Genomic DNA, 111353 nt, shown 5'->3' on the forward strand with positions numbered 1-111353 from the left:
GGTGGTGGCGCCCACGAGCAGCGCGCCCACGATGCCGAGCAGTGCCAGTCCTGCCGCCTGCAGCAGACCGGCCATCACGAGCTGCCAGGTGGAGACGACGGGGCTCGCCCCCCACTTGCGCATCTGCCGGTACGTGAAGGTGGTGGCCACCACCGGGCCGCCCGGCAGGGTCACGCTCATCGAGTTCGCGGCGTACGCCACCGACAGGGACTGGCGCTGCGTCACCGTGACCCCGGCCGCGGACAGCAGGGTGCGCTGCACGCGCGCGAAGCTCGACATCTCGGTCAGTGCGGCCAGGATTGCCGCGCCCACCCACCACCAGCGCAGGTCGGAGAGGTTGCTGACGCTGGTCTTCAGCTCCGGCCAGACGAGGACGACCTCGACGGTGAGGACGACGACGAGCACGAGTCCGAGCAGCCACTTGAGGCGCCGGCGCCGGGTCGGCGACATTCCGCCGTTGCCGTTGCCGTTGCCGTTGCCGTTGCCGTTGCCGTTGCCGTTGCCGTTGCCGTTGCCGTGGCCCGGGGTGCGGTCGTGTTCTCCCACGGCCGCGTCCCCGTTCTCACCCGCATCGGTCATGCGGGCCAATTCGCGAGCGTCTTCCGGTACAGGTCCTCCACCTCCGCGACCCGCGCGCCGAGCTCGTCGAGCGTCCAGTCGCTCACGTCGATGGGGTCGAGAACCACCACGTCGACGGTTCCCGGCCGCAGTACCGTGGAGTGCTTCCACAGCACCTCCCCGGCGTTGCGGATCACCACCGGCACGATCGGGACGCCCGCCTGCATGGCGATGTGGAACGCGCCCTTCTTGAACCGGCCGATCTCCGGGGTCAGGGAGCGGGTGCCCTCCGGCGCGATGATCACCGAGGTGCCCTCGCGCAGTGTGTCGACCACGGGACCGAGTGCCGCCTTCGCCTGCTCGGTGTTGGCCCGGTCCACGAACGCGGCCCCGACGAAGCGGAGCACCAGCCCGAACAGCGGGTCGCTCGCCATCTCCTTCTTCGTGACCCCGGTGAAGCTGTGCCGCAGCACCCGCGCCATGATCACCGGATCGAGCTGGCTCTGGTGGTTGAAGATGAAGACCGCGGGACGCTGTGACCAGGCGTTGGCCTCGTTCCGGATGTCGACATCGATGCCGGCGAGGGCCAGCGGGACCTCGCCCGCCAGGGTGGCGATCGAGTCCAGCGCCACCTTCTTGTTGCGGTTGAGCAGGCCGAGGCCGACACCGGTCCACACCGAGCCGAACAGGCCGCCGTACGCGGCGAGGGTGCGGACCACCTCTTTGGTGCCCGGCGTTCCGCGCGGCCTGAATCGCAGGATCGGCCAGCCTTGCGCGGCGGCGGTGCGCTCGAGGTTCCGGTCCGGGTTGGTCGGCGTCGGATTGCCCATCGTGGCGAGGAAGTCGGCGTCCTCGCCCCCGTTGGAATACGTGTAGCTCTGCTCGCGATCGATGTTGTTCGCCTCGGCGAACGCCGCCACGGCCTGCGCTTTGCCGCTGCGCCACAACGACTTTCCGTCCACCCGACCCGTGAGCACCCCGTCGCGCACCTCGAGCGGGCTGAACAGGACGTGCTCGACGCCGAGCGCATCCGCCGTCGCCTGGATCTGGTAGCGCGACGCCGAGGACGCGATCACCACCGTGTGCCCCGCCGCCTGGTGCGCCCGGATGAGCTGCCACGCCTCGGGATAGATGTGGCCGGCGATCGTGGACGCGAACAACCGGCGCCCGATCTCGTACAGCTCGTCCTCGGTGTGCCCGCCCCACGCCTTGAACGCCACCGCGACGAACCGCTCGAAGTCCGCCTCGGTGTCGTGGCCACGCAAACCGTTGAGCATGGTGGCGGCGAGTTCGGCGGCGCCGACCTTCCCGGCGAGCAACCGGTCGCGGAAGAAGTGCAGGCCGGAGAAGCCGTGGACGATCGTGCCGTCGAAATCGAAGAACGCCGCGATCTCCGGACCCTTCGGCCCGGTTCGCACCCGCTCGAGCGCTTCCTCGAGGATCACCGCTCCGCCTTTCTGTTGGATACGTCGAGAGATTCGGCGAGCCGGACCCGCTCACCCACCGCGAGCAGCTGCGCCGCGAACTCCTCCCGTCGCTGCCGGATCTCGTCGCCTCCACGTTCCAGCAGCCCGCGGTTGGCGGCAAGCTGCAGCGCCGTCGCGAACAGTTCCGACGAGACCGACTCGGGCCCGAACAGCCGGCCCTGCAGCAGCATCTGCCGGCCGACGGCGACGCACTCGTCCAGGAACGTCTTGCGGTCGACCTGCAGGGCCGGGTCACGCCGGGCAAGGCGTTCGGCGACGACGAGCTGCGCGTCCAAGAAGGACCGCAGCGCGCGGTGCGCCATGAAGAACCCGGTTTCGAGCAGCGCGGTCAGCGCCAGCTCCACATCCGGCAGGGCGTCACGCCAGGACGGCATCAGCAGGGCGATCTCGTCGCGCATGTCGGCCTCGAACCGGTCCCGGTCGGGGAAGAAGAACTCGAACTTGAGCAGGTCGCGCACCGCCTTGGCCTCCTCCCACGCCGCCCGCACCGGATCGAGGCCGGGATTGGCGTGCGCGTGGAGGACCGCCAGCTCCATCAGGGCGCGGTTGACGAACCAGTGCACGCCGCTGTTGCGATAGAACGCGGCGACCAGGTGCTGCCCGGGCTGGATCGAGTAGACCGGCTCGTCCCCACCGGCGTAGGTGGTGACGACGCCGGCATCGCTCAGCGCGGACAGGACGTTCTCCAGGCCGCCCTCGACGTCGAGGACGTCGAGTTCGCCCTGCGGTATCCCGCGGGCGTCGATGTACCGGCGGACCGGTGCGATCACCGCCCGCACCTCGTCGAGGGTCAGCGCCCGGTCCCGGACACCGAGCAGGGCGAGCGTGACCAGGCAGTTCACGGTGACCGGGGTGTGGCAGTTGATGCCCACGGCCACCTCGAACGCGACCTTCTGCAGCGCCTTGCGGCTGCGCTCGGTGTATTCGGTCTCGTCCGCGGCGCGTTCGCCGGACAGCTCCGGGTCCCCGCTCGCGGCGAGCTGCGAGCGCATCGACAGCGGTTCCCCGAACCGCACGTACACGTTGCCCGCGCGGCGGCGCTGGTTGCGCGCGTACCTCGCCAGCCAGGCCAGACCCTCGGGCTTCTTCTGGGCGCCGGTCTGTTCGGCCGCGACGGCCGCGACCTCGGCGAGCCCCTCGTAGGTGATGGAGACCGGCACGAGCATCGCGTCCTCCACCCGGCCGCCCCGGATCGCGTTCGCGACGTAGTTGAGCAGGCCGTAGCGGGGCGAGCGGAGTTTGCCGGTGCGGGTGCGGCCCCCCTCGAAGTACCACTCCAGGTTGAACCGTTTCGTCAGCAGATATGCGAAGTACTCCTCCAGCGCCGCCTTGTACACGGCGTCGTCACCGAAGCTGCGACGGATGAACACGGTGCCGGTGCGCCGGGCGATCGGACCGATCGGCCAGAACGTCAGATTGGCGCCACCCATGAGGTGGTTCCGCGGGAAGTCGTTCCGGGCCAGCACGTCGCCGAGCACGAAGGCGTCCGCGTAGGACCGGTGCGACGGCAGGAACACCAGCGGGTAGCGGCGGTTGAGGTCGCGCAGACTCCGCAGCCCCGTTTCATCGGCGTGCACGGTCCACGCCGCGGAGTGCAGCGGCCGCATCATCTCGGTGAACAGGTCCGTCACCAGCCGGGACTGGACGGCGACGAGTTCCCCGAGCGCGGAGGTCGCGCGTGCCCGCACCTCCTCGGGCGCGATGTTGTGCTCGGTGCCGATCGCGTCGAGCCGGCGCCGGAACGACGCCGAATCCATGATCTGCTCCGCCACCAGCTTCGGCACCTTGTACCGGTCGCCGATGACGGCCCGCTCGGCGCGATCGAGACCCACCACCGCGCGGTGGGTCACGAACCGGGCGAACGACTCGGGTGCCGGATCGCCGTCCTCGGCGAGGTGCCGGGACCGCAACTCGCTCAGCCGTGCCGGCTCGGCGAGGACGATCCGGAATCGGTCGGGGGAACGCCCGACCAGCCACTTCTGCAGGAACCGGTTCGGATTGCGCGGGTTGGTCAGCGCCACGATGTCGGAGAACCGGACCCGCCGCTCGCCGTCGCGGGCCTCCGGCAACCACACCACTCCCACGGGCAGCACCAGGGGATCGTCGTCCCGGCCGACGAGATCCTGCGCGAGACGACGTGGGTCGAGGTCCATCTCCTCGACCGGCCCGTCCGCGCGGTACTCTGCCGGCACCTCGTCCGACCGCAGCCAGTGCGAGATCAACCTGCGCTCGATCGGTGTCGTCGTCTCGGTGAGAACCACCGTCGGGTGCCCGCCGATGTCCGAGTCCCGCCCGTTCGTGCTCATGTCTCCCCATTCTCGGATAGTCCGAATGAAACGTACCGCGGATCGGCCGCCCGCTCCGGCGCAACCACACGAGAGACCTTCGGCACTTCTGCCGGCGCGCGATCCGGTCCACGCTGAGGCAAGGTGGGCAACGTACCGAAGTTCGACAGGCTTCATCGGGGAGGAACTCCGTGACCGGCACCGACCGATCCGAACCGGCGTACGCGGCGATCCGGGAGACCCACACCTCCGTGGTGTTCTTCGTCGGGGGCCGCGTGCACAAGCTCAAGAAGCCGCTCGACCTCGGGTTCCTCGACAACCGGACCCGGCAGGCGCGGGAGCGGGCCTGCCACCGTGAGGTCGAACTCAACCGGCGTCTCGCCCCCGACGTCTACCTCGGCGTCGCCGACGTGCACGGGCCCGACGGTCTGGTGTGCGAGCACCTCGTCGAGATGCGCCGGTTGCCCGACGACCGTCGCCTCGCCGCCCTGGTGCAGCGCGGCGAGCCCGTCGCCGCGGTCGTCACCGCCGTCGCGCGGCAGGTCGCCGCCCTGCACGCCGCGTCGCCGCACGAGCCGGCGATCGACCAGTGTGCCACGGCGCAGTTCCTCGGCGGACTGTGGCGGGAGAGCCTGGATCACCTCGACCGGCTGCCCGTCGGGGCGGAGGCGACGGACCTGCTCACCGCGATCCGGGACATGGCCGGCCGCTATCTCGCGGGCCGCGAGCGGTTGCTCGACGAGCGGATCGCCGCGGGGCGCGCCGTCGACGGGCACGGGGATCTGCTCGCCGACGACATCTTCTGCCTCGACGACGGCCCCCGGATCATCGACTGTCTCGAGTTCGACGACCGGTTGCGCTACGGCGACGCCGCTCTCGACATCGCCTTCCTCGCGATGGACCTCGAACGGCTCGGCGGTGAGGCGGCGGCGCGGCAACTGCTGCCCGCCTACGCCGAGTTCTCTGCCGACGCGTTCCCGTCGTCGCTGATGCACCACTACATCGCGTACCGGGCCGTGGTCCGGGCGAAGGTCGCCGCGCTGCGGCACGAGCAGGGCGACGAGCACTCCCGGGGCAGCGCGCTCGCGCTGCTGGACCAGACCCGGCGCAACCTCGATCGGGGCCGCGTCCGGCTCGTCGTCGTCGGGGGTCTGTCCGCCACCGGCAAGACGACCGTGGCGCACCTGGCGGGGCAGCACCTGGGCGCGACCGTGCTGCGCAGCGATGTGGTCCGAAAGGAACTGGCCGGTCTCGCCCCGACCGCCGATGCCACCGCCGCCGTCGGTGCCGGGCTCTACAGCGCCGCCCACACCGACGAGACCTACGACGAGCTGCTGCGCCGCGCCGCCGTCGCCCTCGGTCACGGCGAGTCGGTCGTCCTGGACGCGACGTGGCTCACCGAGCCCCGGCGGGAGGCGGCGCGGGCGGTCGCCGCCGCCGCGACCGCCGACCTCGTCGAGATCGAGTGCCGGGCGGACCCGGCAGTGCTGGTCCGCCGCATCGTGGTCCGGCGTGAGCGGGGCGGCGACGCGTCGGATGCCACGCCCGCGGTCCTGGACGACCAGCTCCACGTGCGCGACGAATGGCCCACGGCGCGCGTCGTGGACACGAGCGGCGACAGCCTTCCCGACGGCGCGTGGCTCGAACGGGAACTCGGCCCCCGGCCGTGGTGAGGACAGGCTCGCATTGCTACCGCGACGGGTGGAATCGCCCTAGCCTGAGGGCATGTCGACCGATCCCTCGCTCAGCCACGCCGACGTCGAACCGCATTCCGGCGGCATCTCGGCGAAACTGAACTGGCTGCGCGCCGGCGTCATGGGCGCGAACGACGGCATCGTCTCCACGGCCGGTCTCGTCGTCGGTGTCGCTGCCGCCACCACCGACGAATCGACCATTCTCACAGCGGGTTTCGCCGGCCTCGCGGCGGGTGCGGTGTCGATGGCCCTGGGGGAGTACGTGTCGGTCAGCGCGCAGCGGGACACCGAGCGGGCGCTGCTGCACAAGGAACGCCGCGAGCTCGAGGAGATGCCGGACGCCGAGCTCGAGGAGCTGACCGCGCTGCTCGAAGGCAAGGGGATGTCGAGGGTGACGGCGCGCACCGCGGCGAAGGAGATGACCGAGCGCGACGCGCTGTCTGCACACGCCGAGGTCGAACTCGGTATCGACCCCGGGGCGCTGGCGAATCCGTGGGCCGCGGCGCTCTCGTCGGCGGTCGCGTTCACCGTCGGCGCACTCGTGCCGCTGCTCGTGATCGTGCTGCCGCCGGCGGACCTGCGGGTTCCCGTCACCTTCGTGTCGGTGCTCGTGGCGCTGGCCCTGACGGGCTCGGTCAGCGCGTGGCTCGGTGGGGCGCGGCGCGGGCGGGCGATGTCCCGCGTCGTGATCGGCGGTGCGCTCGCGATGATCGTGACATACGCGGTGGGTCTGGCATTCGGGACCGCGACGGCCTGAGCCCGGCGCCGCCCCGGGACGGGCGGCACCGGACGGTCGTCACTTCTTGCGGCTGATCATGATCGGGCAGGGCGCGTTGTGCAGCAGATTCTGGCTCACCGACCCGAGCAGCGCCCCGGTGAACTGGCTGCGACCGTGACTGCCCACCACGACGAGCTGCGCGTCCTCGAGCTGCCGCAGGATCACCTTGGCGACGGGACCCCGGTCCACGACGCGGCGGACCTCCACGTCGGGGAACTTCTCGTGCCAGCCGGCGAGAGTCTCGGCCAGGACCGCGGATTCGGACTCGCCCACCGCCTCCCAGTCCACCAGCGTCGCGACCGTGCCGACGCCGAGTGCCGCGTCGCCGATCCACGAGTGCACCGCGACCAGCGGTACACCGAACAGGGCTGCGTACTCGAAGGCGTGCCCGACCGCCGCCGTCGACAGCTCACTGCCGTCGACGCCGACGACGATGGGACGGGTGTCCGGCAGCGGACGTTCGGTGTCGCCGCGCCACACCACCACCGGGCACGGGGCGTGGTTGGCCACGCGCAGCACGGTCGAGCCGAGCAGGAAGTTCTCCACGGCGTTGGCGCCGGTGGCGCCCATCACCACGAGCCGGGCGTCCTCGGCGGCCTCGAGCAGGGAGTTGGCGGCGGGGCCCGGCCCCATGAAGCCCTGCACCTCGAGATCCGGATGGTCGGAGCGGATCACGTCGGTGACGCTCGCCAGGATCGCTTCGCCGTCCTCCCGGAGCTGGTCGACCATCTGCGACTGGATGAGCACCGCGGCCTCGCTGTAGAAGATCCCTTCACTGGGCAGCGAGTGCACCAGGTGCAGGGGCGCTCCCAGCCGCGCGGCGAGGGCGGCCGCCCACCGGGCCGCACTCGTGGCGACGGCGGAACCGTCCACGCCCGCTACGACGGCATTCCGGTTGGCAAGTGTGCTCATTCGTTCTCCTTCTCGGTGCGTTCTTCCGCGCTCGGGGCGCAGGACGAGTGTTTCACGGAACCAGGACCGCCGCGCCGCCGAAACGGCCCGCGGACAGGTCCTCGAGCGCGCGGTCGGCCCGGTCGAGCCCGTACGCGGTGGTGGTGACGTGCAGGTGGTGTTCGTTCGCGAAGCCGAGGAATTCGCGTGCGTCGGAGCGGGTGTTGGCCGTGACGCTGCGCACCTGCCGTTCGCGGAACAGATGCTGCTGATAGTTCAGCGGCGGCACGTCGCTGAGGTGGATGCCGGCGACCGCGAGGGTGCCGCCGGCGTCCAGTGCGGCGAGCGCGGTGGGCACCAGTTCCCCGGCGGGGGCGAACAGGATCGCCGAGTTCAACGGCTCGGGCGGCGCGTCGTATGCGCCCTGAGCCGAGGCCGCACCGAGGTCCAGAGCGAGCCGCCGGGCGGTCTCGCCGCGGGTCATGACGTGCACGCGCGCACCCCGGGCCAGAGCGACCTGCGCGGCGAGGTGGGCGCTGCCGCCGAAGCCGTACAGACCGAGCACGCCGCCTTCCGGAACCTCGGCACGCTCCAGAGCCCGATAGCCGATGATGCCGGCGCACAGCAGCGGGGCGAGTTCGGCGTCCGAGTACCCGGACGGCAGGGGGAGGGCGAAAGCGGCAGGGACGGTGGCATATTCGGCGTATCCGCCGTCCGCGTCCCAGCCCGTGTAGGTGGAGTTCGGGCACAGGTTCTCGTCCCCGCGCAGGCAGTACCGGCACCGGCCGCACGTACTGCGCAGCCACGGGATGCCCACCCGGTCGCCGACCCGGTGTGTGCCGACGTCGCCGCCGACCCGGTGTGTGCCGACGTCGCCGCCGACCACCTCGCCGACGATCTCGTGGCCGGGGACGACGTGCGGCCGGTGCACCGGCAGGTCACCCTCGCTCACGTGCAGGTCGGTCCGGCACACCCCGCACGCGAGGACTCGCACCAGCAGTTCCCCGGAAGCGGGTTCGGGGATCGGTTCCCGAACCGGCCGCAGCGGGTGTTCCGCCGCGGGCCGCGGCCGGTCGACCCGCCATGCCCGCATCTCTCCGTGGGTGCTCACGGGCGTCTCCTTCCGTCGTCCGGGCTCAGCATGCCCCCTCGCGGCGGTGGTCGGCCAGGGGAGAAGGACCCGGACGCGGGTGGTTCACCTCCACAGGGGTTTCGATGCTCGCCGCGCCCGTTTCCAGGCACGTTCGAGGTGCGCGACCTGCTCCTCGCCGACCTCGAGTTCGCGCTGGTAGACGACCCCGAGACCGAAGCTCGACTCGGCGGTGTGCTCCTGCTCGGACACCATCTCGAGCAGGTGCTCGCGCGCGACCACCGAGTCCTGGAACTCGCCGAGCAGATCCTGGAAGTCGTCGAAGTGATCGAGGGCGCGTTCGGCGCGCTTGCGGTGCAGCGGCCGCAGCACCTCGATGGCGTAGCGCATCCGCTTGGCGCCCTTGCGGGCCCGATGGACGAGTTCGTCCCGCTCGACGTGCGTCGCGGCCTCCCCGGCGTGACGCACCCGGCGCGAGACCTTCTTCGCGAGACGCGCGAGCGCGCGGTCGAGATCCTTCGGGCGGACCTGCCGTGCCTCCCGGCCGGCGCCGGACCTGACCGTCCCCGCCGCGAGCCCGTCGATCAGTGTGTCGAGCGCCTCGAGCAGAGCCGCGTAACGGTCCGAGTCGAGGGCGGCGACGGCCTCGAGTCGCGCCGCGTCCGACCGGGCGGAGAAGTACTCGTCGACGCGGGCGCGGATGGCCTCACGCTGCGCCTCCACGGGCACCTCCGCGATGCGGCCCACGAGGCGTTCCCACTGCACCTCCAGGTCCCGCGAGGGGCTGAGTTTCCTTCCCGTCCAACGCAGTTCTTCGACCAGGCCGTCGTCGATCGCGAACGTTCCCGCATACGTCTGCAGCGCGCTGCGGATCCGGCGCAGGGCCTTGCGCATGCTGTGGACGGAGTCCGGAGCGTCCCGGCGCACGCCGATCTCGGCGAGTTCGAGGGTGCGCAGCTCGCCGCGCAGGTAATCGCGCAGGTGTCCGGCCGGACCGGGCACCTGCTCCTCGGCCGGCAGCAGATCGGCCAGCGCCCGATGCAACTTGGAAGGACTCGGTGCCCGCGTGATTCCGGCTTCGGTCAGCCGCTCCTCGACGGCGTCGAGCAGCTCGGTGCCGCCCGACGCGAGCTCGACCTCGATCTCGCGCCATTGCTGCGGTTCGCTGCCCTCCTCCCGCGTCGCCGAGACGTCGTCGACGACGACTTCCGCGAGGACCCGGCCCTCCTCGTCGATCAGGCGATGGCGCCACCGCTGCGTGTTCAGCGCCGCCGCGAGCGTGACGGGACGCGCACGGCGCACCCCGCGCAACAGGGCGAGCAGTTCGGCCGGGGGCCGGTCGGTGTCGTCGCCCAGCGGGAAGCGCACCTCCGTCCGGGTGTCGGTGCCGGCGGGGAGCTTCGTGTGCCAGCCGGCGTCGTGCCCTCCCTCACGGCGGCGCAGGGTGATCCCGGCGCGCAGCAACCGCAGGTCGTCGGTGTCGTAGTACCGCGCGGACAGCTGCTGCAGTTCGGGTTCGGGGTGAGCGTCGACGCCGGGCAGACCCGACAGGTCCGGCAGCTGCTGCCCGTGCCCGACCGTGTACTTGCGTTCCGATTCCTCGACCGTGTCGATCCTGGGCGGCATGGTCATGCGTCCGACTCCTGTTCCGGCAGGTTCCCTGGTGTTCTCCGCGCGCGTCGGCGGCGTCCGTCAGACCACTCTGCCACCCGGTCGCCCCCCTGCGCCTGTCGCCGGCGATCGGCGCAGCGCCCCCGCCGCCGGACGCCGCTGCGGGGCCTGTGCGCGGGTCCTTCGACTCTGGCCGACCGCGTGCCCGCCGGGCGATCATCGAATAACCTGGGCCGGGGAGGACGCAGATGAGGATTTTGGTCACGGCGGCGAGCAGGCACGGCTCGACCACGGAGATCGCCACGGCTCTCGCGGCCGCCCTGCGCGACAAGGGAGCGCGCGTCGACGTCGTCGCCCCCGAGCAGGTCGACGCCGTGGACGGCTACGACGCGGTGGTCCTCGGCAGCGCCGTCTACCTCGGGCACTGGCTGCACCCCGCGAAGACCTTCGTCGATCGGCATGCCGGCGCCCTGCGGGAGCGCGCGGTCTTCCTGTTCTCCTCGGGCCCCATCGGCGATCAGGACCGGCCCGTGAACAGGCCGTACGACGCGTCGCACGCGTCGGAGCGCACCGGCGCGCGGGAACACCGGATGTTCGCCGGGAAGCTGGATCCGGAGGTCCTCGGTGCCGGCGAACGCGTGGTCGCCCGCATGACCGGAGGGCGTACCGGGGACTTCCGGGACTGGGACGCGATCGGAAACTGGGCGGCGCAGATCGTCGAGTCCGTGGGGCGGCAGGCGGTCGAGTCGAGCGGCTGGGGGAGAGACAGCGATGGTCACTGAGATCCGGCCGGACGTCGCCACGATCCGCGATGCGGTCGAGTCGGCGTGCCGGGCGCCGTCCCTGCACAACAGCCAGCCGTGGCGCTGGGAGTGGACGGGCGGACGACTCGAACTGTATGCCGTGGCCGAGCGGATGCTCGGTCGCACCGATCCCGGCGGCCGGCAGCTGCTCCTCGGCTGCGGTGCGGCGCTGCACCACGTCCGCGTGGCGCTGTCCGCCGCGTCGTGGATCCCCACGGTGACCCGGCTTCCGGATCCGTCGCGGCCGGACCTGCTGGCCGTGCTCGACTTCGACCGGCCGCACACGGTCGACGCCCGTGACGCAGCCCTCGCCCTCGCGATCGACGCCCGGCACACCGACCGGCGGCCGTTCGCGGCGCCCACGACCCTGCGCGAGAGCCTGGTGGACCTGGAGAACGCCGCCCGCCGGGAGGGTGCATCGCTGTCGATCCTCGACGCCGGTGCCCGCTCGGATCTCGCGCGGGCGTCGGAACTGAGTACGGCGATCCGCGAGGGCGACGACGCCTACCGGCAGGAGCTGGCCTGGTGGACCGGTCGCGCGGAACCCGGCGACACCGGCGTTCCGGCATCCGCACTGCTCGACGACGAAGCCGCCGGGGACGTCGACGTTGCGCGTCGATTTCCCACGGGCGCAGGGAATTTGGACACCGTGCAGCCGAAGGTGGACGCGTCGGCGCTGGCGGTCCTGAGCACCCGGAGCGACGAACGGATCGACTGGCTGCGGGCCGGGGAGGCGATGTCTGCGGTGCTGCTCGAAGCCACCGCGGCGCACTTGGCGACGTGCCCGCTCACCCACGTGACGGAGATCGAGGCCAGCCGGGGCATCGTGCGCACGGCGACGGCACGGACCGGGGAGGTCGCAGGATTCCCTCAGGTGGTGATCCGGCTGGGGGCACGCAGCGCCCGCGGGCTGCCGACCACGTCGCGGCGTCCGGTCGACGAGGTCTTCGTCGACCGGAGCGGAGGGGCCGGATAGTCCCGGGCGGGCAGGTCAGTCGGACGGGTTGCGGTACATCTCGGCGAGTTCCCGGGCACGATCTCCCGGTGACCAGTCCACGTCGCGACCTTCCAGCTGGGCTTCGAGGACCTCGAATCCGGCGTGCCAGTCGGCACCGTGTGCGTAGGCAGAGTCCTCGTCCTCGACGGTGTGCGTGAGCGTCAGCCAGCAGCCGCCGGAACCGTCCGGCACCAGTTCCCAGTGCAGCACCTCGGCGTCCCACATGTATTCGAGAATGCGTCCGGGGTGCACGGCGATGACGGTGCCCGTGGCGGTGTGGTCGGCGGGCAGCCCGAGGCGCTCGGCCTGCTGCTCGGTGGCATGGAAGACGAGCTGGGCACCGGGGGTCAGATCCAGTTCCACTCGGGCCGGGAACCAGGCGCGCAGATACTCGGGGTCGGTGATGACCCGCCATACGCGGTCCGGGGGATGGGCGAAGGCATGCTGGAAGCGCAGGGCGACGCGACCGTCGTAGGTGCGCGAAACGATGCCGTTATCCATGGGGTCCTCCAAGACGTGAGCCCGCGCGATCAACGGGGTCCTGGTGTGCTGTGCCTCCATGCTGCCAGGTTTCGTGCGCTGACGAAGCGGGTCCGCCGACCTGTGTACGGATCGTCGAACTCCACCGCGCGGGCCAGCAGCTGCAGGGGGTTCGAATAGTCTTGGGGCGCAACGTCGTATGCGTTCGGGTAGAGGTTGTCGCCGAGGATCGGCAGACCGAGGGAATTCATGTGGACGCGCAGCTGGTGCGTCTTGCCGGTGCGTGGCAGCAGGCGGTAACGGCCCAGGCCGGCGTCCGTGTCGAGCAGCTCGACCCGGCTGAGGGCATTGACCTCGCCCGGCACCTCACGCGCCTGCAGCACGCCCCGTTCCTTGACGATGCGGCTGCGCACCTCCCGCGGAAACCGCATACCGGGCACGTGCCGCGCGACGGCCTCGTACTCCTTGTCCACCCGCCGCGCATCGAAGAGCGACTGGTAGGCCCGGCGCGCGCCGGCGTGGACGGTGAACACCAGCACGCCCGCCGTCAGCCTGTCGAGCCGGTGCGCCGGACTCAGTTCCGGCAGGTCGAGTTCGCGGCGCAACCGCACCAGCGCGGTCTCGGCCACCCACGACCCGCGCGGCGTCGTCGCCAGGAAATGCGGCTTGTCCACCACCAGCAGGTGCTCGTCGCGGTGCAGCACGTCGATCTCGAACGGCACCCGCTCCTCGACCGGCGGATCGCGGTACAGGTACACGAATCGGCCCGCCGCGTACGGGGTGTCCTCGGTGATCGCCGTGCCCGCGCCGTCGACGACCTCGCCGCCTGCGACCTTCTCCCGCACGCGTGCGACGTCGGCGGGGAACCGCGCCGACAGGAACTCCGCCACCGTCGCCCAGGAGCCGCCGTCGGGCAGCCGCAGGCGGGTCGGATTCAGGCCGTCGCGGACGGGCAGCGGAGCGCGGCGCACCCCCGCACGGTAACTGTTTCCGTCAACCGTCCGCGCAGCGACCGGGGTATGGCGACACTGGTGTCGGAACAACCGGGACGAGACTGAGGAGCGGGCAATGGACGATGCGCCGATCGTGGTCGGTATCGACGGATCGGCGCCCGCGCGCGCCGCGCTGCAGTGGGCAGCCGCCGAGGCCGCCGCCACGGACGTGCCGCTGCTGCTCGTCTCCAGCGCGAACGCCGGCGGAATCGGCGCCTCGTCGCCGTTCGTCGACGAACTGCGCTTCACCGCGCGACGGAACCTGGCGTCCGCCGCCGAGTCCGTGCAGCGGGAGCACCCGGACCTGTCCGTCCGCACCGAGCAGTCGAGTCTGGTGGCCGCACAGGCGCTGCTCGGGCACTCCGGCCGGGCACGGATGCTCGTCCTCGGCCGACGTGGGCTCGGCGAGTTCACCGGCGGTCTGGTCGGATCGGTGACCTCGGCGGTGGTCGCGCATGCACGCTGCCCCGTCGCGGTGATCCCCGGCCCCGACGAGGCCGGACGCGGTGCGGACGGTCCCGTCGTGGTCGGCGTCGACGGTTCGCGGGCGAGCCTGCACGCCCTCGACGTCGCTTTCGAGGCCGCCGACCGCTACGGGGCGCCGCTGGTGGCGGTGCACGCCTGGTCGGACCGTGACCTCGTCGACGTGGTGGCCGGCACGCCCGGAGCGACGTGGGACGACGTCGACCAGCAGGAGAGCGTCGTGCTGGCCGAGTCCCTCGCCGGACGCGCGCAGGACTATCCGAACGTCGAGGTGGAACGGGTCGTGGTGCGGGACCGGCCCGTGCGCCACCTGCTCGAACGGGCGGAGAACGCCCGGTTGCTGGTCGTCGGCAGCCGCGGCCGCGGCGGCTTCGAGGGCATGCTGCTCGGCTCGACCAGCCGGGCACTGCTGCACACGACGCCGTGCCCGCTGCTCGTCGTCCGGCGCAGCTAGGGACTACTCCGGCCGGGGCTGCTCGTCCGGCGGCGGAGTGCGGCGGACGGGCAGGCCGAGGGCGCTGCGATCGCAGGCCCGCACCAGGTCGGTTGCCGTGACGATGCCGACGAGGCGGTCTCCCGACACGACGGCCACGAGGTCGAGCCCCGGCCGCAGCAGCACCCGGCTCGCGACCTCGGCGAGCGAGGCGTCGGCCGGTACTCGCGCCGCCGCGGGCAGCGGCCGGGCCCGGTCCGCGACGGTGACGACCGTGCGCTCGCCCTCCGGGACGGGGGTCAGGTCGGCCAGCGACACCACGCCGATGGGCCGGTTCCCGTCGTCGACCACAGGAAACACCCGGTGGTGCGTGCCGCGGGCCGCGACGGTGAGGAGCTGCGCCACGCTCGCACTCCCGGGTGCGGTCACCGGCGACGCCGTCATGACGTCACCGACCCGGGTGTCGCCGAGCTGGTGCCCCAGCGAGGCGTTCGCCAGCTCGGCGTTGGCTGCGGTCCGCAGGAACCAGCCGAGGAGCATCATCCACAGGCCGCCCGCGCTGCCGAGGGCGAGCGTCTCGGCGGCGCCGAGCACGATCAGCGCCAACCCCACCGCGCGGCCGGCGCGGGCGGCGCCGCTCGCGGCGGCGAGCCGGTCGCCGGTGCGGCGCCACAACACCGCCCGCACGACCCGCCCACCGTCCAGCGGCGCACCCGGCAGCAGGTTGAACACGGCGAGTACCAGGTTGGTCGCGCCCAGCCAGCCGATCGTCGCGGTCACCAGCGCCGGGACGGGCGGACCGAGGAACGAGGCCGCCGCCAGCGCCACGATGCCGATCACGACGCTCGCGAGCGGCCCGGCCAGCGCGATCCGCAGATCGGCCTTCGGGCTCGGCGGCTCGTCGCGCAGTTCGGACACCCCGCCGAGCAGCCACAGGGTGATCCCGTCCACCCCCACTCCGTAGCGGCCCGCCACCACCGAGTGCGCAAGCTCGTGGGCGAGCAGCGATACCAGCAGGCCCAGCGCCGCGGCGACGCCCGCGATCCAGAACTGCGTGGTGCTCGGACCGCTGATCCGCGCCGGCAGGATCGTCGCGGCCAGCAGCCACGACAGCAGCCCGAGCGTCGCGAGCAGCGACCAGTGGGCCCGGATCTCTATCCCCGCGACCCGGCCGAGCCGGACCGATCCGCGCAGCATCGTCAGACCCCCGGTCGGCAGATCATGGTCGGGCACGGCGCGTGGTGCAGCAGCGCCTGACTCGTCGAGCCCAGGAGCAGGCCGCCGAGCAGGCCCCGGCCGTGGCTGCCGACGACGCTCAGCTGGGCCCGTTTCGCCAGTCTCAGCAGCAGGTGCCGGGCGCCGATCTGCTCGACGATCTCGGTGACCGGCACGTCCGGGTACCGCTCGCGCTGCCCGGCGAGACACTCGGACAGCAAGGCCGTCTCTTCGGCCTCGACGACCGCCCAGTCGATCAGCTCCAGCGCCGCGGTGCGGTCCGCGACGTCGCCGGCGCCCCACGCGTGGGCGGCGAGGACGCCGACCCCGAGCGCCGCCGCCATGTCGAACGCAGCGGTGACCAGTGGGCCGGCGTCCGCGCTGCCGTCGATGCCGACCAGCACCGGCCGGCGGTCCGTGCCCGGTTCGGGTGCCGGATCGCCCCGCCAGAGGACGACCGGGCACGTGGACCGGTGGGCGACGCGCAGCGCGGTCGAACCGGCGAGCAGCGACCCGAGCGCACCCGAGCCGGTGGCGCCGAGCACCAGCATCCGGCTGCGGTCGCCGTGTTCGAGCAGCGCCAGATCGGCCGGGCCCGGGTGGACGGTCGTGACCACCTCGAGATGCGGGCGCTGCCGGCGCAGCTCGGCCGCGGTGTCGTCGAGCAGTTCGCGGCCCCACTCGGCGAGACGCTGGCTGTATTCGGCCCGCGCGCGCAGCGCGGCGTCACTGAAATAATTCCGGGGGCCGGGCAGCGCGTGGACGAGCTGCAGGTCCGTGCCGAGCCGCTCGGCGACGGCCGCGGCCCAGGTGGCGGCCTGTTTCGCGGCGTCCGAGCCGTCGATTCCGGCGGTGACGGGCGGCCTGCCGCGGTCGCTGCTCATTGCGTCTGCCTTTCGGTTCGGCTTTGCTCGATAACGATTATGTGCAAGCCTCGTACGGGCCGACGTGGACCTCTACCGTGTTGTTGCGTAACTGTCGGGGCCCCAGTTGTTGTTGATACATGATGTGCTGATGGAGCCTGGTGTGACTCATACTTCCAGAACCAAGGCCGGACCTCGGGGGGCTCGGGCGCTCGTCCGATTCCTGATCGCGGCGCTCGTGCTACCGCTCGCCGTGGCCTTCGCCGGCGCGGGCACCGCGTCGGCGGACCCGTACTCCCGCCTGCGGGAGCACTGGGTGCCCGCGCCGGGCGGTGTCGGCCAGATCAAGGTCCGTATCTGGCTGGCGAACAACGGCAGCAACAAGGCCATGTATCTGCTCGACGGTCTGCGCGCCACCGACGACGTGAGCGGGTGGGAGCACGAGACGAACGCCGCGTGGCTGTCCGACCACGGCGTCAACGTCGTGATGCCGGTGGGCGGCCAGTCCAGCTTCTACACGGACTGGTATGCGCCGAGCAACCTCAACGGTCAGCGTTACACCTACAAGTGGGAGTCCTTCCTCACCGAGAACCTGCCGGACTTCCTCGCCGGTACGTACGGCATCGACCGGTCCAGCAACGCCGTCGTGGGTCTGTCGATGGGCGGCAACGCGGCGCTGATTCTCGCGGCCTATCACCGGGACCAGTTCCGGTTCGCCGGCTCGATGTCCGGTTACCTGAACCTGTCCGCGCCGGGCATGCGTGAGGCGATCCGCCTGGCGATGCTCGACTCCGGTGGCTACAACGCCGACTCGATGTGGGGCCCGCCGTGGAACTCGGCGTGGCTGCGCAACGATCCGTTCGTCGCCGCGCCCAGCATGCGGGGGCTGCCGATGTGGATCTCCGCGGGCAGCGGCCTGCCCGGCCAGCACGATCGGCCGAACTCCGCGATCGGCGTGTTCAACACGGGCAACGCGATGGGACTCGAGGCGCTCGCCCTGGCGCAGAACCGCGCGTTCCAGGTGCGGTTGGCGACGTTGGGCATCAACTCCGCCCACTTCGATTTCCCGGCCGCCGGTACCCACACGTGGGGCTACTGGCAGGACCAGCTGTGGGCGATGCTGCCCATGATGAAGTCCTCCATCGGTGCCTGAACGGTTCTCCCCGCCGGCACCGGGCGTCCTGCAGGGCCGCGCCTTCGTGGTGACCGGGGCGAACAGTGGCCTCGGTGAGGCCACCGCCCGGGCCCTCGGCGCCGCCGGTGCCGACGTGGTGCTCGCGTGCCGGAACGTCGCCCGAGGTGAAGCGGTCGCGGCGGAGATCGGTCCCCGTGCGCAGGTGCGACGGCTCGATCTCGCCGACCTGGCGTCGGTGCGGGAGTTCGCGGCGGGCATCGAGACCGCCGACGTGCTCGTCAACAACGCGGGCGTGATGGCCGTGCCGCTGAGCCGCACGGCGGACGGTTTCGAGATGCAGATGGGCACCAACCACCTCGGGCACTTCGCGCTGACCGGGCTGCTGCTCGATCGGCTCACCGATCGGGTGGTGACGGTCTCGAGCACGAGTCACCGGTTCGGCCGGATCCACCTCGACGACCTGAACTGGGAGCGCCGGCGGCACTACAGCCGTTCCCTGGCGTACGCGGAGTCCAAGCTGGCGAACCTGATGTTCAGCCTCGAACTCGGCCGGCGGCTGGCGGCCGCCGGCTCGCCGCTGAAGGCCGTGGCCGCGCACCCGGGGTACGCGGCCACCGAGGTCGGCACGCACACCGGGACGTGGTTCGACCAGCTGTTCCGACTCGGGAAGAAGGTGCTCGGACGCACCCCCGCCGAGGGTGCGGAATCCGTCGTGGTCGCCGCCACCGATCCGGAGGTGACCGGCGGCTACATCGGACCGGACCGCTTCTTCGAGTTGTACGGCCCGCCGACCGTGGCCGCCTACAGCCGACACGCCGCGGATCCGGAGACCGCCCGGCGACTGTGGGAGCTGTCGGAGCAGCTCACGGGCGTGCGGTTCGACCTGTAGCGAACGCGCCTGTAGCGAACGGCGCCGGCCTGCGGCGTCGACGGGGACGCCGTGATGTCGTGACCCGTCGGGGTGGAAGGTCACGGTCCCGGGGGCGCCGCGCTGCGTCCGGCCGGGGCGCCGACCCGGGACGCGTTCCTTCCCCCGCGTAGTCCGCTCACCGTAGGGTGGCCGACATGACGGCTTGGACCACACGCGACATCCCGAAGCAGGACGGCCGCACCTTCGTGGTGACCGGCGCGAACAGCGGGCTGGGCGCGGTGGCCGCCCGTGCCCTCGGGGCCGCGGGGGCGCGGGTGGTGCTGGCGTGCCGGAACGTGGCCGCGGGCGAGGCCGTCGCCCGGGAGATCGGGCCCGCCGCGCAGGTCCGGCGCCTCGATCTGGCCGACCTGGCGTCGGTGCGGGAGTTCGCAGCGGGTATCGACGAGGTCGACGTGCTGGTCAACAACGCAGGTGTGATGGCGGTGCCGCTGCGTCGCACCGTCGACGGATTCGAGATGCAGATCGGGACCAACCACCTCGGCCACTTCGCCCTCACCGACCTGCTCCTCGACCGCGTCACGGACCGCGTGGTGACGATGTCGAGCACCATGCACCGGATCGGTCGCATCGACCTCGACGACCTGAACTGGGTGTACCGCCGCTACGACCGGTGGCTGGCGTACGGGCAGTCGAAGCTGGCCAACCTGCTGTTCACCCAGGAGCTGCAGCGCAGGCTCACCGAGCGGCGGTCCGCGGTCGTGGCGGTGGCCGCCCACCCGGGGTACTCGTCGACGAACCTGCAGTCGCACACCGAGTCGATCCAGGACCTGTTCCTGGGCGTGGCGAACAAGCTGGTGGGGCAGTCCGCCCAGACCGGCGCGCTACCACTGCTGTATGCGGCCACCGCGCCCGGCGTCGAACCCGGCGGGTACTACGGGCCGGGCGGACTGTTCGAGATGCGCGGCAGTCCCGAGCGTGTCGAATCCAACTCCCGCTCGCACGACGAGGCTGTCGCCCGTGGGCTCTGGGAGCTGTCGGCGAAGCTGTGCGCGCCCGCCGGATAGCGGCAGCACGTCAGTCCGAGACGCGCCGGATGTAGAGCAACCGGTCGCCGGTCATGACCGTCTCCACCTCCGGGGACCCGACACGCAGCAGGCGGCCGTTGCGTTCGATGCCCAGGACGATATCCGGCAGGTGCCGCGGTGAGTCGCCGACCTCGTCGGCTTCGACGTCGCGTTCGGCGATCGCGAAGCCTTCCTCCGGAGTGAGCAGATCCTCGATCATTTCCACGACGTTCGGGGTGATGGTGGCGGCTCCGAGCAACCGGCCCGCCGTCTCGGACGAGATCACCACCGTGTCGGCGCCCGACTGGCGCAGCAGGTGGGTGTTCTCCGATTCGCGGATGGCCACGACGATCTTGGCGGCGGGGGCGAGTTCGCGGGCGGTGAGGGTGACGAGTACAGCGGAGTCGTCGCGGTTGGCGGCGACGACGATCGAGTTGCAGTGCGGCACCCCGGCCAGACGCAGCACATCCGATTTGGTCGCCGAGCCCTGCACGGTGACCAGGCCCCGGCCGTTGGCGGCGTCGAGCACCACCGGGTCGGTGTCGACGACGACGATGTCCGAGGGCGCGGCGCCGTCGCCGAGCATCGCATCGACCGCGGTGCGGCCCTTGGTGCCGTAGCCGACGACCACAGTGTGGTTGCGCACCCCGTGTCGCCAGCGTTGGATGCGGAAGGTTTGCCGGGAACTCTCGGTCAGGGCGGAGAGGGTGGTGCCGACCAGGATGATGAGGAAGAAGATCCGAAGCGGGGTGATGACCAGGACGTTGACCAGACGGGCCGCGGGCGTGATGGGAGTGATGTCGCCGTAGCCGGTGGTCGAGAGCGATACTGTCGCGTAGTAGATGCAGTCCAGCAGCGACAGCTCGTTGTCCTGGTTGTCGGAGTAGCCGTCGCGGTCCAGGTAGACGACGAGCACCACCAGGGTCAGGGCGATCAGGGCGTACCCGATTCGGCGCACGATCGCGCGGCCCGGACTGGTCTGCAACTGCGGCACCCGCAGGATGCCCACCAGTGTGAAATCGGGTCGCTCGGTCAGGGTGTCGGAGCGGCTGAACCGGGCCCGGAGCGTGCTACCGGGCACGGCCGGCTTCGTTCGGTGCCGCGGCCCGGCCGGGGGCCCGGGGGCGCCTGGTGCGCTGTCGGAGACATCGTCAGCAGCCTACGTCGTTCCGACGGCCGTCAGGTCAGTTCGCTGAAGCGCTCGGTGTTGCGGACCTGGCCGGAGACGATGATGGTGTCGCCCGGAGCGAGCACGGTGTCGGCGGTGGCGTAGGTGAAGCCTTCGCCGGGGCGTTTGATCGCCACGACGGTGACACCGAAATCGGAGCGGACGGCGGTGTCGCCGAGACGCCGGCCGATCGCGAATGCGGGCGGGGTGGTCTTGACCATCGCGAAACCGTCGTCGAACTCGATGTAGTCCATCATCCGGCCGCGGACCAGGTGGGCGACGCGCTTGCCCATGTCGTGTTCGGGCCGGACGACGTGGTGCACGCCGATCTGGCTGAGGATCTTCGCGTGCGCGTTGCTGATGGCCTTGGCCCACACGTTCGGCACCGCCATGTTGATCAACGCCGAGGCCGTCAGCAGGCTGGCCTCGAGGTCGGAACCGATGCCCACGACGGCGCGCCCGTACTCGTGCACCGACAGTTGCCGCAGCGATTCCTCGTCGGTGGTGTCGGCGACCACGGCATGGGTGAGGCGGTGGGCGACCTTCTGCACGACCGCCTCGCTCGAGTCGATGCCGAGCACTTCCGTGCCCTGGGCCATCAACTCCAGCGCCAGTGATTTGCCGAAGCGGCCGAGTCCGAGCACGACCACGACGTCGGAGGCAGGTTTCCTAGCCAATGAAGGGCCTTTCGGTGGGAAGTTCGTAGCGCCGTCCGCGTTCGCGGGCGGCGAGGGCGCTGACCAGGGTGATCGAGCCGATCCGGCCGAGGTACATCAGCAGTACCAGGACGAGCTGTCCCCAGGCCGGAAGCTGAGCGGTGATTCCCGTGGACAGCCCGACCGTGGCGAACGCGGAGGTGACCTCGAACAGCAGCACGTCGAGATCGAATCCGGTGCCGGCGAGCAGGACGATGGTCGGCACCGCCACCAGACCGACGCCGATCAACGCTACCGACAGCGCCTGGCGCTGCACCCGGGTGTCGATGCGCCGGTCGAACACGGTCACCGAACGCTCACCACGGGCCTCGGCCGCGATGACGAACAGCAGCAGCACGAAGGTGGTCACCTTGATCCCGCCTGCGGTGCCGCCGCTGCCGCCGCCGATGAACATCAGCACGTCGGTCACGAGCAGCGTCGCGTCGTCCACCTGCGCGTAGTCGACGCTGTTGAACCCGGCCGTGCGGGGCATGACGCCCTGGAACGTGGCGACGAGCAACTTCTGGCCGAAGTGGTAGTGCTGCAGGGTGCGGGTCCATTCGAGGATCAGCACGAGCGCGGGTCCCACCACCAGCAGCACCGCGGTGACGGTCACGGTCAGCCGGGTGTGCAGGCTCCATCGAGTGCTGCGGCCCCGTAGGTGCCGGGTCACTTCGAACAGGACCGGGAACCCGATTCCGCCGAGGATCACCGCGATCATGAGCGGCACACAGATCCAGGGATCTTCGGCGAAGCCGATCATGTTGTTGCTGTAGAGGGCAAAGCCGGCGTTGTTGAACGCCGAGACGGAGTGGAACACCCCCAGCCACACCGCCCGCAGGGGTGGTTCCTCGTAGCCGAGCGCGAACCGCGCTGCGAGCGCCACCGCAGTGACCGCTTCGATGAGCACGCTCATCCGCACGACGCCGACGACGACCGAGCGGACGTCGCCGAGTCCGGATGCACGCGCCTCGGCGGCGGTGTTCAGTCGGGCCTTGAGGCCGATCCGGTTCGCGAGCAGCAGGCCCACGAGCGAGGCCATGGTCATGATCCCGAACCCCCCGGCCTGGATCAGGGCGAGGATGACGCCCTGGCCGAAACCGGACCAGTGGGTGGGCGTGTCGACGACGACCAGCCCGGTCAGGCACATCGCCGAGGTGGCGGTGAACAGGGCGTCGACGACGGAGGCCGCGGCGTCGGGCCGGCGCGCCGCGGGGGTGAGGAGCGCGGCCGTGCCGACGGCGATCGCTGCGGCGAAGCTCAGCGCCACGACCCTGACCGGGGTCAGGGTCGCCCGCGCCGCCAGTCGCCGCAGCAGGGACGGCGCGGATGCGCCGGCGGGTGTTCTCACCCGGAGGAGACTAGACCCGCTCCGGGTCGCCGGGGAACCGGGTAGAGATGACCGGAATTCGGGCTCCCGCCGCCGGCTCGTGCCACCGGCCGCCGCCGACGAACGTCACCCGTCCCGGGACCGGCGTGGCGCCGCCTCGCGTTCGTCCTGACCGCCGGCGAGCAGGCCGCTGACCCGTTCGTCCGCGGAGTCCAGGGCGCCTCTCGTCTTGTGCGCGGCGGCCTTCTCGGTGAGTTTCCCGGCCGGGCCGCCGACGATGTCCGTCAGGCCTTTCGGCTCGGTGGTGGAGATCTCGAGCCTGTTGACCGCCTCGGCGAAACGCAGGTAGGTGTCCACGCTCGCCACCACCACCCGGGCGTCGATGGTGATGATCTCGATGCCCACGAGCGAGACGCGGACGAATGCGTCGATGACGAGGCCCTTGTCGAGAATGGTGTCGATGACGTCGGCGAGGCCGGACGAGTTCGGCCTCGCCATCGTGCCGCCGCCGCCTCCGCCTCCGGATTGGATGGTCATGATCCGCGCTCCTTGCTGTCGCTCGGCGGTTCGCGTGCCGCCGGTCGCGCGGGGAGAGCACTCCTGGGGCGGTGCGCGTACAAGGGCTATAGCCGCGCACCCCCCGGTCGAAACCCGCCCGTCGACGGAAGTGCGGTCAAAGTCGAGCAAAACAGATACCGTTCGACCGGTTTGTTGATAGCGTCGTCGCAGGCCGGATCCGGGAGCCCGGCCTCGACGTCTCCGCGTCGTCCGGGATTGGACGAGGGGTAGTCCGGGACGATGCGGAGACGTCACGGCGTCCGGCGCAGCACGTGCGCCTCTTGTGCGGAGATGGCAGGGTTACCGCACACGCGGGACGTTTCGGCGCCACGATGGGGGAATGCAGGTGATGAGCCTTCCCGAGGCGCTGTTCGTACTGCTCGAAACTCCGTCGCGTCCACTGCACCTCGGGGCTCTCGTATTGTTCGAACCCCCGCCGGAGGCCGGGGGCGATCACGCCCGCCGCATGTACGAGATCCTGCTCACCCACGACGAGGTGGCGGACCCGCTGCGGCGGCGTCCCGTCCGGACCCTGCGCGGAGCCGGCTACCCGTTGTGGTCGCGTCCCGAGAACGTCGACCTGGGATTCCACGTGCGCCACACCGCCGTTCCCGGCTCGGGTTCGATGACCGACCTGCTGGCCCTCGTCTCCCGGATCCACGGGTCCCCACTCGACCCGCTCCGCCCGATGTGGGAGGTGTACGTCATCGAGGGACTCGACGACGGGCGCACCGCGATGTACGCGAAGATCCATCTGTCCCTCGCCGACGGTCCGGCCGGCCTGCGCCTGCTGCACCGGAGCATGTCCACCGACCCCGAGGCCTGCGACTGTCCCGCCCCGTGGAGCCCGGAGGTGGTCGCCCCCCGGGCTCGGCTGTCGACACTGCCCACGTCGTGGCTGCGCGCCGGGCTGCGGGCGGGCACGGAAGTGTTCGCGATGACCCCGGAAATCGGCAGGCTGGTCACCGACGGCGTGCGCCGGCACCGGGTGGCGCTGCCGTGGCAGACACCGCCCACGATCTTCAACGTCGCGGTGGGCCGGGGCCGGACCTTCGCGGCGCGTTCCTGGCAGATCGAGCGGCTCCACGCGGTCGCGACCGCGTCCGGCACCACGATCGACGCCGTCGCGCTCACGATGTGCGCCGGCGGCTTGCGCGCCTATCTGTCCGAGCGGTACGCGCTCCCGGAGTCACCGCTGACCGCGATGCTCCCGGTGCCGATGAACCTCGGTGGGGCCGCGGTCGGTCCCGGCGGTCGTGAGCCCGGAGTGGGAGCGATGGTGATCGGCCTGGCCACCGACGAACCCGATCCCGCGGTGCGGCTCGCCCGGATCGCCGACTCGCTCGTCCACACCGACCGGGTGGTCACCGCGCTCAGCGGAACCCAGTTCCTGATGCTGAGCGCGCTGTCGCTGAGCCCGCTCGCGCTCGAGCCGGTGCGGCGGTTCGTCGACGAGATCCCGCCGCCGTTCAACGTGCTGATCTCGTATCTTCCCGGGCCCTCGCGCACCCGTTACTGGAACGGTGCGCGGCTGACCGGCATCTACCCCGTGCCTGCGGTGCTGAACGGACAGGCGCTGAGCATCACCCTCACGGGGAACGACGGCCGGCTCGATCTCGGGGTGGTCGGCGACCGTCATGCCGTGCCCGCCCTCGACCGGCTGGTCGAACTCCTCGAGGGCGCACTCAGCGAACTGGAGAGCGCTGTGGGTACCCGGCCGCGGTGAAGCCGGCGGGCTCGACGGGGTGTCCGCCCCTGCCGATCTGCCCGAGCAGGTCCAGGGTGCGCAGATAGCGACGGACGAGATCGCCGGCCGACAGATCCGACTCCGCGGCCTCACGCAGGGCCGCGGACACCCCGTCGCCCCGGGCCCACCGGTGGATCGCCCGCATCGCCACCGGGTCCGGTTCGGGGCCCTCGGGCAGGCCGTGCCGGCGCTCGGCGTCCGACACCTCCCGCCACAGCCGGACCGTCGCGCGGTAGGCGGCGTCGACGCCGGCCGTGAGGGCCCCGCCACCGGGAGCCGGACGGCGCGCTTCGCCGAGCACGCTCGACACGACGGCGGCCAGCTCCGCCGGATCCAGGCCCGCCCACACGCCGGTCCGCAGACACTCGGCGACGAGAAGGTCGCTGCCGCAATAGATCCGGCCCAGGATCCGGCCGTGGTCGGTGACCACCGCCTCGCCGGAATACGGATCGGACAGCAGGTATCCGCGTTCGTCGAGCAGGCCGAGGACTCGGTCGAACGTGCCCACCAGCCGACCGGTGGCGGCGGCGACCTGTCCGCGCAGCACCTCGGTGTCGGCGGCCAGTGCCCGCCGGCGCTCGGCGACGGCGATCAGGCGTTCCCGATCGGGGTACCGGTGACCGGGGTGCGAACGCACGGCCCGCGCGAGCGCGGTCACCGCGTCGGCGGTTCCGGTGGTGCGCGCGACGGCCAACCGCTCCCGCAACTGCTGGTACTCGGCGAAACCCTCGGCGTCCCCGAGTTCGGCGTCGAGCAGACGCAGCGTCGCGGCGTTCGTCGTCGCGGCGGAGGCGAGCGCGGCCACCGAATGCTCCGCCTGGAACTGGGCGAAGGACCGTCCGAGCAGGTCCCGGGCTCCGGCGACACCGAGCCTGTCGACGAGGTTGACGGCGGTGTTGTAGCCCACCCGCAGGGAGCTGTTGAGCGGATAGGTGCGGGTGGAGGCGAGTCCCGCGACGGTGGCCGGCTGCACCTCCGGGCTCCACAGCACGACCGCGTGTCCCTCCCGGTCGACGCCGCGACGGCCGGCCCGTCCCGTCAACTGGGTGTACTCGCCGGCGGTGAGCCGGACCGGTCCGGCGGCAGTGTGCTTGACGAGGCGTTCGAGCACGACGGTCCGGGCGGGCATGTTGACGCCCACGGCGAGGGTCTCCGTGGCGAAGACGATCCGGACGAGGCCGAGGCCGAACAGTTCCTCCACGGCGTGTCGGAAGACCGGCACCATGCCCGCGTGGTGGGCGGCGAAGCCACGCTCGAGTCCGTCGAGCCAGTCGGCGAATCCGAGCGCATCGAGGTCGGCGGGGGAGACCCCGGCCGTGTGCCGATCGACGATGCGGCGGATGCGGGTGACGTCGGCGGCCTCGGTGAGCCGCAACGACGAACGCAGGCATTCGGCGACGGCCTCGTCGCAGCCGCTGCGGCTGAAGCGGAACCAGATCGCCGGCAGCAGCGACTCGGCTTCGAGCCGCGCCACGAGTTCGGGCCGGTCGACGCCGGCCGGGCCGGGCGTGGCGGAGCGGCGACGCCGGCGCCGGGACGGAACCGCGGGGGCGGCGTCGACGAGCTGGCGATGCGCGACGTACCGCACGAGATTCTCGTCGATCGCCCCGGTGGTGGGGGAGAACAGGTCGAACAGCCGTCCACCGGCGAGCACGTGCTGGTGCAGCGGCACCGGCCGGGTCTCCTCGACGACGACGGTGGTCGCACCGCGGACGAGGCCCAGCCACGCGCCGAACTCCTCGGCGTTGCTGACCGTCGCCGACAGGCTCACCAGCCGCACGGGGGCGGGGAGGTAGAGGATGGCCTCCTCCCACACCGCCCCGCGTTCACGGTCGGCGAGGAAGTGCACCTCGTCCATCACGACGTGGGTGAGCCCGTCGAGCAGGGGCGAGCGGCCGTGCAGCATGCTGCGCAGCACCTCGGTGGTCATCACCACGACGGGTGCGTGCGGGTCGAGGGAGACGTCGCCCGTGAGCAGCCCCACCTGCTCGTCCCCGAGCCGCGCGACCAGATCGGCGTACTTCTGGTTGCTCAGGGCCTTGATCGGGGTGGTGTAGAAGCACTTGCCGCCTGCGGCGCGCGCGAGGTGGACGGCGAACTCGCCGACGACCGTCTTGCCGGCTCCGGTGGGAGCGCACACGAGCACGTCCCGATCCTCGTCGAGGGCGCGGCAGGCGCGGACCTGGAAGTCGTCGAGGGTGAATCCGAGTCCCGCGGTGAACTGCGCGAGCCGCGGCCCGTCCTGCCTGCACACGCACTCCACGCTACGCGCGCCCGACGGTGGGCCGCGCGGGTGTCAGTCCTCGGTGACCTCGAGCTCGACCTCGATGTTGCCGCGGGTGGCGTTCGAGTACGGGCACACTTGGTGGGCCTTGTCGGTCAGTTCGAGGGCCTGGGCGCGCGGCACGTGGGGGAGGGACACCTCGAGGGTGACCTTCAGGCCGAAGCCGCCGCCGTCGGTGCGGCCGATGCCCACGCGTGCCCCGACCGCCGAGTCGGCGACGTCGGCCTTGTCCTGCCGGGCGACGAGCTGCAGCGCCGAGTGGAAGCACGCCGCGTACCCGGCGGCGAAGAGCTGCTCGGGGTTGGTGCCCTTGCCGTCGCCACCCATCTCGGTGGGGACCGACAGTTTCACGTCGACCTTGCCGTCGGAGGTGCGGGCGCGGCCGTTGCGGCCCTCCCCGGTGGCGAGGGCTTCGGCGGTGTAGAGCACGTGCATGTGTTTCTCCTGTCGGTGGGGCGGGTCAGTTGTCCCGGTCGGGTGTGTCGTCGGTGATGCCGTGCAGGGCGGCGGTCAGGCGGTGGAGCGTGTCGCGCAGGCCGGCGAGTTCGCCGGGGTCGAGACCGATGGCGCAGGCCAGCCGCGCCGGAATGTCCTCAGCCTGTGAGCGCAGCGCGCTCCCGGCGTCGGTGAGGTGGATGCGCACGCGGCGCTCGTCCGTGCTCTGCCGGCGGCGTTCGACGAGACCGGCGGCCTCGAGCCGCTTGAGGAGCGGCGAGAGGGTGCCGGTGTCGAGGTGGAGGGCGTCGCACAGCTCGCGCACCCCGCGACCGTCGCGTTCCCACAGGGCCAGCAGCACGAGGTACTGCGGGTAGGTGACGCCGAGCCGGTCGAGCATGCCGCGGTAGGCGGCGGTGGTGGCCCGGGAGGCGGAGTAGAGCGCGAAGCAGACCTGCCGGTCGAGCGCGAGATCATCGGACACGAGAAATAAAGTAGCGCACCGCTATGTTGTGCACAACTGAAATCGGCGGGGCTCCGACGTGACGCACCTCACGCTCCGAGTGGAATTGACAGGCGGCCCGCCACGTTAGTTGAGTGAGAAAGACTCAAGTCCGAGAGAAAGGCTTCGGAATGCCGGCATTCTTCGGGCCTGGTGGCCCTGGGCGTATCGACATCACCCGCTACCTGAGCCGTGGCACCCAGGAACTCATGGCCGCCGCGGCCCGATTCGCCGCCGAACGCGGTGACACGGACCTCGACGCGCTCCACGTCCTGCACGTGATGGCGGAGCAGGACCCGGTCCGGTCCGTCATGACCCGCGCCGGAGCCGATCCCGCCGAGGTCCTGGCCGCGGTGGAACAGCGACTCCCGCAGGAACAGGGCCGCAGCGCGGTCACCGCACCCGCCCTCACCGGCGCGATCAAGACGGTGCTGCTCGAGGCGCACCAGCTCACCCGTGCCCTCGGCGCGACCTACATCGAACCGCAGCACCTGTTCGTGGCTCTCGCCGCCGACCAGGAGCACGGGCTCGGGGGCCTGCTCGTCTCGGCCGGGATCACCGCGCAGTCGCTCCAGGCCGCGCTGCAACCCGGTGCGGCGACCGAGGCGACGCAGGAGCAGTCCGCCACCCCCACCCTGGACAAGTTCGGTGTCGACCTGACCGAGCGGGCCCGCGGCGGCGGCATCGACCCCGTCATCGGCCGTGCCGACGAAATCGAGCAGACCGTCGAGATCCTCTCCCGCCGCACCAAGAACAACCCGGTGCTGGTCGGCGAGGCCGGGGTCGGCAAGACCGCGATCGTCGAGGGCCTCGCCCAGCGCGTCGTCGACGGCGACGTCCCGGACAGCCTGCGCGGCAAGCGGATCGTGCAGCTCGACCTGACCGGCATGGTCGCCGGTACGCGGTACCGCGGCGACTTCGAGGAGCGGCTGACCAAGGTGCTCGACGAGATCACCGCGCACTCGGACGAGCTGATCGTCTTCGTCGACGAAATCCACACCGTCGTCGGCGCGGGCGGCGGCAACGAGGGCGCGATGGATGCCGGAAACATCCTCAAGCCCAAGCTCGCCCGCGGGGAACTGCACATCGTCGGCGCCACCACGCTCGACGAGTACCGCAAGCACATCGAGAAGGATCCGGCGCTCGAGCGGCGCTTCCAGCCCGTCACCGTCGGCGAACCCGGCCACGACGACGCGGTCGCGATCCTGCGCGGCCTCCGGGACCGGTACGCCGAACACCACGGCGTGCGATACACCGACGACGCGCTCGACGCCGCCGTCGACCTGTCGGTGCGGTACCTGCCGGACCGGCACCTGCCGGACAAGGCGATCGACCTGATCGACCAGGCCGGTGCCCGGCTGCGGCTGCGCAGCCCGCGCGTCGACGAGACGGCGCTGCGCGAGCAGCTGTCCCGGCTCGAAGCCGACAAGGACCGTGCCGTCGCCGAGGAACGCTACGAGCAGGCCTCGCGACTGCGCGACCAGATCACCGAGGTGCAGGCCCGTCTCGACGCCGGGACGCCCGCCGACACCGAGGTGCCCGAGGTGACCGCCGAACTGATCGCCGAGGTCGTCTCCCGCGCCACCGGCATCCCCGCGACGCGGATGACCCAGGCCGAGAAGGAGCGGCTGCGCGGCCTCGAGGACGAACTGCACCGGCGGGTCGTCGGGCAGGACGAAGCCGTCCGGGCCGTGGCCCGGGCCGTGCGGCGCAGCCGCGCCGGCATGAGCGACCCGCACCGGCCGGTCGGCAGCTTCCTGTTCCTCGGACCCACCGGCGTGGGCAAGACCGAGCTGGCGAAGGCGCTGGCGGAGGTGCTGTTCGGCGACGAACGCAAGATGCTGCGGGTGGACATGAGCGAGTTCGGCGAGCGGCACACCGTCAGCCGTCTCGTGGGAGCGCCCCCCGGCTACGTCGGCTACGGCGAAGCCGGCCAGCTCACCGAGCAGGTGCGGCGCAACCCCTACTCGGTGGTGCTGCTCGACGAGATCGAGAAGGCGCACCCGGACGTGTTCAACACCCTGCTGCAGGTGCTCGACGACGGCCGGCTCACCGACGGTCAGGGACGCACGGTCGACTTCACCAACACGGTGGTGATCATGACCAGCAACCTCGGCTCGGACATCATCTCGAGCCGCGGCGGGGCGCTGGGCTTCAGCACCGGCGATGCCGAGGCGGCGGAGAAGCCGCTGCGGGACCGGGTGATGGGCCGGCTGCGCGAGTCGATGCGGCCCGAGTTCCTCAACCGCATCGACGAGATCGTGATCTTCCGCAAGCTCGACACCGAGCAGCTGCACCGGATCACCGATCTGCTGCTGAACGACAGCCGCAAGCGTCTGCAGGCCAAGGGCATCGAGGTCGAGTTCACCGAGGCCGCCGTCGACTGGATCGCCGAGCACGGGCATCAGCCCGAGTTCGGGGCGCGGCCGCTGCGCCGGTCCATCCAGCGCGCGGTGGACGACCGCATCGCCGATCTGCTGCTCGACGACGTGCTCGTCGAGGGCGGTCAGATCCGCGTCGACGTGGCCGACGACGAGCTCGAGCTCTCGGTGGGCTAGACACCGGCACGCGAAGCGCGGGCGGTGACCGGCATCCGGTCACCGCCCGTCCGCGTCTGCGGCCACGTCAGCCGGCCTGCGTCATCCGGCGAATCGCGTTCAGGGGCAAACGGATCCATTGGGGACGGTGACGGGCCTCGTACACGACCTCGTACACGGCCTTGTCCAGCTCGTACGCGCGCAGCAGCGCGGCGAACTCGCGCGGATCCACGCCGGACTCGCTCGCGTAACCGTCACAGAACGCCGCGGAGTTGCGCTGTGCCCATTCCTGCGCCCGGAACTCGCGCTGCGCGGCAGCGGCCTCCGACGTCGCATCGTGCAGGGAGTGGTGGGCCGCGTAGTCGAACGAGCGGAGCATCCCCGCGACGTCGCGCAGGGCGCTGTCCGGTTCCCGACGTTCGTCGAGGGACTTGGCGGGCTCGCCCTCGAAATCGATGAGCAGCCAGTGCTCGGGGGTGCGCAGCACCTGCCCGAGGTGCAGGTCCCCGTGGATCCGCTGGACCGTCGTCGTGCCGGTGGCCGCAGCCTCCGCGAACCGCGCCCGCACCCCCGGGGCGATCTCCGCCAGTTCGGGTACGACGGCGCCGGCGGCATCCAGGCGGCGCAGCATCCCGTCGACGATGTCGCCCACGGCTCGCTGGGACGTCCCGAGGGACTGCGCCAGCAGCGCGTGCACCTCGGCCACCGCGGCGCCCATCCGCTGCGATTCCCCGGCGAAATCCGTGCCCACCTCGTCCGCCCGCAGGTCCGCCTCGAGCAGCAGGTCCCGCACACTGCCCAGCGCCATCGACCAGCCGTCGGCGGAGTTGGCGGCGAAGTCCTGCACCATCGCCAGGGTCGTGCGCACCCCACCGATCTCGGCGTCGATCCACGCGCGCACCGGGGCCACCGACCGGCAGCCCGCCTCCCCGAGCGCGAGATGCAGCTCCACATCCGGGTTGACCCCCGGAGTGATCCGGCGGAACAGCTTGAGCAGCAACTGCTCGCCGAGCACGACGGAGGTGTTGGACTGCTCGGCGCTGAGCGCCCGTCCCCGCAGACCCTCCTCGATGACCGTGCCGGGCACGGTGTGCAACTCGACCGGGCCGTACACCTGCCCGGTGGCGATCGAGTGCGCGTACAGGTCGATGATCTCCTGATCGCGCAGGCCGTCGTAGGCGTGGGTGCGATCGTCGCCGCTGCCGTCGGGCCGCGGCAGCGCCCAGGGTGCCAGCTCGTCGGGCAGGTGGAGGCGGTAGCCGAGGGGCACCTGATAGATCTGCTCGTCGCCGGACTCGAACTCGACGGTCACCAGCAGGTGGTCCGCCCCGAATGCGGGAGTGTCGGTGAGGTGTTCCCGCAGCTTGATGCGTACGGCGGCGACGGTCCGGCCCTTGGCGGCGAACCAGCGCTGGTGGGGGAGCCACTCGGCCAGCAGGGCCTCGAGCTCCGCGTCGGAATAATGCTGCACGTGTGGCTCCGTCATGGCTGTACCGCCGCCTCGGCCTCGCTGCTCACCGGATGTTCGCCGACGCCTTCCTTCGTCGGATCCGGTTGCAGCGCAAACCAGTAGAAGCCGTGACCGGGCAGGGTGACCATGTACCCCTCCTCCGTGATCGGTGGGAACGGGACGGAACCGGTGAGCTCCACCGGAATCCACCCCGCGAACCGCGACAGGTCCAGGATGACGGCCTGCGGATACCGGGACAGATTGTTCACGCACAGGATGACGTCGCTGTAGTTGCGGTCCGGTCCGAGCGGCATCTCCCGCAGGTAGGACAGGACGGCCGGGTTGGCGCTGCCGAGTTCGGTGAACGCGGCCTTGCCGAACGCCGGATGTTGCTTGCGGACCTGGATCATCCGCCGCGTCCAGTGCAGCAGGGTGTTCGTCGAGTTCATCTGCCGCTCGACGTTCACGGACTGGTAACCGTAGGTCGGATCCATGATCGTCGGCAGGTACAACCGCGCGGGATCCGCTCGCGAGAAGCCCGCGTTGCGGTCCGGGGTCCACTGCATCGGCGTGCGCACCGCGTCGCGGTCACCGAGCCAGATGTTGTCGCCCATCCCGATCTCGTCGCCGTAGTAGAGCACCGGCGACCCGGGCAGGCTCAACAGCAGCGCCGTGAACAGTTCGAGCTGGTTGCGGTCGTTCTCGAGCAGCGGCGCCAGCCGGCGGCGGATACCGATGTTCGCCCGCATCCGCGGGTCGGTCACGTACTCGGCGTACATGTAGTCACGTTCTTCGTCCGTGACCATCTCGAGGGTCAGCTCGTCGTGGTTGCGCAGGAAGATGCCCCACTGCGCACTGCTCGGGATCGGCGGTGTCTGGGCGAGGATCTCGGAGATCGGGAACCGGTTCTGGCGACGCACCGCCATGAAGATGCGCGGCATGAGCGGGAAGTGGAAGGCCATGTGGCACTCGTCGCCGACCTCCGGTTCGCCGAAGTACTCCACCACGTCGCTGGGCCACTGGTTCGCCTCGGCGAGCAGCACGCGGCCCGGGTACTCCGCGTCGATCACCGCGCGGCACTTCTTCAGGAACGCGTGCGTCTCGGGCAGGTTCTCGCAGTTGGTGCCTTCGCGTTCGAACAGGTAGGGCACCGCATCGAGCCGGAACCCGTCGATACCCAGGTCGAGCCAGAAGCGCAGGACGTCGATCATCGCGTCCTGCACCTCGGGATTGTCGTAGTTCAGGTCCGGCTGATGCGAGAAGAAGCGGTGCCAGTAGTACTGCTTGCGCACCGGATCCCATGTCCAGTTCGACGATTCGGTGTCGACGAAGATGATGCGCGCATCCGGGTAACGCTCGTCGGTGTCGGACCACACGTAGAAGTCGCCGTACGGGCCCTCCGGGTCGGTCCTCGACTCCTGGAACCACGCGTGCGTGTCCGACGTGTGGTTCATGACCAGATCGGTGATGACCCGGATGCCGCGCTTGTGCGCCTCGTCGAGAAACAGGACGAAGTCGTCGACCGTGCCGAACTCCGGCAGCACCGCCCGGAAGTCCCGGATGTCGTACCCGCCGTCGCGCAGGGGGGAGTCGTAGAACGGGGGCAGCCAGATGCAGTCGGCGCCCAGCCAGGCGATGTAGTCGAGCTTCTCGGTCAGCCCGCGCAGATCACCCGTCCCGTCGTGGTTCGAGTCGTTGAACGCGCGCACCAGGACCTCGTAGAACACCGCGGTCTTGAACCAGTCCGGATCCACCGCGAGATTTCTGGCATGGGAGAAGTCCTCGGACTGGGCCTCGACCAGGTGTCCGTCGGCGGTGTGTTCCGGTCCTGTCCCCCGAGCGTTCTCGTCGGGTGGATTCGCTCCGGGCGGGCTGACGCCCAGGGATGGGGCGGCAGTTCCGCCGTCCAGGTCTGGCATGGCACCTCCGTGCTCGTCGCTTCGCGGGACAGACTCTCCAAGGGTGCCCCGGTTCGCGCGTTTCCACACCCGAAGCGGCCGACTATCGACCGTTGTCGTGGTGTTGCGTTCCGTCCGGATTCCGGCTGCGCACCGATGTCGGAACCCGGACCTGATCGGCGTGCCGAAGGGGTGCGTGCCCGCCCCCCGTGCGCGGGGGAGGGCGGCCTGTTACGGTGGTCCGCATGCAGCGCGCATATTTCTGGTTTAGCAGGCCGGCCCGGGGTGGGTCGGTCGGCGTAACCGCGCGCTGACTTCTTCCACCTACGAGCCGGACACGGACCGGCTCGCTGGAATCACCGAAGGTTCAGCCAGGGTCGGCCCGGGAACAGGAACCGAACCCCGATGACCACCAGCACCTCCATCTCCACCGCGAATCTCGACGAACAGCGGACCGTGCGGATCAGCCCGCTCGTCGCTCCGGCCGTCGTCCGCGGCGAACACGCCCCCGACGAGGTCGCCGCCGCGACCGTGCGCTCGGGCCGCGCCGACACCGTGGCGATCCTCGACGGCACCGACGACCGCCTGCTCGTCGTGGTCGGGCCGTGCTCGGTGCACGATCCCGCCGCCGCGATGGACTACGCGCGACGTCTCGCCGCGAAGGCCGACGAGCTGCGTGACGACCTGCACGTGGTGATGCGGGTGTACTTCGAGAAGCCGCGCACCACCCTCGGGTGGAAGGGCCTGCTCAACGACCCGCATCTCGACGGCACCTACGACATCAACACCGGACTGCGCATCGGCCGCAAACTGCTGCTCGACGTCTCCGGCCTCGGTCTGCCCGTGGGGTGCGAGTTCCTCGATCCGATCCTGCCGCAGTACTACGCGGACCTGGTGACCTACGGCGCGATCGGTGCCCGCACCGCGGCCAGCCAGGTGCACCGGCAGCTGTGCAGCGCGCTGTCCATGCCGGTGGGCATCAAGAACTCCACCGAGGGTGACGTGCAGGTGGCCGTCGACGGCACCCGCGCCGCCGCCGCGAGTCACGTGTTCCCCGGCACCGACCTCGACGGCCAGGCCGCCCTCATCGAGACCGTCGGCAACCCGGACTGCCACGTCATCCTGCGTGGCGGCTCCGCGGGCCCGAACTACGATGCCGAGACCGTCGCGGACACGATGGCCCGCCTGCGCAAGGCAGGTCTGCCCGAACGCGTCGTGATCGACGCCAGCCACGGCAACAGCAGCAAGAACCACGAGAAGCAGGTCGACGTCGTCACCGACATCGCCGAGCGGCTCGAGGCCGGCGAGCAGGGCATCGTCGGAGTCATGCTGGAGAGCTTCCTCGAGGCCGGCCGGCAGGACCTCACGCTCGGGCGGGCGGACGAGCTCGAGTACGGCAAGTCCATCACCGATGCGTGCCTCGACTGGGCGACCACCTCCGCCCAGCTCGACCGGCTGGCCGACGCCGTGCGCCGCCGTCGCTCCTGAGGGTGCGGGAACCGTGTCGGGGTGTCCCGCCACGGTTCCTGTCTTCGGCGTTCCGAGGCACGCGGACGGTCGCGGTAGCGTCGGAGGCATGCATCAGCACACGCTGTCGGTGGTCGTGCCGGCGTACAACGAGGAACAGTACATCGGTCAGTGTCTTGCGGCCCTGCTGGAGCAGGAGGCGGATATCCACGAAATCGTGGTGGTGGACAACAACTCGACGGACAGGACGGGCGAGATCGTCGATGCGATTGCCGAGCGGTCTCCGATCGTCCGCCGGATCTTCGAGCCCCGCCCAGGTGTCGCATTCGCTCGAAATGCCGGGTTTGACTGGGCGACAGGAGATCTTCTCGGCAGGATCGATGCCGACACGCGGGTCCGTCCCGGATGGGCCCGCACGATCCTCGACTTCTTCGCGCGTGCAGACACCGCGAGCGTCGGAGCCGTCAGTGGACTCAGCAACTCCTACGACTCGCCGTACCGGGAGCTCAAGCGCCGGTATATCGAGCAGCGCGTGCGCAAGGGGTTCTTCGGCGGTGAGCGCCGAATCGACAATCTGCACGGTGCCAACATGGCCGTGCGCCGGTCGGCGTGGCAGCGCGTCCGCGACGCGGCCAGCACGGATGCCGGGATCCACGAAGACCTCGACCTGGCCTTGTGCCTGCGTGAGGCCGACATCGAGATCGCCCAGCTCTCCGACTTGTTCGTCGACATCTCCCCCCGGCGTGCGCTGACGCCGCCGCGGGAGTACACCAAGTACATCCGCTCCGGAACCGCCACGTTCGAACTGCACGGCCGGATGAATCCGGTGCTTCGCCGGATTCTGAGGGCGCACTGGGCGTTCCACGTGCTCGTGTATCTAGCCTATCGGCCCTACGATCCGGAGCAGGGCCGATTCACGCTCACCCGGCTGCTGCGCACACCGCGTGCCCGCACGCTGCCGATCGACGTGGCGGACACCGTCCGCGTATGAGTCCTGCGATGCGGGGGTGCGCCCGACTCGTCCCGGGCGCACCCCCGCATCCGTTCGTGTCAGCGCAGCGGCGTGAAGTCGCGGCTGCCGAGGTAGTCGGGGCGCGGCTTCGGTGCCGAGAACGGCTCGCCGAGCGTGTTCTCGACGCTGTTGAACACCACGAACAGGTTCGACCGGGGGAACGGGGTGATGTTGCCGTTCGAGCCGTGCATGCAGTTCGAGTCGAACACCGTCGCGGAACCGGCCGAGCCGGTGAACGTGGCGATGCCGTGCTCGGCGGCCATCGAGGTCAGCGTGTCCTCGTCGGGTGAACCCGTGGGCGGGACGTGCGTGACCAGCGACTGCTGGTAGTAGTCGTCGGGCGTCGTGCCGGCGCACGAGACGAAGGTCCGGTGCGAACCGGGCATGATCATCAAACCGCCGTTGTAACCGTAGTTCTCGGTCAGCGCGACCGAGATGCTCAGCGCCCGCGGCCGCGGCATGCCGTCCTCGGCGTGCCAGGTCTCGAAGTCCGAGTGCCAGTAGAACGGTCCGCCGCGGAATCCCGGCTTGACGTTCAGCCTCGACTGGTGGATGTAGACCTCCGAGCCGAGGAGCTGGCGGGCGATCCCGGCGATCTCCGGTCGCCGGATGATCTCGCCGACGGTGTCGGAGAGGCGGTGCACGTCGAACACGGAGCGCACGTCCCCGCTGCCGGCCTCCCGCACGACCCGATTGTCGTCGGCCAGCTCCCGGCCCAGACGTGCTGTCTCGTCGAGCAGATTTCCGACGTCGTGCGCCGGCAGGAGCGCGTCCACGGTGTGGAACCCGCGCCGGTCGTACTCGGCGACGGCCGACGCGTCCAGCGGCCCCGCGGCTGATCCCCACACCACCGGATCCGGCCGGGACACGCTCACGCACTTCGTGCGGTTCCGGGTCGGGTAGGCGTCGATGACGGCCGTCTGCATTGTTGCGAATCACCCTCTCGAAGTCGATGACGGTTCTCCTCGACGCTCTCACTCACCGTCGGCGGATGCAACCCGTCGCGGAGATCCGCAGCACGAACATGCGCACTCGCGCATGCGGCGGGAGTAGGGTCGCCCCTGGCTGCCGCCGCACAACAGGATGAGGGGACCATGACCGGGACGATGCGCGCCGCGCGCTTTCATGCCGACACCGGAACCAATGTGCTGGAAGATGTTCCGATTCCGTCGCCGGGCCCCGGCGAGGTGCTCGTGAAGGTGGCGTTCTGCGGGATCTGCCACTCGGATCTGAGCCTGCTGGACGGTACGTTCCCGGCCCTGCTGCCCGTGGTCACCCAGGGGCACGAAGCCGCCGGGACCATCGCCGCCGTCGGGGACGGCGTGACGGGCTGGGCGGTCGGGGACCGCGTCGTCCCCGCCGCGGGCCGACCGTGCCTGCAGTGCCGCTTCTGCCGGCGGGGCGACCTGACCAACTGCCCGAACATCCAGCTGATGGCGTTCGCGTACGACGGGGCGTGGGCCGAGTACACCGTCGCCCAGGCGGGCGGTCTCACCCGTGTGCCCGACAACGTCCCGCTCGAGCAGGCGGCGATTCTCGCCGACGCGGTGTCGACCCCGTTCGGTGCGGTCGTGCGCACCGGCCAGGTCGCGGTGGGCGAGGCCGTCGGCGTGTGGGGAGTCGGCGGGGTGGGCACCCACATCGTGCAGCTCGCCCGGCTGGTCGGCGCCGTGCCGATCCTCGCGTTCGACATCAACCCCGCGGTGCGGGAGCGGGCCCTCGAACTCGGCGCCGACCACGTGTTCGATTCCCGCGACCCGGACCTGGTCCGGAAGGTCGCCGAGGCGACGGGCGGGAAGATGCTCGACGTGGCCTTCGACTCTGCGGGCCTGAAGGTCACCTTCGACCAGGCCCTACAGTGCGTCATGACGGGTGGCCGCGTGGTGGTGGTGGGGCTGAGCGGGCAGGAGGCCTCCCTCGGCCCCACGGCCACGTTCGGCCTGTCGCGCAAGCACGTCATGGGCCACCTCGGGTACAAGAACGTCGACATCGAGACGCTCGCGGCACTCGTCTCCCGCGGGCGCCTGGACATCTCCCGCTCCGTCAGCGAGATCGTCCCGCTCGAGAACATCGCCGAGGGCATCGCGAAGCTGCGCGACCACGTCGGGGATCCGATCCGGATCCTTGTACAGCCCTGACGTGTCGGGGTGCCGTCGTACCGTCACCGCATGGGTTACGGATTCCAGGTGACGGTCGATTCGAGCAGCCCGCACACGCTGGCGAAATGGTGGGCGGCGGCGCTGGGCTGGCGGGTGGAGCCGAGCAACGAGGACTTCATCCGCGGCCTGGTCGCGGCCGGGCACGCCCGGGAGGAGGACACCGAGATCTTCGAGGGCGTCCTCGTGTGGAAGGCGGGCGCCGCGATCTCCGATCCCGAGGTGCCCGCGCGTCCGCGCGTGCTGTTCCAGCTGGTGCCCGAAGGCAAGACGGTGAAGAACCGGCTGCACTTCGACATCCGGGCGGGGGAGGACCGCGAGGCGCTGGCCGGCCGGCTCGCCGAGGCGGGCGCGACCGTCCTGCACCGGGGCCGGCAGGGGCCGAACGAGTGGATCACGATGTCCGATCCGGAGGGCAACGAGTTCTGCGTCGCGTGAACCGGCGACCTACCGGTATGCGCGGGGGGTCTTGCCCGTCCATCGCTTGAAGGCGCGCCGGAACGCACTCGGCTCGGAGAAGCCGAGCCGGGCCGACAGGGCGTCCACCGCCTCGCCGCGGCGCAACCCGGCGATCGCCGTATCGCGCAGCACCTCCTCGCGCAACTGCCCGAGCGAGGTGCCCTCCTGCCTGAGCAGACGCCGCAGATGCGGGGCGCTCACCGACAGCATCTCCGCGACGTCCTCGGCGGTCGCCGTGCGACCCTCGATGCCCGACTCGAGGATCCGCCGCACCTGCGACGCGGCGGTGGAGTCGTAGTCGCGTTCCGACATCATCAGATTCGGTGATTCGCGCAGATAGTCCTCGAGGGTCTCCTCGGTCTGGACGATGGGCGACCGCAGGGCCGCGTTGTCGATCTCGAGCACCGCGCCGGCGGCCTCGAAGGTGACCGGCACCCCGAAGATCGCGTCGTAGTTCTTCGCCAGCACCGGATCCGGCTCGCCGTAGGGGACCGAGACCGACGCCAGCCGTACCCGGCCCCCGACGAGCCAGGCCGCGAAGCGGTGCAGCAGGATGAGCAGGAAGTCGATGATGACGCGGGTCCTGTCGTCGTACGACTCCAGCACCACCTCGAGCCGGGTCGTCCGCGGCCCCGGGGTGAGCCGTAGCCGCGGCAGCGTCGGCAGCACCTGGTTGACCTGGATCATCCGCTCGAGGGCCTGCGCGAGGTCCCGGCAGTGGATCAGCGTCAGGCACACCACCCGGAACGTGCCGCGGGGTACCGGTCCCGGTCCGAGCCCGAACAGTTCGTCACCGGTGAGTTCCCAGGTCTTCTGGGTGAACCGGGTGACCTGCTCGGGGGTCAGGCGCGCGTGCGGGTGGGCGAGCACCGCGCGGCTGATCCGTGCCGCGTCCAGGGCCGGGGCCAGATCCACCCCGTTCGCCTCGGCCAGCACCACCGAACGGCGCACGAAGTCGGAGGGAATGGTGGCGGGGGCGGTCATAGTCAGCCGTGCTCCCGCAGGCTGCGCAGCCGCCGGACACCCTCGAGGAGGACGTCGTCGCGCTTGCAGAAGGCGAACCGCACCAGGCGATTCCATTGCCGGGGGTCGTCGACGAAGGCGCTCACCGGGACCGCGGCCACGCCGATGCGCTCGGGCAGGGTTCGGCAGAAGGCGACACCGTCCGTCACACCGACAGGGGTGACGTCCGCGCACACGAAATACGTTCCGGCCGAGTCCAGCACGCCGAATCCGGCGTCGGTGAGCGCAGCGGAGAGCAGGTCGCGCCTGCGCTGCAGGTCGTCGCGCTGGGCGGCGACCCAGGGCTGCTCGTGGGTCAGCGCGTACGCGACGGCGGGCTGGAACGGCGCTCCGGCGACGAAGGACATGAACTGTTTCGCCGTGCGCACCCCGTCGATCAGTTCGCGGGGCCCGAGCGCCCACCCGATCTTCCAGCCGGTGACGTTGAACATCTTCGCGGCGCTGGACACGGTGACGGTGCGTTCGGCCATGCCGGGCAGCGACGCGATCGGCCGGTGCTGCCGGCCGTCGAACACCAGATGCTCGTACACCTCGTCGGACAGCACCAGCAGGTCGCGTTCGCACGCCAGTTCCGCGAGCGCGCGAAGCGCCTCGTCGTCGTAGACCGTCCCCGTCGGATTGTGCGGGGTGTTGACCACCAGCATCCGGGTGCGGTCGGTGACCGCGGCGCGCAGCGCGTCGACGTCCAGGACGAACCCCGATCCGGCACGAGTGAGCGGAACGGTGCGGCGGGTAGCCCCGGCGAGTGCGACGGACGCGGCGTAGGAGTCGTAGTAGGGCTCGGTGAGCAGCACCTCCTCACCGGGCTCGACGAGACCGAGGACGGCGGCGCTGATCGCTTCGGTGGCACCGACGGTGACGAGGACCTCGCCGTCGGGGTCGTGTTCGAGTCCGTACCGGGCCGCCCGGTCCGCTGCGATCGCCCGCCGCAGTTCGGGCGTGCCCGGCCCGGGCGGATACTGGTTGACGCCGTCGGCGATGGCCTGGCGCGCGACGTCGAGCATCGCGCGGGGGCCGTCCGTGTCGGGAAAGCCCTGGCCGAGGTTCACGGCGTCGTGCGTCACGGCCAGAGCGGTCATCTCGGCGAAGATCGTGGAGGCGAACGGCCGCAGCCTTTCGACCGTGCGGACCCGGCGTGAGGACGCGATTTCTGCCATTTCGGCAGCTTAGCCGCGTCCTTCGCGACCCCCGGCAGCGGTCGTGTCACATCCGGCGGGGCTGTCTCGTCCGAAGAGGTGAACGGTCCCGTCCGGGACCCGGGGAACGGAGTAGATCATGGCGCGCATTCCCGCGGTGACACCGGCCGAGGCCGGTGTCGCGACGAAGATCGCCTATCGGATGGCCCGGCGCCGCTTCGGGGAGGTGCCCGAGCCGTTCGCCGTCTACGCCCACCATCCGGCGCTGATGCGGGCGAGCGCCGTGCACGAGACGCTCGTCGAGCGCGCGTCGACGGTGCTGCCGCCGCACGTGCGCGAACTCGCGGTGTACCGGGTGGCCTGGAGCGTCGGGTGCTCCTGGTGCGTCGACTTCGGCACGATGCTGCAGCGGCTCGACGGCCTCGACGTGGACCGCCTCGAGCACATCGCCGACTATGCGACCTCCGACGCCTACAGCGACGACGAGCGTGCGGCGATCGCGTACGCCGACGCGATGACGGGAGCCGGCGGCGACGGCGGTGCGGCCGTCACGGTGACGGACGAGCAGGTCGCCGACCTCGAGCGGCGCTTCGGACGGGCCGGGGTGGTCGAATTGACCTACCAGATCGCGCTCGAGAACATGCGGGCCCGGATGAACTCGGCCCTGGGCATCCACGAGCAGGGTTTCAGCACCGATGCGTGCCGGGTGCCGTGGCTGCAGGACGACGCGGCTCAGGGCAGCACGAGCTGACCGATGGGACCCGGATTCCAGGCGATCTCCCACCGGAATCCGTCGGGGTCCGCGAAATATCCTGTGTAGCCGCCCCACTCGCGTTCGACCGCGTCGGAGACCGGATCGGCTCCGGCGCGTCGGGCGGTGTCCAGCACCCGGTCGACATCCGCTCGGTCGGCGACGTTGTGGGCGAGCGTCACGGGCGGGACGCCGCTCCGGCGAACGGGCCCGACCTCGGCTGCGAAGTGCTGTTCGTCCCACAGGGACAGGACGAGGTGCGGTCCGACCTGGATCATCAGCACCTCGCCGGGCACATCGACGACGGGCGTCCAGCCGAGCCCGTCGACGTAGAAGCGCCGGGTGCGCTCGAGGTCCGCGACGGCAAGGGTGACGAAGCTCAGTCGGGGCTCCATGACCGCGACTCTAACCGTCGAGGCGGACGCCGCGGAGCTTGTCGGGATTGGCCATGTCGTAGGCCGCCCATACCCGCCCGTCACGGACGGTGCAGCCGACGACCCGCCCGGCGAACGCGCGGCGGGTCCCGTCGCCGGGGGAACCGGCGCTGACGAACCCCAGTTCGCCGTTGACGAGCGCCGGCGTGCCGGCCAGGAACGCCTCGGCGCCGTAGCGCTGCATCAGGCCCAGGAAGAACCGGGCGAACCGGTCGGCGCCGACGACGACGTTGATCGCGGTGCGGGTGGTGCCGCCCGCGTCCCCGATCACCCGGGCGTCGGGGTCGAGCGCCGCGACCACCGCCGCGAGGTCCCCGGAGGCGAGGGCCGTCATCAGCCGCTGTACCGCCTCGACGTGCTCGGCGGCCGGCACGGGCGGCGGCGCGGCCGCGACGGCTCGCCGGCCGCGGGAGGCGAGCTGGCGCGCGGACGCCGGCGTGACGTCGAGAATGGCGGCGATCTCGTCGAACGGCACCGCGAAGCCGTCGTGCAGGACGAAGGCGACGCGCTGGGCCGGGGTGAGCGTGTCCAGCACGACCATCGCCGCCATCCGGCTGTCCTCCTGCCGCACAACGGCTTCCAGCGGATCGGGGGAGGACGGTCCGCCGACCGGAGTGACGATCGGTTCGGGCAGCCACTGGCCGACGTAGTTCTCGCGACGTACCGCGGCCGACCGCAGCCGGTCCAGGCACAGACGTCCGACCACGGTGGTCAGCCACGCCCGCAGATCGTCGATCCCGTCCGCGTCCGCGCGGTCGAGTCGCAGCCAGGCGTCCTGGACCGCGTCCTCGGCGTCGGCGACGCTGCCGGTCAGCCGGTAGGCGACGGAGAGCAGGTGCGGCCGATGCTGCTCGAAGGCGTCGGCGAGCACGGCGGTGCGCATGGGCCGATCGTACCGACCGGCATCCGGTTCGCGGCCGGTACGGTAGCGGATCGGACAAGTCAAGGGATTCGCACACGGATGCGCCGAAGCGTTGCCCCGTCGCCGCGGCCCGGGCGAGACTTCCGGAGTCCGATCGCCGCAGAAGGAGTCCACCGTGTACGAGTGTCCGGACTGTTGTCGCTGACCCTCCCGGTGTAGCCCGCCCGTCCGGCCCGTCCGGACGCCGGCACTCGATCTTCCGTTGCTGCACCGCGAATCCCGGTGCCGTGGACGCCTCGCCGTCGCCGCACCGCACTTCTCCGTGCCCGCTGTGCCGGGCCTCCTCGCCGAACGTAAGGGACAACTCTCGCGATGTCGTATTCCATGCTGCGCAGCCGGCTGGCCCGGCCGGTTGCGGTCGCAGCCACCCTCGTCACCCTCGCCGCGGGGGTCGCGGCGTGCTCCCCGGGGTCGGGGACCGCCACCACCGACGACGGGCGCACCGTTCTGCGCTACCAGGGCTCGGCCGGCCAGGTCACCTACCCCGAACTCGCGGAGAGCCTCGGCTACTACGAGAACGTCGCGCTGGACTGGGTGGGTGACACCACCAGCGGTCCGCAGGACATCCAGTCCGCGGCCACCGGGCAGACCGAATTCGGCGGCGCATTCAACGGTGCCGTCATCAAGCTCGCCGCCGCCGACTCGCCGATCACATCGGTCATCAGCTACTACGGCTCCGACGAGCAGTCGTTCAGCGGCTACTACGTGCTCGAGGACAGCCCGATCCGCACCGCCCGGGATCTGATCGGCAAGAAGGTGGGGATGAACACGCTCGGTGCGCACCACGAGTTCCTCGTCCGCGAATGGCTCGCCCGGCAGGGGTTGACCCCGGACGAGATCGGGCAGGTCGAACTGATCGTCGTGCCGCCGGTGAACACCGAACAGGCATTGCGGGAGGGACAGATCGACGTGGGCACCCTCGGCAGCGTGTTCCGCGAGACCGCGGTCGCGCGCGGCGGAATCCGACCGCTGTTCACCGACGAGTCCCTGTTCGGGGCGTTCAGCTACGGCACGTACGTCTTCCGCGACGACTTCATCGCCGAGAACCGGGATGCGGTGGCGGATTTCGTGCAGGGCACCGCACGTGCGATCCGCTGGGCGCAGACCACCCCGCGCGACACGGTCATTGCCGAGTTCAAGGAGATCATCGGCAGCCGCGGCCGCAACGAGAGCACCGACCTGGTCGAGTTCTACCAGAGCCCCGGCGTCGCCGGACCGGGCGGGACGATCACGGAACAGGAGATCCGGACCTGGCTCGACTGGCTCGCCCGGAACGGCGAACTGCCCGACGGCACGTTCACCCCATCCGACATCTACACCAACGAGTTCAACCCCTACGCCAACGGCACCTACGAACCGTCGAGCGGTCCGAACGGTGAACCCGTCGAGGAGGCGAAATGAGCACCACCCCGAAGCTCCGTCTCGAGCACGTGACCAAGCGGTTCCCGGTCCGCGGTACGGACACCGCGTTCACAGCCCTCGACGACGTCAGCCTCGACGTCGCCGACGGTGAGTTCCTCGTCCTCGTCGGCCCCAGCGGCTGCGGCAAGTCCACCCTGCTCGACCTGCTCGGTGGGCTGAGCAGCCCGACGTCCGGCCGGATCCTGCTCGACGGACAGCCGATCTCCGGGCCGGGCCTGGACCGGGGCATCGTCTTCCAGCAGTACGCACTCCTGCCGTGGCGCACCGCGCGGCACAACATCAAATTCGGCCTCGAGGCGAAGGGGCTGCCCCGGCGGCAGCGGCGTGAGCGCGCCGAGCACTACCTCGAGCTCGTGGGGCTGCGTGGATTCGGAGATCGTTATCCGCACGAGCTGTCCGGTGGCATGAAACAGCGCGTCGCGATCGCCCGGAGCCTGGCGTTCGACCCCGAGGTGCTCCTCATGGACGAGCCGTTCGCCGCGCTCGACGCACAGACCCGGGAATCGTTGCAGGACGAGCTGTTACGGATCCGCCACGAGACCGGCAAGACGATTCTGTTCATCACCCACGGCATCGACGAGGCGGTCTACCTCGGACAGCGCGTGGCCGTCCTGACGTCCCGGCCCGGACGGGTCGAGGCCGTCGTGGACATCGACATCGATCGCACCGTCGACGACGTCCGCTCCGGCGAGGCGTTCCGACACTATCGACACCGGATCTGGTCCTTGCTGCACTCGGACGTCGAGCGCGCGCAGAACCACGGTGCCGCAATCCAGGAGGTCCACCATGTCTAGTCCGAGCGCCACGTTGATCCACCCCGTCGCGCTCGACGGGGCCCTGGCGGAGCAACGACCCGCACCGGCCCCGCCGGCTCGAGGCGCCGGGACCGGCCCCTGGATCGGTGCCTTCGTGTGGCGCGGGCTCAAGCCGGCCGTCGCGATCCTCGCCTTCCTCGCGGTCTGGGAGATCGCGCCCCGGCTCGGACTCGTCGACGAGGTGTTCCTGCCGCCCTTCACCGTGGTCGCGGACGCCTTCGCCCAGCTGATCGGCGACGGCCGGCTCGCCGAGCACCTCGGTGCCAGCCTGTCCCGGGCCGTCACCGGCTTCGGGATCGCGGTGCTCGTCGCGATCCCGCTCGGTGTGGCGATCGGCTGGTACCGGCCGGTGGCCGAGTTCCTCGATCCGATCCTCGAGTTGTTCCGCAACACCGCCGCGCTCGCGCTGCTGCCGGTGTTCATCCTGATCCTGGGCATCGGCGAGACCTCGAAGGTGGCGCTGGTGATCTACGCGAGCACCTTCCCGATCCTGCTCAACACCGTCTCCGGCGTGCGCACCGTGGATCCGCTCCTGGTGAAATCGGCCCGCTCCCTCGGTCTGCCTTCGTACCGCCTGTTCCAGAAGGTGATCCTGCCGGCCGCGGTGCCGACGATCTTCACCGGCATCCGGATGGCCGCGGCCTCGTCCATCCTCGTGCTCATCGCGGCCGAGATGGTCGGCGCCAAGGCGGGTCTCGGCTATCTCGTCACCGCTTCGCAACTCAACTTCCAGATCCCGAACATGTACGCCGGCATCGTCGCCATCTCTCTCGTCGGTCTGACCTTCAACGGGATCCTCGTCGCGGTCGAGCGCCGGCTCTCCCGCTGGCGCGCAGACCGGTAGTCCCCTCGTTCCCCCACACCTGGAGAGGTTGTCATGTCGCAGTCCCCGAAGCAGTTCCACCTCAACGCCTTCCTGATGGGAGTCGGTCATCACGAGGCCGCCTGGCGGCACCCGCGCACCGACGCGCGCCGCGTCCTCGACGTCGCACACTTCCAGGAGCTCGCGCAGATCGCCGAACGCGGCACGCTCGATTCGGTGTTCTTCGCCGACGGTCTCGCAGTGGGGCCGCGCGTCGAGCACAACGCTCAGGCGATCTTCGAACCGATCACCCTGCTCTCGGCGATGGCCGTCGTCACCGAGCGCATCGGCCTCATCGCCACCGCGTCCACCGGCTTCAACGAACCGTTCAACCTCGCCCGCAAGTTCGCCTCGCTCGACCACATCAGCCACGGCCGCGCCGGCTGGAACATCGTCACCTCCGGAGGTGCCGACGAAGCCCGCAACTTCGGATACGACGAGACCCCCGACCACGCCGGTCGTTACGACCGCGCCGCCGAGTTCGTCGATGTGGCGACCGGTCTGTGGGACAGCTGGGAGGACGACGCCGTCGAACTCGACGTCGAGAGCGGTCGTTTCGCGGACCCGGGCAAGGTCCACCCCGTCGACCACGACGGCCCGCGGTTCTCGGTACGCGGACCGCTCAACACCCCGCGCTCCCCGCAGGGCCGTCCCGTCCTGGTGCAGGCCGGATCGTCGGAGAGCGGGAAGGACTTCGCCGCCCGGTACGCCGAGGCCGTGTTCACCGCGCAGCGCACCCTGGCCGAGGGACAGGCGTTCTACCGCGATCTGAAGGCGCGGGTGGCCGCGGTGGGACGCGATCCGCACTCGCTGAAGGTGCTCCCCGGGATCGTGCCGTTCATCGGCGACACCGAGGTCGCGGCGAAGGCGCTCGAGCAGGAGTTCACCGACCTGATCTCGCCGGCCTACTCGCTGCGTCAGCTCTCCGGGATGGTGGGGGTGGACCTCACCGACCATGCTCTCGACGCGCCGCTGCCCCCGCTGCCGCCCCTCGACCGGATCCAGGGCAACAAGAGCCGCTACGAGCTGGTGAAGAACCTCGCCGAGAACGAGCACCTGACCGTGCGCCAGCTCATCGGCAAGCTCGGCGGCGGACGGGGGCACCGCACGTTCGCGGGCACCGCCGAGCAGATCGCCGACGACCTGCAGCTGTGGTTCGAGGGCGGAGCCGCGGACGGCTTCAACGTCATGCCGCCCTACCTGCCCGGTGGTCTCGAGGACTTCGTCGAGCAGGTCGTGCCGATCCTCCGGGATCGGGGACTGTTCCGCACCGAATACACCTCGACGACGTTGCGCGGCCACTACGGGCTCGACCGCCCGGCCGGCCGGTTCGACGCTGTGCCGGCTCGGGCGGCGACGGCCTGAGTGCACGGGCCCGGTCGCGCGGAGGGAACCCCGCGCGACCGGGGCCGGTCCGCGATACTGGGGATCGGCATGCAGGCCCCGATCTCGAAGACAGGAATCCCACATGCGATTCGGAATGTTCGTCCCCCAGGGCTGGCGGCTCGACCTCGTCGGCATCGAACCCGCCGAGCAGTGGCGGGTGATGCGTGACCTGGCTCAGCGCGCCGACAGCGGACCGTGGGAGTCGATCTGGGTGTACGACCACTTCCACACCGTGCCGGTGCCCACCGAGGAGGCCACCCACGAGGCGTGGTCGCTGGTGTCGGCGTTCGCCGCGGTCACCGAGAGGGTGCGGATCGGGCAGATGTGCACCGCCATGGGCTACCGCAACCCCGCCTACCTGGCGAAGGTCGCCGCGACCGCGGACATCGTTTCGGGCGGCCGCATCGAGATGGGCATCGGCGGCGGATGGTACGAGCACGAGTGGCGCGCCTACGGATACGGCTTCCCGTCCCCGCCGGAGCGGTTGCGCCGCCTCGACGAGGGTGTGCAGATCTTCCGTCAGGCCTGGACCACCGGCACGGCCACCCTGCACGGCCGGCACTACCAGGTGGACGGTGCCGTCGTGCGGCCGCTGCCGCTGCAGGAGGGCGGCATCCCGTTGTGGATCGCCGGTGGCGGGGAGAAGGTGACGCTGAAGATCGCCGCGAAGTACGCGCAGTACACCAACTTCGACGGCACCCCGGAGGGTTTCGCCCACAAGTCGGAGATCCTGCGGGGGCACTGCGCCGAGGTGGGCACCGATTTCGACGCCATCGTGCGCTCGGCGAACTACAACGTCGCCATCGGCCGCACCGAGGCCGAGGTGCAGGAGCGTCTCGGCACGCTGCGGGCCCGGCTCGAACCGTACGTCGGGCCCGAGAAGGCCGACGGTGCGCTCGACGCCTTCCGGGGTCTGCCCGCCGTGGGAACACCCGAGCAGATCGTCGAGAACTTCAGGGCGCTGAAGAAGCAGGGCATGACGTACGCGATCCTCTACTTCCCCGAGGCCGCCTACGACACCTCGGGCATCGAACTGTTCGAGAAGGAGGTCCTGCCCGAACTGCTCTGACCGGCCCCGTCGATCACATCGGCCATCCGTCGGCCGGTACGCGTGGGTCGTCGGGCAACAGGCCCGCGACCCACGCGTCGTGCCGGGACCCGCGCTGCAGTATCCCGCGCCGCTGCACGCCTTCGAAGCGGAAGCCGACCCGGCGGGCCACCGCCGCCGACGCGCGGTGCCCGGCCAGCGCCCGCCACTCGATGCGGTCCAGTTTCAATCCGTCCGAGCGGAAAGCATAGTCGCACAGCAGGTTCACCGACTCCGTCGCGAGTCCGCGGGCGCGGGCAGCCGGGGCAATCCAGTACCCGATCTCCGCCGCCGACGCGTCCCGCTCGATCAACCCGACGGTCCCCAACAGCGGACCGTCGGCGGACGTCCGCACCGCCCATACCGGGCTGTGCGCCGCCCAGCCCGCGGGCACCACGTCGCCGACGAACCGTTGCGCGTCCGCCCGCGTGTAGGGGTCCGGGACCGTCGTCCACCGCACGATCGACCGGTCCCGGCAGGCGGCCGTGATCGCGTCGACGTCGCCCGCCCGGGGCACCGTGAGAACGACGGTGCTTCCGGTGAGGACGACGGGGCGCATGGTCAGCGCAGGTCGGCGGGCAGGTCCTTCGGGTCCAGCACGAGCCGGCGCTCCTCGCTGGCCGCGACCTCGTCCGAGCGGGAAAGCTTGCCTTCGAGCACCTTCCACTCGGTCTCGTCGATCGCGGCGGCGGCCTCGCGCAGCACCGAAGCGTCCCGGGTGCCCCATGCGATCGGCATCGGGCTGACCATCTGCCACACGCCGCTCGTGTTGCGGGTGGTGCGGTCCGACAGCACCGCGACGGACGGCACGCGCTCGCCGACCCGCACCCGGTGCCCCGGTACGGCCGTGACGTCCCGGGCGACCAGGGCGTAACGGTGACCGTCGGTCTGCGGCTTGGCGATGTCGACGAGCGCGAGCAGCGTCATCCCGCGCGGCCGGATTTCGGAGACCACGGCCGGAACCAGCGGGCTGTCCCGGTACAGATCCTGGATCGTGCCCACCTTGCGCGGAGCCCACACCGCGACCCACGCGGAAGTGAGCGCGGCGACGACGACCACGGCCGCGACGACGAAGGACCACGCCCGGCCGACCGCGATCAGCCATACGGCGGCTACGGTGAACAGCACCGCCAGCACGATCGCCGACACCCGTAGTCGTCGCACCTCGGCGACGGTCTGATTGACGGCCTTGGCGTGGGGCAGGTCCACGGGAAAGTCGAAACGACGCACGACGTCAGCTTATGCGACCGGCCCGCCGTGGTGGAGTCCTGCCGGGGCTGGCCGTGGCCTGGTGTCGAGGGGCGTGGTGTCGAGGGGCGTGGTGCCGAGGGGCGCTCACCGGGTGGCGGCCCGTACCGCCGCGACCAGCCACGCGACGAGCAGGGCCAGCAGCGCGACCACGAGCAGGACCGGAGCCAGCAGCGCGACCAGGACGACGAGGAGGGCCAACAGGATCTTCGTCCTGGTGCTCAGGCCGGAGATCAGGCCCTTGACGGCGGCCCACACGGGGTTCTTGCCGGTCAGGGCGGCCCCGGCGCCTTTGAGGACGGCTCTTGTGCTCGCACTGCCCTCGGTGACGGTATCGATGAGCTGGTCCGTCGAGGCGGGGGCATCGCGCAGCACCGCGTCCCGGCGCTTCCGCACCGCCCGGGCGAGCCGGCGAACGTGGGTCTTCAGCCACTCGACGGCGGCCGCGAAGGGCCGGCGCTTGCGACGCGGAGCGCGGTCGTCGAGCCCCGGTCCGGGACGTTCCGATGTCGCCACCGGTGGGCGCTCGGACGACCGGGGCCGGGAGCCGGTGGACGTGCGCGGCCTCTCACGGGTCCGCGACCGAGCCTGCTCGTCGGCGGTCTGCGTCCGCGGACGGGTCCGGCGCGTAGCGGTGTCCTGCGTCCGGGCGCGCCGTGGGGCGTCCGGCGCCGTACGGGTTCCGGCGGCGGCGCGTCCGGCTCGCCGATCCGGGTCCGTCCGCCGTGGCGCAGCCGTGGCCGACCGCGCGGTGGCCGACCGCGCGGTGGTGGATTTCCCGGTGGTGGATTTCCCGGTGCCGGATCGTGCGGTGCCGGATCGTGCGGTGGTGGATTTCGCGGTGCCGGATCGTGCGGTGGTGGATTTCGCGGTGCCGGATCGCGTGGTCGTCGACTTCGCGGTGCCCGACCGCGTCGTGGCCGACGTCGTCGTGGCCGCGGTCGTCGACTTCGGGGCGGCTGCCCGTCTGCGAGATGTGCGTTCCCTGCCCCCGGCCGTTCGGCCGGCGCCGCGTGCGGTCCGACCCTCTGCTGTGCCCCGTGCACCCATACCTACGGCTACCCCCGGCGGTGCCGGGGAAACCTGTCGTGAGGCTCCGGCCTCAACTCGAGCAGAATGCGCACAACGGGGCTATCGCACGCAACGGTGACCACTCGGAGTGGGCGGCCTCACACTTCGGTGTAGCAGGGATCACACCGGGCAGCGACCCGGTTCTCGAACCTCCTCCGCACCGTCCCCAGACGAAAGCGAGCAGATCGTGCTTGTCTTCCTCGGCTTCCTCATGGTCGCCGTCTTCATGTACTTGATCCTCTCCAAGAGGGCCACGCCCGTCGTCGGTCTCATCCTCGTCCCGGTCGCCTTCGGGCTGTTCGCCGGCGCCGGCCTCGATCTCGGCGACATGATCGTCGACGGCGTCACCGACCTGGCCCCGACCGCGGCGCTGCTGTTCTTCGCGATCATCTTCTTCGGGATCATGATCGACGTCGGACTGTTCGACCCGCTGGTGCGGTTGATCCTGCGGCTCGTGCGCGACGACCCGGCGCGGCTCGTCGTCGGCACCGCGGTGCTCGCGATGATCGTCTCCCTGGACGGCGACGGCTCGACCACGTTCATCATCACCACGTCGGCGATGCTGCCGCTGTACCTGAAGCTGCGGGTGAGCCCCGTGATCCTGACGGTCGTCGCGGGCCTGGCGAACGCGACGATGAACATCATCCCGTGGGGCGGGCCGACGGTCCGTGCCGCCAGCGCCCTGGGCCTGTCCCCGTCGGACGTGTTCGTGCCGATGATCCCCTCGCTGCTCGTGGGCCTGGTCGTCGTGCTCGGCTTCGCGCTGCACCTCGGTGTCATGGAACGCCGGCGACTCGGCAAGCTGGTGTGGACCGCGGAACCGGTCCTCGCGGGTGTCGGCCGCGGCGGATCGACCGGCTCCGGCGGATCGGGCGGATCCCGAGCGACCGGGACCGGCCCGGGGGCCGACGCCGGCGACAGCGACGACCAGACCGGCGGATTCGCCGCCGCCCTCGATCCGAACCGCGCAACCCTGCGACCGAAGCTGCTGCCGTTCAACGCCCTGCTCACCGTCGCGCTGCTCGTCGTCCTCGGCCTCGACGTCCTGCCCATCCCCGTGCTGTTCATGATCGCCGCCGGTCTGGCGCTGGCGGTGAACTTCCCGCGCGTGGCCGACCAGTCCGAGGCGATCGTCCGGCACTCGTCGAGCATCGTGTCGGTGGTCGCCATGGTGTTCGCCGCGGCCGTCCTGACCGGGGTGTTCCAGGGCACCGGCATGGTGGAGTCGATGGCGCTGTGGCTGACCGGGGTGATCCCGGACGCGCTCGGCCCGTTCCTCGCGGTGATCACGGGGGTGCTCAGCATTCCGTTCACGTTCTTCATGACCAACGACGCCTTCTACTTCGGGGTGCTGCCGGTGCTCGCCGAGACCGCCGCCCAGTACGGGATCGAACCGGTCGAGATGGCCCGCGCGTCGATCACCGGCCAGCCCGTACACATGCAGAGCCCCCTCGTACCCGCGATCCTGCTGCTCGTCACCCTCGCCGGCGTGCAGCTCGCCGACCACCACCGCAAGGTGCTGTGGCGTGCGACGATCGTCTCGCTCACGATGCTGGTCGTGGGCGTCGCACTGGGTCAGATCCCGCTCGGCTGAGCCCGGCGGCGACGTACCGTCGCGGGAAACGGATCGATCGTGTCGGACCCGGAACCACCGGAGGCGTCGTGAGGCTGCGGACCCAGGTGCTGCTGTTGCAGTCCGCCGTGGTCGCGGCGGCCCTCGGGCTGGGGTTCGCGGCGTTCGTCACCACCACCGAGCACCGCGTCACCGATGAGCACGGACAACGAGCCCTCGCCGTCGCCCGGACCGTGGCAGTCGATGCCACGGTCCGGGCCGAGGTGGCCCGGCTCGCCGCCGCCGACGACGGGGTCGTCGCCCCCGGCAACCCGGAACTCGCCTCCGGCACCGTCCAGCAGGCCGCCGAGGCGGTCCGCGACGCCACGGGTGCGCTGTTCGTGGTGGTCACGGACGAGCAGGGGCTGCGCCTGGCCCACCCCGACCCCGACCTGCTCGGACTACGCGTCAGCACCGACCCGGACGAGGCCCTGGCCGGCCGCGAGGTGGTGCGCAGCGAGCGCGGCACCCTGGGCGACTCCGTCCGGGCCAAGGTGCCGGTCGTCGCGCCCGGCTCGGATCGGGTCGTCGGCGAGGTCAGTGTCGGCATCGCCACGGACCGCATCCGGTCGGAACTACGCGAGGACGTCGCACAGGCGTCTCTCGTCGCAGCCGGCGCCCTGGCCTGCGGTGCCGCGGGCTCGGCGCTGCTGGCCCGGCGGTGGAAGCGGCTGACCCTCGGCCTCGAACCCGAGCAGCTGGCCGAGCTGGTCCGCGAGCAGGAGGTGGTGCTCCACGGCATCGGGGAAGGGGTGATCGGTGCCGACACGGAGGGCACGGTCACCGTCGTCAACGCCGAGGCCCGCCGGCTGCTCGACCTGCGGGGCGGGGCGGGGGACCGGCTCGAGGGCGTCGGCCTGACCCCGCGCCTGCTCGACGTCGCACGCAGCCCCCGCGACGAGCCGGTGGCTGCGGCCGTGGGGGACCGGATCGTCCTCGCCGTGGCGCGTCGCGTCCGGCGGGACGGGCGCGACCTGGGCACCGTGATGTCGGTGCGCGACCGGACCGACGTCGAGAAGCTCACCCGCGAGCTGGACGCCGTGCAGTCGCTGACCACCGCGCTGCGGGCCCAGCGCCACGAGACGGCCAATCGTCTGCATCTGCTCTACGGCCTGCTGCAGCAGGGGCGCAGCGCGCAGGCCACCGAGTACCTCGAGCAGCTCCTCGGAGCCGGACCGGCGGGCCGGCCACTCGACGGGCTCGACGCCGTCGCCGATCCGTACCTGCACGCCTTTCTCACCGCCAAGGCTGCCCACGCGCGGGAGAGCGGGGTGACGCTGGTTCTCGGCGAGAACACCTGGGTGCGAGGCACCGTCCGATGCCCCGTGGACGTCACGACCGTGCTGGGCAATCTGCTCGACAACGCGATCGAGGCGGCTCGCGAGCGCGGGCACGACCCCGCCGAGGTGGAGGTAGAACTCGTCGAGGCCGGCCGCGACCTGCATGTGGCCGTCGCGGACACCGGTGCCGGGGTCGCCGCCGGGCGGGCCGAGGAGATCTTCGGGGAGGGCGTCACCACCCACGCCGACGGCGCCGTCCCGGGTGGTCGCGGCATGGGCCTGGCCCTGGCGCGGCAGGTGGCCCGGCAGCACGGGGGCGATGTGACCCTCGCCGATCCCGGCGGGCGGCGCACCCCGGACAATCCCACGGGCGGCGCGGTGTTCGTCGCCACCCTGATCGACGTACTCGACGAAGGAGACACCGGATGGGCGGATCCGATCTGACGGTGCTCGTCGTCGACGACGACTTCCGGGTCGCGGAGCTGCACGCGAGCGTGGTGGCCGCGGTCGCCGGGTTCCGGGTGGCGGCGGTCGCCGGCACCCTCGCGGCCGCCCGGGCCGCGGTCCGCGAGACCGCGATCGATCTCGCGCTCGTGGACGTGTACCTGCCCGACGGCTCCGGCATCGATCTGATCCGCGAACTCGACTGCGACGCATTCGTACTCGGCGCGGCCGCCGAGGGCACGACGGTGCGGGCCGCGCTGGCCGCCGGCGCCTCGGGGTATCTGGTCAAGCCGTTTCCCAATACCGAACTCGCGCGGCGGTTGTCGGCGTACGCGCAGTACCGGCGTCTGGTCGCCGGAGCCGAACTCAGCCAGGCCGAGATCGACTCGGCGCTGGCCGCGCTGCGGCCCGCCCCGTCGGGCGCCGCAGACCGGGCTCCCCGTTCGGTGACCAAAGAGCTTGTTCTGCAGGCTCTCTCGTCGTCGGCGACGCCCATGTCGGCAGGGGAGGTGGCGGTGACGATCGGGGTGTCCCGCGCGACGGCTCAGCGTTATCTCGCCGCGCTCGTCACCAAGGGGCAGCTGCGGATGCAGCTGCGGTACGGCAGCACGGGACGACCGGAACAGGAGTATCGCCTCCCGGCCGGCTGAACCGCGATCAGCCGATGGCGGGCCCGAGCAGATCGTCGGCGTCGGTGATCCGGTACGCGTAGCCCTGTTCGGCGAGGAACCGCTGCCGGTGCGCGGCGTACTCGGCGTCGAGGGTGTCACGCGCGACGACCGAGTAGAAGTGCGCCTGCCCGCCGTCGTGCTTGGGACGCAGCAACCGGCCGAGACGCTGCGCCTCTTCCTGACGCGAGCCGAACGTGCCGGACACCTGCACCGCCACCGAGGCCTCGGGCAGGTCGATCGAGAAGTTCGCGACCTTGGACACGACGAGCACCTTCAGCTCGCCGGCGCGGAAGCGGTCGAACAGCTCCTCGCGCTCCTTGTTCCGGGTCGAGCCCTTGATCACCGGGGCGTCGAGCGCCGCGCCGAGTTCGTCGAGCTGATCGAGGTACGCGCCGATGATCAGGGTGGGGGAGTCGCGGTGCCGGGCCAGGATCGACTTCACCACCGCGATCTTCGTGTGCGCGGTCGAGCACAGCTTGTACCGTTCCTCGGGCTCGGCGACCGCGTACGCCATCCGTTCCGCGTCGGTCAGGGTCACCCGCACCTCCACGCACTCCGCGGGCGCGATCCAGCCCTGGGCCTCGATGTCCTTCCACGGCGCGTCGTAGCGCTTGGGACCGATGAGCGAGAACACGTCGCCCTCGCGGCCGTCCTCGCGCACGAGCGTCGCGGTGAGGCCGAGCCGGCGCCGGGACTGCAGATCGGCCGTCATCCGGAACACCGGTGCGGGCAGCAGGTGCACCTCGTCGTAGATCATCAGCCCCCAGTCGCGGGAGTCGAACAGTTCGAGGTTGCGGTACTCGCCCTTCGACTTGCGGGTGATCACCTGGTAGGTGGCGATGGTGACCGGGCGGATCTCCTTCTTCTCCCCGGAGTACTCGCCGATCTCGTCCTCGGTGAGCGACGTGCGCGCGATCAGTTCGCGCTTCCACTGCCGCCCCGCGACGGTGTTGGTCACCAGGATCAGGGTGGTGGCACCGGCCTTGGCCATCGCGGCCGCACCCACCATCGTCTTGCCCGCCCCGCAGGGCAGCACGACCACGCCGGAGCCGCCGGCCCAGAACGAGTCCGCGGCCATCTCCTGGTAGTCCCGCAGATGCCAGGGGTGGGACTCGAAGTCGAGGCTGATCGCGTGCGCCTCCCCGTCGACGTAGCCGGCGAGGTCCTCGGCCGGCCAGCCCACCTTGAGCAGCATCTGCTTGAGCCGGCCACGCTCGCTCGGATGCACGATCACGGTGTCGTCGTCGAGCCGCGCGCCGAGCATCGGGGCGATCTTCTTGTTGCGCATCACCTCCTCGAGCACCGCCCGGTCGAGACTGACCAGGGTCAGGCCGTGCGCGGGATTCTTCACCAGCTGCAGCCGTCCGTAGCGGGCCATGGTGTCGACGATGTCGACGAGCAGCGGCTGCGGGACGGCGAACCGGGAGTGGCTGACGAGGGCGTCGACGACCTGCTCGGCGTCGTGCCCCGCGGCCCGGGCGTTCCACAACGCCAGCGGGGTGACGCGGTAGGTGTGCACATGCTCGGGGGCGCGTTCGAGTTCGGCGAACGGGGCGATCGCCTGCCGGGCCTCGTTCGCGAGCGCGTGGTCGACCTCGAGGAGCAGGGTCTTGTCGGACTGGACGATCAACGGTCCGTCGGGCACGGACGCCTCCTAGCACGGGAACAGAGAACAACCTCTCTATTCTCCAGGCGGGACGGCCGGGCCGCCACCGCCGCCGTCAGTCGACGAGGGCGACCGTGGTGATGCGGTGCAGCACGAAACTGCGGACCGTGCCCGCGGCCGGGTCGAAGGCCTCGAGCTGTCCGCCGCCGACGGCGACGGGATCGACGATGCGATGGGTGGCGACACCCTGCGCATCGACGTAGCCGATCCGGACGCTGCGCTTGTCGTGCGCGGCGAGCTGCAGCAGCGCCATCGTCGCGGCACCACCGGTGCGGGAGCCGTCCCCGCGGACCGTGGCCCCGCGCGGGGCGGCCGCGGCCCGGTCCCCGGCGCGCAGCGTGCGGATCAGGGTGTCGAGTTGCTCCCCGGTGGGCGGCATCGGGCCGGCGTAGCGGGGCCGTGCCCGCGGCACCGACACCCGGGCGCCTCGCGGCCGCAGGTCCAGCACCGCGCCGGTGGCGTCCTCGCCGGCCGGCGCGAATCCGGCACCGCGCAGCTCGGCGAGCACCTCGGCCAGCGGCGCCTGCGAGATCGCGACCGTGGGCGCGACGGCCCGCAGGGCGAGGCGGGCGGCGACGGGGTGCCCGAGCACCTCGGCCAGCAGCGCGGGGTCGTCGGAGCGGACGAACGAGGCGGCGACCCCGGCGCGGAGCCGGCCGTGACGGCGGGCGACGTCGTCGATCAGGTAGGTCAGCGCCTGGGGGACGGGCGTTCGCGAATGCGTGGCGAACAGGGCGTGCAGGTCGGCGGCGCCGGTGCCGGCGTCCAGGGCGCGGCGCACGCCCGCCTCGGTCACCCGGTACACGGTCGCGGCGCCCGCCGACTCGACGTCGGCGACGAGAGCGATGCGGTCCGCGAGTTCCGGTACCAGGGGGCCGGGCGCGACCACCGTCAGGTCGGCCTGGACGAGCACGTAGTCGACCGGCTCGGGCAGGACCGCGGCCATCTCGGCGTCGGGGTCGCCGCCGTGCAGCAGTGCCTTGCCGGGAGAGGCGAGAGCACCGTGCGCGACGACGGCCAGGGCCGTCGCTTCGCGCAGCGTCTCGGCCACCGTGTCACCGCCGAGCCGGGCCGCCCACCGCGGCCGCCGCCAGGCCAGCACGGCTCGAGCCGCGTCCGCGTCGGGCGCCGACCCGGGTACCTCGGCGAGCAGCTCGAGCAGCAGGCGCCGCTCACGGGGTGCGGCGGTGGACCGGGCCTCGTCGGAGAGTGCGGCGATCGGCTTGTCGGTGGCGTCGCGACGCCCGACGAGCCACATGCGGCGCGGCGCGTCGAGCCACGCGCCGGCGAGCACGGCCCAGCGCTGCGCGGGCGGCGCGTTCGACCAGCCGTCGGCGGCGGTGGTCGGCGCCCAGTAGTCGTCGATGTCCGTGGTCGGCGCCGGCTGCGGCATGCCCCGTGCGATCAGTCCGGCGGCGGCGAGCACCTCGACGAGCAGCGCGGCGAGCTGCTCGTCCACGTCGACGGTCTTGGCGAGGCGACGCAGCTCCCGTACCCCGAGACCCCCGGACTTGAGCGCGGGAGCGGGGAGGGCGCCGAGCGCGTCGATCAGGTTCTCGCAGTGCCGCAGCAGCTCGAGGGCGGCACCCGCCGCGGTGGCGTTGACGTCGGCGACGACGTGCGTCGCGGGCAGCGGCCGGGGCGGGGTCAGGGCGGCGGGGTCGAACGGCGCCTCGTCGCGCAGCGCCTGACCGACGCGGTGCGGCAGTTCGACGGTCTCGTCGTCGAGCCGGATCAGCAGGCCGGCCGCGATCAGGCGCTGCACGGGCCGGTCGGCGGGTGTGTCCGGTGCGGCGTCGCGGGTCCGGCCGACGGGGGAGGTGCGCGCCAGCGTGTCGAGCAGGCTGCGCCGGGCCGGGTCGAGGTCGGCGAGGACGGCGCCGAGGTCCTGTGGGTCGGGATCGGGGTCGGGGCCGCGCCCGAGGCGCCAGGGCACGGTCGCGGCGGCGGCCTCGACGACCCGCAGCCCCTCGGCCGGGCCCCATACGAGGGAGAGCCGGCGCAGGGCCTCGAGCGACCGGTCGACGTTCTTGGCCGTGACCCGACCGGAGAGGGAGTCGAGCAGAGCGCGGCGCGTGACGGGCACCCGGTCGGCACCCAGCCGGGTCAGGGCCTCGACCACCCCGAAGTCGAGGACGGAGAGCTCGTCGGCGGCGCGGAACACCGACGCGCGCTGTTGTGCGCGGCCGGCCAGGACGGTCATCGTGGCGGGTGGCGGGACCACCAGGTCGGGGCGGGCGCGCAGGAGCTCGCCGAGGTCGGCGTCGCGGCGGTCGGCGAGCCAGCGGGCGAGTGACTCCGGGCCGGTCTCCGGCGCGGCGGGGTCGGTGGCGGTCATCGACACCAAGATTAGAGACCTGAAGTGGCTATCCGTGAACGTGCCTGCCAAAATGAGCGCATGGCTGACAATTCGAAGAAGCAGTACGTCGATCCGGGGTGGCCCAAGGTGGCGGACGGGGACCACGCCGTCACCGAGTTGTCCTCGACTCGTTCCGGCCCGCTGTCCCCGTACGGCGAGGAGATGGAGTTCCCGCTGCCCGTCGACGCCCTGCCGTACACCCACCCCCGCACCGTCATCAACCGCTGACCCGGATTGCAGAAGAGCCCCGCACCTGCAGGTGCGGGGCTCTTTCGTGTGGCTGTGCCGGGTGTCAGTTCGGCAGTGCGGCGTTGACCGCGTCGACGAGGTTCTGGTCGACGGCGATGCCGGCCTGGCGCAGGGCCTCGAGGCCCTGTTCGAAGCCGGCCCGCAGGCCCTGGGCCTCGGCGGGCAGGGCAGGAAGCTCGGGCGCCTCGGGGGCGGCCTCGACGACCGGGGTGTTCTGGACGGTGCCGGCGCTCGTGGACGGCGCGCTGCGCTGCGTCGGCGCGCTGCTCAGGCCGAGGCTCGAGGAGCAGGACGGCCATGCGCCCCAGCCCTGGCCGGCCAGCACGCGCTCGGCGACGACGATCTGCTCTTCACGGCTGGCCTGGTTGGCGGTCGCGGCATACTCGCCGCCGCCGTAGGCGTTCCACGTGCTGGGGGAGAACTGCAGGCCACCCTGGTAGCCGTTGCCGGTGTTGATGCCCCAGTTGCCGCCGGACTCGCACTGCGCGAGGCGATCCCAGTCGGAGTCGGGAGCGGCGTTGGCGGTGCCGCTGAAGGCGACGCCCGTGACGCCGAGAACAGCGCTGGTCAGCGCGAACTTGGCGACGGTGCGGCCGGTGTTGGTGGGTTTGCGATGGCGTCCGCTCATGTCGGTTCCGGTTCCTCTCCGTACGCGCCTGCGAGGTCAGCTGTCGGGTTCGGGCTGAAGAGGTAGCCCGGCCTCCTCGCCGGTGGGCGATTCGGCTTCACCCCGAGGACCGTCGCCGTGGCGACGATCCGGGTGCCTCCTGGGAATCGGTGTTCCCTGGGAGACCGTGTGGGTCCCCCGCTTCCTGCTCCCGTGGATCGTTCGTCGGGACACCGGGATTCCGCGGAGCAGGATTTGGCGCGACGGACCCGGGGTGGCCGAACCAACCGGCCGGACACGACGGTAACGGCTCGGGACGGTGATTGTCACCAATTGATAACGCCGGGCGTCGCACGCACGATGCAGAGGTGGCCGGTGTGGCGCGATGAAGTCGCAGGTAGGGCCGAAAGTCCATCGCCGGTTCCGGTCTGCGACCTCCCCGTTATTCCCGCGTTATGTGAGGAACGTCACACGTAACCCGGCCGGTTGTCCACCGGGACGATGTCCTTCCCGAGCGGCATCAGCGAGATCGGCACCATCTTCAGATTCGCGAGCGCCAGCGGGATGCCGATGATCGTGATCGCCATCGCGATCGCCGTCACGACGTGCCCCAGGGCGAGCCAGATGCCGGCGACGACCACCCAGATCACGTTGCCGATCAGCGAACCCGCCCCCGCTGTGGGCTTGTCCACCACCGTCTTGCCGAACGGCCACAGCGCGTACACGCCGATGCGGAACGCCGCGATGCCGAACGGGATGGTGATGATCAGCACGAAGCAGATCAGGCCCGCCACGAAGTACCCCAGCGCCAGCCACAGGCCGCCGAAGACCAGCCAGATGATGTTGAGCAGAATCCTCACGTGCGGTCCCTTCCGCGGGCGCGCCGGCCGGAGCGCAGCGCGAAGGTCAAGGCCAGCACGAAACCGAGCGGCCAGGCGAGAGTCAGCAGATACAGGACCAGGCCCGGCCGGCCGTCGGTGACGACGGGGGTCAGGAAGATCGCCACGACGGCGACGACCCCGACCGCGAAGCAGGCCAGCGCGGCCTTGAGCAGGCCGTTGCCCGGTACGGAAGAACTGGAGGTACCCACGCGTTCCACCGTAGTGCTTCCGCGGCCCGGCGCGCCGTCGCCGGACGTTCGGAAGCGGACTCCGCCACGGGTACACTGACGCATGTCTGCGCGTCCCGCACTCGAAGCGGGGCGCGTTGTTTTGCATATCCACTCGTGCCCTGCGGGGCACGGCTGTCGAGGAGCGGGTGAACGCAGTGCCTACCGGCAAGGTGAAGTGGTACGACGTGGAGAAGGGCTTCGGCTTCCTGTCCCAGGAGGAGGGCGAGGACGTCTACGTCCGTGCGTCCGCGCTCCCGTCCGGGGTCGAGGGCCTCAAGCCGGGGCAGCGGGTCGAGTTCGGCATGGCCGCGGGCCGTCGCGGGCCGCAGGCCCTCAGTCTGAAACTGCTCGATCCGTTGCCGTCGGTCCGCCAGGGTGGCCGGCGCGAGGCGGCCCCCCAGAAGCGGCACACCCCCGACGAACTGCACGGCATGGTCGAGGACATGATCAAGCTGCTCGAGGCCACCGTGCAGCCCGAGCTGCGCAGGGGCCGTCATCCCGAGCGCAAGACCGCCCAGCGGATCTCCGAGGTCATGCGCGCCGTCGCGCGCGAACTCGACGCCTGACGCCTGAGCGAGAGGGGCCTTCCGGTGCAGCACCGGAAGGCCCCTCTCGCGTGCGCGTTGTGGCTCAGAACGTCTGGATGGCCCAGACCGGCGCCTGCTCCCCGGTCGCGGGCAGCTGCAGCACCACGTTCAGCAACTGCGCTCCGGGATCGGACGGCACCGTCACGGCACGGGCCTGACCGGGCGTGTAGTCACGGAACCCCTCGAAGATCTCACCGGTGCGCGGATCACCGTAGGTGACGTTGAGCCGCCAGTCGGACTCCGCGATCTCCGACGGCAGCGACAACTGCAGCGGCCGGCCGGCCGGAACCTCGAGCATCACCGCCTCCAGGCCGGCGCACGTGCCGTCGGCGCTGCACAGGCCGGGTTCGACCGTGACCGCACGGCCCTGCGCATACGCCGTCACCGTGGGCAGGCTCGGCGGTGCCGACCGGACGAGGGAGACCACGACCGCGGTGAGCCCGCCGATCGCGATCAGCGCCACGACCACCAGGATCGCGATCGTCTTCTTCGTCCGGGGCTGCAGTCTCATCGGGTTCCGTTTCTCGTCGTACGTCCGCCTGGCCGCGGGCTGCGACCGGTGGTCTCCTGGGTGGCGTGTTCCGGGCGTTTGCCACCGAAGCCCGGAACGACGGTGCCTCCACGGTAGGTGAGGATCGTCTGCGTCAGCCCGAGGGCCAGCACGACCGTGATCACGGTGAACCCGAGCCAGTACTCGGTGGGCAGCAGCACCCCCAGCGCCCCACCGAACACCCAGCTCAGTTGCAGCACCGTCTCCGAACGACCGAACCCGGACGCGATGGACTCCTCCGGGAGGTCCTGCTGCAGCGACGCATCCAGCGACACCTTCGCCAGGGCGCTCGCGCAGGACCCCACCAGCGCCACCAGTGCCGCGGTGAACAGGCTGCCGGTCGCAGCGGCCAGCGCCGCCACCACCGTCACGGCCGCGGTGCAGCGCACCACGATCAGGGCCGGCCGGCCCAGGGTGAGCCGCGCGCCGGTCGCGTTGCCGGTGAAGTTGCCGACGGCGGCAGCCGCGCCGACCAGGCCCAGCATGGCGGCCTGGACCAAGGGCTCGTGCTCGGTCCTCGACTTGGCGACGAAGGCGATGAACAAGGTCAGGAAACCGGTGAGTACCCGGATCGTGCCGTTACCCCACAGTCCGGTGAGCACGGCCCGTCCCAGCGGCTGGCGACGGCCCTTCCCGACGGCGGCGCGCCCGGGTGCCGCGACCACCTCGGTGCGGGTTCCGACGCGGGGCTCGGCGCCGTGGTACGACAGCGTGGCCGGCACCTCACCCTCGGTGACCTCCACCCACGAGGGAATCCGCATGCTCAGGTACGCGCCGAACGCGGTGATGACGGCGCACAGCCACAGGGCCCCCGACGAGCCGAACAGCCAGGCCGCGGCGGCGGCAACCGCCCCGGCGCCCATCGTGCCGCCCACCAGGCCGAAGACCGTCAACCGCGAGTTCACCCGGACCAGGTCGATCTCGGGTGGCAGCACTCGTGGCGTCACCGCCGATTTGAGCACGGCGAACGACTTGGACAGCACCATCATCGCCAGGGCCGCGGGGTACAGGCCCCAGCTGTCGAAGTTGAACACCAGCACCACGGCGAGCACGGTGCGGGCCGCGAACGACGTGGCCAGTGCCAGCCGGCGGCCGTGCTGCAACCGGTCGAGCAGCGGGCCGATCAGCGGGGCGATCACCGCGAAGGGGGCGATCGTGATGAGCAGATACAGGGCGACCTTGGTCTTGTCCTCACCCGTCGCCGCGGAGAAGAACAGGGTGTTCGCCAGGGCCACGGCGACCGCGGCGTCGCTCGCGAAGTTCGCCATCGTCGCGTAGGTCAGGGCCGTCAGGCCCGAGCGGTCCGCGCCGTCCGCCGTGGCGGCGCGGCGGAACGTCGCGATGCCCTTGCTCGTGAGCTCACGGCTGCGCAGCGCCGCGACACGGGTGACCGTCAGTTTCCGCGGCATCCGCGGGGCCCGCGGGGCGCCGGCGCGCTCGCCGCGGGGCGTGTCGTCGCCCCGGTGCCGGCGGACGTCCTCGACCGGGTGCAGCGGCGGCAGGGGGGTACGCCGCGCGGACGTGCGCCGCGGCGGCGGATAGTTGCCGTTGCCGGGGTGCGGGGCCCGGGCCGACGGGCGGGGACGACCGCCGACGTCGGCACGACGGTCCGCGTCGTCGTGCGCGCGTTCCTCGTCCGAATCGGTCACGGAACAATTCTGTCGCACCGGCCGGATCGGCGTTCGGTGGCGTACCCGGTGCCGCGTTCACGGCACGAACCGCACCTCGAACATCGACGGCCAGTACTTGCCGGTGACGAGGAAGCGATCGGTACCGGGCAGGTGGGCGATTCCGTTGAGCACGTCGATGCGCTCGCGCCGGTCTTCGGGGAGGTGTTCGCGCAGTGCCCCCGCGTCGATCACGGCGGTCACCCGGCCCGCGTCCGGGTCGATGCGCAGGATCTCGTCCGTCTTCCACACGTTCGCGTACACCGCGCCGTCGTCGGTGCACTCGAGTTCGTTGAGCCGGGTGGCGGCGCGGCCCTCGCGCCGTACCGTGACCAGGCCCGTCTCGGCGAAGGTCCCGGGGTGCCGGAACGTCAGCTCCGCCGTGCCGTCGCTCATCACCAGCCGGTCGTCCTGGGCGCACAGTCCCCAGCCCTCCCCGTCGTAGCCGGCGCGGCCGCGTTCGGCCAGGGTGTCCCGGTCGCGGGCGATCGCGACCCCGTCCTGCCACGTCAGCTGCCACACGGTGGCGCCGGCGACCGTGATGCCCTCGCCGAACATGTCGTCCGGCACCGGGACCCGGACCCGTTCGGCGCCGGTGGCCAGCGATCGCGCCGCGATCCACGACCGGCCGGACAGGCCGGTGCCCTCGAGGAGCTCGTCGCCGGACACCTCGAGCCCCTGGGTGAACGCGGCAGGATCGTGCGGGTAGACGGCCACGATCTCTGTGCGCAGGCGCTCGGCCGGCGGACCCGGATCCGCCGGGGCGGAGTCGCACGCGGCCGCCGCGACACCGGCCACGATCGCGGCCGCGACACCGGCCACGACGGAGAGCGGACGTCGGCGCATGCCCACATGATGGCAGCCGAGGCTCGCGGCGACGGTTCCGTGCGGCAGAATGGGCTCCGTGAGTGGTGTGCCTTCCTCAGTTGCGTCCGGCTCCGCGTCCGCCTCTACCGAACAGCTCGTACAGCCTCTGCTGGCCGACGCCGTCGACGTCGCGCGGGCCGCGCTGCTGGACGCCGGAGAGACCGGCGTCGGCGCGTACCTGGGCGTCGCCGCCGAGGACGACTGCGCCGCCACCCACCGGTTCGCCGCGGAACTGCCCGGGTACCGGGGTTGGCAGTGGGCCGTCGTCGTCGCCGCCGCGCCCGGCTCGGATCGGGTGACCGTGAGCGAGATGGCGCTGCTGCCCGGACCGGACGCCCTGGTCGCGCCCCGGTGGGTGCCGTGGAACGAGCGGATCCGGCCCGGCGACCTCGGCCCCGGTGATCTGCTCGCCCCTCCGGCCGGGGATCCGCGCCTCGTGCCGGGCTATGTCGCCACCGGCGACCCCGAGATCGACGAGACGGCCCGCGAGATCGGCCTGGGCCGCAAACAGGTCATGAGCCTCGAGGGACGTCTCGAGGCGGCCCAGCGCTGGTACGACGGCGACTACGGTCCGGAGTCGGAGATGGCCAAGGCGGCGCCCTCGACGTGCCGGCTGTGCGGGTTCTACCTGCCCCTCGCGGGTTCCCTGCGCGCGGCGTTCGGCGTGTGCGGCAACGAATTCGCCGCCGACGGCCACGTGGTGCATTCGGCGTACGGGTGCGGAGCCCACTCGGACACCACCCTGCCGACCGGCGCCGGCTCCCCGGTCCACGAGCCGTACGACGACTCCGCTGTCGAGGTCGTCGCCCTGCCGCCCGCCGCCGAAGGAGAGCAGGACCGTCCCGGCGCGGACGACCGGGACGCCGCCGCCGCAGTGGTCGACGAGGCCGCGATGGAGAACGGGACCGTTGGCACCGAGACGGCGGAGAGCTCCGAGACCGCGGAGAGCGCCGAGACTGCGGAGAGCGCCGAGACTGCAGCGAACACCGAGACGGCGGAGAGCACCGAGACGGCGGAGAGCGCCGAGACTGCAGCGAACACCGAGACCGCGGAGAGCACCGAGACCGTGGCCGCCGAGCCGGCCGGGGCCGAGCCGCCGGAACAGACCGACTGACGATGCCGCGCCCCGACCCCTTCGGGACAGCGGGGCTGCGCGAGGGCACCCTGCTGGCCTGGGCATCGTCCCCGACCCGGCTGCGGGAGGACGCCGCCACCGAGGCCGACCTCGTCCGGGCCGGCTACCGGGACCGGGTGCTGACCGAACTCGCGCAGAACGCGGCCGACGCGGCCGCGCGCGCGGGCGTGCCGGGGGTGCTGTGCCTGTGGCGCGACGGCGACGACCTGCACGTCGCGAACACCGGCGCGGTGCTCGACGAGGCCGGCGTGCAGGCGCTGACGGCCCTGCGCGCGTCGAGCAAGACGGGCGGGGTCGGCCGGTTCGGGGTCGGGTTCACCGCCGTCGCGGCGGTCAGCGCGGACATCGAGATCCGTTCGCGTTCCGGCTCGATCCGCTTCTCCGCCGCACGCACCCGGGACGCCCTCGCCGACCGCGACCTGCCCGTCCCGGAATCCGGCATCCCGGTGCTGCGTCTCGCCTGGCCGGTTCCCGCACCACCCGCGCCGGGCTGGGACACCGAGGTGGTGCTGCGGCTGCGTGCCGGCATCGACGCCGACGCGCTGCTCGACGGGTTCGCCGCGGAGGCCGTCGACCTGCTCCTCGAACTGCCCGCCCTGACCACCGTCACGGTCGGCGCTCGCACGTTCACCCGCACCTGCACCGACACCGAGTCCGGGCTGCGTGTCGTCGCCGTCGGCGAGCGGACCTGGTGGGAGTACACGGGCCCGCACGCCCGCTGGCTCGTTCCGGTCGTCGACGGGGTGCCGGTGCCGGTGTCCCAGGACGTGCTGCGTGCCCCCACCCGCTCGGACGAGGAACTCTCGCTGCCCGCGCTGGTGATCGCCGACGTGCCGATGCAACCCGACCGGCGCCGCCTGCTCCCCGGCGCCCCGGTGGCCGGGCTCGTCCGCGGTTACGCCGACTTCGTCGCGGCCCTGCCCCCGCGGCACCGGCCGTCGATGGTTCCGGTTCCCGGTTTCGCGCGCAGCGAGGTCGACGCGCTGCTGCGGGAGGCCGTGCTGCAGGAGCTGCGCGCGCATCCGTGGCTGCCCCCCGCCGACGGCGGCGACGATCTGCTCCCGGACCGCGCCACCGCACTGACCGGTCTGACCGACGAGCTCGCCGGTGTCCTCGCCGACGTCGTGCCCGGCCTGATCCGGCCCGATCTGTGCGGGCCGCGGCACGCGGCGGCGCTCGGCGCCGTCGACGTGCACCGGCTCGGGCCGGCGCGGATCGCCGAACTGCTCGCCGGCGTCGAGCGTGAACCCGCATGGTGGTACCGGCTGTACGAGGCGCTCACCCCGTTGGTCGTCGACGCCGTGGTCGCCGAGGAACTCGCCGCGATCCCGCTCCCGCTGTCGGACGGGCGCACCGTGACCGGGCCGCGGACCACCGTGCTGGGCACGGACGTCGGGCATCTGCGGCTGCCGTGGGTGCGTCTCGTGCATCCCGACGCCGCACATCCGCTGCTCACCCGGCTCGGCGCCGGCACGGTCACGGCGGCGGATCTGCTCGCGGATCCGGCCCTGCTCGCGGCGGTCGAGGACGTCGACGCCGCGGACTGCGAGGCGACGACCGAACTGGCGGACGTCGTACTCCGGCTGGCCGCACAGGTACCGGCCGCGGCGGTGCCCCGGGAGCTCGGAGCGCTGCTGCTGCCCGACGTCGACGGTGAACTCGTGCCCGCCGACGAACTGCTGCTGCCGGGGGCACCCCTCGCCGAGGTGCTGGTGCCGGACGCGCCGTTCGCCACCCTCGACCCGCAGGTGGTCGAACGGTACGACGCCGACGCGCTGCGGGCGGTCGGTGTCGGATGGGGTTTCACCGTGCTGCGCGCCGAACTGCCCACCGGTCCCGATCACGACCTGCCCGACGAGGAACAGTGGTGGGAAACCCTCGACGGGGACCCCGACCTGCTCGTGGCCGTGCGCGATCTCGACCTGGTCGACGACGCGTGCTGGGACCGGGCCCTGTCGCTCCTCGTCGCCGATCCCGGCACCGCCGCGGTCCTCGACGATCGCCGTGGCTACACCGCCTGGTGGCTGCGCACCTTCGCGACGCTGGACGGCCGGACGCTCGGGCACCTGCGCGCCCCCGACGACGACGCGTTCGCCGGGCTGCTCGACCCCTGCCCGCACCCGGACGCGGACCGTCTGCGGGCGTGTCTGGCCGCGACGGACGTCGAGAGCACGGAGGCGGCCGCGCTGCTCCTCGACCTCCTGGCCGATCCCGACCGCATCCCCGTCCCGGTCGTCACCGTCCACACCCACGCCGCCCTGGCCGCGGCGAGCGCCGCCGGCGTACTCGACCTCGACGACCTGCACCTGCCCGACGCCGTCCGCAGCCTCGCCGGGACGACCGTCGATGCCGCGCACGCACTGGTCCTGGACCGGCCCTGGCTCGCCGCCGTGATCCCCGCCGACCGGCTCGTGCTCGGCACCCTGCCGGCCGCGCCGGTCCTCGCCGACCTCCTCGACGTGCCCCTCGCCTCGGCCGAGGTGTCCGGCCATGTCACCGGCCCGGGGCGCGCGACCGAATGGCGGAACGAGCCGGCCGCGGTGCTCGCCGCGGCCGTCGCGGGGCGGACGGTGCCGCGCGGACCGCTCGTCGTGCACGAGCGGCTGACCGTGCGCTGCTCGGGCGCGGTCACCGGCGAGCACGAGGTCGCGTGGTGGGTGGACGGCAGCGGCACGACGCACTGCACCGCATCGGGACTGGCCGCCGCCGTCGCGGCGCTCGCGCCGGCGGAGCCGCGATGAGTATCGACACGACGACCCTCGAGGGGGTGGTGGACCTGCGCGAACCCGCGTTGACCGCCCTGGTCACCGTCGTCACCCACTCGGGAGGCATGACCGCGATCGCCGTCGTCACGGCGGTGCTGACGGTGCTGATGCTGCGCGCGGGCCGCCGCGACGATGCGCTGCTGCTGTCCGCGACGATCCTCACGGGCTGGCCGCTGATGAGCCTGCTCAAGCTGCAGTTCGGCCGGGAACGCCCCCCGCAGCCCGAACGCCTCGTCGAACTGACCACCCACTCGTTCCCGTCCGGTCACGCCATGATGACCGCGATGCTGGCGACGGTGCTCGCCGTCGTGATCGCCCGGCGGTCGCCGCCCGGCAGCCACGGGGCCCTCGTGGCGTACTGCGCTCTCGGCGCCTACACGCTCGCGGTCGGGCTCTCGCGGGTCTACCTCGCGGCGCACTGGCTGACCGACGTCGTCGCCGGGTGGGTGCTGGGGTCGTTGTGGGCGTTGCTGTGGGTGGGGTTGATCACGCGGGTGCAGTCCCGGCTGTCACCACGGCCGTGACGCCGGGCGGCACGCGCCCTCTCGTCAGTCCAGTCCGACCTGAGCGCCGCGCCGGCCCAGCCGTGCGGCCCGGCGCTGCACGAGGAACAGGGTGAATCCCAAGAGTCCCACGATGATTCCGGCTACACACACGGGCAGTGCGGCCGACCACCGCTCGTCCGCGACGAGCACGACGATCGTCGCCACCGTCCACAGCGCCGTGCCGATCGCCAGTGCGGCGCGGGGATCGGCGAGGCGCCGGGTCCGCTCGGCGATCGTGCGTGCGTCGTTCACGATTTCAGGCTAGTCCAGCCCGGTTGCAATAATCTCCCGTTGCGACGCAGCCCCCACCCCAGAGCGGAAGTCGATATGGCCCAATCCTCAGAGCGGAAGTCCGGCACGGCGGTCGGCACCTCCTTCCTCGACACCTACTTCAAGATCACCGAACGGGGATCGACGGTCTCGCGGGAGGTGCGCGGTGGTGTCGTCACGTTCGTCGCGATGGCCTACATCGTGGTGCTCAATCCGCTGATCCTGGGCAGCTTCTCCCCGGACGACGCCACGGCCAAGGTCGACGTGCTCGGCAACATCCTGCCGGTCAACCAGGTCGCGGCCGTCACCGCGCTGGTGGCCGGACTGATGAGCATCGTCTTCGGCATCGTCGCCAACTATCCGTTCGCCATCGCGGCCGGCCTGGGCATCAACACCCTGCTGGCGGTCACCATCGCGCCCCAGGTCACCTGGCCCGAGGCGATGGGCCTCGTGGTGATCGACGGCATCATCATCGTGATCCTCGCCGTCACCGGTTTCCGCACCGCCGTGTTCAACGCGATCCCGCCCGAGCTGAAGGCGGCCATTGCGGCCGGTATCGGTGCGTTCATCGCCCTGATCGGCATGGTCGACGCCGGATTCGTGCGCCGCCTGCCGGACGCGGCCGGCACCACCGTCCCCGTCGGGCTGGGCATCGACGGTTCGATCGCGTCGTGGCCGACCGCGGTGTTCGTGTTCGGCGTGCTGCTGATGGGGGTGCTCGTCGTGCGCCGGGTGCCCGGCGGTCTGCTCATCGGCATCGTCGCGACCACGGTGGTGGCCGCGATCGTCGAGGCGGTCGCCGGCGTCGGGCCGTCGCAGGGCACCGACCCGAAGGGCTGGAACCTGAGCACCCCGGAGGTGCCCGACAAGGTGGCCGGCGTGCCGGATCTGAGCCTGGTGGGCAACGTCGACCTCTTCGGCGCGTTCACCCGGATCGGCGTGATCGCCGCGACACTGCTCGTGTTCACACTCGTCCTGGCCAACTTCTTCGACGCGATGGGCACGATGACCGGCCTCGGCAAGGAAGCCGGGCTCACCGACAAGAACGGCAACCTGCCCGGCATCGGCCGTGCCCTCGTCGTCGAGGGCACCGGTGCCGTCGCCGGTGGTGTGGGATCCGCGTCGTCGAACACGGTGTTCGTCGAGTCCGCCTCCGGCATCGCCGAGGGTGCGCGCACCGGTCTCGCGAACGTGGTGACCGGCGTGCTGTTCCTCGCCGCGATGTTCCTCACCCCGCTCTACGAGATGGTGCCGGTCGAGGCCGCCGCCCCGGCTCTCGTGGTGGTCGGCGCCCTCATGATCGGGCAGGTCCGCGACATCGACTTCACCCAGTTCGCCATCGCACTGCCCGCGTTCCTCACGATCGTCGTCATGCCGTTCACCTACTCGATCGCCAACGGCATCGGCGTCGGCTTCATCACGTGGGTCGTCCTGCACGCCGCGGCCGGAAAGGCGCGGACGGTGCATCCGCTGCTGTGGGTGGTGGCAGGCTTGTTCGTCGCCTACTTCGCGGTGGACCCGATCACCGAACTGCTCACCTGACATGCGGCGCGATGTGTCCGGTCGGTCCCGTATTGTGCACGCCATGACATCGGAACATCGCACGCTCGCCGGCGACCTCTCGTTGGCAGTCGTGCGCCTGACGCGCCATTTGCGGGGGCGGCGCTCCGATTCCCGGGTGTCCCTGACTCAGCTGTCGGCCATGACCACGCTGAGGCAGGAGGGAGCGATGACCCCCGGTGCGCTGGCCGCACGCGAGAAGGTCCAGCCGCCGTCCATGACGCGGGTGATCGCCTCGCTCGACGAGATCGGGCTCGTCGAACGGACCCCGCATCCCACGGACGGCCGGCAGGTCATCGTCTCGCTCTCGGACGCGGGCCGGGCACTGCTGATCGACGAGCAGCAGGCCCGGGAGGCGTGGCTGACCGAACGCCTCGCCACCTTGGACGAGGCCAGCCTCGCCACGCTCGGGGAGGCGGTGGAGATCATCAACAAGCTGGTCAGCGAAGCGGAGTGAGCCGATCCCGGTCCTCGTGGCCGGGATGTGCCCGGCGAACCCGCCGACGAGCCCGGGACGTGGCCTGGGAGAATCGACGGCGTGGTGCACATCGTCGACATCGAGGATCCCGCCGACCCCCGGCTGAACGACTTCCGAGACCTCAACTCGGCGGATCGCCGGCCCGACCTGCCGGCCGGCAAGGGGTTGGTGATCGCGGAGGGCGTGCTCGTCGTCCAGCGGATGCTCGATTCGCGATTCACACCCGGCAGCCTGCTCGGGGTGGATCGTCGTCTCGGTGAACTCGCCGACGACCTGCGCGACGTCGACGTGCCGTTCTACCGCACCTCGGCCGAGGTCATGGCCGAGGTCGTCGGCTTCCACCTCAACCGCGGGGTGCTCGCCGTGGCGCACCGGCCGCCGGCGCTCGCCCTCGACGACGTCCTCGAGAAGGCCACCACGGTGGCGGTGCTCGAGGGTGTCAACGACCACGAGAACCTCGGCTCGATGTTCCGCAACGCCGCCGGCCTCGGTGTCGACGCCGTCGTGTTCGGCAAGGGCTGCGCCGACCCGCTGTACCGGCGGTCGGTGCGGGTCTCGATGGGTCATGTCCTGCGAGTGCCGTTCGCGCACGTCGAAACGTGGCCGGACGATCTGGACCTGCTGCGGGCGCGCGGCTTCCAGCTCATCTCGCTCACTCCGAATCCCGAGGCCGTGCCGCTGGCCGAGGCGATGACGGGGGAGAAGGTCGCGCTGCTCCTCGGTGCCGAGGGTCCGGGGCTGACCGAGCACGCGATGCGCGCGACGGACGTGCGGGCCCGCATTCCGATGGCCCCGGGCACCGACTCGCTCAACGTCGCCACGGCCGCGGCGATGGCGTTCTACGAGCGGGTACGGATCCCGCGGTGATCGCGCCCCCGCGCGCCCCGTCGACACCGTGGTCGACGGGACTGACGCTGACGGGTTTCGCCCTCGCCGTCACGGTGGTGACGATCGTGGCGTTCGGGCTCGAACTCGGGCGCGTGCACCCCCTGCTCGTGGTGATCGTCAACCTCGTCGCCGCGGCCGGGATCGCCCCCACCCTGTGGTGGTGGCGTCGGGTGCCGCTGTGGCGGTGGATCGCCGCCGGCGTCGCCGCCGGTGTCCCGGTCGGCTGGATCGTCCTGCTCGCCGCGGCGGCGTTCTGAGCGGATCCACGGCCGCGAACGAATCTGCCAGGCGCACCGGTTATTCCGCGCGCGTACGGCCGGGCAGTGCGCGGCCGGGCGCGGAGATCCGCCGCGGCCACCACCGCCGTCGCGCGGGCCGGGCGCCCGGTGCGTCCCGGTCGGCGGGTGGCCGCTCGCCGTCGCGGTACAACGCGAAGTCCCACACCTCGATCTCGTGGGGGTCGAGCTCGCCGGCGGCGCGGGCCGTGTAACGGAACCCGAGCCACGCGGTGTTGGCGGCCTCGGCGAACCGGCGGGGGTGGAACGGCAACGCCTCGGGGTGGGGCAGTACGTCCAGCGGCCAGCGGATCGGGAACTCCCCGCCCCAGAACGGCCGCTCCCACACGAACGGCAGCCCGTCGTCCTCGGTGATGGCGACGGGCGTGGCGTCGAACGCTCGTCGCGGCGTGCCGCGCCGCCAGGCACCGACGGCGCCGCGCGCCCCGGTGGGATCCGACACGACGAGATAGGTGTTCTCGGACGCGACGGTGTGCCTCCAGCGTTCGGGCAGCTGCGACGGACGCGTCGCCGCAAGGTCCGGGCTGCACACCACCGTCACCCCGGGGAAGCTGCCCACGTAGACCCGGCCGGCCGCCCCGGCTGCGGCCTGCGCGAGCGGCACCCGGCCCAGCGGCTCGGACGACAGTCCCGGATGCAGCCGTCCGACGAGAGCGTGGGCGGTCGTGCAGTCGGCCCGCGCATCGCGCAGCACCTCGCCGGGGTCGGGGGCGTCGACGTACCAGATGGTCGACACCGTCGCGGCCGCCATCGGTGGGTCCGGTCCTCAGCCGCGCCCGTTGCTGCGCACGCCGAGCAGCACGTCGTCCCACGAGGGGAGGGCGGGCTTGCCGCGCTTGTCCTTACCCGGATTCTGCTGCGGCGCCAGCTTCGGCCGGTCCTCCTCCACGTCGGGCTCGGGCAGACGCGCCGCCGCGGGACGGACCTCCTCGACCTCGGCGTCGATGACCGCGGGCGGCGGTTCGAGGGTGATCGTCTCGGCGACGACGTCCTCCCGCTCGGACCCGTCGTTGTCGCCGGTGTCGTCGACATCGCGCGCCGTGTACACCGGTGTGAGGCAGCGCAGCGGCCGCCCGCAGTCCGGATCGATCAGCTCGGTGGCGGTGTCGTCGAGCGGGAGGATCGTCCCGCCGTGGGCGTCGGGCTGGTAGCGCCAGTGCGCGGCGTTGGTGGACCGGCCGGCGTCCCACTGCAATTGGGCCACCCAGTGACCCTCGTCGTCGCGCCACGCGTCCCAGGTGGCGGCGTCGATGCTGTGCCCGCGTGCCCGGAAGGCCTGGGCGACGATCTCGGCGAGGGTGTGCACGGCCGGGCCGTCCGGACGCACCGGATGACCCTGCTGAGCCATCTCCGCCGCGCGGGAGCGCTCGAGCAGCACCGGGTAGGCGAACCGCTCCACCTTCGCGAGCGGGATCCCGGCCTCCTCGGCGACCTGCTCGACGGATGCGCCGGAGCGGATGCGGGCCTGGATCTCGCGGGGTCGCAGCTGACTGGCGGTCTCGATCTGGATCTGCCCGAGGCGGGCGAGGTCACCACGGGAGGCGGCGCGGAGCGTGTCGTCGATCGGGATGCGGAATCTGTCGCCGTTTTCGGGATCGGCGAGCACGACGTGCGTTCCGTCGGGCTCGAGGCCGACCACTCGAAGCTCTCGCACCATGACCTCCTCGCGGGGAATCGCGATTGACCCGCCCGACTGTAACGGACTCGTGATGCCTGCGGAGCAGGACACGCCGACACGCCGGGGGCCCGGTGGCGTGAATCCGCCGACGTGGCGCTATTGTCCAAGGTTTCCCCGAAAGTCTCGACTCGTTGTCGAGAGTTCGAGACGGCTCCGGGACGGCGAACGGGGCCGGACCCGACCCGGATCCGACCCCGCCCTCACGGTCGCGCGACCGATCTACATCCGGTCGACCACCCAGTCGATGCACTTGGTCAGCGCGGTGATGTCGTCGGGGTCGATTGCCGGGAACATGCCGACGCGCAGCTGGTTGCGGCCCAGCTTGCGGTAGGGCTCGGTGTCGACGATCCCGTTGGCGCGCAGGATCTTCGCAACCTGTGCGGCATCGACCGAGTCGGCGAAGTCGACGGTGCCGACCACCTGGGAGCGCAGCGCCGGATCGGCGACGAACGGGGTGGCGTACTCGGAGGCCTCGGCCCACGCGTACAGCCGCGACGACGAGTCCGCGGTCCGGGCCGTCGTCCAGGCCAGGCCGCCGTTGCCGTTCATCCACTCGATCTGGTCGGCCAGCAGCAGCAGCGTGCCCACCGCGGGGGTGTTGTACGTCTGATCCTTCGTGCTGTTGTCGACGGCGATCGGCAGCGACAGGAACTCGGGAGTGAAGCGGCCCGAGGCCTTGATCTCGTCCACCCGCGCCAGCGCGGCCGGGCTCATCAGGGCGATCCACAGGCCACCGTCGGCGGCGAAGCACTTCTGCGGCGCGAAGTAGTAGACGTCGAAGTCCTCCGCGGCGACGGGCAGGCCGCCGGCGCCGGACGTCGCGTCGATGGCGATCAAGGCGTTCTCGGAGCCGGCCGGGCGGGTGACCGGCACCGCGACACCGGTCGAGGTCTCGTTGTGGGCCCAGCCGATGAGGTCGGCCGATCCGTCGGCGACTATCTCCGGTGCGGTTCCCGGCGCGCTGTCCACCACGATCGGGTCACCGATCAGCGGGTTCTTCTTGGCGACCGTGGCGAACTTCGACGAGAACTCGCCGTAGGTGAAGTGCTGCGACTTCTCCCGGATCAGGCCGAACGCCGCGGCGTCCCAGAACGCGGTGGTGCCGCCGTTGCCGAGCACCACCTCGTAGCCGTCGGGCAGGGCGAACAGCTCGCGCAGTCCCGAGCGGATGCGGGCGACGACGTCCTTGACGGGCTTCTGCCGGTGGCTGGTACCGAACACCGAGGCACCGACCTCGACCAGGGACTGCAGCTGCTCGGGGCGAACCTTGGAGGGACCGCAGCCGAAGCGGCCGTCGGCGGGCTTGAGATCGGCGGGAATGATCGGTGTAGCGTCAGCCATCGGTATGCGTGTCCTAAACGTCGAGGAACGAGTGCACCGGTAGTCTAGACGGCCCCCGCCGGTCGGCCGGACGGACGGGCACCCGGTGCGGGGACCCGTCCGTCCGGCTCGGTGGATCAGTTGTGGGTGATCGAATCCCAGCCCTCGACGCTCTCCGGGCTGCGGGCGTCCGGGCCGGTGTAGATCGCGGCGGGGCGCACCAGCTTGCCCAGGCGCTTCTGCTCGAGGATGTGCGCGCACCAGCCGGCGGTGCGGCCGCAGGTGAACATCGCCGGCATCATCGCGGCCGGGACCTCGGCGAAGTCGAGGATCACCGCGGCCCAGAACTCGACGTTGGTCTCGATGGCCCGGTCGGGGCGACGCTCGCGCAGCTCGGCGAGGGCGGCCTGCTCGAGGGCGGCGGCGACCTCGTAGCGCGGCGCGTTCAGTCGCTTCGCGGTGTCGCGCAGCACCCGGGCGCGGGGGTCCTCGGCGCGGTAGACGCGGTGCCCGAAGCCCATCAGCTTCTCCTTGCGGTCGAGGATGCCCTTGACCAGCGCGCGGGCGTCGCCGCTGCGTTCGGTCTCCTCGATCATCGGCAGCACGCGTGCCGGGGCCCCACCGTGCAGCGGGCCGGACATCGCGCCGACCGCACCGGACAGCGCGGCGGCGACGTCGGCGCCGGTGGAGGCGATGACGCGGGCGGTGAAGGTGGAGGCGTTCATGCCGTGCTCGGCGGCCGAGACCCAGTACGCGTCGATCGCGGCGACGTGGGCCGGGTCGGGTTCGCCCTTCCACCGCACCATGAACCGCTCGGTGACGGTCGCGGCCTCGTCGATGCGCTTCTGCGGCACGGCGGGCTGATAGATGCCGCGCGCGGACTGCGCGACGTACGACAGGGCCATCACGGCGGCGCGGGCGAGGTTCTCCCGCGCGGTGGCGTCGTCGATGTCGAGCAGCGGCTCGAAGCCCCAGATGGGGGCGAGCATCGCCAGGCCGGCCTGGACGTCGACACGGACGTCGCCGGTGTGGATCGGCAGCGGGAACGGCTCGGCCGGGGGCAGGCCCTGGCCGAACCTGCCGTCGACCAGCAGGGCCCACACGTCCCCGAACGTGACCCCGCGCGTGACGAGATCCTCGATGTCGACGCCGCGGTAGCGCAGCGAACCGCCGTCCTTGTCGGGTTCGGCGATATCACTGGTGAAGGCGACGACGCCTTCGAGGCCGGCGACGAAATCCTCGGGTACAGACGCGCGCGATGCCATGACGGTTGGGCTCTCCTCGTTCGGTGCAACCCGGTCCGGGCAGCACTGCCGGTGAAGCGGGACTCGGCGGATGTGATCGGCGCCCCACTCCGTTCGTCGGTGCGACTGTAGTCCCCCGGGCGGGAGGATCGGCGCCCGGATACCCGGGAGTAGTGTCCAGCATCGTGTCCACCGATCCACGGCCCGGCGCCGAGAACGCCGAGGGGCTGCCTCCGAGTGCGGCCGAGCACGCCGATCTGGCGTCGATGCGTGTCGACTACACCCCCGCGGGCCCTCAGGGCGCGTCCGCCGTCGACGAGGATCTCGAACCCGAGTGGCTCACCGACGGCTGGCTGCCGGTGCTGCGCCGCTGGCTCCGCGACGCCGCCGCGGCAGGACTGCCCGAACCGAATGCGATGGTCCTCGGCACCGTCGACGAGCACGGTCGGCCCGTGACCCGCACCGTGCTGTGCAAGGGAGTCGACGCGGACGGGGTCGCCTTCTTCACCAACTACGACTCCGACAAGGGCCGGCAACTCGCCGCGACGCCCTATGCGTCGGCCACGTTCACCTGGGTCCCGATCTTCCGCCAGGTCACCGTCCGCGGGCCCGTCGAGCGGGTCGGCGCGCAGGAGACCGCCGAGTACTGGCACTCGCGGCCTCGCGGCTCCCGCCTCGGCGCGTGGGCCTCGCAGCAGTCCCGGCCGATCGAGTCCCGGGCGGCGCTCGAGCATGCGCTCGTCGAGGTCGCCGAGCGCTACGGCATGGACGCCGAGATCCCGGTGCCGCCGCACTGGGGTGGACTGCGGATCCGCCCCGAGTCGGTCGAGTTCTGGCAGGGCCGGCCCAACCGTCTGCACAACCGGGTGCGGACCCGGCTGGTCGACGGGCGGTGGCTCACCGAGCGTCTGCAGCCGTGAGGCGGCTGCTCGCCGACACCACGCCGCTCGAGAACCGCGACTACCGCCGGTTGTGGACCGCCGGCATCGTCACGGTCGTCGGCGCCCAGCTCAGCGTCGTCGCGGTGCCGCAACAGATCTACGAGATCACCCGCAGCTCGGCGTACGTGGGTCTGACCGGTGTGTTCGCCCTCGTCCCGCTCGTGGTGTTCGGGCTGTGGGGCGGGGCGTTGGCCGACGTGATGGACCGGCGCCGGCTGCTCACCTTCACCACGCTCGGCATGGGTGTGACGTCGCTGCTGCTGTGGGCGCAGGCCGCCGCGGGCCTGGCGAACGTGTGGCTGGTGCTGGTGCTGTTGTCGCTGCAGCAGGCCTGCTTCGCGGTCAATCAGCCCACCCGCGGCGCGGTGATCCCGCGGCTCATCCCGAAAGGTCAACTGGCCGCCGCCAATTCGCTGAACATGACGGTGATGCAGTTCGGGGCGATCGCCGGGCCGCTGCTCGCGGGCGCCCTGATCCCCGTGCTCGGTCTGCCCACCCTGTACCTGATCGACACCGTCGCACTGCTCGCGACCCTGTGGGCGGTGCTCGCGCTGCCGCCGATCCCGCCGACCGGGCAGGCCCGGCGTGCCGGCCTGCGCGAGGTGCTCGACGGGTTCCGTTACCTCTCCACCCAGAAGATCCTGCTCGCCTCGTTCGTCGTCGACATCGTCGCGATGGTGTTCGGCATGCCGCGGGCCCTGTTCCCGCAGATCGCGCACGACTCGTTCGGTGACCCCGCCGAGGGCGGGTTCGCGCTCGGGCTGCTGTTCGCCGCGATGTCGGCCGGTGCGGTGCTCGGCGGGGTGTTCTCCGGCTGGTTGCCACGGGTGCGCCGGCAGGGGCTCGCGGTGATCGTGTGCATCGTCGCCTGGGGTCTGGCGATGGTCGGCTTCGGCGTCGCGGTGGGCCTCGCCGAACCGGGCGGCACCGCGGTGTGGCTGTGGATCGCCCTGGCGTTCCTCGCGTTCGGCGGCGCGGTCGACATGGTCTCCGCGGCGTTCCGCTCGACGATGCTGCAGTCCGTCGCCACCGACGAGATGCGGGGCCGGCTGCAGGGCGTGTTCATCGTCGTCGTCGCCGGCGGACCCCGCATCGGCGACGTCCTGCACGGCGGGGCGGCGGCGCTGGTGGGCACCGCGGTCGCCGCGGCGGGCGGCGGGGTCCTCGTCGTGGCCGGTGTGCTGGTGTGTGTGCTCGCCTTCCCCGCCTTCGTGCGGTACCGGGTGGACCGCACGATCCACTGACCCGTCCACCGACGGGGCACATGCGGTATCCACGCGGGCAGGGCACGATGGACGGACGTGATCGCACACCCTGACGCGGGAGTCGGTATGCCATCGAATCGTTTCGTCCGATCGCCGGACCGCAACGGAGCGGGGACCGCAGCCCTCGTCGCGGGCATCGTCGCCGCAGGGTGCGCCTTCGTCCCCTTCCTCGGTGATCTGGTCACGATCCCCGCGGGACTGGCTGCGGTGGTGTGCGGCTGGGTCGGCCTGGACCGGGTGGACAAGGGGTCGGCGACGAACCACGGGGAGGCCCTGGCGGGCGCGGTCCTGGGTATCGCGGCGCTGTTCGTGGTGTTCATCGTCTTCGCGGCCACTCACACTGCGGGCGGATGACCACCGGCACATTCGCGGAACCCGTCCCCACCTCTCACCGATCGGGGCCGGACCGCCTGCTCCCTCGGGGTGCCCGGATGGTCTCGGGTACGGAAATCCGTCACCGCCACGGATCCTCGCGCCGCCACACCTGCGGCAGATGCAGCTCCACCCCGTCGCGCTCGGCGAGCCGGCCGAGGACCCGCATGGTGACGTCGAGATCGTCCCCGGCGTAGGGCAGCGCGCGCAGCGGCCGGTCGAGCGGGCGGAAGAAGTCGTCCCAGTGCACGAGCACCACCCGTCGCGCTCCGACCGTGCCGACGGTCTCCGCCCAGTAGCTGCGGATGTACTCCTCGCTCTGCACCCCGAGTTGGCCGACGCCGAGATAGACGACCTCCGCGCGCCGGCCGGCCAGCGCCCCGGGCCGGAAACCGGCGCTGCCCTGGATCAGCAGGGACCGGCCGTCGGCGTGCGCGACGAACGTCGACCACGCCTCGCCGCACCGATAGCTCCCGGCCCGCGCGGGCGGGACGACGGGCGCGTCGATCGTGCCCGGGTACCGGTCCGGCGGACAGTGCTCGGACGCGACGAGCGTGACGGTGAACCCGCCGAACCGCAGCGGCTCGCCGGGCGTGGCGACGACTATCCGCTCCGGCGGGAGGCCGTGCCCGCGCCCGACGTTCGCCGTCGATTCGCCGCCGACGAGCACCGCGCCCGTCCGCTCGGCGACGGCCGCGGAGTCGAGCACGTGGTCGAAGTGGCTGTGGACGGGCAGGACGGCCGCGAGCCGCGTCGCGCCGGCCCGGGTCAGGCACGCGTCGATCCGGGCCGGGTCGGGTGCGAGCCGACCCAGCGCGACGGCGCCGAGACCCGGGCGGGTGAAGAAGCCGTCGGTCAGCAGCGCGTCGGTGCCGTCGTCGACGAGCAGGGTGGACACCCCGAGGAACGTCACGGCCGGGCGGGACGCCGCCGTCGCGGCGGGGACGTCGAACCGGTCGGCGTAGGCGGCGAGATCCGGGCGGCCGAGGCGCAGTCGCATCCGGTCATCGTAGGCGCGGAGGCGCACCGGCGGCCCGATCCGGCTCGGTGACACCACCGCGATCGGCGAGGTCGCCGCCGTGATCGGCGAATCCCCGACCTGCCGCGCCCGTCCGCGGGAGACTGGGCCCATGTCCGATCCGACGAACTACCGGATCCGAAGGGGCGGGTACCGCGCGGAGGTATCCAGCTCGGGGGCGGCGCTGCGGGCACTCGAGCACGAATCGCCGGACGGGCCGTACCCGCTGACGGAGAGCTGGCCGGCGAACGAGCGGCCCCCGCTGCGCTCCGGCACGGTGCTCGCCCCGTGGCCGAACCGCATCCGGGACGGGCACTTCTACTTCGACGGCATCGAGCATCAGCTCGCGCTCACCGAACCCGAACGCGGCAACGCGGTGCACGGATTCGCCTGGCATCGAGACTGGGTCCTGGTTTCCCACAACGACTTCCGCGTCGAGCAGAAGCTGGACGTGGGACTGCACAAGGGGTGGCCGTACCAGCTGCGGCTCACCGTGACCCACGAGGTGGGCGACGACGGCCTCACCGTCACGCACACCGCCACCAACATCGGCGGCTACCACTCGCCGTTCGGGCTCGGCGTGCATCCGTACGTCCGGGCAGGCGCCGCGCCGCTCGACGAGTGCACGCTCCGCCTGGCCGCCGGCACCCGGCTGCCGCTCGATCCCGGGCGCGGACTGCCGAACGCGTACTCGCAGCCGGTCGAGGGCACCGAGTTCGACTTCACCTCGCCGCGGCCGCTGCGCGGAGTCGAGCTCGACCTTCCGTACAGCGCGCTGGACGTGGACGTGGATGGCCGGTCCCGGCACGACCTGCGGGGCCCGGACGGGCGGGGGGTGCGGTTGTGGGCCGGGCGCGAGTTCGGCTGGCTGCAGGTGTTCACCGCCGGCGCCGTCCCCGAACTCGAGTATCCGGGACGGGGGCGGGCGCTGGCGCTCGAACCGATGACGTGCCCGCCGGACGCCTTCAACCTCGGCATCGATCTCGTCGTGCTGCAACCCGGGCAGACGTGGACGGGGCGGTGGGGCCTGACCGCCCTGCCGTCCGCATGACGGGATCCTGCACCGCCGTCCGCAGGACGGGATCCTGCACCGCCGGTGCGCCGCTGCCCGGACACGCGGACGGGTGCTCACCGCGCCGGCGGCGGGAACGTGATATGCAATATCGACGCAGGTGAGCGCCGTGCCGGAGGGGGCATTCGGACGCTCCGGCGTGCGCGCGGCGCGGCGCCGCGCCGGCCCGATCGGGGACCTTCGACGGACCCTCCCTGGGCACATGGCCTGCGCAAGGGCTAGGTTCTACGTGAATGTTCGGAAGAATCGCGTTGATCTGAGCTTGAGAGGGATCCTTCGTGCCCGCTGAGAATGACACCCGACCCACCCTCAGCTACCCCGGTGGCGAGCACACAATGTCTATCGCCAAGGCGACGGAAGGCAACGACGGCATCGAGCTGGGCAAGCTCCTTGCAGAGACCGGGTACACCACCCTTGACCCCGGTTTCGTCAACACCGCCTCCACCACGTCGGCCATCACCTTCATCGACGGGGAGAAAGGCATCCTGCGCTACCGCGGATACCCCATCGAGCAGCTGGCGGAGAAGTCCACCTTCATCGAGGTCAGCTACCTGCTGATCTACGGCGAGCTGCCCACCGCGGAGCAGCTCGAGGTCTTCACCGACAAGATCCGCCGGCACACGCTGCTGCACGAGGATCTCAAGCGCTTCTTCGACGGCTTCCCGCGCAACGCGCACCCGATGCCCGTCGTCTCCAGCGCCGTCAACGCGCTCTCGGCGTACTACCAGGATGCGCTCGATCCCGACGACCCGGAGCAGGTGGAGCTGTCCACCATCCGGCTGATGGCCAAGCTGCCGACCATCGCGGCCTACGCCTACAAGAAGTCGGTCGGCCAGCCGTTCCTGTACCCGGACAACTCGCTGAACCTGGTCGAGAACTTCCTGCGCATGACCTTCGGTTTCCCGGCCGAGCCGTACCAGGTCGATCCCGAGATCGCCCAGGCCCTCGACATGCTGCTGATCCTGCACGCCGACCACGAGCAGAACTGCTCGACCTCCACGGTGCGCCTCGTCGGTTCGTCCGACGCCAACCTGTTCACCTCGATCTCCGGCGGCATCAACGCGCTGTGGGGCCCGCTGCACGGCGGCGCCAACCAGGCCGTGCTCGAGATGCTCGACGCGATCAAGACCGGCGGCGGCGACGTCAAGGAGTTCGTCCGCAAGGTCAAGAACAAGGAAGACGGCGTCAAGCTCATGGGCTTCGGACACCGCGTCTACCGGAACTACGACCCGCGCGCGGCGATCGTGAAGAAGACCGCCGACAGCCTGCTCGCCAAGCTGGGTGGCGACGACGATCTGCTGCAGATCGCGCAGGCCCTCGAGGAGGCCGCGCTCACCGACGACTACTTCATCGAGCGCAAGCTGTACCCGAACGTCGACTTCTACACCGGCCTGATCTACCGGGCGATGGGCTTCCCCACCCGGATGTTCACGGTGCTGTTCGCGCTCGGCCGCCTGCCGGGCTGGATCGCGCACTGGCGCGAGATGCACTCCGACCCGAGCCTCAAGATCGGCCGCCCGCGGCAGATCTACACCGGTTACACCGAGCGCGACTACAGCAGCATCGACGCGCGCTGACCCGTCCCCTACCGGAAGACCGACACATGAGTAGCAAGCCCGAGATCGAATTCCAGGAAGGCCCCGCCCCGACCGGTCTGGTCGTCAAGGACCTCACCGTCGGCGACGGCGCCGAGGCGACGCCCGGGGCCAAGGTCGAGGTCCACTACGTCGGCGTCGAGTTCGACTCCGGCGAGGAGTTCGACTCGTCGTGGAGCCGGGGCGAGTCCATCACCTTCCCGCTCAGCGGCCTGATCGCCGGCTGGCAGGAGGGCATCCCCGGCATGCGGGTCGGTGGCCGCCGTCAGCTGACGATCCCGCCGGAGATGGCGTACGGCCCGGCCGGTTCGGGGCACCGCCTCGCCGGCAAGACCCTGGTGTTCGTCATCGACCTGCTCGACGTGGAGGCCAAGCCCGAGGTGCCGGAGATCGAACCGGCCACCGGGCCGGCTCCCGCCGAACTCGTGATCGAGGACATCACCGTCGGTGACGGCACCGAGGCGCAGCCCGGTGCGGTCGTCGACGTGCACTACCACGGCGTCGAGTACGACACGAACGACGTGTTCGACTCGTCGTTCGCCCGCGGCGAGTCCGTCAAGTTCCCGCTCGGCCGCCTCATTCCCGGCTGGCAGGAGGGCATCCCCGGCATGAAGGTCGGCGGTCGCCGCAAGCTGACGGTGCCCCCGCAGCTCGCCTACGGTCCGGCCGGGTCCGGGCACCCGCTCGGCGGCAAGACCCTCGTCTTCGTCATCGACCTCCTCGGCACCGAGTAGGTCTGCGCACGGCCGGAGCCCCGCACCGCTTTTCGCGCTGCGGGGCTCCGTCGCATCCGGGGGTCCCGGTGGGTCAGTGCCGGACGAAGGGAGTGGGGGCGATGTCGCCGCTGTCGAGGAAGTGCCACTGATCGTCGCTGCGGCAGATCCGCCCGTCGAACCGGGACCCGGGGCTGCGGAACTCGGTGCGCAGGAATTTGCCGTTCCGGTCGAAATGCGTGATCGCGCAACCACGGTCGCGACGGTCGTGGCGATCGTGGTCGTCGTGGTGGTCCGAGGACGCGGCCGCCGTCCCGGCGCCGCCGAAGACGGGCAGGGCGATCAGCGCGGCGGTGACGATCAGCTTGCGGCTCTTCGACATTCGGATCTCCTGGGATCGGTGGAGGGGATGCATACGATCCTGCGCCCGCCCCGTCCCGTGTCGTAGGGACCCGAGGGGTGGAATACGGTCACCCCGCGGCGAACCGCACCGTCAGCCGCGCCCCGCCGAGCGGGCTCTCCTCCAGCCGCGCCGTACCGCCGTGCAACGCCGCCTGCTGCGCCACGAGCGCCAGGCCCAGCCCCGAACCGCCCCGGGCGGCGCCGCTGCCCCGGCGGAACCGTTCGAACACCGCGCCGCGCTCACCGGCCGGCACCCCGCGGCCGTCGTCGTCGACGGTGAGCACGGTGTCGGTGCCGTCGGCGGTGACCGCCAGCCGGATCCGGCGGGCGCGGCCGTGCCGTACCGAGTTGGCCACGGCATTGTCGACGACGAGCCGCAGCCCGCTCGGCAGCGCCCGGATCTCGCGCCCCGTCTCGCCGACCACCTCGATCTGCACGCCGGGATGCCGGCTCGTCGCGTCGGCGGCCGCGGCGTCGCAGATCTCCACCGGGTCGGTGGGCACGAAGTCCCGCGAGGTGGACAGATCACCGCGGGCGAGCCGCTCGAGGTCGTCGAGCGTGGATTCGACACGGCTCTGCATCCGGGTGAGGTCGCCGAGGATCTCGGTGCGTTCCTCGGCGCTCAGGACGTCACCGGCCGGGTCCAGGGTGGAGAGGACCTCGAGGTCGGTGCGCATCGCGGTCAGCGGGGTCCGCAGCTCGTGAGCGGCGGCGGCCGCGAAGTCCCGCGCCGTGGCGAGAGCGGCGTCGGTGGCGGCCTGGGCGCGGGCGACGTCGCTGAGCATGTCGCCGGCTGCGGCAGCGAGTTCGTCGGCCTCGCGGATGCCGGAGCGCCGCGGCTCGAGGGTGGGTGCGCGGGCCACGATCCGGCGGGTGAGGTCGACCAGGGGTCGCACGGCGCGGCCCCCGAAGATCCAGCCGAGGGCCGTCGCGACCGCGACGGCGATCGCACCGGCGACGGCGAGCTGCCGGTGCTGCTCGGTCGTGATGTCCTGCGCCTCGGCATAGGGCACCGCGACGGACAGGAGCGAGGGCAGCCGGTCGGTCGGCGCGGTGTACGTCCGGTAGGCGGTGCCGCCGAGATCGACGGTGTGGGCGCCGGGGGAGAGGGCGGGTAGTTCGGTCGGGGTGCTGCTGAGCAGCCCTCCGGATTCGGTGCGGATGGTGACGGCGAAGGCTCCGGCGTCACCCAGCGCGGGCAGGAACAGGCCGGCGGTCCCGGCATTGGCGACCAGTACCTGCGTGGCCGTCTCGAGGCGGCGGTCGAGCTGCGCGAGGTTGTTCCGGGTGATGGCCAGGGCGACGAGCACACCCAGCACCGCGACGACGAGCGTGGTGCCGAGCGCGGTGGCCGCGGCGACCCGCGCCCGCAGCGAGAAGCGGTGCGTCACGCCGCATCCCGCAGCACGAAGCCCACCCCGCGCACGGTGTGCAGCAGCCGCGGCCGCCCCCCGGCCTCGAGTTTGCGGCGCAGGTACCCGACGAACACGTCGACGACGTTGGTGTCCGCGTCGAAGTCGTAGCCCCACACGAGGGCCAGCAGCCGGTCGCGGCTCAGGACGATGCCCGCGTTGCGGGCGAGCACCTCGAGCAGTTCGAACTCGCGCTTGGTCAGCTCCACCTCGGTGCCGTCGATGCGCGCCCGGCGGCCCGCGGTGTCGAGCTCGAGCCCGCCGGCCCGGACGACGGAGCCGGCGCCGGGGGTGCCGGGCGCGCTGCGCCGCAGCATCGCCCGGATCCGTGCCACGAGCTCGGCGAGCACGAACGGCTTCGTCAGGTAGTCGTCGGCGCCGGACTCGAGTCCCGCGATGCGGTCGCCGACGGTGCTGCGGGCGCTGAGCACACAGATCGGGATGTCGTTGCCGTTCGAGCGCAGAGCGGTGACCACCCCGGTGCCGTCGAGGACCGGCATGTTCATGTCGAGCACCATCGCGTCCGGCCGCCGGCGCGCGACGACCTCGAGCGCCTGTGTCCCGGTCGCGGCGGTGAGCACGTCGAAGCCGGACAGGCGCAGCCCCCGCTGCAGGGAGGACAGGACGTCCTCGTCGTCGTCGACGACGAGGACGGTGGCTGGTTCGATCACTCCTGCATTGTGCCCGCGCCGAGCATGCCGAGGACGAGCTCGACGTAGTTGCCGGCCAGGGCGTCGACGTCGATGCGGCCGGGCTGGTACCAGCGGGCGACGTCGATGCCGAGCGACAGGATCGCCAGGGCGGTGGTCGGCACGTCCCGGACGGCGAAGGCCCCGGCCGCGATGCCGTGCTCGATCTCGGCGCGGATCACAGCATCGGTGTCGCGGCGGATCGCGGCGATCGTCCGGTAGTGCTCCGGGGTGAGGGCGTGCAGTTCGTACTGCGACACCCGGCAGACGGTGTGGTGCACCGCGTGGGTGCGGACGAAGCCGTCCACGATCGCCCGCATCCGGCCGGCCGGGTCGGTGGCGGAGGCGGCGGCGGCGACGACGGCGTCGAGGACGTGCTGATGCCCGATGCGGCTGACCTCGAACAGCACCTCCTCCTTGGACTTGAAGTGCACGTACAGCGCGGCCGGGCTCAGGCCGGCGCCGACGGAGATGTCACGGGTGGTGGTGGCGTGGTAGCCGCGGCGGGCGAAGGACTCCACGGCCGAGCCGATGAGACGACGCGCGACGTCGGATTCGACCTCGGTGAAGATGCCGGCGAGGTCGTCGGTGATGGGCGTGTCGATCATGCTGGGTTCTCTCCGTCGCCGTGCTGGTCCGTTGACATCATGCACCGTCGTTGCTCTACTAAGTGAGCGCTTAGTGAATCTGCGGCCCTGTGAAAGGAACCTCCATGCCCGCTCCCGTCCTGTCCCGGCGTGACCTCGACTTCCTGCTCTACGAATGGCTGGACGTCGAGTCGCTCACCGCACGCGGCCGGTTCGCCGAGCACTCGCGGGAGACGTTCGACGCCGTCCTCGACCTCAGTGCGGACTTGGCTACCAAGCACTTCGCGCCGCACAACAAGAAGGCGGACGCCCAGGAGCCTCGGATCGGCGCCGACGGCAGGGTCGAGATCATCCCCGAGGTCAAAGCGGCCCTGGAGCTGTTCGCCAAGGCCGGGCTCATCGGCTCCTCCTTCGACGAGGAACTCGGCGGCATGCAGTTGCCGGTCACCGTGCTGCGGGCGGCGATGGCCTGGTTCCAGGCCGCCAACGCAGGCACCTCGTCGTATCCGTTCCTCACCGTCGGCAACGCCAACCTCATCGCCACTCACGGCAGCGAGGAGCAGATCGCCACGTACGTGCCGTCGCTGCTCGAGGGCCGGTTCTTCGGCACCATGTGCCTGTCCGAGCCGCAGGCCGGCTCGTCGCTGGCGGACATCACCACCAGGGCCGTGCCGCAGGACGACGGCAGCTACCGGCTCACCGGCACCAAGATGTGGATCTCCGGCGGCGACCACGAACTGTCCGAGAACATCGTCCACCTCGTGCTCGCGAAGATCCCCGGCGGCCCGGCGGGGGTCAAGGGCATCTCGCTGTTCATCGTCCCGAAGATCCTCGTCGGCGCGGACGGGCAGCTCGGTGAGCGCAACGACGTCGCCCTCGTCGGCCTCAACCACAAGATGGGCAACCGCGGCACCACCAACACGCTGCTGAACTTCGGCGACGGCACCTTCACCCCCGCGGGCCGCGCCGGCGCCGTCGGCTACCTGCTCGGCGAGCCGCACAAGGGCCTGTCGTACATGTTCCACATGATGAACGAGGCCCGCATCGGCGTGGGATTCCTCGCCACCTCGCTCGGCTACGCCGGCTATCTGCAGTCCCTCGAGTACGCCCGCACCCGCGCCCAGGGCCGCCCCCTCGGCGACAAGGACCCGTCGTCCCAGCCCGTACCGCTGATCGAGCACGCCGACGTACGCCGGATGCTGCTCGCCCAGAAGGCCTACGTCGAGGGCGCACTGGCGCTGGGGCTGTACTGCTCGCAGCTCGTCGACGAGCAGCAGACCGCCGAGGACGAGGACGCGCGCGCCCGAGCCGGGCTGTTGCTGGACATGCTCACACCCGTCGCGAAGTCCTGGCCGTCGCAGTGGTGCCTCGAGGCGAACAGCCTGGCGATCCAGGTGCACGGGGGTTACGGCTACACCCGCGAGTTCGACGTCGAGCAGTACTACCGGGACAACCGCCTCAACCCCATTCACGAAGGCACGCACGGCATCCAGGGGCTGGACCTGCTCGGGCGCAAGGTGGTCATGCAGGGCGGGGCGGGGCTGGCGCTGCTCGGCGAGACGATCGGACGCACCGTCGCGCGTGGCACGCAGGCCGGCGGCGACGCCGCTCGCTACGCCGAGCAGTTGCAGGCGGCGGTGACGCGGGTGGGCGCCGCCACCGCCCGGCTGTGGGGGACCGGCGATCCCGAACTGGCGCTGGCCAATTCGTCGGTGTACCTCGAGGCCGTCGGGCACGTGGTCGTCGCGTGGATGTGGCTCGAGCAGCTCCTCGCGGCCGGGTCCCGGGAGGGCGACTTCTACGACGGTAAGCGCGCCGCCGCCCGGTACTTCTTCGCATTCGAACTGCCGAAGACCGGTCCGCAGTTCGATCTGCTCGACAGCCTCGACCGAACCACGCTCGACGTACGGCCCACCTGGTTCTAGGAGGCGGCTGCGCCGCCGGTGTGCCTTTTGGGCGGTCAGGACCGCCCAAAAGGCACACCGGCCGCGAAGCGGCACACCGTCACTCCGCTGTCGAAGGTTCTCGTCTCGAGACGGTCGAAGCGGTGCGGCTCGAAACCGTGCCGGAACAACGGGATTCCGTCCCCGGCGACGATCGGGTGGACCTTGAGCACCAGCTCGTCGATCGCGGGCAGCAGCGCGCCGGCGAGCGAACCGCCGCCGCAGAGCCAGATGCCCAGCCCGTCTTGCTGTTTGAGGTCGCGCACGTACTCGAGCGGGTCGGTCGCGACGAGGGTCACCGTCTCGTCCGGCGCCTGCGTCATCGTCGTGGTGAACACGTACTGCTGCAGGTGCCGGTAGCCGCTCGTCCAGCCGGCGTCCCGGGCCGGCTCCCACGTGCGCCGGCCCATCACGACGGCGTCGAAGTGTTTCGGCGGCCCCTCGATGCCGAGCGACCCGCGGGCGGGCGTCGGGATCGTCTCGGGGAACTCCTGCACCTGGTAGTGCGCGTGGTCACCTTCGAGGGGGAAGAAGTCGTAGCCCCCGGCCGGGTCGGCGATGAAGCCGTCGAGCGTGGTCGCCACGTAGTAGGTCAGTTTTCGCACGGAAGCTCCTCGCGTCGTCGACTACAACACCTGTGGTGGTCAAACTACAACAGGTGTTGTGTTCGGTGCTAGGGTTTTTCCGTGGCAGCGAATCCGGAGCGCCGAGCCCAGCTCGCGGACGCCGGTCTGCGCGTACTCGGCGCGGACGGTGCCCGCAAGCTGACCCACCGCGCCGTCGACCGGGAAGCCGGGGTGCCCCTGGGCACCTGCGCGAACTACTTTCCGACACGGGACGAACTCCTCGGCGCCCTCGGCGCGCGGATCTTCGAGCGGCTCGCCCCCGAGCCGGACCGGCTCGAGTCGCTCGCCGGCCGGACTCCGGATGTCGACCTCTACGTCGACTACATGCGCTACCTCGTCGAGCGCACGACCGCCCAGCCGGACCTGACCGTCGCCCTGATGGAACTGCGCCTCGAATCCCGCCGAAGTCCCGGACTCGCCGAGGTGCTCGGCGCGACGCTCTCCCGCAACTACCGGCTCGACGTCGAGTTCAACGACGCGGCAGGACTACCCGCCACCGCGCTCGACGTCGCCCTGCTGCACTTCGCGATCGACGGGCTCCTGCTGGATCTGCTGACCACCTCGATCGGCGCCGACGCCACCCCGGACCAACTCGTCACCGCGCTCGTCACCCGGCTGCTCGCCCGGCCGGGCACCGGCCCCCTCAGCGCCCCACCCGCTCCGCGAGCAGAGTGAGCGCATGGAAGACCGTCTCGGCCAGCACCTCCTCGGGCTCGCCCGGGAAGAACTTCTCCTCGGCGTGCGTAGGCCCGCGCCCGGCCACCCCGAACCACACCGTCCCCGGCTCCTGCCCGTCCTGGCTGTCCGGGCCGCCCGCGCCCGTCACCGCCACCGCGACGTCGGCACCGAGCAGGTCGACCGTCGACTCGGCCATGGCGCGCGCCGCGGACTCGCACACCACCGGACCCTCCGGCACCCGCAGCAGCGAGTGCTTCACGTCCCGCGAGTAGGCGACGACCCCGCCCCGGAACCACTCGGCGCTGCCCGGCGCCGCGCCGAGCCGCGCGGCCAGGGCGCCGGAGGTGAGCGACTCGGCGCACGCGACGGTCAGGCCGCGGTCGGCGGCGAGTCCGCCGATCCGCTCCGCGGTGGCGCTGGACCGCGCCGAACCTTCGGGAACGTCGTCGGGCATGGGGAACTCCTTCCGCCGGATGCTGTCCGGACTGTACCGGCCGGCGTGTCGTCGCCGGCGGCAACGGGTAGCCCGCAACCATGAACTCCGAAACCTCCCGCCCGGATCCGGGCGCCGGCGTCACCATGGGCGTGGAGGAGGAGTTCCTGCTCGTGGACCCGGCGTCAGGCCGTCCCACACCGGGGTTCGACGCCCTGTACGAACAGCTTCCGCAGGTGCCCGGGGTGAACTTCGTCGGCGAGTTGCACCCGACCCAGATCGAGGCGGTGGGCGGGGTGTGCCGAACCCTCGACGACCTGCGGACCCAGCTGACCGCGTCCCGGTCCGCCCTCCACGGTGCCGCCCTCCGCTGCGGGATGCGCATTGCCGCCACCGGGGTGCCCGAACGCGACGCCGGCCCCGGCACCGTCGTCGGGACGGGGCGCCGGGCCGCCATCGCCGACCGGTACCGCGCGCTGGTCGACGACTACCATGCCTGCGGCTGCCACGTGCACGTCGGCGTCGCCGACCGGGACACCGCGGCCGCCGTGGTGAACCATCTGACCCCGTGGCTGCCCACCCTCGTCGCGCTCGGGGCCAACTCCCGGCGGCACGACGGGCGTGACACGGGATACGCGAGCTGGCGCATCGTGCAACAGAGCCGGTTTCCCGGTTTCGGCCTGCCCCCGTACCTGCGTTCGGCCCAGCACGCCGCGGACCTCGTCGCACGCCTGGTCGGCGCCGGGGTGCTGCTCGACTCGCGGATGACCTTCTGGCTTGCCCGGCCGTCGGTGCACGTGCCGACGGTGGAGATCCGCGCGGCCGACACCGCGGCCACGGTGGACGGCACGGTCGTGCAGGCCGCCCTGGTCCGGGGTCTGGTCGGCGCGGCGCTCGACGATCTGCGCCGTGGTGTCGAGGCGCAGGCCGTCGAACCGGAGGTCGGTGCGGCGGCGGTGTGGAGTGCCGCCCGGTACGGTCTCGAGGGTCCGGCGGTGGATGTGCACACCGGCGCCCGGATCCCGGCTCGGGACCTGCTCACCCGTCTGCTGGACCGCGTCGCACCGGTGCTGCGGACCCACGGTGACCTCGACGTGGTGCGCACACTCCTGCCTGTCACGTCCCGCGTACCCACCGCGTGAGCACGGTGCCGTCGTCGTCGGCGAGGATGTGGGCGGGCCGCATCGACGTCGGCGCCGTCCGCGGGGCGGTGGCGATCCGGCCCGCCGGGCCGGCGGCGAGCAGCGGCGCCAACGTCAGGCACAGGTCGTCGACCACGCCGTCGGCGATCAGCTGACCGAACAGCCGTGGCCCGCCCTCGCACAGCGCACGACTCCAGCCCGCCGCCGAGAGGGCGTCCCGCACCGCGTGCCCGTCGATCGAGTGCTCGGCGACCAGTCGCACGTCCGCACCGGCGGCGGCGAGGGCCCGGCGGCGTTCCTCCGGTGCCGTCTCGCACGTGAGGACGACCGGCGCGACGGTGGTGTCGGTGAACAAGCGGCAGTCGGGGTCGAGGTCGCACGTCGCGGTGACGACCGCGACCGGCGGAATCTCCGGCAGCCCCGCCTCGGCGCGGCGCGCGCGCAGTCCCCCGCTCGTGCGGGCGCCGCCGTAGTTCTCGCTGCGGACCGTGCCCGCGCCGACGACGATCACCTCGGCCAGCGCCCGCAACAGACCGAACACCTTCTTGTCCGACGGCGTGCCGAGCCCACCCGAGCGTCCCTCCACGGCGACGGCACCGTCGAGGGACGACACGAAGTTCACCCGCAGCCACGGGGAGGACAGGTCCGGCGGGTAGGCGTAGAGGGCCCGCAGCTCGTCGTCGTCGAGTGGACGGGCCGGGCAGGTCGGATCGTCGAGGCGCCGCATCGCTCGATCACACCACGCTCCGCCGCGGTCCGGGGGCCCGGCACACCGCACCGGCGGCGGTCGCGTGCCGGCCGTGGCGTTTGGTCCGTCCGTGCCACGGGTACATCGGGAACCATGACCGCAGATCACCGGGTCCGCGACGGGTCGGAGGCCCCGGCCGACGATTCGCGCAAGCCCGACTCGCCGACCGACCTGACCACACCGTCGTGGAAGTACGTGCTGCGCAAGACCGCTCGCGAGTTCAGTCACGATCAGTGCACCGACCTCGCCGCCGGCCTCACCTACTACGCCGTCCTGTCGCTGTTCCCCGCTCTCCTCGTGGTCGTGTCGCTCCTCGGCGTGTTCGGCCAGGGGGGGACGACGGTGGACACGGTGCTGCAACTGGTCGAGGACCTCGGGCCCACCGACGCGGTGAACACGCTGCGCGGCCCCGTCGAACAGTTGGTGCAGGCACCGACCGCGGGCCTGGCTCTGATCCTCGGTATCGCCGGCGCCCTGTGGTCGGCCTCCGGCTACGTCGGTGCGTTCGGCCGGGCCATGAACCGCATCTACGAGATCGAGGAGGGGCGACCGATCTGGAAGTTGCGGCCCTGGATGCTCCTCATCACCGCGCTCGCCCTGATCGCAATGGGCGCGACGGCGCTCATGCTCGTCGTCAGCGGTCCCATCGCCCGGGCCGTGGGAGACGTGATCGGGCTCGGCGAGACTTCGGTGATGATCTGGAACATCGCGAAGTGGCCGGTCATCCTGCTGCTCGTGATCATGATCATCGCGGTTCTGTATTACGCGACGCCGAACGTGTCGCAGCCCAAGTTCCGCTGGATCAGCATGGGCGCGACCATCGCGATCGTCACGTGGATCGTGGCGTCCCTCGCGTTCGCCTTCTACGTTTCCAACTTCGGTAGCTACAACAAGACGTACGGCTCGCTCGCCGGCGCGATCGTCTTCCTCCTGTGGTTGTGGATCACCAACCTCGCGCTGCTGTTCGGCGCGGAGTTCGACGCCGAGCTCGAGCGCGGACGTCAGTTGCAGGCCGGTATCGAGGCGGAGGAGACGCTGCAGCTGCCGCCCCGGGACACCCGCAACATCGAGAAGAACGAGGAGAAGCGGCAGGAAGACATCGAGCGCGGCCGCGAACTCCGGCTCGCGCACGCCGCGTCGGGCCGCGAAGGCGCCGACGATGCGGAGGGCGACAGACCGGCCCCAGACGTCGCACGACACGGAAAGGACTCGACGATGACCGCGTCCCCCGGCGGCACGCACAGTGCCACGGACCCGAGCGAACTGTCCACCGCGCAACTGATCGAGCGGCTCAGCATTCAGGTGCCGACCCTCGTGCGCACCGAGGTCACCCACGCCCTCGACGAGGTGAAAGCCAAGGGCACCCGCGTCGGCGTGGGCGTCGGCGTCGCCGGCGCCGGGCTGATGTTGATCTACCTCGGCGTCGGCGCCCTCATCGCGACCGCGATCCTGGGGCTCGCCACCGTGCTCTCCCCGTGGCTGGCCGCGTTGATCGTCTCGTTGATCGTCCTGGCGGTCGGCGGCACCCTGGCCGCCGTCGGCGCGTCGCGGGCCAAGAACTCGGCCCCACCGGTGCCCAGCGAGACGGCGGAGAGTGTCCGCAAGGACGTGAACACCGTGAAGGAGCATGTGCGATGACCGGTCCCGAACCCGTACCGTCCGTCGAGCAGCAGCGCGCCGAGCTCGCCGCAACCGTCGACGAACTCGCGCAGCGCGTGGACGTGCCGGCACGCACCAAGGCCGCCGCCCACGAGAAGGTCGAAGCCGCCAAGCAGACCGCTGCCGAGAAACCGCAGATCGTCGCCGCTGTCGTCGGCAGCGTGGTGGCCGCGCTCGCGGTGCGGGCGGTGGTGCGGCGCCGTCGCCGACGCTGACATCCGCTCACTACACAGTCATCCGCTGCGACGACGGTCGCAGCGGATGACTGTGTGCGAAGCGGGTGTTGTCCACAGGCGGGCGTTCCATCCACAGATTCGGCCGTTCGGTGGCACGAGCGGCCCGTTCCCGTCACCGTCGCGGCACGCTGAAGCGGTGACCGAACCATTGCTGCGACGTTCCGCACTGGCCGCGGGACACACCGACGCCGAGCTGCGGCGCGCGGTGCGACGCGGGGAACTCCAGCGCCTGACCCCGGGCGTGTATCTCGACGCCGACGGCGTGCAGCTCCTCGACGACGTCGGGCGGCACCGACTGCTGGCGCGGACCGTCGGCACCGGACTCCGTCCGGCCGCCGCGATCAGCCACATCTCCGCGGCGGTCCTGCACGAATTCGACGTGTGGCAGACCGATCTCGCTCTGATCCACACCACCAACGGGCGCTCCGCCGGTGGGCGCCGGGGCCCAACGCGCTACGTGCACGCGGCGGTGCTCGGCGGCGACGTCGTGCAGCTCGACGGCGTGCGGGTCACCTCACCGGCGCGCACCGTCGTCGACCTGGCGCGAACGCTGCCCGTGGAGGAGGCCGTCGTCGTCGGGGACAGCGCGCTGCGCCGATATCCCGACCTCGACTTCCGAGCTCACTTCGACGCGCCGCGCGCGGGGATCGCCGCGGCGCGACGCGTCGTCGGGTTCCTCGACGCCCGGAGCGAAAGCCCCGGCGAGTCCCTGAGCCGGCTGCGCCTGCGCGACGCGGGTCTCCCGGTCCCGGTCCTGCAGCGGACGATCCACACCCCGGGCGGTGTGTTCGTCGCGCGCGTCGACTTCTTCTGGGAGCAGTGGGGCCTCGTCGGCGAATTCGACGGGATGGTCAAGTACGGCACCGTCGACGACGTGCGCGCCGAGAAGCACCGCGAGGACGCGCTGCGTGACCTGGGGCTGCAGGTGGTGCGGTGGACGTGGCCGGAACTGTTCCGGTTCGACGTGGTCGTGGAGCGACTCCGGCGAGCCGTCCATCGCAGCCGCTCGGCCCCCAGTCATCCGCTGTGACGATCGGAAAAGCGGATGACCGGCGGGCGAGCGGTTATCCGCGCAGTTGCTGCTCGAGCGCCTCGAGCACCGACGGGTCTTCGATCGTCGACGGCACCGTGTACTGCTCGTGGTCGGCGATCTGCCGCATCGTCTTGCGGAGGATCTTGCCGGAGCGGGTCTTCGGCAGGGCCTGCACCACGGTGACGTCCCGGAACGTCGCCACCGCGCCGATCTGCTCGCGCACCATCGCCACGAGTTCCTGCCGCAGCGTCTCCGGATCGATCTCGACACCGGACTTGAGCACCACGTAACCGGACGGCCGCTGACCCTTGAGCTCGTCGCGGATGCCGACGACCGCGCACTCGGCGACGGCCGGATGCGACGCGACGACGGCCTCCATGCTTCCGGTCGACAGGCGGTGACCGGCGACGTTGATGACGTCGTCCGACCTGCCCAGGACGAACACGTAGCCGTCCTCGTCGACGTAGCCGGAATCGCCGGTGAGGTAGTAGCCCGGGAACGTCTCCAGGTACGAGCGCCGGTAGCGGTCCTCGTCCTGCCACAGTCCGGTCAGGGTGCCCGGCGGCAGCGGCAGCGCGATCACGATGTTGCCCTCGGTGTTCGGTCCGACCGGCTTACCCTCCGCGTCGACGATGTCGAGGCGGTAGCCGGGCACCGGCACCGTCGGCGAGCCGGCCTTGATCGGCAGGGGCTCGAGTCCGCGCAGGTTCGCCGCGATCGCCCATCCGGTCTCGGTCTGCCACCAGTGATCGACGACGGGCCGGTCGAGCACCTTCGTCGCCCACTCGTAGGTGTCCGGGTCGAGCCGCTCGCCCGCCGCGAACAGCGTCCGCAGGGAGGAGATGTCGTAGTTCTCCAGCTCCTTCGCCTCGGGGTCCGCCTTGCGGACCGCGCGGATCGCGGTGGGGGCGGTGAACAACGCGACGACGTCGTTCTCGTTGATGATCCGCCAGAACGCACCGGCATCCGGCGTGCCCACCGGTTTGCCCTCGTACATCACGGTGGTCGCGCCGATCAGCAGCGGGCCGTAGACGATGTACGAGTGGCCGACGACCCAGCCCACGTCGGAGGCCGTCCACCACACGTCGCCGGGGGAGATGTCGTAGATGTTGCGCATCGACCAGGTCAGGGCCACCGCGTGCCCGCCGTTGTCGCGCACCACGCCCTTCGGCTTCCCCGTGGTGCCGGAGGTGTAGAGGATGTACAGCGGGTCGGTGGCGGCGACGGTCACCGGTTCGGCGGGGGCCGCGTCGGCGACGAGCTCGTCCCAGTCGAACCACGTGGCCAGGGAGGTCTTGTAGTCGGCCGCCGTGCCCGGGATCATCTCCCGGTTCTTGACGATCACGGTGTGCGGCGGGGTCTGCGACAGCGACAGCGCCTGGTCGACCATCGGCAGGTATTCGACGGTGCGACCCGGTTCGAGTCCGCCGGAGGCGGTGACGAGCAGAACGGGCCGGGCGTCGTCGATGCGGGTGGCGAGCTCCTTGGCGGCGAACCCGCCGAACACCACCGAGTGCACGGCGCCGATGCGGGCGCACGCGAGCATCGCGATCGCCGCCTCCGGGATCATCGGCATGTAGATCACGACGCGATCCCCGGCGACGACGCCCTGATCGCGCAGCACCCCGGCGAATGCCGCGACCTCGTCCAGCAGCTCGGCGTAGGTGTAGGTGTGCTTGGCGGGGACCATCGCCGAATCCCAGATCAGAGCGGGCCGGTCGCCGTGCCCGGCCTGCACGTGCCGGTCGAGGGCGTTGAAGCTGGTGTTGAGCGTGGCGTCGGGGAACCAGCGGAACGACGGTGCCTGCGAGCCGTCGAGGGCCCGCGTCGGCGCGGCCACCCAGTCCACGGCGCGGGCCGCCTCGAGCCAGAATCCCTCGGGATCCTCCACGCTCTGCCGGAAGGCCTCCGCGTACGAGCTCATCGATTCGCATCCTCTCTGACCACAGCTTGTGACGCCGACCACCCTATTCGAGATTCCCCGCCGGAAGGCACTGCCCGTTCGGCCGGTGCGCCGGGCGGCGCCTCGGCGTCGGTGAGCGGGGTGGCAGCTACCGGGGCAGGCCCAGCTTCCGGTAGCGCTCGAGCCGCCGCAGGTACCGCAGCGTCGCGTCCTGACCGACCAGCACGCCGAGTTCGCGGGCGACGGCGGCCCCGACGCGTTTGGCGAACTCGGTGGGCTCCTCCGCGGCGTCGGGGAACTCGGGGATCACACCGTCGACGACACCGTCGCGCAGCAGATCCCGGGAGCGGATGCCCTGGGCCGCTGCCATCTGCGGGGCGTGCGCGGTGTCGCGGTGCACGATCGCGCTGGCGCCTTCGGGCGGCAGCGGGGCGAGCCAGCCGTTCTGGGCGCACAGCACCCGGTCGGCGGGCAGCAGCGCCAGGGCGCCGCCGCCGGTGCCCTGTCCGAGGAGCACCGACACCGTAGGGGTCGGCAGAGTCACCAGGTCGGCCAGGCAGCGGGCGATCTCCGGCGCGAGTCCGCGCTCCTCTGCCTCCTTCGACAACGAGGCTCCGAGCGTGTCGATCACCAGCACCAGCGGAAGGCGGAGCTCGTCGGCCAGCCGCATCGCGCGCCGCGCCTCACGCAGCGCGCCCGGACCCATCGTCCGGGCCGCGGACTGGCCGCTGCGGTCCTGACCGAACAGCACGCACGACGCGCCGCGGAACCGGGCGAGCGAGACCAGCACGGTGCGGTCGGACTCGCCCTGCCCGGTGCCCGACAGCGGAACCTGCGCGGATGCCGCATGCCGCAGCAACTGCCGGATGCCGGGACGATCCCGCCGGCGGGAGAGCATCACCGACTGCCACGCCGGAACGTCGGGCACGGCGGCGGCGGAGGTGACCGCGGGACCCGCCGACGCGTCGACGGTCGTCGGCTCGGTGAGCACGCGGAGCATCCGGTGCACGAGCTGGCGGACCGCGGCGAGGGGCACCACCCCGTCGATCACGCCCTTCTGGGACAGGTTCTCGGCGGTCTGCACGCCCTCCGGGAAGTCCTCGTGGTAGAGCGCCTGATAGACGCGAGGTCCCAGGAAGCCGACGAGGGCACCGGGTTCCGCGGCGGTGACGTGCCCGAGCGAACCCCACGAGGCGAACACCCCGCCGGTGGTGGGGTTGCGCAGGTACACGAGATAGCCGAGGTGCGCGGCCTTGTGGGCGGTGACGGCCGCTGCGATCTTGACCATCTGCACGAACGCGAGGGTGCCCTCCTGCATCCGGGTGCCGCCGGACGTGGGGGAGGCGAGCAGCGGCAGCTTCTCCCGCGTGGCGCGTTCCACGGCGAGGACGATGCGCTCGGCCGCCGCCACCCCGATCGATCCGGCGAGAAAGGCGAACTCGCAGGCGATCACCGCGATGCGCCGGCCGTGCACGGTTCCGACGCCGGTGATCACGGACTCGTCCACCCCGGACTTCGCCGCCGCGGCCTCGAGCTCCGCACGGTACTGCTCGTCGGGGTGCACGTCGACGGGGGCGGTGTCCCAGGAGTGGAAGCTGCCTGCGTCGAGCACGCTGTCGATGAACTCCTGCGCCGAGATCCTGGGGGCCATGGCACGACCCTAGCGGTGTGTCCTTCGGGCGCCTCCCGCCTCCCGAAGGACACACCGCCACTACGCGCCCACGGCTTCCTTCCACGTGACGACGCGGCCGATGCGCAGGATGGACCGGCGGTAGATCCGCGCCCCGAGCACGCTCAGGGCGGCGGTCACGAGCAGCATCAGCACGATGGTGCCGACGATCTGCAGCGGTGTCGCCACGCCGGCAGCGATGCGCAGCGGCATCAGGATCGCCGAGAACGGCGGGATCCAGCTCAGCACGGTGCTCCACGTCGACTCGGGGTCGTCGACCGAGGAGAAGGCCGCGAAGAACATCGCGACGATGAGCACCATCAGCGGCGACGCCGTGGCGTTCACGTCCTCCTGCCGGGACACCATCGACCCGGCAGCGGCGTAGAGGACCGCGAAGAACGCGAACCCGAGGACGAACCAGCCCAGGGTGCCGGCGAGCGTGCCCAGGGCCGTGCCGGTCACGGTGAGCGTCCCGGTCGCGAGACCGGCACCGACCCCGGCCACTCCGTATGCGGTGAGTTGCAGCAGCCCCACGGCGCCGATGCCGACGATCTTGCCCCACAGCAGCTGCAGCGGGCGCAGCGTCGACAGCAGCAGTTCCACCACGCGCGACGACTTCTCCTCGACCACGCCCATCGCCACGTACATGCCGAACATCATGATCTGCATGTACAGCAGCACGACCGCGGCGATCGCCAGGGTGGTGCGCTGCCCCTGCTCCGGGTCCGGGGGATCGAGCGCTTCGACGGTCACGGTGGCGCGGGCGGTGTCCGCCGCCAGCGCCGACGGGTCGACGCCGCGCGCGGTGAGGGCGTCGACCTGGGCCTGCTGCGCGACGGCCGTGTCGATCGTCGCGCGCAGGGCCGGATCGATCTCCGATTCGGCGACGGCCGTGACCGAACCTCCCGGGCCCGGGATCAGCGCGACGTCGAGTTCGCCGTCGCGCACCCGGTCGCGACCGTCCCCGGCGTCGGGGACCTCGGAGACGTCGACGGAGCTGCCGGTGGCGTCCCCGATCGCGCTGATCGTTGCGCCGAGCGCCGGGTCGCCGACGACGCCGACGGTGGCGGCTTCGTCGTCGCCGGCGAACAGCGACACGGCGACGATGCCGCCGACGATGGCGAGCAGGACGATCGCGTTGCTGATCAGGAAGCTCTTCTTGCGGACCTGGGTGAGGAACTCGCGGCGGGCCACCAGGGCCACGGCGTGGACGGGACTCAGCGGGGCGCTCACGCGGCCACCACCTCTCGGAACAGGTCGGTCAGCGTCGGGCGATGGACGGAGAATTCGTGCACGGGACCGGTGGCGAGGGCGGCCCGGAGGATCTGCTGGTCGTCGGCGCCCTTCCCGAGCAGCAGAACGGTGCGGCCACCGCCGTGGGCGACGGTGGTGACGCCGGGCAGGTCGGCGGCCCAGCCCTCGGGGGCGTGCGGGGCGTGCACCTCGAGCCGGGCCGCGCCGTGGCCGCGCAGCTCGTCGACGGTGCCGACGGCGCGCATCGTTCCCTTGGAGATGATCCCGACCCGGTGGCAGAGCCGCTGCACGAGGTCGAGTTGGTGGCTCGAGAAGATCACCGGCACTCCGGTTTCGGCCTTCTCGATCAGCACGTCGCTCATGACGTCGACGGCGACGGGGTCCAGGCCCGAGAACGGCTCGTCGAGGACCAGCACCTTCGGATCGTGCACCAGGGCGGCCGCGAGCTGGACCCGCTGCTGGTTGCCGAGGGAGAGCGCGTCGACGGCGTCGTCCACGCGCTCGGCGATGCCCAGCCGGCCCGTCCATCGTGCGACGGCGGCGTCGGCCTCGGATCGTGACAGTCCGTGCAGGCGAGCAAGGTACGACAGTTGCGCTCCGACCTTCATCTTCGGGTACAGCCCGCGTTCCTCCGGCATGTACCCGATGGTGCGGCGCACGTCGAGGTCGACGGGCCGGCCGCCGAGCCGCACCTCGCCGGAGTCGGCGGCGAGGACACCGAGGACGATCCGCATGGTGGTGGTCTTCCCGGCGCCGTTGCTGCCGACGAAGCCGAACAACTCCCCGGGTCGCACATCGAAGGTGACGTCGTCGAGTGCGACGACGTCGCCGTATCGTTTCGAGACACCGTTGATCGTGAGCGTCACGTTTCCTCCGTCTTCCTCGGGTCGTTCTCTGCGTCAGTCGGTTTCGTCGGGATCGGGACTGTTCCAGGCGAGGATCATCGCGGGCAGGCACCCGCCGATCAGCGTCGCGGTCAGCGTCATGAGCCCGCCCGCATAGGCCATCCTGGGATGCATGCCGTCGGTCTGTACGCTGCCGACGACGAGATAGAGCACCGGAATCATCACCAGCGACTGGGTCACGGTCAGGGCGATCGAGCGAGCACTGTTGCGTTCCTGGATCTCTCGTTCGTCGAGTGCCGCGCGCGGGGCGTCGCCCTGCCTGCCGGAGACGATCTGCAGTGAGATCCACAGGGGGAAGAACGCCAGGCACGCCGGCAGCCACAGCAGTGGTCCCCGTTCGAAGAAGTGGCACAGCACGCCCACGGTGAACATGAGGACGAACGTGGCGGCGAGGGCCACGACGAGGATGCGACGGCGTCGTCGAGTGCGCCAGCGCGGCAACATGTTCCGGAACTTCTCCTCGTTCCTCAGGAAGCGCCGGGTGCGGTAGGCCTCGTACCGTTCGAGGAGAGTGGCATCGTGGACGGGCATCTCGGTCACTGTGCGTCACGTCCTTCGGTTGCGGTGCGGATTCGGTACACCTCGGTGGACAGCGGCCCGAACTCGGTGCGGGAGAACACGGCTTCGACCGGGAGGCCGAAGACGTCGCAGATGCGGAAGGCGAGGTCGAGGCTCGGGTAGTGGTCGCCGCGTTCGAGGGCGCCGACGGTCTGGGGATTGACCTCGACGAGTTCCGCGAGTTGCGCGCGGCTCATTCCGCGTTCCGCGCGCAGGACGCGGATGCGGTTGTGGATCGGCAGGGTTTCCCCCCGACGTACCGGGCTCATGCAACGAATTGTTGTAAAAACCCAACGTTTCGTCAAGTGGAAGTTGCCGCAGAGTGCGCGAAACGGACATCGACAACCCTCGGTATGTTCGTGATGTCCGAGACGGATGAGGCTACTCGAGCAGCCCGCGGAGCCGGTCGATCTCGCGCCGGTCCCGCTTGGTGGGCCGGCCCGTGCCGCGGTCGCGGCGCGGGAGGGAGGCGAGGATCTCCTTGGGCGGGGGTGGGGGACTGTGGTCCTCGTAGGCCTGTGCTGCGATCGGTGCACCCACCCGCTTGGTGAGCAGCTGCGTCACCCGCACGATCCGTTCCGCCCCGGCGACCCGCACCCGCACCTCGTCGCCGACCTTCACCGCCTGCGACGGCTTCGCGGGGGTGTCGTTGACCCGTACGTGCCCGCCCCGGCACGCGGCCGCAGCCGCGGATCGCGTCTTGAACAGGCGTACCGCCCAGGTCCAGCTGTCCACCCGCACACTGCCCGGCGTCATGCCGGTTCCTCCGTCAGCCGCCCGCCGTCGAGGTGCCATCGGCGGGTCGAACGGGTGGTCGCGAGCATCCGGCGGTCGTGGGTGACCAGCATCAGCGTGCCCTCGAAGCTGTCGACGGCCTGCTCGAGCTGCTCGATCGCAGGCAGGTCCAGATGGTTCGTCGGTTCGTCGAGCACCAGCAGGTTCACCCCACGGGCTTGGAGCAGGGCGAGTCCGGCCCGGGTGCGTTCCCCCGGCGACAGGGACGACGCGGACCGCAGCACGTGGTGACCCCTGAGCCCGAACTTGGCGAGCAGCGTCCGCACGTCCGCGTCCGGCCAGTCCGGCACCTGCGCGGCGAACGCGTCGACGAGCGGCTCGTCGCCCTCGAACAGCGCGCGTGCCTGGTCGACCTCGCCGATCTTCACGCCCGACCCGAGGGTCGCGGTGCCGGCGTCGGGGCGGATGCGGCCCAGCAGCGTGCGTAGCAGGGTCGTCTTCCCGGCGCCGTTCGGGCCGGTGAGAACGATCCGGTCGCCCCACTGCAACTGCGTGGTGACGGGCCCGAGCACGAAGTCGCCGCGGTCGACGCAGGCGCCGTCGAGGGTGGCCACCACCGTGCCGCTGCGCGGTGCCGCGGCGATCGACATGCGCAGCTCCCACTCCTTGCGCGGTTCCTCGACCACGTCGAGGCGCTCGATGCGGCGCTGCGTCTGCCGCGCCTTCGCCGCCTGCTTCTCGGTGGCCTCGGCGCGGAACTTCCTGCCGACCTTGTCGTTGTCCTTGGACTTGCGCCGGGCGTTGCGAACCCCGTGCTCGAGCCAGTTGCGTTGCATCCGGGCGCGATCCTCGAGCTCCTGCTTGGTGTCCGCGTACTCCTCGTACGTCTCGCGGGCGTGCCGCCGTGCCACCTCCCGCTCGACCAGGTACGCCTCGTAGCCGCCGTCGTACACCGCGATCTGTTGCTGGACCGGATCCAGTTCGACGATCCCGGTGACCGTGCGGGCCAGGAACTCGCGATCGTGGCTGATCACCATCAGCGCGGTGCGGGTCTCGGCGACGAACCGCTCGAGCTGATCGAGCCCGGCCAGATCGAGGTCGTTGGTGGGCTCGTCGAGCAGCAGCACGTCGTACCGCGAGAGCAGCAGGGCCGCCAGCCCGGCCCGCGCCGCCTGCCCTCCCGACAGCCCCGTCATGGGCGCGTCCAGCCCGACGTCGAGGCCCAGGTCGGCGACGACCTTCTCGGCGCGTTCGGCGAGATCCGCGCCGCCGAGCGCGAGCCACCGCTCCAGGGCGGGGGTGTAGTCGTCGACGTCGGTGCTCCCCAGCGCCTCGGCCGCCGCGTTCATCGCGTGCTCGGCCGCGGTGACACCCGTTCGACGGCCGAGGAAGCCGAGGATCGTCTCGCCCGGGACGCGCTCGGGTTCCTGGGCGAGATACCCGACCGTGGCGTCGGGCGGACCGAACGCGACCGTGCCGGTGACGTCGGCGGTGCCGACCCCGGCGAGCGTCGCGAGCAGGGTGGACTTGCCTGCGCCGTTCGCGCCGACCAGACCGATCACGTCGCCGGGCGCGACGGTCAGGTTCAGGTCGGTGAACAGGGTGCGTTCGCCCCGGGAGGCGGACAGGCCGCTGATGCGCAGTGTTGCAGTCACCTCTCGATTATCCCCACGCCCGCCGCGGGGTTTCCGGATGGTGGGATGCGGGGAACACCGGGCGGCCGGATCCGGTTGCGTCGATCATGACCGTTCCCACGATCACCCTCAACGACGGCAACACGATTCCGCAGCTCGGCTTCGGCCTGTGGCAGGTCGAGGACGAGCAGAGCTACGACGCGGTGACCGAGGCGCTGCGGGTGGGCTACCGCAGCATCGACACCGCGGCGATCTACGGCAACGAGGCGGGCACGGGCCGCGCGCTGCGCGACTCGGGCGTCCCCCGCGACGAGCTGTTCGTCACCACCAAGCTGTGGAACAGCGACCAGGGCTACGACTCGACGCTGCGCGCCTTCGACACGAGCCTCGCTCGGCTCGGCCTCGACTACGTCGACCTGTACCTGATCCACTGGCCGGCACCGGGCCAGGACCGCTACATCGACACCTTCCGCGCCTTCCAGAAGATCAAGGCCGAAGGCCGGGCCCGTTCGATCGGTGTCTCCAACTTCCGGATCGAGGACCTCGACCGGCTGATCGACACCGTCGGCGAGGTCCCGGCCGTCAACCAGATCGAGCTGCATCCGCGGTTCGACCAGGCCGAGCTGCGGGCCTACCACACCGGCAAGGGCATCGCCACGGAGGCGTGGAGTCCCCTCGGCCAGGGCACCGTGCTCGACGACCCCACGCTGACCTCGATCGCGCAGGCTCACGGCCGCAGCGTCGCGCAGGTGATCCTGCGCTGGCACATCCAGCTCGGCAACATCGTCATCCCCAAGTCCGTCACCCCCGAGCGCATCGCGAGCAACTTCGACGTCTTCGGCTTCGAGCTGACCGCGGACGACCTCGACCGGATCCGCGGGCTGCACGACGACAGCGGCCGCATCGGCGGCGACCCCAGCACGTTCTCCTGATCGGCGGCGGCGGCGGTGGTGGTGACCGAATGTGACACGCGTTCGATCTGATCGACGCAATGTGACATTCGGTCACCGCGTTCGGCCTGCACGTGCGGCCTGCACGATGAGTTCTCCCGGTCTGGCCGGTCCGTATCGATACGGGCTCCGGCCGGAGCCGGGAGAGGAGTCGTCGTGAGTACACCGGTCACCACCACCGTCGATGCGCGTTTCGGGGACGACGGGGAGCCGCCCCTGCCGTGGTCCGACACCGAGGAGCTGCTCGAGTCCGCACAGCTGTACTGGCTCAGCACGGTCCGGCGCGACGGCGTCCCGCATGTGACGCCGCTGATCGGACTGTGGCATGCGGGCGGATTCGTCTTCTGCACGGGTCCGGGTGAGCAGAAGACCCACAACCTGCGGCACAACGATGCCGTCGCGGTCACCACGGGTGTCGCGACCTGGGCGGCCGGCACGGACGTCGTCGTCGAGGGCCGCGCCCACCGGGTCACCGACGGCGACGCGCTACACGCCGTCGCCGAGGCGTACTACGTCAAGTACGGCCAGCAGTGGCGTTTCGAGGTCCACGGTGACGCCGTCGGTCCGGTGGACGATCCGGGCTGGGTCTTCCGCGTCGTGCCGAGCAAGGTGCTCGTCTTCGCCAAGGGCCCGTTCGGCCAGACCACGCACCGGTTCGCCTGAGCTGCCCGTGGGCCGAATGTCACATCCGGTCGATGTGATCGACTGAATGTGACATTCGGCCAAAGGGGTTCGGGGGTCAGCGCGGCGGGCCGACGTCCAGGACGACGCGGGCGGTGCGGTGCCGGCCGGTGACGTCGAGCCAGCCGATCTCCACGCTGTCGCCCGGACGGCGCGCCATCAGCATGTCCTCGAGGTCCACCGTGGTCGAGACGGGGCGCCCGTCGAACGCGACGATGACGTCGCCGATCTCGAGGCCGGTGCCGGCGGCGGGGGTGCCGTAGCCGACCCACAGCACTTCGGCGCCCGTTTCCTCGTTGCCGGTCCGGTCGGTGGTGACGCTCACGCCGAGCAGCGGGGTCGGGCCGACGTGCACCGTCCCCGCGCTCGTCCCGGTACGGACCTGGTCCACCACGTCGAGGGCGGTTCCGATGGGCACTGCGTACGCCTCGGGTGGATCGGGGACGGCGGCCGGGTCCGGTTCGACCGCCCCGGCGGTGTTGACCCCCACGACGGTGCCGAACGCGTCGACGAGCGGACCACCGGAGTCTCCGGGCCGGATCGCCGCGCTGACCTGCAGCATTCCGCGCAACCGACGTAGCGATCCGTCCATCGAGTCGCGCACCGACACCGTCTTGTCGACGGCGACGATCGTGCCGGGTGCCGGCACGACGACGCCGCCGCCGTCCGCGTTGCCGAAGGCCGTCACGGGCGAGCCCGGTTGGGGAAGGGGCGTCTCGGTCACGGCCGCGACGGGCAGACCGGCGGCGGAGCCGAGTTGCAGTACGGCGATGTCGAGGGTGGAGTCGTAGCCGAGCACCGCGACGTCGTAGCTCGCGCCGGTGTGGGGGCTCACCGCGCTGATGTCGGTGGCTCCGGTGACGACATGGTGGTTGGTGAGCACCGTGCCGTCGGCCGTGAGGACGATGCCGGTGCCCGAGATGCCGCGCCAGCCGCGGTTCGCGGTGAGGGTGACGACGGCCGGAGCGATCCGTGCCGAAACCTCCTCCGCCGTCGGCGGCACGATCGGCAGAGCGGGCGCCGCGGGCGGTGGTGGCGGCACAGCGATCTCGACCGTCGCCGGTGCGGTGAGCACCAGGCCGGCGGCCACCATCGCCAGAACGGCGCCGAGGCGGCGGATCACGGCCCCGGCGCGGTGGCCGCGAGGTGGTCGACGAGTTCGCGGGCGGCGGCGCGACCGGCGCGGTTCGCGCCGATGGTCGACGCCGAGGGCCCGTATCCGACGAGATGGATCCGCGGGTCCGCGGCGACCTGCGTCGCCAGCTTGCCCGTCATGGTGATGCCGCCGCCGGGATTGCGCAGGCCGAGGGGGGCGAGGTGGTCGAGGGAACTGCGAAAACCGGTGCACCAGAGGATGACGTCCACGTCGAGCGTGGTGCCGTCGGACCATCGGACGCCGGTCTCGGTGATCTCGTCGAACATCGGGAGGCGGTCGAGTGCGCCGCGTTCACGCGCCGCGCGGATCGCGGGCGTGACCGGCAGACCGGTCACCGACACCACCGATCCGGGCGGCAGGCCCCGCCGGACCCGGTCCTCGACGAGTGCGACGGCGGACCGCCCGAGCTCCGGCGTGAAATCCTCGTCACGCCAAGCAGGTTCGCGGCGGGTGACCCAGGTGGTGTCGGTGACGCGGGAGATCTCGTCGAGCAGCTGCACCGCCGAGATGCCGCCCCCGACGACGAGGACGTGCCGGCCGGCGAACTCGTCGGCGCTGCGGTAGTCCCGGGTGTGCAGCTGTCGTCCGCGGAAGCGCATCGCCCCCGGGTACCAGGGCACGAAGGGGTGTTCCCACGTGCCGGTGGCGTTGACCAGCCCGCGGGCGGAATACACCCCGTGGTCGGTCTCCACCCGCAGGCGCTCGCCGCGGTCGCACACCACGCCGACCTGGACGGGGCGGTGCACCGGCAGGTGAAAGCGCGCCTCGTAGGCGCGGTAGTACTCGGGCACCGCGGAGGAGGCCGGGACCTGTCCTGCGGTGGTGTCGACCGCCTCGGAGAACGGCCACCCCGGCAGGTCGTGCACTCCGTTGACGGTGCTCAGTGTCAGGGAGGGCCACCGCTGCTGCCATGCGCCGCCGGGGCCGAACGACCGGTCCAGGACGACGAACCCGGACTGCGGTTCGATGCCGAATCGTCGCAGGAAGTAGGCGGTGGACAGCCCGGCCTGACCCGCGCCGATCACGACGACGTCGACGGTGGTGGCCGGTGTGTCCGTCGTCATCACCGCTCTCCCTTCCGTGGGTCCGTCTTCATGATGCACCGACGTGTCCGTCGCATGATGCACCGACGTGTCCGTCGCATGATGCACCGACGTGTCCGTCGCATGATGCACCGACGTGTCCGTCGCCGCTGTCCGGCCGGCCGATAATGTGATATCACTTTAATATCTCATTGGAGTCTCCGGAAAGGGAGTCCCGCCATGTCCGCCACCTCCTCCGTCGTCACGGAGCGGCCCGGAAGGTCCGTCAACGGCTGGTCCGTCCTCGCGATCGCGCTCACCGTGGACATCGCGGCCGTGGCGCTCGCCGTGTTCGGCGCGCTGAACCACAACGTCGCGCTCGTCGTGGTCGGCGCGGTGCTGGTCGTCCCGGCCACCGTCGCGCTCGCCGGCCTGGTCCTCGTCGAGCCCAACGAGGCGCGGGTGCTGCAGTTGCTCGGCAGCTCGTACTCGGGCACCCTCCGGAAGGACGGGTTGCGGTGGATGAACCCGCTCAACACCCGCCGCAAGGTTTCGACCCGGATCCGCAACCACGAGACCGGGATCGCGAAGGTCAACGACGCCGACGGCAACCCCATCGAGATCTCGGCGGTCATCGTGTGGCAGGTCGAGGACACCGCCCGGGCCGTGTTCGATGTCGACGACTTCGAGGAGTTCGTCGCCGTGCAGACCGAGGCGGCCGTCCGTCACATCGCCGGCAGCTACCCGTACGACGCGGGCCCGGAGACGTTGTCGCTGCGGCAGAACGCCGACGAGATCACCACGAGGCTGTCCGCCGAAGTCGACGAGCGGGTCGGATCCGCCGGCGTGCGGGTCGTCGAATCCCGGATCAACCGGCTCGCGTACGCGCCTGAGATCGCGCAGGCCATGTTGCGCCGGCAGCAGGCGGGTGCGGTCATCGCCGCGCGTGAGCAGATCGTCAAGGGCGCGGTCGGCATGGTCGCAACCGCCCTCGAACAGCTCGAGAAGGAACACACCATCGAACTCGACGAGGAGCGCAGGGCCGCGATGGTGAGCAACCTGCTCGTGGTCCTGTGCGGCGACCAGAGCGCGCAACCGGTGCTCAACACCGGATCGCTCTACGCCTGACGCGTCGTCGACACGATGGCCGAACGCAAGAAGCTGCTGCTCCGGCTCGACCCTGCGGTCCACGACGCCCTCGCACGCTGGGCCGCCGACGAGTTGCGCAGCACCAACGCCCAGATCGAGTTCCTGCTCCGTCGTGCGCTGAGCGAGGCCGGACGCATGCCACGCGAGGCCGGGCGCATCCGCAAGCCCGGCCGGCCGCGCGCGGACGAGGACTGACGCGGAGCGCCCTCGCGCCCGCCCCCGGCGGGTGCGATGATGCGTGCCGTCGACGAAAGGTGAAGCACACATGATGGGGATCAGCCGTGACGGCGACGTGGTCACGCTCGAACTGCGGCGCGAGGAGCGCCGCAACGCGCTCAACACCGAGCTGTGCGTCCAGGTCCGGGAGGGGCTCGAGGAGGCCCTCGACGGGGGTGCGCGTGCGGTCGTGATCACCGGGCGCGGCTCGAGCTTCTGTGCCGGCGCCGACCTGTCGGGCGACGTCTACGCGGAAGGATTCCTCGACAGCCTAGGGGAGATGCTCCGTGCGATCCAGGAGGCGCCCGTCCCGGTGATCGCCGCGATCAACGGCCCCGCGATCGGTGCGGGCACCCAGCTCGCTCTCGCGGCGGACCTGCGGGTCGTCGCCCCGGGCGCCCGATTCGCGATTCCGGCGGCGCGTCTCGGTATCTCGGTGGACCGGTGGACGGTCCGGCGGCTGGTCTCCCTGCTCGGCGGCGGCCCCGCGCGGGCCGTGTTGCTCGCCGCCGAACCGGTCGACGCCCACGAGGCGGTCGACCGCGGTCTGGCCAACCGGATCGGCGACCTCGTCGCCGCGCAGTCCTGGGCACGCGAGATCGCCGAACTCGCCCCGTTGTCGCTGCACGCGATGAAGCTGTTCCTCAACGACGACGGCACGCGCGACGAGCCGTCGCCCGAGCAGACGGCCGCGCTCGCCGCGGCGTGGCTCAGCGAGGACGCCCAGGAGGCGCGCCAGGCCCGCTCGGAACGCCGGGCGCCGGTCTTCCGCGGTCGCTGAGCGCGCCCGCGCTCGTGCAGCTGAGCGCGCCCGCGCTCGTGCAGCCGTGCGCGCCCGCGCTCGTGCAGCCGTGCGCGCCCGCGCCCCTACAGTGGTGGGGTGAGCGTCAAGCAGACCGCCTCGTCCGCCCTTGCCGGTGCCGGCTTGCTGTGGGTGGCGCGGGCCGCCCGCGGCGTCCCGGGCTCGATCGGCGCGACCCCGGCGGACATCCGTCCGTACGCCGCCGGCTCACCCCGGTATCGGAACGGGCGCTTCCACAACTCGGAGCCGAGCAGCACCGTGCTGCCCGAGGCCGGCGGCAGCCTTGTCAAGGACATGCTCACCCGCCGGTCCTCGGGTGTGCCGCGCGACGCGGTGCCGCTCGCGCCGCCGCTCGCGCCGGTGCAGGCCGCGGAGCTTGCGGTGACCTGGTACGGACACTCGAGCGCCCTCCTCGAGATCGACGGCCACCGGATCCTCGCCGACCCGGTGTGGAGCGAGCGGGTCTCGCCGTCGGCCGCCGTGGGCCCGGCCCGGCTGCACCCGTCGCCGGTCGAACTCACGGAACTGCCGCCGATCGACGCCGTCGTGATCTCCCACGACCACTACGACCACCTCGACCGCGAGACCGTCGAGGCGCTGGCGGCCACGCAGCCCGAGGCCCGGTTCCTGGTCCCGCTCGGTGTGGGCGCGCACCTGCGCCGGTGGCGGATCCCCGCCGACCGGATCGTCGAGCTGGACTGGGACCAGCACACCGAGGTGG

Annotated in this window: 109 protein-coding genes, 1 pseudogene and 1 riboswitch (2 of these 111 cut by a window edge); of the genes and pseudogenes, 52 read left to right on the forward strand and 58 right to left on the reverse strand. The window is 71.4% G+C overall.

Translation table 11 applies throughout. The annotated features are described in order from the left end of the window. The 3 genes in view from QNA09_RS03580 to QNA09_RS03590 are tightly spaced (each overlapping or abutting the next) and all read right to left on the reverse strand, a layout consistent with a single transcriptional unit that may run on beyond the window. Positions 1-579: the 5' portion of a YbhN family protein gene (locus QNA09_RS03580; RefSeq protein ID WP_208643865.1), read on the reverse strand. The gene continues 585 nt to the left of window position 1, outside the view; 579 of the gene's 1164 nt are visible here — the first part of the coding sequence; its start codon is at positions 577-579; the stop codon falls past the left edge of the window. Beyond that, on the reverse strand, positions 576-2003 hold the full coding sequence (locus tag QNA09_RS03585; RefSeq protein WP_010593915.1) for an HAD-IB family hydrolase: 1428 nt from the start codon (positions 2001-2003) through the stop codon (positions 576-578). The genes QNA09_RS03580 and QNA09_RS03585 overlap by 4 nt, the downstream gene beginning before the upstream one ends. Beyond that, a complete protein-coding gene (locus QNA09_RS03590) occupies positions 2000-4351 on the reverse strand; it encodes a glycerol-3-phosphate 1-O-acyltransferase (RefSeq protein WP_059174885.1) in 2352 nt (783 codons plus the stop codon). The genes QNA09_RS03585 and QNA09_RS03590 overlap by 4 nt, the downstream gene beginning before the upstream one ends. 170 nt (positions 4352-4521) lie before the next feature. Between QNA09_RS03590 and QNA09_RS03595 the strand changes: the two genes are divergently transcribed. Both QNA09_RS03595 and QNA09_RS03600 read left to right on the forward strand, forming a co-directional pair. After that, positions 4522-6003, forward strand: coding sequence for an AAA family ATPase (locus QNA09_RS03595; RefSeq protein ID WP_119699467.1), 1482 nt, complete (start codon positions 4522-4524; stop codon positions 6001-6003). A gap of 52 nt (positions 6004-6055) precedes the next feature. Next, positions 6056-6781, forward strand: a complete 726-nt coding sequence (locus tag QNA09_RS03600; protein WP_010593919.1) for a VIT family protein — start codon at positions 6056-6058, stop codon at positions 6779-6781. A gap of 39 nt (positions 6782-6820) precedes the next feature. Here the strand turns inward: QNA09_RS03600 and QNA09_RS03605 are convergent, their stop codons facing one another. The 3 genes from QNA09_RS03605 to QNA09_RS03615 form a co-directional block, all read right to left on the reverse strand. After that, positions 6821-7714: a universal stress protein gene (locus QNA09_RS03605; RefSeq protein ID WP_010593920.1), complete on the reverse strand. Its 894-nt coding sequence runs from the start codon at positions 7712-7714 to the stop codon at positions 6821-6823. A 52-nt stretch (positions 7715-7766) separates the two neighbouring features. Next, complete coding sequence (locus tag QNA09_RS03610; protein WP_119700273.1) at positions 7767-8786, reverse strand: zinc-binding alcohol dehydrogenase family protein; 1020 nt, start codon at positions 8784-8786, stop codon at positions 7767-7769. 102 nt (positions 8787-8888) lie between these two features. Beyond that, positions 8889-10415, reverse strand: coding sequence for a CYTH and CHAD domain-containing protein (locus tag QNA09_RS03615; protein ID WP_119699468.1), 1527 nt, complete (start codon positions 10413-10415; stop codon positions 8889-8891). A 227-nt stretch (positions 10416-10642) separates the two neighbouring features. Between QNA09_RS03615 and QNA09_RS03620 the strand changes: the two genes are divergently transcribed. Next, on the forward strand, positions 10643-11176 hold the full coding sequence (locus QNA09_RS03620) for a flavodoxin domain-containing protein (RefSeq protein WP_026137801.1): 534 nt from the start codon (positions 10643-10645) through the stop codon (positions 11174-11176). Further along, complete coding sequence (locus QNA09_RS03625; protein WP_010593924.1) at positions 11166-12173, forward strand: hypothetical protein; 1008 nt, start codon at positions 11166-11168, stop codon at positions 12171-12173. The genes QNA09_RS03620 and QNA09_RS03625 overlap by 11 nt, the downstream gene beginning before the upstream one ends. 15 nt (positions 12174-12188) lie before the next feature. On the opposite strand, the gene QNA09_RS03630 is transcribed toward QNA09_RS03625, so the two are convergent. Further along, positions 12189-12695, reverse strand: a complete 507-nt coding sequence (locus QNA09_RS03630) for an SRPBCC domain-containing protein (RefSeq protein WP_003936463.1) — start codon at positions 12693-12695, stop codon at positions 12189-12191. Positions 12696-12724: 29 nt separating this feature from the next. Further along, entirely contained in the window at positions 12725-13645 is a 921-nt protein-coding gene (locus QNA09_RS03635) for a pseudouridine synthase (protein ID WP_017680878.1), read from the reverse strand. A gap of 97 nt (positions 13646-13742) precedes the next feature. Between QNA09_RS03635 and QNA09_RS03640 the strand changes: the two genes are divergently transcribed. Beyond that, positions 13743-14603 (forward strand): universal stress protein, encoded by an 861-nt coding sequence (locus QNA09_RS03640; RefSeq protein WP_017680877.1) that lies wholly within the window; start codon positions 13743-13745, stop codon positions 14601-14603. Positions 14604-14606: 3 nt separating this feature from the next. On the opposite strand, the gene QNA09_RS03645 is transcribed toward QNA09_RS03640, so the two are convergent. Both QNA09_RS03645 and QNA09_RS03650 read right to left on the reverse strand, forming a co-directional pair. Continuing rightward, positions 14607-15815 carry a site-2 protease family protein gene (locus QNA09_RS03645; protein ID WP_017680876.1) on the reverse strand — a complete coding sequence of 403 codons (1209 nt, stop codon included), beginning with the start codon at positions 15813-15815 and terminating at the stop codon, positions 14607-14609. Then, the gene (locus QNA09_RS03650) at positions 15782-16681 is read right to left on the reverse strand and encodes a universal stress protein (RefSeq protein WP_010593930.1); all 900 of its coding nucleotides are present in this window, start codon (positions 16679-16681) and stop codon (positions 15782-15784) included. Before QNA09_RS03650 ends, QNA09_RS03645 begins: the two co-directional genes overlap by 34 nt. A 130-nt stretch (positions 16682-16811) precedes the next feature. Between QNA09_RS03650 and QNA09_RS03655 the strand changes: the two genes are divergently transcribed. The 3 genes from QNA09_RS03655 (at position 16812) to QNA09_RS03665 (ending at position 19730) form a co-directional block, all read left to right on the forward strand. Beyond that, positions 16812-17813 (forward strand): alpha/beta hydrolase family protein, encoded by a 1002-nt coding sequence (locus QNA09_RS03655; protein ID WP_225222242.1) that lies wholly within the window; start codon positions 16812-16814, stop codon positions 17811-17813. Further along, positions 17806-18684 (forward strand): oxidoreductase, encoded by an 879-nt coding sequence (locus QNA09_RS03660; protein ID WP_048772385.1) that lies wholly within the window; start codon positions 17806-17808, stop codon positions 18682-18684. The genes QNA09_RS03655 and QNA09_RS03660 overlap by 8 nt, the downstream gene beginning before the upstream one ends. A 176-nt stretch (positions 18685-18860) precedes the next feature. Next, complete coding sequence (locus tag QNA09_RS03665) at positions 18861-19730, forward strand: oxidoreductase (protein WP_026137799.1); 870 nt, start codon at positions 18861-18863, stop codon at positions 19728-19730. 10 nt (positions 19731-19740) lie between these two features. Here QNA09_RS03665 and QNA09_RS03670 read toward each other — a convergent pair whose 3' ends face one another. From QNA09_RS03670 to gvpJ, 4 genes are all read right to left on the reverse strand, one after another. Next, positions 19741-20811: a TrkA family potassium uptake protein gene (locus QNA09_RS03670; protein WP_010593935.1), complete on the reverse strand. Its 1071-nt coding sequence runs from the start codon at positions 20809-20811 to the stop codon at positions 19741-19743. Between the two features lie 98 nt (positions 20812-20909). Continuing rightward, a complete protein-coding gene (locus QNA09_RS03675) occupies positions 20910-21575 on the reverse strand; it encodes a TrkA family potassium uptake protein (protein WP_225222243.1) in 666 nt (221 codons plus the stop codon). Continuing rightward, the gene (locus QNA09_RS03680; protein ID WP_119699469.1) at positions 21568-22944 is read right to left on the reverse strand and encodes a TrkH family potassium uptake protein; all 1377 of its coding nucleotides are present in this window, start codon (positions 22942-22944) and stop codon (positions 21568-21570) included. The genes QNA09_RS03675 and QNA09_RS03680 overlap by 8 nt, the downstream gene beginning before the upstream one ends. A 105-nt stretch (positions 22945-23049) precedes the next feature. Further along, positions 23050-23460, reverse strand: coding sequence for a gas vesicle protein GvpJ (gvpJ, locus tag QNA09_RS03685; protein ID WP_119699470.1), 411 nt, complete (start codon positions 23458-23460; stop codon positions 23050-23052). 361 nt (positions 23461-23821) lie between these two features. Here gvpJ and QNA09_RS03690 point away from each other — a divergent pair, with 361 nt between their 5' ends. Next, positions 23822-25207 (forward strand): wax ester/triacylglycerol synthase family O-acyltransferase, encoded by a 1386-nt coding sequence (locus QNA09_RS03690; protein ID WP_040274123.1) that lies wholly within the window; start codon positions 23822-23824, stop codon positions 25205-25207. On the opposite strand, the gene QNA09_RS03695 is transcribed toward QNA09_RS03690, so the two are convergent. The 3 genes from QNA09_RS03695 to QNA09_RS03705 are packed head-to-tail and all read right to left on the reverse strand — an operon-like array spanning position 25167 to position 28431. After that, complete coding sequence (locus tag QNA09_RS03695; protein ID WP_119699471.1) at positions 25167-27482, reverse strand: RNA helicase; 2316 nt, start codon at positions 27480-27482, stop codon at positions 25167-25169. The two genes, QNA09_RS03690 and QNA09_RS03695, sit on opposite strands and share 41 nt — an antisense overlap. Before the next feature lie 42 nt (positions 27483-27524). Next, a complete protein-coding gene (locus QNA09_RS03700; RefSeq protein ID WP_119699472.1) occupies positions 27525-27947 on the reverse strand; it encodes an organic hydroperoxide resistance protein in 423 nt (140 codons plus the stop codon). Between the two features lie 25 nt (positions 27948-27972). Continuing rightward, entirely contained in the window at positions 27973-28431 is a 459-nt protein-coding gene (locus QNA09_RS03705) for a MarR family winged helix-turn-helix transcriptional regulator (protein WP_119699473.1), read from the reverse strand. A gap of 149 nt (positions 28432-28580) precedes the next feature. Here QNA09_RS03705 and QNA09_RS03710 point away from each other — a divergent pair, with 149 nt between their 5' ends. Then, entirely contained in the window at positions 28581-31007 is a 2427-nt protein-coding gene (locus tag QNA09_RS03710) for an ATP-dependent Clp protease ATP-binding subunit (RefSeq protein ID WP_119699474.1), read from the forward strand. A 67-nt stretch (positions 31008-31074) separates the two neighbouring features. Here the strand turns inward: QNA09_RS03710 and QNA09_RS03715 are convergent, their stop codons facing one another. Together QNA09_RS03715 and treS are read right to left on the reverse strand one after the other, a co-directional pair. Beyond that, positions 31075-32472, reverse strand: coding sequence for a hypothetical protein (locus QNA09_RS03715; RefSeq protein ID WP_026137797.1), 1398 nt, complete (start codon positions 32470-32472; stop codon positions 31075-31077). Continuing rightward, positions 32469-34190 (reverse strand): maltose alpha-D-glucosyltransferase, encoded by a 1722-nt coding sequence (gene treS / locus QNA09_RS03720; RefSeq protein WP_010593946.1) that lies wholly within the window; start codon positions 34188-34190, stop codon positions 32469-32471. The genes QNA09_RS03715 and treS overlap by 4 nt, the downstream gene beginning before the upstream one ends. Before the next feature lie 549 nt (positions 34191-34739). Here treS and QNA09_RS03725 point away from each other — a divergent pair. After that, positions 34740-35822: a 3-deoxy-7-phosphoheptulonate synthase gene (locus QNA09_RS03725; protein WP_040274132.1), complete on the forward strand. Its 1083-nt coding sequence runs from the start codon at positions 34740-34742 to the stop codon at positions 35820-35822. Positions 35823-35910: 88 nt separating this feature from the next. Further along, entirely contained in the window at positions 35911-36792 is an 882-nt protein-coding gene (locus tag QNA09_RS03730) for a glycosyltransferase family 2 protein (RefSeq protein ID WP_119699475.1), read from the forward strand. A gap of 59 nt (positions 36793-36851) precedes the next feature. Here the strand turns inward: QNA09_RS03730 and thpD are convergent, their stop codons facing one another. Beyond that, complete coding sequence (gene thpD / locus QNA09_RS03735; RefSeq protein ID WP_059174883.1) at positions 36852-37739, reverse strand: ectoine hydroxylase; 888 nt, start codon at positions 37737-37739, stop codon at positions 36852-36854. 168 nt (positions 37740-37907) lie between these two features. Between thpD and QNA09_RS03740 the strand changes: the two genes are divergently transcribed. Both QNA09_RS03740 and QNA09_RS03745 read left to right on the forward strand, forming a co-directional pair. Beyond that, positions 37908-38951 (forward strand): zinc-binding dehydrogenase, encoded by a 1044-nt coding sequence (locus QNA09_RS03740; RefSeq protein ID WP_017682134.1) that lies wholly within the window; start codon positions 37908-37910, stop codon positions 38949-38951. 30 nt (positions 38952-38981) lie between these two features. Continuing rightward, the gene (locus tag QNA09_RS03745) at positions 38982-39407 is read left to right on the forward strand and encodes a VOC family protein (RefSeq protein ID WP_029539995.1); all 426 of its coding nucleotides are present in this window, start codon (positions 38982-38984) and stop codon (positions 39405-39407) included. Positions 39408-39416: 9 nt separating this feature from the next. Here the strand turns inward: QNA09_RS03745 and QNA09_RS03750 are convergent, their stop codons facing one another. Further along, a complete protein-coding gene (locus QNA09_RS03750; protein WP_017682136.1) occupies positions 39417-40412 on the reverse strand; it encodes an AraC family transcriptional regulator in 996 nt (331 codons plus the stop codon). A 2-nt stretch (positions 40413-40414) separates the two neighbouring features. Continuing rightward, complete coding sequence (locus QNA09_RS03755; RefSeq protein WP_119699476.1) at positions 40415-41608, reverse strand: pyridoxal phosphate-dependent aminotransferase; 1194 nt, start codon at positions 41606-41608, stop codon at positions 40415-40417. A gap of 118 nt (positions 41609-41726) precedes the next feature. Between QNA09_RS03755 and QNA09_RS03760 the strand changes: the two genes are divergently transcribed. Further along, complete coding sequence (locus tag QNA09_RS03760) at positions 41727-42338, forward strand: carboxymuconolactone decarboxylase family protein (protein WP_010593954.1); 612 nt, start codon at positions 41727-41729, stop codon at positions 42336-42338. Here the strand turns inward: QNA09_RS03760 and QNA09_RS03765 are convergent. Both QNA09_RS03765 and QNA09_RS03770 read right to left on the reverse strand, forming a co-directional pair. Continuing rightward, positions 42320-42733, reverse strand: a complete 414-nt coding sequence (locus QNA09_RS03765) for a VOC family protein (protein ID WP_010593955.1) — start codon at positions 42731-42733, stop codon at positions 42320-42322. The two genes, QNA09_RS03760 and QNA09_RS03765, sit on opposite strands and share 19 nt — an antisense overlap. 10 nt (positions 42734-42743) lie before the next feature. Then, entirely contained in the window at positions 42744-43655 is a 912-nt protein-coding gene (locus tag QNA09_RS03770; protein ID WP_010593956.1) for a sigma-70 family RNA polymerase sigma factor, read from the reverse strand. A 351-nt stretch (positions 43656-44006) separates the two neighbouring features. Here QNA09_RS03770 and QNA09_RS03775 point away from each other — a divergent pair, with 351 nt between their 5' ends. The 5 genes from QNA09_RS03775 to QNA09_RS03795 all read left to right on the forward strand — a co-directional run bounded on the left by QNA09_RS03775 (position 44007) and on the right by QNA09_RS03795 (position 49248). Then, positions 44007-45095, forward strand: a complete 1089-nt coding sequence (locus tag QNA09_RS03775; protein WP_119699478.1) for an ABC transporter substrate-binding protein — start codon at positions 44007-44009, stop codon at positions 45093-45095. After that, on the forward strand, positions 45092-45910 hold the full coding sequence (locus QNA09_RS03780; RefSeq protein WP_119699479.1) for an ABC transporter ATP-binding protein: 819 nt from the start codon (positions 45092-45094) through the stop codon (positions 45908-45910). Before QNA09_RS03775 ends, QNA09_RS03780 begins: the two co-directional genes overlap by 4 nt. Further along, positions 45903-46775 (forward strand): ABC transporter permease, encoded by an 873-nt coding sequence (locus QNA09_RS03785; RefSeq protein WP_119699480.1) that lies wholly within the window; start codon positions 45903-45905, stop codon positions 46773-46775. Before QNA09_RS03780 ends, QNA09_RS03785 begins: the two co-directional genes overlap by 8 nt. A 33-nt stretch (positions 46776-46808) precedes the next feature. Then, a complete protein-coding gene (locus QNA09_RS03790; protein ID WP_010593960.1) occupies positions 46809-48158 on the forward strand; it encodes an LLM class flavin-dependent oxidoreductase in 1350 nt (449 codons plus the stop codon). Between the two features lie 103 nt (positions 48159-48261). Continuing rightward, positions 48262-49248, forward strand: a complete 987-nt coding sequence (locus tag QNA09_RS03795; protein WP_040274152.1) for an LLM class F420-dependent oxidoreductase — start codon at positions 48262-48264, stop codon at positions 49246-49248. Positions 49249-49261: 13 nt separating this feature from the next. Here QNA09_RS03795 and QNA09_RS03800 read toward each other — a convergent pair whose 3' ends face one another. The 3 genes from QNA09_RS03800 to QNA09_RS03810 all read right to left on the reverse strand — a co-directional run bounded on the left by QNA09_RS03800 (position 49262) and on the right by QNA09_RS03810 (position 51030). Further along, a complete protein-coding gene (locus tag QNA09_RS03800) occupies positions 49262-49825 on the reverse strand; it encodes a GNAT family N-acetyltransferase (RefSeq protein ID WP_010593962.1) in 564 nt (187 codons plus the stop codon). Between the two features lie 2 nt (positions 49826-49827). After that, on the reverse strand, positions 49828-50496 hold the full coding sequence (locus QNA09_RS03805) for a DUF3239 domain-containing protein (RefSeq protein ID WP_026138092.1): 669 nt from the start codon (positions 50494-50496) through the stop codon (positions 49828-49830). Positions 50497-50601: 105 nt separating this feature from the next. After that, a complete protein-coding gene (locus QNA09_RS03810) occupies positions 50602-51030 on the reverse strand; it encodes a hypothetical protein (protein ID WP_010593964.1) in 429 nt (142 codons plus the stop codon). Positions 51031-51250: 220 nt separating this feature from the next. Between QNA09_RS03810 and QNA09_RS03815 the strand changes: the two genes are divergently transcribed. The 4 genes from QNA09_RS03815 (at position 51251) to QNA09_RS03830 (ending at position 55571) form a co-directional block, all read left to right on the forward strand. Continuing rightward, a complete protein-coding gene (locus QNA09_RS03815) occupies positions 51251-51664 on the forward strand; it encodes a hypothetical protein (protein ID WP_140188334.1) in 414 nt (137 codons plus the stop codon). A gap of 108 nt (positions 51665-51772) precedes the next feature. After that, positions 51773-53179, forward strand: coding sequence for a CitMHS family transporter (locus tag QNA09_RS03820; RefSeq protein ID WP_010593965.1), 1407 nt, complete (start codon positions 51773-51775; stop codon positions 53177-53179). A gap of 68 nt (positions 53180-53247) precedes the next feature. Beyond that, a complete protein-coding gene (locus QNA09_RS03825) occupies positions 53248-54921 on the forward strand; it encodes a sensor histidine kinase (protein ID WP_119699481.1) in 1674 nt (557 codons plus the stop codon). Further along, on the forward strand, positions 54903-55571 hold the full coding sequence (locus tag QNA09_RS03830) for a response regulator (protein ID WP_010593967.1): 669 nt from the start codon (positions 54903-54905) through the stop codon (positions 55569-55571). The genes QNA09_RS03825 and QNA09_RS03830 overlap by 19 nt, the downstream gene beginning before the upstream one ends. A 7-nt stretch (positions 55572-55578) precedes the next feature. On the opposite strand, the gene QNA09_RS03835 is transcribed toward QNA09_RS03830, so the two are convergent. Together QNA09_RS03835 and QNA09_RS03840 are read right to left on the reverse strand one after the other, a co-directional pair. After that, entirely contained in the window at positions 55579-57237 is a 1659-nt protein-coding gene (locus QNA09_RS03835; protein WP_017682144.1) for a DNA repair helicase XPB, read from the reverse strand. Between the two features lie 76 nt (positions 57238-57313). Then, complete coding sequence (locus QNA09_RS03840; protein ID WP_040274158.1) at positions 57314-59596, reverse strand: helicase-associated domain-containing protein; 2283 nt, start codon at positions 59594-59596, stop codon at positions 57314-57316. A 60-nt stretch (positions 59597-59656) separates the two neighbouring features. Between QNA09_RS03840 and QNA09_RS03845 the strand changes: the two genes are divergently transcribed. Further along, entirely contained in the window at positions 59657-59845 is a 189-nt protein-coding gene (locus QNA09_RS03845; protein WP_003936421.1) for a hypothetical protein, read from the forward strand. 64 nt (positions 59846-59909) lie between these two features. On the opposite strand, the gene QNA09_RS03850 is transcribed toward QNA09_RS03845, so the two are convergent. From QNA09_RS03850 to QNA09_RS03860, 3 genes are all read right to left on the reverse strand, one after another. Next, a complete protein-coding gene (locus tag QNA09_RS03850) occupies positions 59910-60494 on the reverse strand; it encodes a resuscitation-promoting factor Rpf1 domain-containing protein (RefSeq protein ID WP_010593971.1) in 585 nt (194 codons plus the stop codon). Between the two features lie 9 nt (positions 60495-60503). Further along, positions 60504-60729, reverse strand: a riboswitch (cyclic di-AMP (ydaO/yuaA leader). Between the two features lie 211 nt (positions 60730-60940). Continuing rightward, positions 60941-61333 carry a YccF domain-containing protein gene (locus QNA09_RS03855; protein ID WP_003936419.1) on the reverse strand — a complete coding sequence of 131 codons (393 nt, stop codon included), beginning with the start codon at positions 61331-61333 and terminating at the stop codon, positions 60941-60943. Beyond that, complete coding sequence (locus tag QNA09_RS03860) at positions 61330-61572, reverse strand: hypothetical protein (protein WP_010593973.1); 243 nt, start codon at positions 61570-61572, stop codon at positions 61330-61332. Before QNA09_RS03860 ends, QNA09_RS03855 begins: the two co-directional genes overlap by 4 nt. Positions 61573-61739: 167 nt before the next feature. On the opposite strand from QNA09_RS03860, the gene QNA09_RS03865 reads away from it, so the two are divergent. Beyond that, complete coding sequence (locus QNA09_RS03865) at positions 61740-62150, forward strand: cold-shock protein (RefSeq protein ID WP_003936418.1); 411 nt, start codon at positions 61740-61742, stop codon at positions 62148-62150. A 64-nt stretch (positions 62151-62214) separates the two neighbouring features. On the opposite strand, the gene QNA09_RS03870 is transcribed toward QNA09_RS03865, so the two are convergent. From QNA09_RS03870 to QNA09_RS03880, 3 genes are read right to left on the reverse strand one after another with little or no spacing between them, the layout of a single operon-like run. Continuing rightward, positions 62215-62682: a DUF2771 family protein gene (locus QNA09_RS03870; protein ID WP_119699482.1), complete on the reverse strand. Its 468-nt coding sequence runs from the start codon at positions 62680-62682 to the stop codon at positions 62215-62217. Further along, positions 62679-64370: an MFS transporter gene (locus QNA09_RS03875; protein ID WP_119699483.1), complete on the reverse strand. Its 1692-nt coding sequence runs from the start codon at positions 64368-64370 to the stop codon at positions 62679-62681. The genes QNA09_RS03870 and QNA09_RS03875 overlap by 4 nt, the downstream gene beginning before the upstream one ends. Positions 64371-64427: 57 nt before the next feature. After that, complete coding sequence (locus QNA09_RS03880; protein WP_064065876.1) at positions 64428-65234, reverse strand: glutaminyl-peptide cyclotransferase; 807 nt, start codon at positions 65232-65234, stop codon at positions 64428-64430. A gap of 49 nt (positions 65235-65283) precedes the next feature. On the opposite strand from QNA09_RS03880, the gene QNA09_RS03885 reads away from it, so the two are divergent. From QNA09_RS03885 to QNA09_RS03895, 3 genes are read left to right on the forward strand one after another with little or no spacing between them, the layout of a single operon-like run. Then, complete coding sequence (locus QNA09_RS03885; RefSeq protein ID WP_017679363.1) at positions 65284-66369, forward strand: DUF3027 domain-containing protein; 1086 nt, start codon at positions 65284-65286, stop codon at positions 66367-66369. Between the two features lie 2 nt (positions 66370-66371). Then, positions 66372-69131, forward strand: coding sequence for a sacsin N-terminal ATP-binding-like domain-containing protein (locus QNA09_RS03890; RefSeq protein ID WP_119699484.1), 2760 nt, complete (start codon positions 66372-66374; stop codon positions 69129-69131). Continuing rightward, on the forward strand, positions 69044-69679 hold the full coding sequence (locus tag QNA09_RS03895; RefSeq protein ID WP_010593981.1) for a phosphatase PAP2 family protein: 636 nt from the start codon (positions 69044-69046) through the stop codon (positions 69677-69679). Before QNA09_RS03890 ends, QNA09_RS03895 begins: the two co-directional genes overlap by 88 nt. A 24-nt stretch (positions 69680-69703) precedes the next feature. Here QNA09_RS03895 and QNA09_RS03900 read toward each other — a convergent pair whose 3' ends face one another. Beyond that, a complete protein-coding gene (locus QNA09_RS03900; RefSeq protein ID WP_010593982.1) occupies positions 69704-69952 on the reverse strand; it encodes a DUF2530 domain-containing protein in 249 nt (82 codons plus the stop codon). 75 nt (positions 69953-70027) lie between these two features. Between QNA09_RS03900 and QNA09_RS03905 the strand changes: the two genes are divergently transcribed. From QNA09_RS03905 to QNA09_RS03920, 4 genes are all read left to right on the forward strand, one after another. Beyond that, positions 70028-71512, forward strand: coding sequence for an NCS2 family permease (locus tag QNA09_RS03905; RefSeq protein ID WP_010593983.1), 1485 nt, complete (start codon positions 70028-70030; stop codon positions 71510-71512). A gap of 43 nt (positions 71513-71555) precedes the next feature. Then, on the forward strand, positions 71556-71987 hold the full coding sequence (locus tag QNA09_RS03910; protein ID WP_119700274.1) for a MarR family winged helix-turn-helix transcriptional regulator: 432 nt from the start codon (positions 71556-71558) through the stop codon (positions 71985-71987). Between the two features lie 81 nt (positions 71988-72068). After that, complete coding sequence (locus QNA09_RS03915) at positions 72069-72875, forward strand: RNA methyltransferase (RefSeq protein WP_010593985.1); 807 nt, start codon at positions 72069-72071, stop codon at positions 72873-72875. After that, positions 72872-73153 (forward strand): DUF2537 domain-containing protein, encoded by a 282-nt coding sequence (locus QNA09_RS03920; RefSeq protein ID WP_010593986.1) that lies wholly within the window; start codon positions 72872-72874, stop codon positions 73151-73153. Before QNA09_RS03915 ends, QNA09_RS03920 begins: the two co-directional genes overlap by 4 nt. Before the next feature lie 40 nt (positions 73154-73193). On the opposite strand, the gene QNA09_RS03925 is transcribed toward QNA09_RS03920, so the two are convergent. From QNA09_RS03925 to QNA09_RS03940, 4 genes are all read right to left on the reverse strand, one after another. Beyond that, the gene (locus QNA09_RS03925) at positions 73194-73943 is read right to left on the reverse strand and encodes a hypothetical protein (RefSeq protein ID WP_017679367.1); all 750 of its coding nucleotides are present in this window, start codon (positions 73941-73943) and stop codon (positions 73194-73196) included. Positions 73944-73958: 15 nt separating this feature from the next. Next, on the reverse strand, positions 73959-74846 hold the full coding sequence (sepH, locus tag QNA09_RS03930; protein WP_174557554.1) for a septation protein SepH: 888 nt from the start codon (positions 74844-74846) through the stop codon (positions 73959-73961). Between the two features lie 243 nt (positions 74847-75089). Next, positions 75090-76211: a phosphoserine transaminase gene (gene serC, locus QNA09_RS03935; RefSeq protein ID WP_017679369.1), complete on the reverse strand. Its 1122-nt coding sequence runs from the start codon at positions 76209-76211 to the stop codon at positions 75090-75092. A 116-nt stretch (positions 76212-76327) separates the two neighbouring features. After that, positions 76328-77455 (reverse strand): citrate synthase 2, encoded by a 1128-nt coding sequence (locus tag QNA09_RS03940; protein ID WP_017679370.1) that lies wholly within the window; start codon positions 77453-77455, stop codon positions 76328-76330. 245 nt (positions 77456-77700) lie between these two features. Here QNA09_RS03940 and pdxH point away from each other — a divergent pair, with 245 nt between their 5' ends. From pdxH to QNA09_RS03955, 3 genes are all read left to right on the forward strand, one after another. Next, complete coding sequence (gene pdxH / locus QNA09_RS03945; protein ID WP_040274356.1) at positions 77701-78354, forward strand: pyridoxamine 5'-phosphate oxidase; 654 nt, start codon at positions 77701-77703, stop codon at positions 78352-78354. Continuing rightward, complete coding sequence (locus QNA09_RS03950) at positions 78351-79619, forward strand: MFS transporter (RefSeq protein WP_040274276.1); 1269 nt, start codon at positions 78351-78353, stop codon at positions 79617-79619. Before pdxH ends, QNA09_RS03950 begins: the two co-directional genes overlap by 4 nt. An 87-nt stretch (positions 79620-79706) precedes the next feature. After that, positions 79707-79994: a hypothetical protein gene (locus QNA09_RS03955; protein WP_017679372.1), complete on the forward strand. Its 288-nt coding sequence runs from the start codon at positions 79707-79709 to the stop codon at positions 79992-79994. A 100-nt stretch (positions 79995-80094) separates the two neighbouring features. Here QNA09_RS03955 and QNA09_RS03960 read toward each other — a convergent pair whose 3' ends face one another. After that, complete coding sequence (locus QNA09_RS03960; RefSeq protein WP_026137454.1) at positions 80095-81012, reverse strand: MBL fold metallo-hydrolase; 918 nt, start codon at positions 81010-81012, stop codon at positions 80095-80097. Between the two features lie 130 nt (positions 81013-81142). On the opposite strand from QNA09_RS03960, the gene QNA09_RS03965 reads away from it, so the two are divergent. The 4 genes and pseudogenes from QNA09_RS03965 to QNA09_RS03980 all read left to right on the forward strand — a co-directional run bounded on the left by QNA09_RS03965 (position 81143) and on the right by QNA09_RS03980 (position 84431). Next, complete coding sequence (locus tag QNA09_RS03965) at positions 81143-82081, forward strand: aldose 1-epimerase family protein (protein WP_017679374.1); 939 nt, start codon at positions 81143-81145, stop codon at positions 82079-82081. A gap of 299 nt (positions 82082-82380) precedes the next feature. Beyond that, on the forward strand, positions 82381-83679 hold the full coding sequence (locus tag QNA09_RS03970) for a citrate synthase (RefSeq protein ID WP_040274279.1): 1299 nt from the start codon (positions 82381-82383) through the stop codon (positions 83677-83679). A gap of 26 nt (positions 83680-83705) precedes the next feature. Next, positions 83706-84056 (forward strand): annotated as a pseudogene (locus QNA09_RS03975) (FKBP-type peptidyl-prolyl cis-trans isomerase); the annotation flags it as partial. 21 nt (positions 84057-84077) lie between these two features. Then, on the forward strand, positions 84078-84431 hold the full coding sequence (locus QNA09_RS03980) for an FKBP-type peptidyl-prolyl cis-trans isomerase (RefSeq protein ID WP_371851027.1): 354 nt from the start codon (positions 84078-84080) through the stop codon (positions 84429-84431). A gap of 73 nt (positions 84432-84504) precedes the next feature. Here the strand turns inward: QNA09_RS03980 and QNA09_RS03985 are convergent, their stop codons facing one another. The 4 genes from QNA09_RS03985 to QNA09_RS04000 form a co-directional block, all read right to left on the reverse strand. Beyond that, positions 84505-84792 carry a hypothetical protein gene (locus QNA09_RS03985; protein ID WP_010593137.1) on the reverse strand — a complete coding sequence of 96 codons (288 nt, stop codon included), beginning with the start codon at positions 84790-84792 and terminating at the stop codon, positions 84505-84507. 88 nt (positions 84793-84880) lie between these two features. Next, positions 84881-86203, reverse strand: a complete 1323-nt coding sequence (locus QNA09_RS03990) for a sensor histidine kinase KdpD (RefSeq protein ID WP_010593136.1) — start codon at positions 86201-86203, stop codon at positions 84881-84883. Continuing rightward, positions 86200-86895 (reverse strand): response regulator transcription factor, encoded by a 696-nt coding sequence (locus QNA09_RS03995; protein WP_017679378.1) that lies wholly within the window; start codon positions 86893-86895, stop codon positions 86200-86202. Before QNA09_RS03995 ends, QNA09_RS03990 begins: the two co-directional genes overlap by 4 nt. After that, entirely contained in the window at positions 86892-87521 is a 630-nt protein-coding gene (locus tag QNA09_RS04000; protein ID WP_017679379.1) for a TetR/AcrR family transcriptional regulator, read from the reverse strand. The genes QNA09_RS03995 and QNA09_RS04000 overlap by 4 nt, the downstream gene beginning before the upstream one ends. A 104-nt stretch (positions 87522-87625) precedes the next feature. On the opposite strand from QNA09_RS04000, the gene QNA09_RS04005 reads away from it, so the two are divergent. Then, on the forward strand, positions 87626-89425 hold the full coding sequence (locus QNA09_RS04005; RefSeq protein WP_040274284.1) for an acyl-CoA dehydrogenase: 1800 nt from the start codon (positions 87626-87628) through the stop codon (positions 89423-89425). 35 nt (positions 89426-89460) lie between these two features. Here the strand turns inward: QNA09_RS04005 and QNA09_RS04010 are convergent, their stop codons facing one another. Beyond that, positions 89461-90048 carry a dihydrofolate reductase family protein gene (locus QNA09_RS04010; protein ID WP_010593132.1) on the reverse strand — a complete coding sequence of 196 codons (588 nt, stop codon included), beginning with the start codon at positions 90046-90048 and terminating at the stop codon, positions 89461-89463. An 81-nt stretch (positions 90049-90129) separates the two neighbouring features. Here QNA09_RS04010 and QNA09_RS04015 point away from each other — a divergent pair, with 81 nt between their 5' ends. After that, a complete protein-coding gene (locus QNA09_RS04015) occupies positions 90130-90744 on the forward strand; it encodes a TetR/AcrR family transcriptional regulator (RefSeq protein ID WP_010593131.1) in 615 nt (204 codons plus the stop codon). Here QNA09_RS04015 and QNA09_RS04020 read toward each other — a convergent pair. Continuing rightward, positions 90713-91201: a CinA family protein gene (locus tag QNA09_RS04020; protein WP_010593130.1), complete on the reverse strand. Its 489-nt coding sequence runs from the start codon at positions 91199-91201 to the stop codon at positions 90713-90715. The genes QNA09_RS04015 and QNA09_RS04020 overlap by 32 nt on opposite strands. Before the next feature lie 80 nt (positions 91202-91281). Between QNA09_RS04020 and QNA09_RS04025 the strand changes: the two genes are divergently transcribed. Next, positions 91282-92322 (forward strand): YbdK family carboxylate-amine ligase, encoded by a 1041-nt coding sequence (locus QNA09_RS04025; protein WP_048772329.1) that lies wholly within the window; start codon positions 91282-91284, stop codon positions 92320-92322. On the opposite strand, the gene QNA09_RS04030 is transcribed toward QNA09_RS04025, so the two are convergent. After that, positions 92297-93049 (reverse strand): pyrimidine reductase family protein, encoded by a 753-nt coding sequence (locus QNA09_RS04030; protein WP_010593128.1) that lies wholly within the window; start codon positions 93047-93049, stop codon positions 92297-92299. The genes QNA09_RS04025 and QNA09_RS04030 overlap by 26 nt on opposite strands. A 114-nt stretch (positions 93050-93163) precedes the next feature. Here QNA09_RS04030 and QNA09_RS04035 point away from each other — a divergent pair, with 114 nt between their 5' ends. From QNA09_RS04035 to QNA09_RS04045, 3 genes are all read left to right on the forward strand, one after another. Next, positions 93164-94708 (forward strand): YhjD/YihY/BrkB family envelope integrity protein, encoded by a 1545-nt coding sequence (locus QNA09_RS04035; protein WP_010593127.1) that lies wholly within the window; start codon positions 93164-93166, stop codon positions 94706-94708. Continuing rightward, positions 94705-94944 (forward strand): DUF3618 domain-containing protein, encoded by a 240-nt coding sequence (locus QNA09_RS04040; protein WP_010593126.1) that lies wholly within the window; start codon positions 94705-94707, stop codon positions 94942-94944. The genes QNA09_RS04035 and QNA09_RS04040 overlap by 4 nt, the downstream gene beginning before the upstream one ends. A 157-nt stretch (positions 94945-95101) precedes the next feature. Then, positions 95102-95995, forward strand: a complete 894-nt coding sequence (locus QNA09_RS04045; RefSeq protein WP_010593125.1) for a hypothetical protein — start codon at positions 95102-95104, stop codon at positions 95993-95995. Positions 95996-96029: 34 nt separating this feature from the next. Here the strand turns inward: QNA09_RS04045 and QNA09_RS04050 are convergent, their stop codons facing one another. The 8 genes from QNA09_RS04050 to QNA09_RS04085 all read right to left on the reverse strand — a co-directional run bounded on the left by QNA09_RS04050 (position 96030) and on the right by QNA09_RS04085 (position 104677). Then, positions 96030-97922: a propionyl-CoA synthetase gene (locus tag QNA09_RS04050; RefSeq protein WP_010593124.1), complete on the reverse strand. Its 1893-nt coding sequence runs from the start codon at positions 97920-97922 to the stop codon at positions 96030-96032. A gap of 127 nt (positions 97923-98049) precedes the next feature. Next, on the reverse strand, positions 98050-99552 hold the full coding sequence (locus QNA09_RS04055) for a carboxyl transferase domain-containing protein (protein WP_119699485.1): 1503 nt from the start codon (positions 99550-99552) through the stop codon (positions 98050-98052). A 60-nt stretch (positions 99553-99612) separates the two neighbouring features. Next, complete coding sequence (locus QNA09_RS04060; RefSeq protein ID WP_010593122.1) at positions 99613-100803, reverse strand: ABC transporter permease; 1191 nt, start codon at positions 100801-100803, stop codon at positions 99613-99615. Continuing rightward, positions 100800-101690: an ABC transporter ATP-binding protein gene (locus QNA09_RS04065; RefSeq protein ID WP_010593121.1), complete on the reverse strand. Its 891-nt coding sequence runs from the start codon at positions 101688-101690 to the stop codon at positions 100800-100802. Before QNA09_RS04065 ends, QNA09_RS04060 begins: the two co-directional genes overlap by 4 nt. Before the next feature lie 33 nt (positions 101691-101723). Beyond that, positions 101724-102269 carry a hypothetical protein gene (locus QNA09_RS04070; protein WP_017679388.1) on the reverse strand — a complete coding sequence of 182 codons (546 nt, stop codon included), beginning with the start codon at positions 102267-102269 and terminating at the stop codon, positions 101724-101726. Further along, a complete protein-coding gene (locus tag QNA09_RS04075; RefSeq protein ID WP_010593119.1) occupies positions 102266-102556 on the reverse strand; it encodes a helix-turn-helix transcriptional regulator in 291 nt (96 codons plus the stop codon). Before QNA09_RS04075 ends, QNA09_RS04070 begins: the two co-directional genes overlap by 4 nt. 112 nt (positions 102557-102668) lie before the next feature. Continuing rightward, the gene (locus tag QNA09_RS04080; protein ID WP_010593118.1) at positions 102669-103043 is read right to left on the reverse strand and encodes an RNA-binding S4 domain-containing protein; all 375 of its coding nucleotides are present in this window, start codon (positions 103041-103043) and stop codon (positions 102669-102671) included. Then, entirely contained in the window at positions 103040-104677 is a 1638-nt protein-coding gene (locus QNA09_RS04085; protein ID WP_040274299.1) for an ABC-F family ATP-binding cassette domain-containing protein, read from the reverse strand. The genes QNA09_RS04080 and QNA09_RS04085 overlap by 4 nt, the downstream gene beginning before the upstream one ends. An 86-nt stretch (positions 104678-104763) precedes the next feature. On the opposite strand from QNA09_RS04085, the gene QNA09_RS04090 reads away from it, so the two are divergent. Then, the gene (locus QNA09_RS04090) at positions 104764-105588 is read left to right on the forward strand and encodes an aldo/keto reductase (protein ID WP_010593116.1); all 825 of its coding nucleotides are present in this window, start codon (positions 104764-104766) and stop codon (positions 105586-105588) included. Positions 105589-105762: 174 nt separating this feature from the next. Further along, the gene (locus tag QNA09_RS04095) at positions 105763-106269 is read left to right on the forward strand and encodes a pyridoxamine 5'-phosphate oxidase family protein (RefSeq protein WP_010593115.1); all 507 of its coding nucleotides are present in this window, start codon (positions 105763-105765) and stop codon (positions 106267-106269) included. 76 nt (positions 106270-106345) lie between these two features. Here QNA09_RS04095 and QNA09_RS04100 read toward each other — a convergent pair whose 3' ends face one another. Both QNA09_RS04100 and QNA09_RS04105 read right to left on the reverse strand, forming a co-directional pair. After that, on the reverse strand, positions 106346-107410 hold the full coding sequence (locus QNA09_RS04100) for a S1C family serine protease (RefSeq protein ID WP_017679390.1): 1065 nt from the start codon (positions 107408-107410) through the stop codon (positions 106346-106348). Beyond that, positions 107407-108507, reverse strand: coding sequence for an NAD(P)-binding domain-containing protein (locus QNA09_RS04105; protein ID WP_017679391.1), 1101 nt, complete (start codon positions 108505-108507; stop codon positions 107407-107409). Before QNA09_RS04105 ends, QNA09_RS04100 begins: the two co-directional genes overlap by 4 nt. Positions 108508-108705: 198 nt before the next feature. Between QNA09_RS04105 and QNA09_RS04110 the strand changes: the two genes are divergently transcribed. The 4 genes from QNA09_RS04110 to QNA09_RS04125 all read left to right on the forward strand — a co-directional run. After that, positions 108706-109593 (forward strand): SPFH domain-containing protein, encoded by an 888-nt coding sequence (locus tag QNA09_RS04110; RefSeq protein ID WP_010593112.1) that lies wholly within the window; start codon positions 108706-108708, stop codon positions 109591-109593. 15 nt (positions 109594-109608) lie between these two features. Then, positions 109609-109809 carry a hypothetical protein gene (locus QNA09_RS04115; RefSeq protein ID WP_003936370.1) on the forward strand — a complete coding sequence of 67 codons (201 nt, stop codon included), beginning with the start codon at positions 109609-109611 and terminating at the stop codon, positions 109807-109809. 70 nt (positions 109810-109879) lie between these two features. After that, positions 109880-110611: an enoyl-CoA hydratase gene (locus tag QNA09_RS04120; RefSeq protein WP_010593111.1), complete on the forward strand. Its 732-nt coding sequence runs from the start codon at positions 109880-109882 to the stop codon at positions 110609-110611. A gap of 99 nt (positions 110612-110710) precedes the next feature. Beyond that, positions 110711-111353 carry the 5' portion of an MBL fold metallo-hydrolase gene (locus tag QNA09_RS04125; protein WP_010593110.1) on the forward strand. Its footprint extends 473 nt past the window's final position, so only the first 643 of its 1116 coding nucleotides appear in the window; it begins with the start codon at positions 110711-110713; its stop codon lies beyond the right edge, outside the window.

The sequence above is a fragment of the Rhodococcus sp. AH-ZY2 genome, from assembly GCF_030916465.1.
In the GTDB taxonomy this organism is placed as follows: Bacteria; Actinomycetota; Actinomycetes; order Mycobacteriales; family Mycobacteriaceae; genus Rhodococcus; species Rhodococcus ruber.

What these genes read in the sequence shown, in the direction of transcription:
- QNA09_RS03590 (WP_059174885.1), bottom strand. Translation starts at nt 4,351, where the DNA reads ATGAGCACGAACGGGCGGGACTCGGACATCGGCGGGCACCCGACGGTG.
- QNA09_RS03600 (WP_010593919.1), top strand. Translation starts at nt 6,056, where the DNA reads ATGTCGACCGATCCCTCGCTCAGCCACGCCGACGTCGAACCGCATTCC.
- QNA09_RS03605 (WP_010593920.1), bottom strand. Translation starts at nt 7,714, where the DNA reads ATGAGCACACTTGCCAACCGGAATGCCGTCGTAGCGGGCGTGGACGGT.
- QNA09_RS03610 (WP_119700273.1), bottom strand. Translation starts at nt 8,786, where the DNA reads ATGCGGGCATGGCGGGTCGACCGGCCGCGGCCCGCGGCGGAACACCCG.
- QNA09_RS03615 (WP_119699468.1), bottom strand. Translation starts at nt 10,415, where the DNA reads ATGACCATGCCGCCCAGGATCGACACGGTCGAGGAATCGGAACGCAAG.
- QNA09_RS03620 (WP_026137801.1), top strand. Translation starts at nt 10,643, where the DNA reads ATGAGGATTTTGGTCACGGCGGCGAGCAGGCACGGCTCGACCACGGAG.
- QNA09_RS03625 (WP_010593924.1), top strand. Translation starts at nt 11,166, where the DNA reads ATGGTCACTGAGATCCGGCCGGACGTCGCCACGATCCGCGATGCGGTC.
- QNA09_RS03630 (WP_003936463.1), bottom strand. Translation starts at nt 12,695, where the DNA reads ATGGATAACGGCATCGTTTCGCGCACCTACGACGGTCGCGTCGCCCTG.
- QNA09_RS03640 (WP_017680877.1), top strand. Translation starts at nt 13,743, where the DNA reads ATGGACGATGCGCCGATCGTGGTCGGTATCGACGGATCGGCGCCCGCG.
- QNA09_RS03650 (WP_010593930.1), bottom strand. Translation starts at nt 16,681, where the DNA reads ATGAGCAGCGACCGCGGCAGGCCGCCCGTCACCGCCGGAATCGACGGC.
- QNA09_RS03655 (WP_225222242.1), top strand. Translation starts at nt 16,812, where the DNA reads ATGGAGCCTGGTGTGACTCATACTTCCAGAACCAAGGCCGGACCTCGG.
- QNA09_RS03665 (WP_026137799.1), top strand. Translation starts at nt 18,861, where the DNA reads ATGACGGCTTGGACCACACGCGACATCCCGAAGCAGGACGGCCGCACC.
- gvpJ (WP_119699470.1), bottom strand. Translation starts at nt 23,460, where the DNA reads ATGACCATCCAATCCGGAGGCGGAGGCGGCGGCGGCACGATGGCGAGG.
- QNA09_RS03690 (WP_040274123.1), top strand. Translation starts at nt 23,822, where the DNA reads ATGCAGGTGATGAGCCTTCCCGAGGCGCTGTTCGTACTGCTCGAAACT.
- QNA09_RS03700 (WP_119699472.1), bottom strand. Translation starts at nt 27,947, where the DNA reads ATGCACGTGCTCTACACCGCCGAAGCCCTCGCCACCGGGGAGGGCCGC.
- QNA09_RS03710 (WP_119699474.1), top strand. Translation starts at nt 28,581, where the DNA reads ATGCCGGCATTCTTCGGGCCTGGTGGCCCTGGGCGTATCGACATCACC.
- QNA09_RS03715 (WP_026137797.1), bottom strand. Translation starts at nt 32,472, where the DNA reads ATGACGGAGCCACACGTGCAGCATTATTCCGACGCGGAGCTCGAGGCC.
- QNA09_RS03725 (WP_040274132.1), top strand. Translation starts at nt 34,740, where the DNA reads ATGACCACCAGCACCTCCATCTCCACCGCGAATCTCGACGAACAGCGG.
- QNA09_RS03730 (WP_119699475.1), top strand. Translation starts at nt 35,911, where the DNA reads ATGCATCAGCACACGCTGTCGGTGGTCGTGCCGGCGTACAACGAGGAA.
- thpD (WP_059174883.1), bottom strand. Translation starts at nt 37,739, where the DNA reads ATGCAGACGGCCGTCATCGACGCCTACCCGACCCGGAACCGCACGAAG.
- QNA09_RS03740 (WP_017682134.1), top strand. Translation starts at nt 37,908, where the DNA reads ATGACCGGGACGATGCGCGCCGCGCGCTTTCATGCCGACACCGGAACC.
- QNA09_RS03745 (WP_029539995.1), top strand. Translation starts at nt 38,982, where the DNA reads ATGGGTTACGGATTCCAGGTGACGGTCGATTCGAGCAGCCCGCACACG.
- QNA09_RS03750 (WP_017682136.1), bottom strand. Translation starts at nt 40,412, where the DNA reads ATGACCGCCCCCGCCACCATTCCCTCCGACTTCGTGCGCCGTTCGGTG.
- QNA09_RS03755 (WP_119699476.1), bottom strand. Translation starts at nt 41,608, where the DNA reads ATGGCAGAAATCGCGTCCTCACGCCGGGTCCGCACGGTCGAAAGGCTG.
- QNA09_RS03760 (WP_010593954.1), top strand. Translation starts at nt 41,727, where the DNA reads ATGGCGCGCATTCCCGCGGTGACACCGGCCGAGGCCGGTGTCGCGACG.
- QNA09_RS03765 (WP_010593955.1), bottom strand. Translation starts at nt 42,733, where the DNA reads ATGGAGCCCCGACTGAGCTTCGTCACCCTTGCCGTCGCGGACCTCGAG.
- QNA09_RS03770 (WP_010593956.1), bottom strand. Translation starts at nt 43,655, where the DNA reads ATGCGCACCGCCGTGCTCGCCGACGCCTTCGAGCAGCATCGGCCGCAC.
- QNA09_RS03775 (WP_119699478.1), top strand. Translation starts at nt 44,007, where the DNA reads ATGTCGTATTCCATGCTGCGCAGCCGGCTGGCCCGGCCGGTTGCGGTC.
- QNA09_RS03780 (WP_119699479.1), top strand. Translation starts at nt 45,092, where the DNA reads ATGAGCACCACCCCGAAGCTCCGTCTCGAGCACGTGACCAAGCGGTTC.
- QNA09_RS03785 (WP_119699480.1), top strand. Translation starts at nt 45,903, where the DNA reads ATGTCTAGTCCGAGCGCCACGTTGATCCACCCCGTCGCGCTCGACGGG.
- QNA09_RS03790 (WP_010593960.1), top strand. Translation starts at nt 46,809, where the DNA reads ATGTCGCAGTCCCCGAAGCAGTTCCACCTCAACGCCTTCCTGATGGGA.
- QNA09_RS03795 (WP_040274152.1), top strand. Translation starts at nt 48,262, where the DNA reads ATGCGATTCGGAATGTTCGTCCCCCAGGGCTGGCGGCTCGACCTCGTC.
- QNA09_RS03800 (WP_010593962.1), bottom strand. Translation starts at nt 49,825, where the DNA reads ATGCGCCCCGTCGTCCTCACCGGAAGCACCGTCGTTCTCACGGTGCCC.
- QNA09_RS03830 (WP_010593967.1), top strand. Translation starts at nt 54,903, where the DNA reads ATGGGCGGATCCGATCTGACGGTGCTCGTCGTCGACGACGACTTCCGG.
- QNA09_RS03840 (WP_040274158.1), bottom strand. Translation starts at nt 59,596, where the DNA reads ATGACCGCCACCGACCCCGCCGCGCCGGAGACCGGCCCGGAGTCACTC.
- QNA09_RS03845 (WP_003936421.1), top strand. Translation starts at nt 59,657, where the DNA reads ATGGCTGACAATTCGAAGAAGCAGTACGTCGATCCGGGGTGGCCCAAG.
- QNA09_RS03850 (WP_010593971.1), bottom strand. Translation starts at nt 60,494, where the DNA reads ATGAGCGGACGCCATCGCAAACCCACCAACACCGGCCGCACCGTCGCC.
- QNA09_RS03870 (WP_119699482.1), bottom strand. Translation starts at nt 62,682, where the DNA reads ATGAGACTGCAGCCCCGGACGAAGAAGACGATCGCGATCCTGGTGGTC.
- QNA09_RS03880 (WP_064065876.1), bottom strand. Translation starts at nt 65,234, where the DNA reads ATGCGCCGACGTCCGCTCTCCGTCGTGGCCGGTGTCGCGGCCGCGATC.
- QNA09_RS03885 (WP_017679363.1), top strand. Translation starts at nt 65,284, where the DNA reads ATGGGCTCCGTGAGTGGTGTGCCTTCCTCAGTTGCGTCCGGCTCCGCG.
- QNA09_RS03890 (WP_119699484.1), top strand. Translation starts at nt 66,372, where the DNA reads ATGCCGCGCCCCGACCCCTTCGGGACAGCGGGGCTGCGCGAGGGCACC.
- QNA09_RS03905 (WP_010593983.1), top strand. Translation starts at nt 70,028, where the DNA reads ATGGCCCAATCCTCAGAGCGGAAGTCCGGCACGGCGGTCGGCACCTCC.
- QNA09_RS03910 (WP_119700274.1), top strand. Translation starts at nt 71,556, where the DNA reads ATGACATCGGAACATCGCACGCTCGCCGGCGACCTCTCGTTGGCAGTC.
- QNA09_RS03925 (WP_017679367.1), bottom strand. Translation starts at nt 73,943, where the DNA reads ATGGCGGCCGCGACGGTGTCGACCATCTGGTACGTCGACGCCCCCGAC.
- serC (WP_017679369.1), bottom strand. Translation starts at nt 76,211, where the DNA reads ATGGCTGACGCTACACCGATCATTCCCGCCGATCTCAAGCCCGCCGAC.
- QNA09_RS03940 (WP_017679370.1), bottom strand. Translation starts at nt 77,455, where the DNA reads ATGGCATCGCGCGCGTCTGTACCCGAGGATTTCGTCGCCGGCCTCGAA.
- pdxH (WP_040274356.1), top strand. Translation starts at nt 77,701, where the DNA reads ATGCGTGTCGACTACACCCCCGCGGGCCCTCAGGGCGCGTCCGCCGTC.
- QNA09_RS03955 (WP_017679372.1), top strand. Translation starts at nt 79,707, where the DNA reads ATGCCATCGAATCGTTTCGTCCGATCGCCGGACCGCAACGGAGCGGGG.
- QNA09_RS03960 (WP_026137454.1), bottom strand. Translation starts at nt 81,012, where the DNA reads ATGCGACTGCGCCTCGGCCGCCCGGATCTCGCCGCCTACGCCGACCGG.
- QNA09_RS03965 (WP_017679374.1), top strand. Translation starts at nt 81,143, where the DNA reads ATGTCCGATCCGACGAACTACCGGATCCGAAGGGGCGGGTACCGCGCG.
- QNA09_RS03985 (WP_010593137.1), bottom strand. Translation starts at nt 84,792, where the DNA reads ATGTCGAAGAGCCGCAAGCTGATCGTCACCGCCGCGCTGATCGCCCTG.
- QNA09_RS04000 (WP_017679379.1), bottom strand. Translation starts at nt 87,521, where the DNA reads ATGATCGACACGCCCATCACCGACGACCTCGCCGGCATCTTCACCGAG.
- QNA09_RS04005 (WP_040274284.1), top strand. Translation starts at nt 87,626, where the DNA reads ATGCCCGCTCCCGTCCTGTCCCGGCGTGACCTCGACTTCCTGCTCTAC.
- QNA09_RS04020 (WP_010593130.1), bottom strand. Translation starts at nt 91,201, where the DNA reads ATGCCCGACGACGTTCCCGAAGGTTCGGCGCGGTCCAGCGCCACCGCG.
- QNA09_RS04025 (WP_048772329.1), top strand. Translation starts at nt 91,282, where the DNA reads ATGAACTCCGAAACCTCCCGCCCGGATCCGGGCGCCGGCGTCACCATG.
- QNA09_RS04030 (WP_010593128.1), bottom strand. Translation starts at nt 93,049, where the DNA reads ATGCGGCGCCTCGACGATCCGACCTGCCCGGCCCGTCCACTCGACGAC.
- QNA09_RS04035 (WP_010593127.1), top strand. Translation starts at nt 93,164, where the DNA reads ATGACCGCAGATCACCGGGTCCGCGACGGGTCGGAGGCCCCGGCCGAC.
- QNA09_RS04040 (WP_010593126.1), top strand. Translation starts at nt 94,705, where the DNA reads ATGACCGGTCCCGAACCCGTACCGTCCGTCGAGCAGCAGCGCGCCGAG.
- QNA09_RS04050 (WP_010593124.1), bottom strand. Translation starts at nt 97,922, where the DNA reads ATGAGCTCGTACGCGGAGGCCTTCCGGCAGAGCGTGGAGGATCCCGAG.
- QNA09_RS04055 (WP_119699485.1), bottom strand. Translation starts at nt 99,552, where the DNA reads ATGGCCCCCAGGATCTCGGCGCAGGAGTTCATCGACAGCGTGCTCGAC.
- QNA09_RS04075 (WP_010593119.1), bottom strand. Translation starts at nt 102,556, where the DNA reads ATGAGCCCGGTACGTCGGGGGGAAACCCTGCCGATCCACAACCGCATC.
- QNA09_RS04080 (WP_010593118.1), bottom strand. Translation starts at nt 103,043, where the DNA reads ATGACGCCGGGCAGTGTGCGGGTGGACAGCTGGACCTGGGCGGTACGC.
- QNA09_RS04090 (WP_010593116.1), top strand. Translation starts at nt 104,764, where the DNA reads ATGACCGTTCCCACGATCACCCTCAACGACGGCAACACGATTCCGCAG.
- QNA09_RS04105 (WP_017679391.1), bottom strand. Translation starts at nt 108,507, where the DNA reads ATGACGACGGACACACCGGCCACCACCGTCGACGTCGTCGTGATCGGC.
- QNA09_RS04110 (WP_010593112.1), top strand. Translation starts at nt 108,706, where the DNA reads ATGTCCGCCACCTCCTCCGTCGTCACGGAGCGGCCCGGAAGGTCCGTC.
- QNA09_RS04115 (WP_003936370.1), top strand. Translation starts at nt 109,609, where the DNA reads ATGGCCGAACGCAAGAAGCTGCTGCTCCGGCTCGACCCTGCGGTCCAC.
- QNA09_RS04120 (WP_010593111.1), top strand. Translation starts at nt 109,880, where the DNA reads ATGATGGGGATCAGCCGTGACGGCGACGTGGTCACGCTCGAACTGCGG.